The organism is Vulcanisaeta sp. JCM 16159, assembly GCF_001316265.1.
GTDB lineage: Archaea > Thermoproteota > Thermoprotei > Thermoproteales > Thermocladiaceae > Vulcanisaeta.
Genome location: NZ_BBDN01000003.1, coordinates 1 through 109745, shown reverse-complemented (window position 1 = coordinate 109745; position 109745 = coordinate 1). Strand labels below are relative to the sequence as shown.

Annotated in this window: 132 protein-coding genes, 1 tRNA gene and 26 pseudogenes; 91 read left to right on the top strand and 68 right to left on the bottom strand. The window is 46.6% G+C overall.

Annotation, left to right across the window (positions count from 1 at the left end; genetic code table 11):
* Positions 1-92: 92 nt before the first annotated feature.
* The 9 genes and pseudogenes from JCM16159_RS03450 to JCM16159_RS03415 all read right to left on the bottom strand — a co-directional run bounded on the left by JCM16159_RS03450 (position 93) and on the right by JCM16159_RS03415 (position 5963).
* Positions 93-524 carry a hypothetical protein gene (locus JCM16159_RS03450; protein WP_243665759.1) on the bottom strand — a complete coding sequence of 144 codons (432 nt, stop codon included), beginning with the start codon at positions 522-524 and terminating at the stop codon, positions 93-95.
* 164 nt (positions 525-688) lie between these two features.
* The gene (locus JCM16159_RS03445) at positions 689-2113 is read right to left on the bottom strand and encodes an SAM-dependent methyltransferase (RefSeq protein ID WP_054856958.1); all 1425 of its coding nucleotides are present in this window, start codon (positions 2111-2113) and stop codon (positions 689-691) included.
* Positions 2101-2553 carry a hypothetical protein gene (locus tag JCM16159_RS03440; RefSeq protein WP_054856957.1) on the bottom strand — a complete coding sequence of 151 codons (453 nt, stop codon included), beginning with the start codon at positions 2551-2553 and terminating at the stop codon, positions 2101-2103. The genes JCM16159_RS03445 and JCM16159_RS03440 overlap by 13 nt, the downstream gene beginning before the upstream one ends.
* 7 nt (positions 2554-2560) lie before the next feature.
* Positions 2561-3172: a hypothetical protein gene (locus JCM16159_RS03435; RefSeq protein ID WP_054856956.1), complete on the bottom strand. Its 612-nt coding sequence runs from the start codon at positions 3170-3172 to the stop codon at positions 2561-2563.
* A gap of 6 nt (positions 3173-3178) precedes the next feature.
* Positions 3179-3316, bottom strand: a complete 138-nt coding sequence (locus tag JCM16159_RS14165; protein ID WP_243665758.1) for a hypothetical protein — start codon at positions 3314-3316, stop codon at positions 3179-3181.
* Positions 3317-3533: 217 nt separating this feature from the next.
* The gene (gene thpR / locus JCM16159_RS03430) at positions 3534-4097 is read right to left on the bottom strand and encodes an RNA 2',3'-cyclic phosphodiesterase (protein WP_054856955.1); all 564 of its coding nucleotides are present in this window, start codon (positions 4095-4097) and stop codon (positions 3534-3536) included.
* Between the two features lie 109 nt (positions 4098-4206).
* Complete coding sequence (locus JCM16159_RS03425) at positions 4207-4569, bottom strand: MarR family transcriptional regulator (RefSeq protein WP_243665757.1); 363 nt, start codon at positions 4567-4569, stop codon at positions 4207-4209.
* A gap of 198 nt (positions 4570-4767) precedes the next feature.
* Positions 4768-5701 (bottom strand): annotated as a pseudogene (locus JCM16159_RS03420) (transcription initiation factor IIB family protein).
* Positions 5685-5963 (bottom strand): H/ACA ribonucleoprotein complex subunit GAR1, encoded by a 279-nt coding sequence (locus JCM16159_RS03415; protein WP_054856954.1) that lies wholly within the window; start codon positions 5961-5963, stop codon positions 5685-5687. The pseudogene JCM16159_RS03420 and the gene JCM16159_RS03415 overlap by 17 nt, the downstream one beginning before the upstream one ends.
* A 179-nt stretch (positions 5964-6142) precedes the next feature.
* On the opposite strand from JCM16159_RS03415, the pseudogene JCM16159_RS03410 reads away from it, so the two are divergent.
* Positions 6143-7067 (top strand): annotated as a pseudogene (locus tag JCM16159_RS03410) (carbamate kinase).
* Positions 7068-7100: 33 nt separating this feature from the next.
* Here JCM16159_RS03410 and JCM16159_RS03405 read toward each other — a convergent pair.
* Both JCM16159_RS03405 and JCM16159_RS18435 read right to left on the bottom strand, forming a co-directional pair.
* Complete coding sequence (locus JCM16159_RS03405; protein WP_367834255.1) at positions 7101-8273, bottom strand: cytosine permease; 1173 nt, start codon at positions 8271-8273, stop codon at positions 7101-7103.
* 11 nt (positions 8274-8284) lie between these two features.
* A complete protein-coding gene (locus tag JCM16159_RS18435) occupies positions 8285-8707 on the bottom strand; it encodes a cytosine permease (protein WP_367834254.1) in 423 nt (140 codons plus the stop codon).
* 207 nt (positions 8708-8914) lie between these two features.
* On the opposite strand from JCM16159_RS18435, the gene JCM16159_RS14155 reads away from it, so the two are divergent.
* The 5 genes from JCM16159_RS14155 to JCM16159_RS03390 are packed head-to-tail and all read left to right on the top strand — an operon-like array spanning position 8915 to position 10809.
* A complete protein-coding gene (locus JCM16159_RS14155; RefSeq protein WP_243665754.1) occupies positions 8915-9232 on the top strand; it encodes an enoyl-CoA hydratase/isomerase family protein in 318 nt (105 codons plus the stop codon).
* Positions 9229-9561: a hypothetical protein gene (locus JCM16159_RS14150; protein WP_243665753.1), complete on the top strand. Its 333-nt coding sequence runs from the start codon at positions 9229-9231 to the stop codon at positions 9559-9561. Before JCM16159_RS14155 ends, JCM16159_RS14150 begins: the two co-directional genes overlap by 4 nt.
* A gap of 34 nt (positions 9562-9595) precedes the next feature.
* A complete protein-coding gene (locus JCM16159_RS03395; protein WP_054856953.1) occupies positions 9596-10129 on the top strand; it encodes a hypothetical protein in 534 nt (177 codons plus the stop codon).
* 24 nt (positions 10130-10153) lie between these two features.
* Positions 10154-10297 (top strand): NAD(P)-dependent oxidoreductase, encoded by a 144-nt coding sequence (locus JCM16159_RS18430; protein WP_367834253.1) that lies wholly within the window; start codon positions 10154-10156, stop codon positions 10295-10297.
* A 23-nt stretch (positions 10298-10320) separates the two neighbouring features.
* Positions 10321-10809: a bifunctional precorrin-2 dehydrogenase/sirohydrochlorin ferrochelatase gene (locus tag JCM16159_RS03390; protein WP_367834252.1), complete on the top strand. Its 489-nt coding sequence runs from the start codon at positions 10321-10323 to the stop codon at positions 10807-10809.
* 11 nt (positions 10810-10820) lie between these two features.
* Here JCM16159_RS03390 and upp read toward each other — a convergent pair whose 3' ends face one another.
* From upp to JCM16159_RS03375, 4 genes are all read right to left on the bottom strand, one after another.
* Complete coding sequence (upp, locus tag JCM16159_RS03385; RefSeq protein ID WP_054856952.1) at positions 10821-11480, bottom strand: uracil phosphoribosyltransferase; 660 nt, start codon at positions 11478-11480, stop codon at positions 10821-10823.
* Positions 11481-11686: 206 nt separating this feature from the next.
* On the bottom strand, positions 11687-12334 hold the full coding sequence (locus JCM16159_RS03380; protein ID WP_243665752.1) for a hypothetical protein: 648 nt from the start codon (positions 12332-12334) through the stop codon (positions 11687-11689).
* On the bottom strand, positions 12313-12540 hold the full coding sequence (locus JCM16159_RS14145) for a hypothetical protein (RefSeq protein ID WP_243665751.1): 228 nt from the start codon (positions 12538-12540) through the stop codon (positions 12313-12315). The genes JCM16159_RS03380 and JCM16159_RS14145 overlap by 22 nt, the downstream gene beginning before the upstream one ends.
* Positions 12541-12571: 31 nt before the next feature.
* Positions 12572-13318 (bottom strand): HesA/MoeB/ThiF family protein, encoded by a 747-nt coding sequence (locus tag JCM16159_RS03375; protein WP_243665750.1) that lies wholly within the window; start codon positions 13316-13318, stop codon positions 12572-12574.
* 56 nt (positions 13319-13374) lie between these two features.
* On the opposite strand from JCM16159_RS03375, the gene JCM16159_RS03370 reads away from it, so the two are divergent.
* Positions 13375-14316, top strand: a complete 942-nt coding sequence (locus tag JCM16159_RS03370; protein WP_243665749.1) for an MFS transporter — start codon at positions 13375-13377, stop codon at positions 14314-14316.
* Entirely contained in the window at positions 14298-14531 is a 234-nt protein-coding gene (locus tag JCM16159_RS14140; RefSeq protein WP_243665748.1) for a hypothetical protein, read from the top strand. The genes JCM16159_RS03370 and JCM16159_RS14140 overlap by 19 nt, the downstream gene beginning before the upstream one ends.
* Here the strand turns inward: JCM16159_RS14140 and JCM16159_RS03365 are convergent.
* On the bottom strand, positions 14521-14865 hold the full coding sequence (locus JCM16159_RS03365; RefSeq protein WP_054856951.1) for a hypothetical protein: 345 nt from the start codon (positions 14863-14865) through the stop codon (positions 14521-14523). The two genes, JCM16159_RS14140 and JCM16159_RS03365, sit on opposite strands and share 11 nt — an antisense overlap.
* Positions 14866-14940: 75 nt before the next feature.
* On the opposite strand from JCM16159_RS03365, the gene JCM16159_RS03360 reads away from it, so the two are divergent.
* Positions 14941-15017: transfer RNA gene (locus JCM16159_RS03360), tRNA-Lys, on the top strand.
* A 7-nt stretch (positions 15018-15024) separates the two neighbouring features.
* Here the strand turns inward: JCM16159_RS03360 and JCM16159_RS14135 are convergent.
* Both JCM16159_RS14135 and JCM16159_RS14130 read right to left on the bottom strand, forming a co-directional pair.
* Positions 15025-15369 (bottom strand): annotated as a pseudogene (locus JCM16159_RS14135) (nucleotidyltransferase domain-containing protein).
* A 110-nt stretch (positions 15370-15479) separates the two neighbouring features.
* A complete protein-coding gene (locus JCM16159_RS14130) occupies positions 15480-15683 on the bottom strand; it encodes a HEPN domain-containing protein (protein ID WP_243665847.1) in 204 nt (67 codons plus the stop codon).
* Positions 15684-15878: 195 nt separating this feature from the next.
* On the opposite strand from JCM16159_RS14130, the gene JCM16159_RS03355 reads away from it, so the two are divergent.
* On the top strand, positions 15879-16979 hold the full coding sequence (locus JCM16159_RS03355; protein WP_054856950.1) for a DEAD/DEAH box helicase: 1101 nt from the start codon (positions 15879-15881) through the stop codon (positions 16977-16979).
* A 9-nt stretch (positions 16980-16988) separates the two neighbouring features.
* Here the strand turns inward: JCM16159_RS03355 and JCM16159_RS03350 are convergent, their stop codons facing one another.
* Both JCM16159_RS03350 and JCM16159_RS03345 read right to left on the bottom strand, forming a co-directional pair.
* Positions 16989-18869 carry a phosphoenolpyruvate carboxykinase (GTP) gene (locus JCM16159_RS03350; RefSeq protein ID WP_054856949.1) on the bottom strand — a complete coding sequence of 627 codons (1881 nt, stop codon included), beginning with the start codon at positions 18867-18869 and terminating at the stop codon, positions 16989-16991.
* A gap of 223 nt (positions 18870-19092) precedes the next feature.
* On the bottom strand, positions 19093-19866 hold the full coding sequence (locus JCM16159_RS03345) for a hypothetical protein (protein WP_054856948.1): 774 nt from the start codon (positions 19864-19866) through the stop codon (positions 19093-19095).
* A 167-nt stretch (positions 19867-20033) separates the two neighbouring features.
* On the opposite strand from JCM16159_RS03345, the gene JCM16159_RS03340 reads away from it, so the two are divergent.
* Entirely contained in the window at positions 20034-20324 is a 291-nt protein-coding gene (locus tag JCM16159_RS03340) for a hypothetical protein (protein ID WP_054856947.1), read from the top strand.
* A gap of 95 nt (positions 20325-20419) precedes the next feature.
* Here the strand turns inward: JCM16159_RS03340 and JCM16159_RS18425 are convergent, their stop codons facing one another.
* Positions 20420-20581, bottom strand: coding sequence for a hypothetical protein (locus JCM16159_RS18425; RefSeq protein ID WP_367834251.1), 162 nt, complete (start codon positions 20579-20581; stop codon positions 20420-20422).
* Complete coding sequence (locus tag JCM16159_RS03335) at positions 20578-22029, bottom strand: NAD(P)H-hydrate dehydratase (RefSeq protein ID WP_367834250.1); 1452 nt, start codon at positions 22027-22029, stop codon at positions 20578-20580. The genes JCM16159_RS18425 and JCM16159_RS03335 overlap by 4 nt, the downstream gene beginning before the upstream one ends.
* A gap of 50 nt (positions 22030-22079) precedes the next feature.
* On the opposite strand from JCM16159_RS03335, the gene JCM16159_RS03330 reads away from it, so the two are divergent.
* The 6 genes and pseudogenes from JCM16159_RS03330 (at position 22080) to JCM16159_RS03305 (ending at position 26766) form a co-directional block, all read left to right on the top strand.
* Complete coding sequence (locus JCM16159_RS03330; protein WP_243665747.1) at positions 22080-22421, top strand: hypothetical protein; 342 nt, start codon at positions 22080-22082, stop codon at positions 22419-22421.
* Complete coding sequence (locus JCM16159_RS03325; protein WP_243665746.1) at positions 22421-22933, top strand: HAD-IB family phosphatase; 513 nt, start codon at positions 22421-22423, stop codon at positions 22931-22933. The genes JCM16159_RS03330 and JCM16159_RS03325 overlap by 1 nt, the downstream gene beginning before the upstream one ends.
* Before the next feature lie 191 nt (positions 22934-23124).
* Positions 23125-24389: pseudogene (locus JCM16159_RS03320) on the top strand (phosphopyruvate hydratase).
* A gap of 63 nt (positions 24390-24452) precedes the next feature.
* Positions 24453-25130 carry a 30S ribosomal protein S2 gene (rpsB, locus tag JCM16159_RS03315; protein WP_054856946.1) on the top strand — a complete coding sequence of 226 codons (678 nt, stop codon included), beginning with the start codon at positions 24453-24455 and terminating at the stop codon, positions 25128-25130.
* Positions 25131-25198: 68 nt separating this feature from the next.
* A pseudogene (gene amrB / locus JCM16159_RS03310) lies at positions 25199-26054 on the top strand (AmmeMemoRadiSam system protein B).
* Positions 26055-26475: 421 nt separating this feature from the next.
* The gene (locus JCM16159_RS03305; RefSeq protein WP_243665745.1) at positions 26476-26766 is read left to right on the top strand and encodes a hypothetical protein; all 291 of its coding nucleotides are present in this window, start codon (positions 26476-26478) and stop codon (positions 26764-26766) included.
* Positions 26767-27149: 383 nt separating this feature from the next.
* Here the strand turns inward: JCM16159_RS03305 and cmk are convergent, their stop codons facing one another.
* Genes cmk through trm10 form a run of 3 tightly spaced genes read right to left on the bottom strand, consistent with a single transcriptional unit; the run spans position 27150 to position 28968 of the window.
* On the bottom strand, positions 27150-27599 hold the full coding sequence (gene cmk / locus JCM16159_RS03300; protein ID WP_243665744.1) for a (d)CMP kinase: 450 nt from the start codon (positions 27597-27599) through the stop codon (positions 27150-27152).
* Between the two features lie 6 nt (positions 27600-27605).
* Positions 27606-27872, bottom strand: a complete 267-nt coding sequence (locus JCM16159_RS03295; RefSeq protein WP_054856945.1) for a 50S ribosomal protein L34 — start codon at positions 27870-27872, stop codon at positions 27606-27608.
* A gap of 28 nt (positions 27873-27900) precedes the next feature.
* The gene (trm10, locus tag JCM16159_RS03290) at positions 27901-28968 is read right to left on the bottom strand and encodes a tRNA (adenine(9)-N1)-methyltransferase Trm10 (RefSeq protein ID WP_054856944.1); all 1068 of its coding nucleotides are present in this window, start codon (positions 28966-28968) and stop codon (positions 27901-27903) included.
* An 82-nt stretch (positions 28969-29050) separates the two neighbouring features.
* Here trm10 and JCM16159_RS18420 point away from each other — a divergent pair, with 82 nt between their 5' ends.
* Genes JCM16159_RS18420 through JCM16159_RS03280 form a run of 3 tightly spaced genes read left to right on the top strand, consistent with a single transcriptional unit; the run spans position 29051 to position 30362 of the window.
* Complete coding sequence (locus JCM16159_RS18420) at positions 29051-29611, top strand: TatD family hydrolase (protein WP_367834249.1); 561 nt, start codon at positions 29051-29053, stop codon at positions 29609-29611.
* Positions 29590-29883: a hypothetical protein gene (locus JCM16159_RS18415; RefSeq protein ID WP_367834248.1), complete on the top strand. Its 294-nt coding sequence runs from the start codon at positions 29590-29592 to the stop codon at positions 29881-29883. Before JCM16159_RS18420 ends, JCM16159_RS18415 begins: the two co-directional genes overlap by 22 nt.
* A 56-nt stretch (positions 29884-29939) precedes the next feature.
* A complete protein-coding gene (locus tag JCM16159_RS03280; protein ID WP_054856943.1) occupies positions 29940-30362 on the top strand; it encodes a co-chaperone YbbN in 423 nt (140 codons plus the stop codon).
* Here the strand turns inward: JCM16159_RS03280 and JCM16159_RS03275 are convergent.
* On the bottom strand, positions 30359-30877 hold the full coding sequence (locus JCM16159_RS03275) for a hypothetical protein (protein ID WP_054856942.1): 519 nt from the start codon (positions 30875-30877) through the stop codon (positions 30359-30361). The genes JCM16159_RS03280 and JCM16159_RS03275 overlap by 4 nt on opposite strands.
* Positions 30878-31090: 213 nt before the next feature.
* On the opposite strand from JCM16159_RS03275, the pseudogene JCM16159_RS03270 reads away from it, so the two are divergent.
* The 3 genes and pseudogenes from JCM16159_RS03270 (at position 31091) to JCM16159_RS14125 (ending at position 34090) form a co-directional block, all read left to right on the top strand.
* Positions 31091-32417: pseudogene (locus JCM16159_RS03270) on the top strand (glutamine synthetase family protein).
* Between the two features lie 188 nt (positions 32418-32605).
* Positions 32606-33808, top strand: a complete 1203-nt coding sequence (locus JCM16159_RS03265) for an ammonium transporter (RefSeq protein ID WP_243665743.1) — start codon at positions 32606-32608, stop codon at positions 33806-33808.
* 39 nt (positions 33809-33847) lie between these two features.
* The gene (locus JCM16159_RS14125; protein WP_243665742.1) at positions 33848-34090 is read left to right on the top strand and encodes a hypothetical protein; all 243 of its coding nucleotides are present in this window, start codon (positions 33848-33850) and stop codon (positions 34088-34090) included.
* Between the two features lie 71 nt (positions 34091-34161).
* Here JCM16159_RS14125 and JCM16159_RS03260 read toward each other — a convergent pair whose 3' ends face one another.
* Positions 34162-34515 carry a nucleotide-binding protein gene (locus JCM16159_RS03260; RefSeq protein WP_243665741.1) on the bottom strand — a complete coding sequence of 118 codons (354 nt, stop codon included), beginning with the start codon at positions 34513-34515 and terminating at the stop codon, positions 34162-34164.
* A gap of 10 nt (positions 34516-34525) precedes the next feature.
* Positions 34526-35769 (bottom strand): annotated as a pseudogene (locus tag JCM16159_RS03255) (translation initiation factor IF-2 subunit gamma).
* Between the two features lie 874 nt (positions 35770-36643).
* Between JCM16159_RS03255 and JCM16159_RS03250 the strand changes: the two are divergent.
* Together JCM16159_RS03250 and JCM16159_RS03245 are read left to right on the top strand one after the other, a co-directional pair.
* The gene (locus JCM16159_RS03250) at positions 36644-37015 is read left to right on the top strand and encodes a hypothetical protein (protein WP_054856941.1); all 372 of its coding nucleotides are present in this window, start codon (positions 36644-36646) and stop codon (positions 37013-37015) included.
* 98 nt (positions 37016-37113) lie between these two features.
* On the top strand, positions 37114-37476 hold the full coding sequence (locus JCM16159_RS03245) for a hypothetical protein (protein WP_243665740.1): 363 nt from the start codon (positions 37114-37116) through the stop codon (positions 37474-37476).
* Here the strand turns inward: JCM16159_RS03245 and JCM16159_RS14120 are convergent.
* Both JCM16159_RS14120 and pyk read right to left on the bottom strand, forming a co-directional pair.
* The gene (locus JCM16159_RS14120) at positions 37466-37684 is read right to left on the bottom strand and encodes a pyruvate kinase alpha/beta domain-containing protein (protein ID WP_243665739.1); all 219 of its coding nucleotides are present in this window, start codon (positions 37682-37684) and stop codon (positions 37466-37468) included. The genes JCM16159_RS03245 and JCM16159_RS14120 overlap by 11 nt on opposite strands.
* The gene (gene pyk / locus JCM16159_RS03240; RefSeq protein ID WP_243665738.1) at positions 37648-38826 is read right to left on the bottom strand and encodes a pyruvate kinase; all 1179 of its coding nucleotides are present in this window, start codon (positions 38824-38826) and stop codon (positions 37648-37650) included. The genes JCM16159_RS14120 and pyk overlap by 37 nt, the downstream gene beginning before the upstream one ends.
* A 208-nt stretch (positions 38827-39034) precedes the next feature.
* Between pyk and JCM16159_RS14115 the strand changes: the two genes are divergently transcribed.
* Together JCM16159_RS14115 and JCM16159_RS14110 are read left to right on the top strand one after the other, a co-directional pair.
* Positions 39035-39307 (top strand): hypothetical protein, encoded by a 273-nt coding sequence (locus JCM16159_RS14115; protein WP_243665737.1) that lies wholly within the window; start codon positions 39035-39037, stop codon positions 39305-39307.
* Positions 39308-39377: 70 nt separating this feature from the next.
* Positions 39378-39848 (top strand): hypothetical protein, encoded by a 471-nt coding sequence (locus JCM16159_RS14110; protein ID WP_243665736.1) that lies wholly within the window; start codon positions 39378-39380, stop codon positions 39846-39848.
* A 90-nt stretch (positions 39849-39938) separates the two neighbouring features.
* Here the strand turns inward: JCM16159_RS14110 and JCM16159_RS14105 are convergent, their stop codons facing one another.
* Together JCM16159_RS14105 and JCM16159_RS14100 are read right to left on the bottom strand one after the other, a co-directional pair.
* Positions 39939-40313 (bottom strand): hypothetical protein, encoded by a 375-nt coding sequence (locus tag JCM16159_RS14105; protein WP_243665735.1) that lies wholly within the window; start codon positions 40311-40313, stop codon positions 39939-39941.
* A 2-nt stretch (positions 40314-40315) separates the two neighbouring features.
* Positions 40316-40636, bottom strand: coding sequence for a hypothetical protein (locus JCM16159_RS14100; protein WP_243665734.1), 321 nt, complete (start codon positions 40634-40636; stop codon positions 40316-40318).
* A 212-nt stretch (positions 40637-40848) separates the two neighbouring features.
* On the opposite strand from JCM16159_RS14100, the gene JCM16159_RS03225 reads away from it, so the two are divergent.
* Genes JCM16159_RS03225 through leuS form a run of 3 tightly spaced genes read left to right on the top strand, consistent with a single transcriptional unit; the run spans position 40849 to position 44362 of the window.
* Positions 40849-41289 (top strand): CBS domain-containing protein, encoded by a 441-nt coding sequence (locus tag JCM16159_RS03225; RefSeq protein WP_054856940.1) that lies wholly within the window; start codon positions 40849-40851, stop codon positions 41287-41289.
* Between the two features lie 56 nt (positions 41290-41345).
* A complete protein-coding gene (locus JCM16159_RS18410) occupies positions 41346-42200 on the top strand; it encodes a class I tRNA ligase family protein (RefSeq protein ID WP_367834247.1) in 855 nt (284 codons plus the stop codon).
* Positions 42167-44362, top strand: coding sequence for a leucine--tRNA ligase (gene leuS, locus JCM16159_RS03220; protein ID WP_367834246.1), 2196 nt, complete (start codon positions 42167-42169; stop codon positions 44360-44362). Before JCM16159_RS18410 ends, leuS begins: the two co-directional genes overlap by 34 nt.
* Before the next feature lie 151 nt (positions 44363-44513).
* On the opposite strand, the pseudogene cutA reads toward leuS, so the two are convergent.
* Positions 44514-46705: pseudogene (gene cutA / locus JCM16159_RS03215) on the bottom strand (glyceraldehyde dehydrogenase subunit alpha).
* 104 nt (positions 46706-46809) lie between these two features.
* Here cutA and cutB point away from each other — a divergent pair.
* Together cutB and cutC are read left to right on the top strand one after the other, a co-directional pair.
* Positions 46810-47665, top strand: a pseudogene (cutB, locus tag JCM16159_RS03210) (glyceraldehyde dehydrogenase subunit beta).
* Positions 47665-48185 (top strand): annotated as a pseudogene (cutC, locus tag JCM16159_RS03205) (glyceraldehyde dehydrogenase subunit gamma). The pseudogenes cutB and cutC overlap by 1 nt, the downstream one beginning before the upstream one ends.
* 12 nt (positions 48186-48197) lie before the next feature.
* Here the strand turns inward: cutC and JCM16159_RS18405 are convergent.
* The 3 genes from JCM16159_RS18405 to JCM16159_RS14090 are packed head-to-tail and all read right to left on the bottom strand — an operon-like array spanning position 48198 to position 49002.
* A complete protein-coding gene (locus tag JCM16159_RS18405) occupies positions 48198-48332 on the bottom strand; it encodes a hypothetical protein (protein WP_367834245.1) in 135 nt (44 codons plus the stop codon).
* On the bottom strand, positions 48329-48682 hold the full coding sequence (locus JCM16159_RS14095) for an XdhC family protein (protein ID WP_243665732.1): 354 nt from the start codon (positions 48680-48682) through the stop codon (positions 48329-48331). Before JCM16159_RS14095 ends, JCM16159_RS18405 begins: the two co-directional genes overlap by 4 nt.
* A gap of 41 nt (positions 48683-48723) precedes the next feature.
* Positions 48724-49002: a hypothetical protein gene (locus JCM16159_RS14090; RefSeq protein ID WP_243665731.1), complete on the bottom strand. Its 279-nt coding sequence runs from the start codon at positions 49000-49002 to the stop codon at positions 48724-48726.
* A 107-nt stretch (positions 49003-49109) separates the two neighbouring features.
* Between JCM16159_RS14090 and JCM16159_RS03195 the strand changes: the two genes are divergently transcribed.
* The 23 genes and pseudogenes from JCM16159_RS03195 (at position 49110) to JCM16159_RS03090 (ending at position 62589) form a co-directional block, all read left to right on the top strand.
* Positions 49110-49637: a molybdenum cofactor biosynthesis protein B gene (locus tag JCM16159_RS03195; RefSeq protein WP_243665730.1), complete on the top strand. Its 528-nt coding sequence runs from the start codon at positions 49110-49112 to the stop codon at positions 49635-49637.
* Positions 49638-49721: 84 nt separating this feature from the next.
* Positions 49722-49916: a hypothetical protein gene (locus tag JCM16159_RS14085; protein WP_243665729.1), complete on the top strand. Its 195-nt coding sequence runs from the start codon at positions 49722-49724 to the stop codon at positions 49914-49916.
* Between the two features lie 17 nt (positions 49917-49933).
* The gene (locus JCM16159_RS14080; RefSeq protein WP_243665728.1) at positions 49934-50095 is read left to right on the top strand and encodes a hypothetical protein; all 162 of its coding nucleotides are present in this window, start codon (positions 49934-49936) and stop codon (positions 50093-50095) included.
* Between the two features lie 47 nt (positions 50096-50142).
* Complete coding sequence (locus JCM16159_RS03185; RefSeq protein WP_054856939.1) at positions 50143-50703, top strand: MFS transporter; 561 nt, start codon at positions 50143-50145, stop codon at positions 50701-50703.
* A complete protein-coding gene (locus JCM16159_RS03180; protein WP_054856938.1) occupies positions 50678-51184 on the top strand; it encodes a hypothetical protein in 507 nt (168 codons plus the stop codon). Before JCM16159_RS03185 ends, JCM16159_RS03180 begins: the two co-directional genes overlap by 26 nt.
* Positions 51185-51290: 106 nt before the next feature.
* Positions 51291-51647 carry a CoxG family protein gene (locus tag JCM16159_RS03175; RefSeq protein WP_243665727.1) on the top strand — a complete coding sequence of 119 codons (357 nt, stop codon included), beginning with the start codon at positions 51291-51293 and terminating at the stop codon, positions 51645-51647.
* A 499-nt stretch (positions 51648-52146) separates the two neighbouring features.
* A complete protein-coding gene (locus JCM16159_RS03170) occupies positions 52147-52830 on the top strand; it encodes a hypothetical protein (protein WP_243665726.1) in 684 nt (227 codons plus the stop codon).
* 162 nt (positions 52831-52992) lie between these two features.
* Positions 52993-53742, top strand: coding sequence for a hypothetical protein (locus JCM16159_RS03165; RefSeq protein WP_054856936.1), 750 nt, complete (start codon positions 52993-52995; stop codon positions 53740-53742).
* A 203-nt stretch (positions 53743-53945) separates the two neighbouring features.
* Positions 53946-55277, top strand: a pseudogene (gene tuf / locus JCM16159_RS03160) (translation elongation factor EF-1 subunit alpha).
* Between the two features lie 6 nt (positions 55278-55283).
* Positions 55284-55594: pseudogene (rpsJ, locus tag JCM16159_RS03155) on the top strand (30S ribosomal protein S10).
* A gap of 275 nt (positions 55595-55869) precedes the next feature.
* Entirely contained in the window at positions 55870-56124 is a 255-nt protein-coding gene (locus JCM16159_RS03150; protein WP_054856935.1) for an insulinase family protein, read from the top strand.
* Between the two features lie 2 nt (positions 56125-56126).
* The gene (locus JCM16159_RS03145) at positions 56127-56486 is read left to right on the top strand and encodes a pitrilysin family protein (protein ID WP_054856934.1); all 360 of its coding nucleotides are present in this window, start codon (positions 56127-56129) and stop codon (positions 56484-56486) included.
* Positions 56487-56528: 42 nt separating this feature from the next.
* Positions 56529-56882, top strand: coding sequence for a hypothetical protein (locus JCM16159_RS03140; protein ID WP_054856933.1), 354 nt, complete (start codon positions 56529-56531; stop codon positions 56880-56882).
* Positions 56869-57108, top strand: coding sequence for a hypothetical protein (locus tag JCM16159_RS03135; RefSeq protein WP_054856932.1), 240 nt, complete (start codon positions 56869-56871; stop codon positions 57106-57108). The genes JCM16159_RS03140 and JCM16159_RS03135 overlap by 14 nt, the downstream gene beginning before the upstream one ends.
* Entirely contained in the window at positions 57105-57317 is a 213-nt protein-coding gene (locus tag JCM16159_RS03130; protein ID WP_054853758.1) for a hypothetical protein, read from the top strand. Before JCM16159_RS03135 ends, JCM16159_RS03130 begins: the two co-directional genes overlap by 4 nt.
* Positions 57318-57352: 35 nt before the next feature.
* Entirely contained in the window at positions 57353-58009 is a 657-nt protein-coding gene (locus JCM16159_RS03125) for an insulinase family protein (protein WP_054856931.1), read from the top strand.
* On the top strand, positions 57976-58218 hold the full coding sequence (locus tag JCM16159_RS03120; RefSeq protein WP_054856930.1) for a hypothetical protein: 243 nt from the start codon (positions 57976-57978) through the stop codon (positions 58216-58218). Before JCM16159_RS03125 ends, JCM16159_RS03120 begins: the two co-directional genes overlap by 34 nt.
* Positions 58219-58310: 92 nt before the next feature.
* Positions 58311-59485 (top strand): annotated as a pseudogene (locus tag JCM16159_RS03115) (argininosuccinate synthase).
* Positions 59486-59527: 42 nt separating this feature from the next.
* Positions 59528-59932, top strand: a complete 405-nt coding sequence (locus tag JCM16159_RS03110) for a hypothetical protein (protein ID WP_054856928.1) — start codon at positions 59528-59530, stop codon at positions 59930-59932.
* Between the two features lie 4 nt (positions 59933-59936).
* Positions 59937-60338 (top strand): hypothetical protein, encoded by a 402-nt coding sequence (locus tag JCM16159_RS03105; RefSeq protein WP_054856927.1) that lies wholly within the window; start codon positions 59937-59939, stop codon positions 60336-60338.
* A 54-nt stretch (positions 60339-60392) separates the two neighbouring features.
* Positions 60393-60635 (top strand): hypothetical protein, encoded by a 243-nt coding sequence (locus JCM16159_RS03100; protein ID WP_054856926.1) that lies wholly within the window; start codon positions 60393-60395, stop codon positions 60633-60635.
* A gap of 90 nt (positions 60636-60725) precedes the next feature.
* Positions 60726-61163, top strand: a complete 438-nt coding sequence (locus JCM16159_RS03095; protein ID WP_367834244.1) for a PaREP1 family protein — start codon at positions 60726-60728, stop codon at positions 61161-61163.
* A 73-nt stretch (positions 61164-61236) separates the two neighbouring features.
* Positions 61237-62589: a lyase family protein gene (locus JCM16159_RS03090; RefSeq protein WP_054856925.1), complete on the top strand. Its 1353-nt coding sequence runs from the start codon at positions 61237-61239 to the stop codon at positions 62587-62589.
* Here JCM16159_RS03090 and carB read toward each other — a convergent pair.
* Positions 62586-65675, bottom strand: a pseudogene (gene carB / locus JCM16159_RS03085) (carbamoyl-phosphate synthase (glutamine-hydrolyzing) large subunit). The gene JCM16159_RS03090 and the pseudogene carB overlap by 4 nt on opposite strands.
* Positions 65665-66697, bottom strand: a pseudogene (carA, locus tag JCM16159_RS03080) (glutamine-hydrolyzing carbamoyl-phosphate synthase small subunit). Before carA ends, carB begins: the two co-directional pseudogenes overlap by 11 nt.
* A 147-nt stretch (positions 66698-66844) precedes the next feature.
* On the opposite strand from carA, the pseudogene JCM16159_RS03075 reads away from it, so the two are divergent.
* The 9 genes and pseudogenes from JCM16159_RS03075 to JCM16159_RS14075 all read left to right on the top strand — a co-directional run bounded on the left by JCM16159_RS03075 (position 66845) and on the right by JCM16159_RS14075 (position 72581).
* Positions 66845-68040: pseudogene (locus tag JCM16159_RS03075) on the top strand (pyridoxal phosphate-dependent aminotransferase).
* Positions 68041-68110: 70 nt separating this feature from the next.
* On the top strand, positions 68111-68932 hold the full coding sequence (locus JCM16159_RS03070; RefSeq protein ID WP_243665725.1) for a [LysW]-aminoadipate/[LysW]-glutamate kinase: 822 nt from the start codon (positions 68111-68113) through the stop codon (positions 68930-68932).
* Positions 68933-69016: 84 nt separating this feature from the next.
* Positions 69017-69193, top strand: a complete 177-nt coding sequence (gene lysW/argW / locus JCM16159_RS03065; protein ID WP_054856924.1) for an alpha-aminoadipate/glutamate carrier protein LysW — start codon at positions 69017-69019, stop codon at positions 69191-69193.
* 10 nt (positions 69194-69203) lie between these two features.
* Positions 69204-70060: pseudogene (gene lysX, locus JCM16159_RS03060) on the top strand (lysine biosynthesis protein LysX).
* A gap of 2 nt (positions 70061-70062) precedes the next feature.
* Complete coding sequence (locus JCM16159_RS18400; protein ID WP_367834243.1) at positions 70063-70563, top strand: M20/M25/M40 family metallo-hydrolase; 501 nt, start codon at positions 70063-70065, stop codon at positions 70561-70563.
* Positions 70518-71135, top strand: coding sequence for a M20/M25/M40 family metallo-hydrolase (locus JCM16159_RS03055; protein ID WP_367834242.1), 618 nt, complete (start codon positions 70518-70520; stop codon positions 71133-71135). Before JCM16159_RS18400 ends, JCM16159_RS03055 begins: the two co-directional genes overlap by 46 nt.
* A 68-nt stretch (positions 71136-71203) precedes the next feature.
* Positions 71204-71977, top strand: a complete 774-nt coding sequence (locus JCM16159_RS03050) for a hypothetical protein (protein ID WP_367834241.1) — start codon at positions 71204-71206, stop codon at positions 71975-71977.
* On the top strand, positions 71974-72138 hold the full coding sequence (locus tag JCM16159_RS18395) for a hypothetical protein (RefSeq protein ID WP_367834240.1): 165 nt from the start codon (positions 71974-71976) through the stop codon (positions 72136-72138). The genes JCM16159_RS03050 and JCM16159_RS18395 overlap by 4 nt, the downstream gene beginning before the upstream one ends.
* Positions 72139-72143: 5 nt before the next feature.
* Positions 72144-72581, top strand: a complete 438-nt coding sequence (locus JCM16159_RS14075) for a hypothetical protein (protein ID WP_243665724.1) — start codon at positions 72144-72146, stop codon at positions 72579-72581.
* On the opposite strand, the pseudogene JCM16159_RS03045 reads toward JCM16159_RS14075, so the two are convergent.
* A pseudogene (locus JCM16159_RS03045) lies at positions 72553-73645 on the bottom strand (aspartate aminotransferase family protein). The gene JCM16159_RS14075 and the pseudogene JCM16159_RS03045 overlap by 29 nt on opposite strands.
* Positions 73646-73736: 91 nt before the next feature.
* Complete coding sequence (locus tag JCM16159_RS03040; protein WP_054856923.1) at positions 73737-74480, bottom strand: RimK family alpha-L-glutamate ligase; 744 nt, start codon at positions 74478-74480, stop codon at positions 73737-73739.
* A 217-nt stretch (positions 74481-74697) separates the two neighbouring features.
* Between JCM16159_RS03040 and JCM16159_RS03035 the strand changes: the two genes are divergently transcribed.
* From JCM16159_RS03035 to argC, 3 genes and pseudogenes are all read left to right on the top strand, one after another.
* Positions 74698-75096: a hypothetical protein gene (locus tag JCM16159_RS03035; RefSeq protein ID WP_243665723.1), complete on the top strand. Its 399-nt coding sequence runs from the start codon at positions 74698-74700 to the stop codon at positions 75094-75096.
* Between the two features lie 41 nt (positions 75097-75137).
* Entirely contained in the window at positions 75138-75437 is a 300-nt protein-coding gene (locus tag JCM16159_RS03030) for a hypothetical protein (protein ID WP_054856921.1), read from the top strand.
* Positions 75424-76498 (top strand): annotated as a pseudogene (argC, locus tag JCM16159_RS03025) (N-acetyl-gamma-glutamyl-phosphate reductase). Before JCM16159_RS03030 ends, argC begins: the two are co-directional and overlap by 14 nt.
* Before the next feature lie 137 nt (positions 76499-76635).
* Here argC and JCM16159_RS18390 read toward each other — a convergent pair.
* A complete protein-coding gene (locus JCM16159_RS18390) occupies positions 76636-76857 on the bottom strand; it encodes a hypothetical protein (protein WP_367834239.1) in 222 nt (73 codons plus the stop codon).
* A gap of 33 nt (positions 76858-76890) precedes the next feature.
* Between JCM16159_RS18390 and JCM16159_RS18385 the strand changes: the two genes are divergently transcribed.
* On the top strand, positions 76891-77007 hold the full coding sequence (locus tag JCM16159_RS18385; RefSeq protein ID WP_367834238.1) for a hypothetical protein: 117 nt from the start codon (positions 76891-76893) through the stop codon (positions 77005-77007).
* A 5-nt stretch (positions 77008-77012) separates the two neighbouring features.
* Here JCM16159_RS18385 and JCM16159_RS03015 read toward each other — a convergent pair whose 3' ends face one another.
* Together JCM16159_RS03015 and thiC are read right to left on the bottom strand one after the other, a co-directional pair.
* Positions 77013-77519, bottom strand: coding sequence for a hypothetical protein (locus JCM16159_RS03015; RefSeq protein WP_054857060.1), 507 nt, complete (start codon positions 77517-77519; stop codon positions 77013-77015).
* A pseudogene (gene thiC, locus JCM16159_RS03010) lies at positions 77512-78814 on the bottom strand (phosphomethylpyrimidine synthase ThiC). Before thiC ends, JCM16159_RS03015 begins: the two are co-directional and overlap by 8 nt.
* 87 nt (positions 78815-78901) lie before the next feature.
* Between thiC and JCM16159_RS03005 the strand changes: the two are divergent.
* From JCM16159_RS03005 to purT, 9 genes and pseudogenes are all read left to right on the top strand, one after another.
* Positions 78902-79102: a hypothetical protein gene (locus JCM16159_RS03005; RefSeq protein WP_054856919.1), complete on the top strand. Its 201-nt coding sequence runs from the start codon at positions 78902-78904 to the stop codon at positions 79100-79102.
* Positions 79103-79435: 333 nt separating this feature from the next.
* On the top strand, positions 79436-79630 hold the full coding sequence (locus tag JCM16159_RS14065; RefSeq protein WP_243665722.1) for a hypothetical protein: 195 nt from the start codon (positions 79436-79438) through the stop codon (positions 79628-79630).
* A gap of 41 nt (positions 79631-79671) precedes the next feature.
* Positions 79672-80541: an ATP-binding protein gene (locus JCM16159_RS03000; RefSeq protein ID WP_243665721.1), complete on the top strand. Its 870-nt coding sequence runs from the start codon at positions 79672-79674 to the stop codon at positions 80539-80541.
* A gap of 418 nt (positions 80542-80959) precedes the next feature.
* Positions 80960-81370, top strand: coding sequence for a PaREP1 family protein (locus JCM16159_RS02995; RefSeq protein ID WP_054856918.1), 411 nt, complete (start codon positions 80960-80962; stop codon positions 81368-81370).
* 75 nt (positions 81371-81445) lie between these two features.
* Positions 81446-82469, top strand: a pseudogene (gene pdxS / locus JCM16159_RS02990) (pyridoxal 5'-phosphate synthase lyase subunit PdxS).
* 2 nt (positions 82470-82471) lie between these two features.
* Positions 82472-83084, top strand: a pseudogene (gene pdxT, locus JCM16159_RS02985) (pyridoxal 5'-phosphate synthase glutaminase subunit PdxT).
* A 174-nt stretch (positions 83085-83258) separates the two neighbouring features.
* Complete coding sequence (locus tag JCM16159_RS02980; RefSeq protein ID WP_054856917.1) at positions 83259-83531, top strand: phosphoribosylformylglycinamidine synthase subunit PurS; 273 nt, start codon at positions 83259-83261, stop codon at positions 83529-83531.
* Positions 83524-84194: pseudogene (gene purQ, locus JCM16159_RS02975) on the top strand (phosphoribosylformylglycinamidine synthase subunit PurQ). Before JCM16159_RS02980 ends, purQ begins: the two are co-directional and overlap by 8 nt.
* Positions 84194-85389 (top strand): annotated as a pseudogene (purT, locus tag JCM16159_RS02970) (formate-dependent phosphoribosylglycinamide formyltransferase). Before purQ ends, purT begins: the two co-directional pseudogenes overlap by 1 nt.
* A 520-nt stretch (positions 85390-85909) precedes the next feature.
* On the opposite strand, the gene JCM16159_RS02965 reads toward purT, so the two are convergent.
* Positions 85910-87016 carry a phosphoribosylamine--glycine ligase gene (locus JCM16159_RS02965; protein ID WP_243665719.1) on the bottom strand — a complete coding sequence of 369 codons (1107 nt, stop codon included), beginning with the start codon at positions 87014-87016 and terminating at the stop codon, positions 85910-85912.
* Positions 87013-87228: a hypothetical protein gene (locus tag JCM16159_RS14055; RefSeq protein WP_243665845.1), complete on the bottom strand. Its 216-nt coding sequence runs from the start codon at positions 87226-87228 to the stop codon at positions 87013-87015. The genes JCM16159_RS02965 and JCM16159_RS14055 overlap by 4 nt, the downstream gene beginning before the upstream one ends.
* 288 nt (positions 87229-87516) lie before the next feature.
* Here JCM16159_RS14055 and purC point away from each other — a divergent pair, with 288 nt between their 5' ends.
* Positions 87517-88185 carry a phosphoribosylaminoimidazolesuccinocarboxamide synthase gene (purC, locus tag JCM16159_RS02960; protein ID WP_243665718.1) on the top strand — a complete coding sequence of 223 codons (669 nt, stop codon included), beginning with the start codon at positions 87517-87519 and terminating at the stop codon, positions 88183-88185.
* Between the two features lie 46 nt (positions 88186-88231).
* On the opposite strand, the gene JCM16159_RS14050 is transcribed toward purC, so the two are convergent.
* The 11 genes from JCM16159_RS14050 to JCM16159_RS14005 are packed head-to-tail and all read right to left on the bottom strand — an operon-like array spanning position 88232 to position 93924.
* A complete protein-coding gene (locus JCM16159_RS14050) occupies positions 88232-88609 on the bottom strand; it encodes an AIR synthase-related protein (RefSeq protein WP_243665717.1) in 378 nt (125 codons plus the stop codon).
* A 38-nt stretch (positions 88610-88647) separates the two neighbouring features.
* A complete protein-coding gene (locus JCM16159_RS14045; protein ID WP_243665716.1) occupies positions 88648-89232 on the bottom strand; it encodes an AIR synthase related protein in 585 nt (194 codons plus the stop codon).
* Positions 89216-89452, bottom strand: a complete 237-nt coding sequence (locus JCM16159_RS14040) for a hypothetical protein (protein WP_243665715.1) — start codon at positions 89450-89452, stop codon at positions 89216-89218. The genes JCM16159_RS14045 and JCM16159_RS14040 overlap by 17 nt, the downstream gene beginning before the upstream one ends.
* Positions 89453-89462: 10 nt before the next feature.
* Positions 89463-89774, bottom strand: a complete 312-nt coding sequence (locus tag JCM16159_RS14035) for a phosphoribosyltransferase family protein (protein ID WP_243665714.1) — start codon at positions 89772-89774, stop codon at positions 89463-89465.
* Between the two features lie 8 nt (positions 89775-89782).
* Positions 89783-90439 carry a hypothetical protein gene (locus JCM16159_RS14030; RefSeq protein ID WP_243665713.1) on the bottom strand — a complete coding sequence of 219 codons (657 nt, stop codon included), beginning with the start codon at positions 90437-90439 and terminating at the stop codon, positions 89783-89785.
* A complete protein-coding gene (locus JCM16159_RS14025) occupies positions 90427-90828 on the bottom strand; it encodes a hypothetical protein (RefSeq protein WP_243665712.1) in 402 nt (133 codons plus the stop codon). Before JCM16159_RS14025 ends, JCM16159_RS14030 begins: the two co-directional genes overlap by 13 nt.
* Positions 90786-91736, bottom strand: coding sequence for a hypothetical protein (locus JCM16159_RS02945; RefSeq protein ID WP_243665711.1), 951 nt, complete (start codon positions 91734-91736; stop codon positions 90786-90788). Before JCM16159_RS02945 ends, JCM16159_RS14025 begins: the two co-directional genes overlap by 43 nt.
* Positions 91737-91746: 10 nt before the next feature.
* Positions 91747-91968 carry a hypothetical protein gene (locus JCM16159_RS14020; protein ID WP_243665855.1) on the bottom strand — a complete coding sequence of 74 codons (222 nt, stop codon included), beginning with the start codon at positions 91966-91968 and terminating at the stop codon, positions 91747-91749.
* Positions 91878-92126 (bottom strand): AIR synthase-related protein, encoded by a 249-nt coding sequence (locus JCM16159_RS14015; protein ID WP_367834271.1) that lies wholly within the window; start codon positions 92124-92126, stop codon positions 91878-91880. The genes JCM16159_RS14020 and JCM16159_RS14015 overlap by 91 nt, the downstream gene beginning before the upstream one ends.
* Entirely contained in the window at positions 92114-92812 is a 699-nt protein-coding gene (locus JCM16159_RS14010; protein ID WP_243665709.1) for an AIR synthase related protein, read from the bottom strand. Before JCM16159_RS14010 ends, JCM16159_RS14015 begins: the two co-directional genes overlap by 13 nt.
* 14 nt (positions 92813-92826) lie before the next feature.
* A complete protein-coding gene (locus JCM16159_RS14005; RefSeq protein WP_243665708.1) occupies positions 92827-93924 on the bottom strand; it encodes an AIR synthase-related protein in 1098 nt (365 codons plus the stop codon).
* Positions 93925-94027: 103 nt separating this feature from the next.
* On the opposite strand from JCM16159_RS14005, the gene purE reads away from it, so the two are divergent.
* The 3 genes from purE to JCM16159_RS02930 all read left to right on the top strand — a co-directional run bounded on the left by purE (position 94028) and on the right by JCM16159_RS02930 (position 95633).
* Positions 94028-94513 (top strand): 5-(carboxyamino)imidazole ribonucleotide mutase, encoded by a 486-nt coding sequence (gene purE, locus JCM16159_RS02935; protein ID WP_054856916.1) that lies wholly within the window; start codon positions 94028-94030, stop codon positions 94511-94513.
* On the top strand, positions 94510-94773 hold the full coding sequence (locus tag JCM16159_RS14000; protein WP_243665707.1) for a hypothetical protein: 264 nt from the start codon (positions 94510-94512) through the stop codon (positions 94771-94773). The genes purE and JCM16159_RS14000 overlap by 4 nt, the downstream gene beginning before the upstream one ends.
* 74 nt (positions 94774-94847) lie before the next feature.
* Positions 94848-95633: a 5-(carboxyamino)imidazole ribonucleotide synthase gene (locus JCM16159_RS02930; protein ID WP_243665706.1), complete on the top strand. Its 786-nt coding sequence runs from the start codon at positions 94848-94850 to the stop codon at positions 95631-95633.
* Between the two features lie 300 nt (positions 95634-95933).
* Here the strand turns inward: JCM16159_RS02930 and JCM16159_RS02925 are convergent, their stop codons facing one another.
* The 4 genes and pseudogenes from JCM16159_RS02925 to JCM16159_RS02915 all read right to left on the bottom strand — a co-directional run bounded on the left by JCM16159_RS02925 (position 95934) and on the right by JCM16159_RS02915 (position 98448).
* On the bottom strand, positions 95934-96215 hold the full coding sequence (locus JCM16159_RS02925; RefSeq protein WP_054856915.1) for a hypothetical protein: 282 nt from the start codon (positions 96213-96215) through the stop codon (positions 95934-95936).
* Positions 96190-96324, bottom strand: coding sequence for a hypothetical protein (locus JCM16159_RS18380; protein ID WP_367834237.1), 135 nt, complete (start codon positions 96322-96324; stop codon positions 96190-96192). Before JCM16159_RS18380 ends, JCM16159_RS02925 begins: the two co-directional genes overlap by 26 nt.
* Before the next feature lie 44 nt (positions 96325-96368).
* Positions 96369-97857 (bottom strand): annotated as a pseudogene (gene queC / locus JCM16159_RS18375) (7-cyano-7-deazaguanine synthase QueC).
* Positions 97858-97989: 132 nt separating this feature from the next.
* Entirely contained in the window at positions 97990-98448 is a 459-nt protein-coding gene (locus JCM16159_RS02915) for a hypothetical protein (protein ID WP_367834236.1), read from the bottom strand.
* Positions 98449-98639: 191 nt separating this feature from the next.
* Here JCM16159_RS02915 and JCM16159_RS18370 point away from each other — a divergent pair, with 191 nt between their 5' ends.
* The 3 genes and pseudogenes from JCM16159_RS18370 to cobT all read left to right on the top strand — a co-directional run bounded on the left by JCM16159_RS18370 (position 98640) and on the right by cobT (position 100581).
* Positions 98640-99053 carry a ketopantoate reductase family protein gene (locus tag JCM16159_RS18370; protein WP_367834235.1) on the top strand — a complete coding sequence of 138 codons (414 nt, stop codon included), beginning with the start codon at positions 98640-98642 and terminating at the stop codon, positions 99051-99053.
* A 58-nt stretch (positions 99054-99111) separates the two neighbouring features.
* Positions 99112-99552, top strand: coding sequence for a ketopantoate reductase family protein (locus JCM16159_RS18365; protein ID WP_367834234.1), 441 nt, complete (start codon positions 99112-99114; stop codon positions 99550-99552).
* Positions 99536-100581 (top strand): annotated as a pseudogene (gene cobT, locus JCM16159_RS02905) (nicotinate mononucleotide-dependent phosphoribosyltransferase CobT). The gene JCM16159_RS18365 and the pseudogene cobT overlap by 17 nt, the downstream one beginning before the upstream one ends.
* Positions 100582-100641: 60 nt before the next feature.
* Here the strand turns inward: cobT and panB are convergent.
* On the bottom strand, positions 100642-101445 hold the full coding sequence (panB, locus tag JCM16159_RS02900) for a 3-methyl-2-oxobutanoate hydroxymethyltransferase (RefSeq protein ID WP_054856914.1): 804 nt from the start codon (positions 101443-101445) through the stop codon (positions 100642-100644).
* A 62-nt stretch (positions 101446-101507) separates the two neighbouring features.
* On the opposite strand from panB, the gene JCM16159_RS02895 reads away from it, so the two are divergent.
* The 5 genes from JCM16159_RS02895 (at position 101508) to JCM16159_RS02875 (ending at position 105092) form a co-directional block, all read left to right on the top strand.
* Positions 101508-102314 (top strand): 4-phosphopantoate--beta-alanine ligase, encoded by an 807-nt coding sequence (locus JCM16159_RS02895; RefSeq protein WP_054856913.1) that lies wholly within the window; start codon positions 101508-101510, stop codon positions 102312-102314.
* A 114-nt stretch (positions 102315-102428) separates the two neighbouring features.
* Positions 102429-103103, top strand: a complete 675-nt coding sequence (locus JCM16159_RS02890) for an alanine--glyoxylate aminotransferase family protein (RefSeq protein ID WP_054856912.1) — start codon at positions 102429-102431, stop codon at positions 103101-103103.
* Positions 103070-103582, top strand: coding sequence for an alanine--glyoxylate aminotransferase family protein (locus JCM16159_RS02885; protein ID WP_054856911.1), 513 nt, complete (start codon positions 103070-103072; stop codon positions 103580-103582). Before JCM16159_RS02890 ends, JCM16159_RS02885 begins: the two co-directional genes overlap by 34 nt.
* The gene (locus JCM16159_RS02880) at positions 103579-103926 is read left to right on the top strand and encodes a hypothetical protein (RefSeq protein ID WP_054856910.1); all 348 of its coding nucleotides are present in this window, start codon (positions 103579-103581) and stop codon (positions 103924-103926) included. The genes JCM16159_RS02885 and JCM16159_RS02880 overlap by 4 nt, the downstream gene beginning before the upstream one ends.
* Positions 103927-103943: 17 nt before the next feature.
* Positions 103944-105092, top strand: a complete 1149-nt coding sequence (locus JCM16159_RS02875; RefSeq protein WP_243665702.1) for a hypothetical protein — start codon at positions 103944-103946, stop codon at positions 105090-105092.
* A gap of 91 nt (positions 105093-105183) precedes the next feature.
* Here JCM16159_RS02875 and JCM16159_RS02870 read toward each other — a convergent pair whose 3' ends face one another.
* From JCM16159_RS02870 to JCM16159_RS13975, 3 genes are all read right to left on the bottom strand, one after another.
* Positions 105184-105435: a hypothetical protein gene (locus tag JCM16159_RS02870; protein WP_243665701.1), complete on the bottom strand. Its 252-nt coding sequence runs from the start codon at positions 105433-105435 to the stop codon at positions 105184-105186.
* Between the two features lie 257 nt (positions 105436-105692).
* Positions 105693-106028, bottom strand: a complete 336-nt coding sequence (locus JCM16159_RS13980; RefSeq protein WP_243665700.1) for a hypothetical protein — start codon at positions 106026-106028, stop codon at positions 105693-105695.
* A 41-nt stretch (positions 106029-106069) separates the two neighbouring features.
* Positions 106070-106549: a hypothetical protein gene (locus JCM16159_RS13975; protein ID WP_243665699.1), complete on the bottom strand. Its 480-nt coding sequence runs from the start codon at positions 106547-106549 to the stop codon at positions 106070-106072.
* 32 nt (positions 106550-106581) lie between these two features.
* Here JCM16159_RS13975 and hisD point away from each other — a divergent pair, with 32 nt between their 5' ends.
* A complete protein-coding gene (hisD, locus tag JCM16159_RS02860; protein ID WP_054856908.1) occupies positions 106582-107796 on the top strand; it encodes a histidinol dehydrogenase in 1215 nt (404 codons plus the stop codon).
* Here the strand turns inward: hisD and JCM16159_RS18360 are convergent.
* From JCM16159_RS18360 to hisE, 3 genes are read right to left on the bottom strand one after another with little or no spacing between them, the layout of a single operon-like run.
* Entirely contained in the window at positions 107764-108090 is a 327-nt protein-coding gene (locus JCM16159_RS18360; protein ID WP_367834233.1) for a hypothetical protein, read from the bottom strand. The genes hisD and JCM16159_RS18360 overlap by 33 nt on opposite strands.
* Positions 108087-108365, bottom strand: coding sequence for a hypothetical protein (locus JCM16159_RS18355; RefSeq protein WP_367834232.1), 279 nt, complete (start codon positions 108363-108365; stop codon positions 108087-108089). Before JCM16159_RS18355 ends, JCM16159_RS18360 begins: the two co-directional genes overlap by 4 nt.
* The gene (hisE, locus tag JCM16159_RS02850) at positions 108358-108663 is read right to left on the bottom strand and encodes a phosphoribosyl-ATP diphosphatase (RefSeq protein ID WP_054857059.1); all 306 of its coding nucleotides are present in this window, start codon (positions 108661-108663) and stop codon (positions 108358-108360) included. Before hisE ends, JCM16159_RS18355 begins: the two co-directional genes overlap by 8 nt.
* A gap of 82 nt (positions 108664-108745) precedes the next feature.
* Here hisE and hisI point away from each other — a divergent pair, with 82 nt between their 5' ends.
* Complete coding sequence (hisI, locus tag JCM16159_RS02845; protein WP_054857058.1) at positions 108746-109183, top strand: phosphoribosyl-AMP cyclohydrolase; 438 nt, start codon at positions 108746-108748, stop codon at positions 109181-109183.
* Between the two features lie 7 nt (positions 109184-109190).
* Here the strand turns inward: hisI and JCM16159_RS02840 are convergent, their stop codons facing one another.
* Positions 109191-109523: a hypothetical protein gene (locus JCM16159_RS02840; protein ID WP_054856907.1), complete on the bottom strand. Its 333-nt coding sequence runs from the start codon at positions 109521-109523 to the stop codon at positions 109191-109193.
* Between the last annotated feature and the right edge of the window lie 222 nt (positions 109524-109745).

Below are 109745 nucleotides of genomic sequence, written 5' to 3'. Positions count from 1 at the left end.
TAAAATGGATCATCTTGATCCATTACCATAACCAGTTATTAATGATGAAGTACCCTGCCCATTAACTTATTTCGTAATTTATTCTCGATTACTTAAAAGAACATATCAAGTCTTGTCTGTTGTTTCCCACCTTCCTCCTCTTCCTCCTCAGTTCTCCTTCTTTTTGTGTCTCTATTACTCTCAAGTATTCTCTGCATGTACTCAAATTCCTCACCAATGGCCCTGTACAGGTCATTTAACCTTGACTTCCACCCATCACCAAGACCTAGCATATCTATGACTAACTCATCAATGGTTCTCTGCATAGAATCCCCACTCTTAATCCTATCATACAGTGGAGGGACGTCCATCCTACTTACCTTGTCATATATGGACAACGCCCTATTTACTAATTCATACTTTAAATCGTAAATACTTGGAACAATCACATTACTCCAAACCCTATCGGTGTCAAGGCGTATCCAAGCGCCCTCGGTCTCCACGTGGTATGCAAGTAATTGAATTAATGTAAATGCGCTATTCAAGTATAGGGTTAGTATTTTCTCGTATTTTAAAGCATCGTTAATGTCTTTAGCACCGTATTCCTTCAACCTTAAACCTAAGGTGGTGGCTGTGTAAATGATGGGATAATCGGCATGAAAGACGAGCCAATAAACGTTTGGTGACGTTATCCTGACCCTATACGTTATTAAAGTCCTGCTTGCCTTATCTCTGTAGCTTCACGAACATCATATATAGCACTACGCCTCCTTCTGCCATCATTAAGGCCCGCTGCCTTCCAATCATCATCTTCTAGTGCGTGCTCATCCACCAATGCAAATTCGCTTTCACCCGTGATATCGAAGTGCCTAACATTAGATGCAGTTCTCAGGCTTGGCACTAGGTATTTCTTATCAATGCTTCTTTTCACGTCTGTGTTACCCAACTTGATCACAACCCTATCCCTATCCTCATTAACAAGCCGGAAACTGATTTTACCTCTGGCGCCGTATCTTGCAATAAAAAGTCTCCTTGCGTAATCCTCAACACCCTCACCGTGCCCCCTATATTTCCCAGGCCAATAAGTGATTATCTCGGCCACGTCAGAAAGCTTGGGAAAGGACCCAATTGTATCAAGTAATTCCAGAAATAGTTTTTGGGCGTTTGGGCTATTAAATCCCACGATTGGTTTTAAATTATCCACAAACCTGGTTATGAGTCTCGAAACATCGTGAATAATAACCACGTCAAAGAAATCGCCGGAGATCGAGCGATGATGCCCACCCTGATCGAGCGTCCTTATATCATTCATAAGTCTCATAATGTCGCCATCCGTTAGCTCCTCAATTCGCCTTTTCAGGATTATGAAGACTAGGTAATCCCTGGCCGGGTCACCCCCCTTTTCCAGCACAACTAAGTAATCTCTATAGTGCGCACCCTCACTAAAGGCGGTCTCCACAGCACTCCTAACCACATACCTCAGTGCATACCCCCTCTTGCCAAGTAGGTATTCTCTAACACTTATTGCCGTACGGCCTGAGAAAAACTCCTCAGGAGTTACTGCGGCTATTTTTCCACCAGGTCTAATCACGTTGTCCGAGGCCACGAAAAAGAATGCCCAATAGCCTATCCTACCGCCTGAAATTATGTTACCAAGCATTCTCATTAATTTCCCCTTTTCCCTCTCAGGAATTCTTTCTTCCCACCTCGTGAATGGTGGATTCATTATAACAACGTCAAATCCCTCATGCAGTAGAGCCAGTTTCATATACTCCTCCTGGGATTCACGTAAGTATCTTTCGATGTTTTCCGATGATGGGTCATCGCCTATTACCTTTTCAGCATGTACCATCTTTTCAATACCATCACCAGCAAATACCCTTGGCTCAACCTTAATGAATGGATTCTGTAACGCCAGGTTTATTGTTGTTAGCTCCTTGGCGAACTGCATAACGTCAATACCAACAATATGCTCCCTAAGAAAGATCTCATGAAGCCTATCCTCAGGAATGTTAATACCCTGCTCTTTGGCTTTCCTAAGCTTGGCCTGGTATGCCTCAGCCAATAGTGTGCCTGATCCGCAGGCTGGATCGAGAACCTTGTCATCCCACTTATCAATGGCTAAACTAGCCAATACCTTAGCTGCCTGGGGCTTTGTGAAGAAGGCGCCCAGGTTTTTCCTAGTTTCTGGCGGTAGCCAAATTGATATATTCTGCCAAAGAGCTCCTCCTTAACGTGCTCAGGTCTTAATGGGTAGAAGGTATACACGTACTTAGCCAATACCTGGCTTATCCTTATGTAGGAATTGGGCTCTAGCGTCTTTAATGCCCTAAGGATCTCGAGCATGTGGAGTATTGACCCCAGTATCTTATGGTAATCGCTTAGTACATCCTTACCTGAAGTGATAATACTATTATAGAGCTTATCGATGAAATCACCATACTCATCCGGAGACAGTGGATTTTGCACCTCAGGCAATACTACCTTATTGTAAACCCTCCTGGATACAATATGTAGGAACAGTAATTGAAGGGCGAGTAGGTAAGCCATTATATCGGCGGTGTAAATCCTCATTTCCTCCTCATTTAAAAAAGTCCTCGAGCATGGCCCTGTAATAATCAAAGCTACCAATGATTGCTTGGGTTCCATCGAAGTACTGCTTAATGCCGGTTAATCCCCTCAGGGTTACCGCAAGTTCCTCAATAGTCTCCCTGGTAATCCTCGCAATCGTTAAATAATCAATTAATGGCACCTGCACACGCCTAAACTCAACTAGGCCCTTAACCACGGTTTCGATAAGCCCGTAGAGCATCACATCCTCTAAATCAATGCCCTGCCAAGCCGTTAGGACCAGGCCTCGGGAAACCCTCAGATTAGGGCCTACCTTCTCAAGTTCCTCAGGTCTTACCTGCCTAATATCCTTTGGAAACAGTATTCCAATTAGGTCAAAACCCAATTGCCTGGCTATTGGGTATGTCTTCGCAATATCATCGATTATCTTCTCCGTAGTATCTATCTTAACCTGAATAAGTACTTTGTAATTATCGATACGAAGCCAAATATCTGGAGAGGACCTATTGGGGAGGCTGATTTCCTGAACACCGGATATGCTGATACCATACTTCCCAGCAATATCCCTAAGAACATTAATAATAATTGGGTAGAGACTACGCTCAGTGATTCGAATACTCATGCACAATCACCCAACACCATTCCCACATCTTGCACTAACCGTCTTATGGAAAACCATAATTACGTTTATTAATACTATCTTTAACCCAATCAGTATTATATCAGTATCGCCATGCCTATACTTAAATGCAATTAATATGGGCATTTGCATTAGGTTATTACAAATCAAACTAAATAAGAACTGTAATTGGCGGTATACGTAGTTCGATATAGCACCAAATTAATCGCGCCATAACTAACCCGGAGGATTTTGGCCAGTATTGGCGCATTTATTGTATTGGTACTCTTTCCAGGGTATTACTATCATAAATTAAGGAATAAGCAGCAATAAGGTTAAGATACCTAGGAGCCCGGTATTTTAATCATGATAGTCTTATTGTCATTAAATCACTGTATATCGGCCCCTTTGGCGTCAACACACTCCTCTTCATCTTCACAGAATCCACCAACTGCGTTCCGAAGTCCATATTCTCATACTTCCTAACAACCTCCATGTACCTGTCCCTATTCCTAACGTACTTAACCCTGGCAATGGTTAGGTGCGGTACGAAGCTCCTCTCATCCCTCTCACCAATGTCTCCCGTGAGCTTCATTATTAATTCGTGCAGGTTCATCAAGTCCCTTGCGCCCTCCTCAATGCCGACCCAAATAACCCTTGGCCTCTCTATGTTTGGGAACGCCCCAATCCCCCTAATGTGCATTGTGAATTGATTATACCTAACATTGTTGAGTCTCTTCTTCAACTCCTCAACAAGCTCCCTACCTATCTCGCCAATGAACCTCAGGGTTATGTGTAGGTTCTCAGGCTCCACGGGCTTCATGTCGACTCCGGCACTCATGAACTCCCTCTGCATCTTAATTATTGGTTCCTTTAATTGGTCCGTTAGATCCACGGCAATGAATACCCTATATAACTCCCTGGACATTAACCTATTGTTAATACGGTGATTAATTTAATTTTAACTATTGGATACACCCCTCTTAACCATCTCATAAATCCACTTATTAAGATACTCGCATTTCTCAGGCGTTATTTCATCGGTTGTCCCGCAGATGTCTATATACGGACAGAAAAAAACAGGGTATTTTAGTCAGTAGGTCATACGTGAGGACCCTCATTAGGGAACCTGCCTCCGTTAACTCCCTGGCCACGGCCATGCCTAGTTCCGTCAACCTCACCCTATACATGACCCTCTTGCCACTACCAACATTCTCCTTAGCAAGTAAGCCCTTCTTCTCGAGCTTAGTTATGAATGGCATACCAGCCTTACTCTTGATGCCCATGACCCTCCAAATATCCCTGAGCATGATCTCGCCACCGGCCTTATAAATCTCCTCAAGGATTTTAGTTTCCTTATCACTCAATTCCCTAATTAATGATGATACGTCACTACTCACGAACAAAGGCAACAAAATCACCCTTTAAAAATTTCTAATCATTACTTCAGGTAATTACTTCCCTGGTTTAAAGTACCCCGTTATACGTACCAACCAAATAAGGCCCTTACCTTCAATACGATATGACCCCAGTAATATGAAGATAATCAAGGGATAGGGCTCAATGTTTAATTTTAATGAAATAACGTTGATTCATAATCAAACCTCAATAACAATATCTATCTTAGATATGACTTCCTTATAGCGGTTCCTAATGGTCACATCAGTGACGCCGGAGGCCTCAGCAACATCACGCTGCCTCTTCCTAACGCCCATTAGGGTTACGGCTATGTAAACCGCAGAAGCCACAAGCGCGTAGAACGTCCTGCCATTGGTTAGGCGTCTACGTTGCCCCTCGTTAATGATCTCCATAGCCAGCTTTGTCACGTGGTACCTAATGTCTTCATTCAGCTTAAGGGCATTGATAACCCTCTGGAGAAATCTACCCAGCTCCTCCTGACTCTTCACAACAACATCATTATTGCCAATTACCTGCCTAACAAGACCAAGGAGCCTGCTAATCCTCTTGCTTTTCTCGACATTTAGGGCGTTCCTTAAATCACGGAGTGTACAAACAACCTTAGATCTCTTGCAGGCCACGTAGAGTAGGACTAAGGCCAGGTCCTTAGTTCTGACGCCCCTGAGGTCATGCCTACTCGCCAATTGCCTAAATAGGACTAGGGCTTCCTCAATGACATTATCGGGCAGGTTTAGTTCATACTTAACGGGCTTAATCACATCAAGGAGCTCTGCAATTCTTCTCTCGGTATATTGATACTGATTATACCTATTGAGCCTAATTAACGCCCTTAGCTTGTTATGAAGCATTAAGTTATGCCTTACACTGATTATGGAATTGCCAAGTCCCTGACCGGGCAGTGCAGGCTTATTGGCTTAGCCCTCTCATGGGCTAGTGCCTCCTCGCCGCTGAATGCCTCCATTCGGGTCCTAAATCCATGACGTGCTCCTCAATCACTAAGCCACAATGTCTACAAACCAATTCGCCCCTTTCCGGGTCAAAGACTATGTCCGTAGATCCACAGTTAGGACACACGAGCTTCTCAGCTTTAATGAGATTATTTGCCGTGACCATGTCCACCACCCCTCCTTTTCCTCATATCTACATCTCTGACATAAGCGGACTTACCCACAAAGTCCTCAGGCCTCGATAGTTGAGGATCCGGCTTAACTAGACCGTAGGGCGAATTTACAGGACCAATAATGTCGTAGAGAGACCCCAGTCTCTTCATTGTATAGTCATAAACTGTAATACCGAGTGGGGGAGTTAACGATAACCTTATCACGAATCTCCCATCGTGGGATAAATGCATGATGTCACCTATCTTCTTGAGCATCTAACGTATACGTCGTATACAATATTTAAAAGTAATGCTTTTCATCATTGGAAATACCGTTGTATTACAACAATATCAGGTAAGGAATAATAAAACACGTATACACTTAAGTTTAGACACCATGTGTAGTATGTGCAATAGTGCATAATAAATATAAATACGTGTAACGGTAATACCGCGTGCTCGCTGTAATTGCACTGGGTGGGAACGCCTTCGCAAGGGAGAGCGGTAAGGTTGGTTCGCCTGAGGAACAGTGGGAACGGGTTAAGCTTGCGGCAGTCGATGTCGCCGACATGATCGAAGAGGGCTTTGACGTAGTCGTTACCCATGGTAATGGACCACAGGCAGGCCTGCTTGCCGAGAGGGTTAGTGATTACCTGAGCCTTGATATGATCGATGCAGCCACCGAGGGTTGGATGGGCTACTTAATAGCCAATGCCCTAACCAATGAGTTCCTGCGGCGGGGTATTCAGCGGAGCCCCGTCATTGTTATTTCACGGTCAATCGTTAATAAAAACGACACAGCCTTTCAAAACCCCACGAAATACATAGGCCCGATATATGATGAGGAAACCGCGGATAAATTATCGAAGGAGAGAGGTTGGGTCTTTAAGTGGGATATGCGTGGTGGGTTTAGGAGGGTTGTACCATCACCGGAGCCCGTGGGCACTATGGAGCTTGACTTAGTGAGACTATTATTAAGGGAGGGTTACGTGCCATAGCCGTGGGTGGCGGCGGAATACCGATCATCAGCAATGGTGAGGTTAGGGGTGTTGATGCGGTTATCGATAAGGACTTAGCGAGCCAAGTACTTGCCAATGCCATTAATGCTGATTACCTATTAATACTGACTGACGTGGATTACGTATACATCAATTATAAGAAGCCTAATCAGGCAAGGTTGACGGAGGTCACGGTCGGCGAACTCGAGAGGTACTATAATGAAGGTCAATTCCCGCCAGGTAGTATGGGACCGAAGGTTCTAGCGGTTATCAGGTTCATTAAGGGTGGTGGGAAGGCTGCGTACATAGGACCACTGGTAGGGCTAGAGACGTGATTAAGGGTTTAGTGGGGACAAGGATCGTGCCTAAGAAGGCCTTTTGACATTTAAAAATGGGTTTTATTTTGAGGGCCGTATCACATTTCTTTATTGTTAAATACTGTTAGCACCTCATTACTTGCATAACCTCTTTTAAATATCGAGCCCCTCAATTCAGGTTGGTATTTGGGTATGACCCACTGCGTCATTAGCGGCACGTATATTAATCCCGATAGTAGGAAGGATAGTAACCATGAGTTACTAAATACTATGTCGTGATACGGTATGAAGGGTGCATAGATTATGAACTCCACAATTATGAAGGTAATAAAAGCCGCCGGGTTGATACCTCTCCAGTACCTAAACCTACCCCTGCTCCAGAATACATCGGTTAACTCAAACCTGAAGCGCCTTATTAATGCGTAGTCAAATATTATGATACCCTCAACAGACCCCAGCAACCCACCATACGTCAGTAACCAATTATATAGGTAGCCGTATGCCGAGCCATAATACGTCCATGCACCAAGCGCTATTGAAACTGCGATCACGATCAACGCTCCCCTGAACCATGTTAGTTTCCTCGGGAATGTGTTCGCGAAGTCATACGCTGGTCCAACAGTATTTGCAAATACGTTCACGGAAAACGTGGCTAGTAAGAATAATGCGTTTAGTAGTATTGCGAGTGTTGGGCTTAGGTATAGTGTTGATGCTAGTATTGGGTCCCAAATAGCTACGTGGTACACCTGCTCTATGGCTCCCGTTGTCATGACCCCGAGCACTGCTATTACAAGCATCATGAACGGCATAGGCACCTGACCGATCGCCTGCGCGAATTGGCTCTTGGCGAACCTGGTGTAGTCTGGCATTGATAGTGCCATTGTGGCCCAGTAGGCAATGTTCGCATTTAGGAATGCGAACCACATGACCCAGTAATTAATTCCGGTCACCGTGGGCTTGATCGAGAATATCTGCCCAAAGTTCCAGTGGGACAGGCTCATGAAGTTGTACCACAGTATTACGAAGCCGAGAAGCACCAGCGGCGCCGCAAGCCTTGCGAACCACTTAAGGGCTGGCTGTGCCTCGGGCACTGGCGAGAAGTAGAGAAGTGCCACTTGCAGTAGTATTATTGCCGCGAAAGTTGTCCAGAAGACTTGCGGGAAGGCTAGGCTTAACGTATATGGACTTGCATTACCCTGGGCCACGTAGCTCTCTATCATACTTAATTTATGGGCCAATATTGCGTATATACCCACGGCTGCTTCAGTCATTATGTAGGTCTCTATTCCCCACCAACCGGCTCCAATGATTGCCTAATCCAGCTCGGGAATATTGCGCCGTAGACGCCCCACCTGGTCCTCGTTAAGACAGGCTCTGGTATGCCGTACCTCGCACCGCCATGGCTCTGTATTATCATTGGCACCAGCACTATGGCATTGCCCAGGAACACCAGGAGTATTGAGTCAAAGGTACCCAAGCCAAAGGACAGACCAACACTTGCCAGGGACCAACTGGGCACTATGAATGCCATGCCAAACCAAATAGCCGCGTAGGTATACCAGTCCCAATTCCTCTTCCTTATTGGCGTTGGGTGAAAGTCGACATTCCACAGAAACTTCTCCTCTGGATATCCTTTGGTTAACTCGACCTGGCCTCTTTTTGCGTCATATTTTACGGCCCCTACTCTGTCCGTTGGGTATACCAAGATGCCCTCACCACGTCTAATACTACCTTTATAAAAATTACTAATGAAATAGGGATGGTATAGATTAAATTATTACTTTTGAATTACCAATAATGAATGGATCTATGCCCATGAATGCCGTAATTACCAAGTTCGTGGAAGGATCATTAATTGTAAAACTAAATAGACCCGAAAAAAAGGAATGCCTTTAACCTCGAGTTGACCTTGATGACCCAGGATGCCGTGACCCTAGGCTGTAGAAATTATAAGGGTATCATAATAACTGGTGAAGGTAAGGTCTTCTCGGCAGGTCTTGACCTGGCCGAGATATACGGCTTTAAAAACATTGAGGAATCTAGGAGGTACTTCTCGGCAATTAAGGATTTAGCCGTTACTATTGCAAATTGTGAAAAACCGGTGATTGCCCTCGTTAATGGCTCAGCTACGGATTCGCAACGGAACTCCTATACTTCGTTGACCAAGTCGTTGCGGTTAGAGGCTCGGAGTTTTCCCTGCCCGGTATTAGGTATGGACTCGTACCCGTGACCCCAGCCTTCGCGCCATACCTCTTCGGCATGTTAAAGACCAGGTTCTTCCTGGATAGGGACTTTAAATTAAGCATTGATGATGCAGTTGATTGGGGGCTTGTCCATAGAGTCGTCAATAACGTTGACGAGGGATTAAGGGTATCTCTAGAACTCATTGATAAGGTAAGCGCGATACCGCATGATGCTTATAAGACGATTAAGAGAATAATGATATCCTCAATAATTAATGAGATTAATGATAGGTGGAATGAGTTGCTGAATATGTTGGCTGAGGAGTCACTAAAACCTGAGGTTAAGGCGAGACTCGAGGAGTTCCTCAAAAGGTAAATGCTATTAAGTAGGGTATTCATGCTCCCTTTTGATGATTGAAGTGTTCAGTAATGATGAATACCACGTATATATTGATAGCGATGCGTTGGTCTTCACGCCAATACGCATTAACGGTAGGGTACTACTACTGCCGCCACCAGGTGTTAAGCCCCAATTCTACTCAATACTGGCTGTATTGCTTGTGAGGTCAGGTATTGAGGTTATAATGCCGAGGCGTCATTTACCATGTAATAAATCAAGCCTTACGTGGACCATCAATAAACTCCTCAAGAGGTATAATTACGACATAATTATAATGCTTGGTTTTGACCTAGTCGCGACTAATTATCCCAAGTTAGTTATTGAATTTAGCGGTGATAGCATTATTAGGCAATTGGTTAGGTCTAACGTGCCTGGGTCAGTCCATGGCTTACCAATTAATGAGTGCACTTGGATCAAGGATAGTATTAAGAGGGCTGATTTGAGTATTGATGAGGAATTGCCTTCGCTCAATACCATTGTCAAGATCAGGGACTTAGTACTTAATAGAGACTTGCATTTAGTAGGTGTAAGTAAAAATAATTAATTGACCCTTTAGGAAATAGATATTGTGAGGGTACCACTGTTTATAGAGTTTAGTGGTAGGAACGTATTAATAATCGGAGGCGGCGGCGTTGGTACTAGGAGGGCTATCAAGTTCCTACTGGCGGGTGCCAATGTTAGGGTGCTAAGCTTGAATTTAGTAATGAACTAATGCGCTATGCTGAGCAGGGCAAAGTGGAGCTGGTTAGGGGTAATGCTCATGATGAGGAATTGCTCAGGAGAAACCTTGAGTGGGCTGACCTAGTAATTATTGCAACCAATGACCAGTCAATAAACGAGAAGGTTAGGAAGTTGGCTAAGGACATGAGGAAGTTCTTTAATGATGCCACAAATGCCGAAGAGACCGAGGTGGTGGTTCCCTTTGAGAGCGAGATTAATGGTATTAGGGTCGCTGTTACTACCGAGGGACTCAGCGGTATTGTGGCAAGAAGAACCCTTGAAAAGATAATGAACACGCTTAGGGAGGATGAGGAATTAATGAACATGGCCAGGGTTTGGTACGCAGTTAAGAGCAAGCTTAAGGAGGTCGTGAGTGACGTAAGGACTAGGTTGGATTTATACATGGAGCTTGATAATGATGAGAAATTCAATGAACTGGCTAAGAAGGGATTTATTGATGAGGCCCTAAAATATGTAATGAATAAGATATCATCTCATAATTAGGAGAATCGATTTTAAGGACCGCCAAAGGCTCTGTCCCCGGCATCACCAAGCCCAGGCACTATGTAGCCTCTCTCATTCATCTCAGGGTCTATGGCGACCGTATAAATCTCAGCAAATGGATACTCCTTGAGAACTCTCTCTATGCCGTACTTAGTGGCTATGACGCTGGCTATAATAGTCCTCTTGGGAACTCCATACTTAAGGACATGCTTTAATACTGAGGTTATCGTAGAGCCGGTCGCGAGCATTGGATCAGCGATTATGAGGATATCGTCCTTGAATATCCTGGGCACCTTAACATACGTAATTTCAATGTCGAAGTCCAGCGAGCCGGGCTTATGAGACTCCTCAACCCTCCTTGCACTGACAACACCCATCCTGGCATTCGCGAAAATCTTGACCAAACCCTCGACCAACGGCATGGCAGCCCTGAGAACCTGTATAATGACTACGTGATCGAGATCCCTAATCCTAACGCCCTTAGCCTTAACACCCAGTGGTGTTTCTACCTCCACAATCTCAATGTCCATGGATTTCACAATCTCGTAACCCATCAACCTACCAAGCCTAACAAGGCCCTTCCTAAACTCGATTTGCTTAGTATTTCTATCCCTTAGAGTCGTTAAGATGGCTTGCGCCAGTGGGTGATCAATAACGACAACCCTACCCAAGGAAACCCGCCATAACCGTGAAAGCGCATATTTAAAGAACTTTTGCTACTTAGTAATTAGGTACTACGGGGTGATGACGATGGTAGCCACCGATTAGTGACGATGGTCCAAAGCGCTGATCATTTAGTAAGTAACCGTCCTTATGGAATCCCTAGCTAACTCGAGGACCTCAAGCCTATCGACATTCAGGTAGGCCTTTAACGTATTTATGAAAGTCTCAACACCCTTACCTGGTTGAAGAACGGCGACTTATACTGAGCGCCTGAGGCGTATTTGTGACCACCACCACCGAGTTTCGTGGCCACCTGGGTGCAGTCATAGGGGCTATCCCTATCAGCCCCGCAGTAATACCTAAAGGTCCTCCTACTTAGCCTAAGTAATATGTTTACCATCTTGGCACCCCTATGCTGCAACTCAATTGTTAATTGCCTATAGGATATCCCCAGGTCAATGGAGCTATATATATTGACCACATCCTTAATTGGTATTTTATCGGCAATCTCAAGCATAAGTCTCTTAGCCCTGTAACCCCTCTCAATCAACCTACCAATCCTGGAATTATTCAATGACTGAAGACCGTTAATTGCGAGATTCTTAACAATAAAGATCTTCTCAGGGTATGACGCGAACCTAACGGCTAGGTCGAGTCTTTCAGCCTCCTCACTCGTTATGTTGGCGGTATCCGTCTCAATAGCCACCTTAACAAGGTTATTGGCTATTAAGTCATTCTCGAGATCTAGAGCCTTCATTGCCATGAGGGCCGAGCAGGGTGCCTCCGGGTCATAAAACTCAACCTTGGCGCAGGGCTTGTTGGTCCTGTGGTGGTCAGCCCTTATAAGGACCTTACCTGGCATGGTAGATCCGCCACGAAGGTCCAGAAGAAGCGCTTGATCCACCAGGACCTATTAACCTCGCTCGGCGCCGCAAGTACTACGACACCATTCGGGTACTTCCTTAGGAATAGGGCTGCGCTCGTTATACCATCAACATCGCCACTATCACAAAGTGCCAACGGCCTATTACTCAGTTTAGCCCATAATGCCGATAAAAACCTCCTCATGAGCGAGTAATCGCTAACTAATTCCTTAAAATTATTTTTCCTTAAGATATCTTGAGCAGACAGGGCAATTCTCAACCCTACTAAGCTTTATCTCGTCGATGACCCAATTCTTACCATCAATTATCAACAACTTATTAATGAGGGGCTCGCCAATGCCCGTTATTAGCTTAATTACCTCCGTAGCCTCTATCGACGCCACAACACCAACTACAGGACCAACGACTGGGCAATAACCAACGCACTGTGGCAATGATTTGGCCTGCACTAATTCATAAAGGCAGGGCGTCTTACCTGGTATTATCGTTGATACTTGGCCATACCAACCATTCACTGCGCCGTGGACCAGGGGCTTCCTCAACCTAACAATGGCCTCATTTAATACCTGCCTACCCAACCAATTATCGAGTGCATCAACCACGACATCAACGTCCTTAATGACCTCCTCAGCATTCTCACTGGTTAACGCCTCATTCACCGGCCTTACCCTAACCGCTGAATTAATATCACGAAGTCTCTTCACAGCAACTTCAACCTTTGGCTTGCCAATATCCTCTTCTCTATACAGTAATTGCCTATGAAGGTCTGTTATATTGATTGTATCATAATCGATTATAGTCAACTCACCAACACCGGCGCCAACTAGATACATAGATACTAAGGTTCCAAGGCCTCCTAAGCCCACAACCGCTACATGAGCTCTCGAAAGCCTTTCCTGACCCTCCCTACCAATGACTGCGACTTGCCTTGAATACCTATCAATTAGGTGTATGGTGCCCATACAGTAGTCATTACTCAAAAATAAATTAATAAGAATTAAGCATCACGTTAACACCAATGAGAAGTAGTAAGGCGCTGTTGCCGTACCTTCCAATACTGATGATTAGGATTGGGTCGGGAGCAAACACGTTCCTAATATCCTACCTATCACCAGGCAGTAACATAATGATCGGCCTAATACTCGCCTCATACCCATTCGTTGAGGCCCTAAGCTCCTTCGTGGCTGGTTACATGGCTGATAAAATTGGCAGGAAACTAACATTGATAATGGGTTATACTTGGATTTTGATATTCATGGCATTAATATACATAGCAATAGCCCTACTGAAGAACCCATTAGCCACTGCCGTATTTAACGGTGCAATGGGTTTTGGCGCGGCCTTGGTACTCGTATCCATGCTGGCGATGATAACGGACATAACAGAAAGAGGATACAGGGGATTGGGCATGGGGGTCTTCGACTTCATAAACATATTCGGTTATGCGCTTGGCTACATGATTGGCTCAATACTCTACCAAGTGGTGAAGGGATCCACGGCGTTCATAATGCTGTTAATACTATTGATAATACTTTACGCAGTTGTTCTTAGGTACATAGTCGAGACGAAACCAACCATCGGCACTGTATACCTAAACCCATTAAGGGGTGTCTCGAAGAGGGTGGTGCCGACATTACCCATCTGGTTCTCAATAACGACAATCCTTGGCGCCGCAATATACTCGGGCAGAGCAATAGGGAGCATTAAGGGTGTGATGCCGATACACGTTGGTGCCCTCTTCCTAGGCGCAACGTTAGTGGTCGGTCTAGGCTCTGTATTCTTTGGCTACATATCGGACAGGCTTGGCAGGTTAAGGACCATGAGTATTGGAGTTGCTGGCGTGAGTATTGGCCTCATAATACTAACTGTATTACTCCTATTGGGTGTTAACCCAATAATCGCCGTCGCCGCCTCGGCCCCCTTCATATTCATGCATCCGCCGTGGTACCGTCAATACTAGCATTGACGGGTGATGAGGCATTGATAAGTATGAGGGGCTCAGCAATGGGCCTATACAGCCTAGTGCTCGGGTTCGGCATGGGGTTAGGAAGCATCCTGGGCAGCTACTCATACGTGAAGCTGGGGCTCGGCGGAATAGCGCTATTGGCCCTTGTAATCTTCGTAATAGCATTCATATTATACGCAGTGCTCAGGGTAATCCTCCTCAGGAAATAAGTTGATAGCGAATAATCAATTGGGCATTGCCGTTCTTACCCCTGAACTCGACGATTGAGACATTAACCTCCTCACGCAGAATAATCACCAGTGGGAAACCAAGGACCTTAAGCCTAGCCCTCACCGAACCAAGAACAGACCTAGGGAGCTTAAGCTCATCACCAAGCCTTTTAACAACATCATCAATAACACAATCGGTGTAATCCTCACTACAGCCCTTAAGCTCGGCCTCAATAACATCACCGCCTATGTGCTCAACATACCTAACAACACCACTATCCAAAACCCACTCACCATGGTAATCACCAAGCCTAACATCAACAATCGAAGACACAGCATAATAAAAATACCGCAATTAAAAAGCTAAGGCAACATAAAACCTTAAAAGTACAAATAATTAATGAATACCGGGCCCGTAGCTCAGCCAGGTAGAGCGGTGGGCTTTTAACCCATAGGTCGTGGGTTCAAATCCCACCGGGCCCGCCAGTTTCTATTACCTTATTCCTATCCATCCGTCCTTCGTCTTTACGAAATCCCTGGTCACGTTAAGGACTTTATTCTTCAATTTATTGAACATCACCGCATAATAGCTTACCTTCATAGAATGCGTCGAGGAATATTGTGTTGAAGTTCTCAATTTCCCTTTCAGCCGCTAGAGCGTTGGCGTAATGTACCTGGGCTAGGTCATTTGGCGGCTCAGTGGGTGGTTCATTACCTATGATGAGCAGGTCCCAGTCACTGTCTATCCTAGCTCGCCACGGGCTCTCGAACCAAATAATATGACTGTGTAACCCTCACTACATAGCTCTCTTATCCACTCCTCAATTTCACGATGCATTCTTAGGAGGACTTCCCTAAACGTAGTTCATCACTATCTCCATGCACCTGAGGCAATCCTCAGCATCATCCTTATCATAATCAATCATACGGGCATCAGGTATCTAGACCCTATGTACTGCTCAGGAGGAGCTTAGCGCACTTAATGAGATCATTGTTAATGGGCTTATTAAGTATTGAGATCGCCTGGTTTAACAGCGTGACTATTGAATGCGTATATAATCTCGAGCCCGTTAATTCTATGAGCTTACCTTTAAGATAAAAATCAACAACCTGCTGCGCAAAAAAAGCATGCCTCTGGGTAGAACCCCCTATTAAGCATGTCCTTACTCAATGCCTTATATTGCTTAGCCCTTGCGTACCATCGTAACGCCATTTATGCCAATATTATTTCATTACCTAACCTACCTAATAATATTTACTGCACCAATTCATAGAGTCATCTCCAGCAATTAGGAGGGAATGCTTGCTTAGGCTCCGTTTTATTAATGCCCAGTTTATTGGTGCTGAATGAATGAGGTATTTGACGAACTAAGAGAGGAACTTAGGAAGGCCCTGGTTGATGTTGGATTTAAGAAACCCACAGAGATTCAGAGCTTAGTCATACCGAAAGCTTTGGAAAGCATTGACATCGCCATGCAGGCCCGAACGGGCAGTGGTAAGACTGCGGCCTATCTACTGCCTATAATGAACTCCATGGTTGGTAAGGTTACGGAATCCCTAATAATCGTGCCAACCCGTGAATTGGCACTTCAGGTTACTTCGCAATTTACCTACTTCAATAAGTACCTTGGGTTTAAGCACGCCGTTGTTTATGGCGGTGTGCCTTATGACGAACAAATAAGCTCTGTAAGGGACGCATCCCTTGTTGTGGCGACGCCTGGGCGATTACTGGATCTAGTGAGGAGGTCCTATATTGATTTGGGTCGTGTTGATTACTTCGTTATTGATGAGGTAGATAGGATGCTGGATATGGGTTTTATAGATGATGTCCGTGTGATATCGAGCCTGGCACGCAATAGGAGGCAGACCTATGCTGCCACGGCGACGTTGCCTAGGGACGTGTATGAATTATTACGTGGCATCATGAGGAATCCTATCTTTTTAAGGACTGGTAGTCACGAGTATGAGTTACCGCGTGTTGAACAAGTGGTATACCTGGTTAGTGGATTTTGGAGGGAGAAGTACGGTGTAATGACAAGGGAGCTGGCGGGTAAGTCCATAGTCTTTGTAAATACTAGGGAGAGGGCATATAGACTGTACAGGCAGTTGTCCCAGGATTACCATGCATTGTTGCTTCATGGTGGCATGAAGCAGTACATGAGGGAGAGAGTACTAAGGAGGTTTAGAGACGAGAATGGAGACGCAGTCCTAGTAGCTACCGACTTAGCCTCCAGAGGTTTAGACATAGTTGATGTGAGGTTAATAATTAATTTCGATGTACCAAGTAACCCGGAGACATATATTCATAGAATAGGCAGAACCGCAAGGTTTGATAGGAGCGGCCGCGCGGTGACGTTAGCCACAAAGAGCGAGTTACAGATAATAGATACTGCCATTAGACTCAGTGGTTCTCAATATAAATTAATGATTTTGAACAAGGAAGATTGATTGCCAAATTCACTCAAACTTCTGCGGTGGTATTACGTCGCCGTACTTACTCCTGGCATCCAGCAACCTCTGTCTCTGCTCCTCAAGTACCTCGAAGAACCTCCTCGGTGTCGTAGGTATTTCCGAATATATTTTCCAAATCCTGTCTATTTTCTCAAGTAACTTTGCAACCCTTATCGCAAACTGCTTCGTGTAGTCCTCAAGCCTATAATCCCTATTGAGCACCTCCTTAAACAAGACCTTCAGGTCTTCATACCTCGGTATATAGCCTATGGGTGTTGTTATGGCGTTAAGCTCGTTATGAACCCTCCTCTCCATCCACTGAAGCCAAACCCTCTTATCCTCCTTACTATTCAGGAACCTGCCCTGCTCATCCCTAAGGAAGTAATTAACACCGAATATCTTTGGAGGTCTCGTAAGGCCCTCGCCAAACTTCAGGTAATTCGTTATGTAAACGCCTAAGTCCACGGATAGGAAGTCTAGGTTGGCCATTGGGTTAAACTCCCTCTCGCCCAGCTTACCGATTACTGCCGCAGTCCTCTCCGACTCAAGGGATGCGGCTATCGTGACTACGCCGTGCTCCCAATCGAAGGACTCAAAGACGGGAACAAGCGTGTCAGGGTCTCTACCACCAAATATTATTCCACCAACAACAACACCGCTTGGATCGTCATAGGCAGGGTCCAGGTTCTTAAATGCCTTTAGTGATACCGTGAACCTGGCGTTGGGATGCGATGGTGGTATTGGGTTACCCTTATCATCGGTTTTTCCCCTCCACCACTTACCCGTGTAGTTAATGCCCTTCTCAGGCTCTGGCTTACCCATCCCATTCCAGTATATTTCACCATCCTCGGTAATTAACACGTTCGAGAATATTATCTCATTGGGCTTCATAAGCACCTCGTATATTAATGGATCATCGATTGGGTTTATACCCTCGATTATCCCGAAGACGCCTATTTCTGGATTAACCGCCCTAACCTCGCCATTGACATTCCTTAGAAATGCGAGGTCATCCCCGATTAACCTACCGAGCATTGCCGTTGACGTCTTGCCTGAATATGATGGAAATGCGCCGGTGAAATAAGTGACCCTGCCATTTGGCCCCTCAACGCCTATCAGGAACATGTGCTCGCTAAGCCATCCCTCCTCCATGGCCCTCTTAATCGTGAGCCTAAGGGCCAGTTTCTTGAGACCAATACTGTTACCACCATATTGCGTGTTTACTGAATACACAGTCTCGCCAGGAAGGTCTATGTAAATCCTCCTCTGCTTAATGTTCTTACTCTGCTTCATCTCGTTAAGTTCCCCCTGTGAATGAAGGAACTTGAGGAACCTAGCCCTCTCACCCTGCTTGACGAACTCGTCATAGGCAGCCCTATATAGTATGTTCTCATTATGCATTACGTAGTAGGAATCCGTTATTTGAACAGCCAATATACTAAAGGGCGAGCCCTTAGGCCCCAGTGAGTAGAAACCAATGAGCATTTCTCTACCCCTCATTATACCGTTAAGCAGTGAATACATTTCCTTCAATCCCTCATCACGGTCCTTGGTCCTTATGAAGGGAAGCTTCTGGCCACCAGGCAATAATATGGCTGTGTCCTCACGGGCCCTGGCCTGGTCGTAAGGACTATCAAAGTGAACGGTATGACCAGGGGTTTTCAACATTATCTCCTCACCAGTCTCTATTGCCTTTCTCCTAATGTAATCAAAATCTTCAGGGCTACCTGTGTTTATAAACACGGAATCAGGCTTGCATAGGTCTATGGCCCAGGCTATGAACTTGTGAAGCTCAGGGTTATTAATGTTCATTAGTTTTCGGTACATTTCATCACTCATCTTACTTCGGAAAAGCCGTTCAACCTCATCTGAAGTACTCGGTACCATTAGATCTATTACTACTTATGTCCTTATAACTATTTCTCTATAAGTCACAATACCATAACTACTGGGTAAACCCATTTAACTCTAGCACTAACATAAGGCTCAATCCCGTTTATGAAATGTATTCATGAAATACACCGCTTACACCCCATAGCAATTATTACATTCATCAAAATACCACATATAAGGTAGTTGAATTCATGAACACAATACTTCCCGTTAATGATCACGCCAATGCATAAATAAGAATCAAGACCAGGGTGGCCAGCACCAAAGACTCAATTAATAGGCCAATACCAATTTCCCTAATCCTACGTCTTAAATCACCCATGGATAACTTATCCTCTTTAATGGCAATTAACGCCCTAAGCGATGGCTCAATCAATACCACCAGAGACAGTGTACCACTAGTGATGTACAGCCCATAGGCTAGGGCAGGTAAGCTTATAAACCAAAGCATTGATGAGTGGTACGGCTTAATACCCCGCCTAAACGGCAACTTGCTCTCCACGTATAATGCTGAAAATGCATGGTAGGTAACCCATACTATCGACACAGCCACAAACAGATTAATCAAAATACCACCCATGAGAGTATACCATGCAAGATATGTTGATGCTATTAAGGCGGTCCCAGACACATTAGCCATTACCGACCTACCTCTCCCACGCATTACCTCTGCCATAAATAAAGCCAGGGGTATTAAGGGTATTACTACCCAAATACCTAGGTAAGGGATGAGAAGCAAATAGGGAGCCGTGTTTATTAGAAACAGTAAATAATCGCTTAAGCCCCTCCTGGATATCAGGCCTAGGTGGGCTCTTACAAGGCTTGCGATATTTAATATAACGAGACCCGTTGTCAATACTAATCTAATAATATTAACGTGGTATTTATTGATCAACAATAGGGTAATCAAGGAGAATGCATAATTAGTTATTAATAGTGATAATGCGCCAGTGTCCGTATGAATCCTCCCACTGACTAACTTGCTACTCATACATCTCGTTGCTTTTAGAAGTTAGGAATAAGCATTGCATTCGTTACAGGCTACGATGTATTTAACGCGGTTTGTATCGAGGAAATAAAAGTCAAGCCTCTATTCATGTTTTTTTGAATTACTGTGAGGAAACCTTTATTTATTTGGGGTTGAATTAGTTAAATAGAATGATTAGGGAAACAATAGTAATAAGTAAAACGTTATGGATGGCACTTAAGAAACAATTAATAGGCGATTATAACGGCAATGAGTATCATAGCTTGAACTATAATTGTGAGGTAATATTAATTAACAACCCTAAAATGCATATTGTTGCTTGTGCAAACGATGATGTTGTTAACGTAACAATCACCTATAATCCACTGGACGTAGCTTTAGACATTAGGAGGTCCCGCGAGAGAGGTAGGCATAGATATTCAACACGGAGTAGGAGGATAGTACACATGCCATTAGAATAAGCTTAATTAATTTATGGCTCCTCTGAATGTTAATGATGATTATGGTGGACCCTGAGCAGTAATTGATGATCTTCCAGGCTACTGATAATTAATGTCTAACCGATTAGCTTTAAGGCCTGTGGATGAATCGATGATCTAACAATATCATCAATGTTCATTAATCTCCTGAATACCTTAGGTATGTTATCTATAACGTCAGTTGGTAATATGTGATAGCCGAGATCTTTAACTGCTAAATCACCTGCAAGCCCTGTCACGAAGCACTAATTGCGGCTGCCTCAAGTGGGTCCTGGACCTTAACCATTAATGCCGAAACAACACCAGTCAACACATCCCCAGTGCCTCCAATAGTCATGCCTGGATTACCAGTGAAGTTGAGCTTATACCTTTGCCCATCGGTTATTATGTCAACATTACCCTTAAGCAACACAACACCGCCCCTCAGTAATGATTTAACCACGTCACGCACCATCAAAGCCCTCGACCAAGTGTTAACCTCCTTAGTAACATCGACACCCGTCAACCACTTAAATTCGCCGGCGTGCGGCGTTACAATTACATTCTTCGTTATTAAATCCTGCCTCTTCAACTCACCAATTGCCTTAATGGCGTCAGCATCAATGACCACCCTCTTACCAACATCAACAGCCCTGGAGACCAACTCAACAACTGCCCTCATAGTCTCCTCCCTAAGCCCAAGCCCAGGCCCAATAGCTATTACATGGGACTTACCAACTTGCTCCATTATTTGATCCACATGATTAAGCATTAGGTAGTCACCATCCAGGGGTATAACTATTATGCTTGGGTCATGAGCCCTTATGTCCCTGGCCACATCCCTAGGGGCCATAACCACTGATAGGTCGACCCCGGTCCTAAGTGCCGCCTTAGCCGCTAAGTAAATGGCGCCTGTGAACTCCCTGGAACCACCGATGAATAGTACACGCCCATTATCGCCCTTCTTAGAGTCGGGCCTTCTGGCATAGCTCATGTAATATAGGTCGCCGGGACCGACGATGTGCTCTACCTCCTCAGAAATCCCGATGTCCGCAACTACCAAATCACCAACATATTGGGAAACACCCTCCTTAACCAAGCCAACCTTAGGCCTGTGCATCGTTACGGTAACGTGGGCCTTAACGGCGATATCCCTAACCTCGCCGGTGTCGGGGTCTAACCCACTGGGTATGTCAACGGCTACCTTATACGCCGATGACTTATTGATCAACTCAATAGCCGTTGCCTGCGGCTCCCTAAGAACACCCCTAATCCCAGTTCCTATGATTGCGTCAATTATAACCTCAGCCCATGGGTGAAAGACCTCCTGATGAGCGAGTAAGTCGTAGGGTGTTGGAGCCTCTATTATCTCAACATTCAACCCCCTAAGAATGCCCAGGTTATCCACAACCAATTCCTCCTTGGCATCACTAATACGGCCCAGTAGAATAACCTTAACATCTCTACCCCATGAGTGTAGGTACCTAGCAGCCACAATACCATCACCACCATTATCACCAAGCCCAGCAACAACGAGTATCCTCCTGGCCTTTGGGTACCTCTCAATGACGGTTGTAGCCACAGACCTACCTGCGTTCTCCATGAGTATGTGCCTATCAATGCCCATGTAGGCGGCGTTCCTATCAATGACCCTCATCTCAAGCGTCGTTATAGCGCCTGAGGACCAATCCCTGAAGTCAATGGGCATACTCGGGAATGACGTATTATACCTTTAAAAACGCTTTTATGCAAGATTTAATGAACATTATGGATATAGTGATTAGGGATGACTTGGGTAATTGGGAGGTACCTAAGTACGAAGGGTATAGGGAGCTTAAGCACATAATTAGAGTTGAAGATGTTCATGTGATCACTAAGGTCGAAGTTCTAAGCATTAATAGGGAGGGTATAACCGTGAAGGCCCTTAACGATAATAAGCTCTTCATTAAAGCTAAGGACAATAATAGGAGACATCTACTCATTAAGGTCATTAAGGAATTATCTGCGCCAGTCACCGTAAAGAGCTCACATGCTAGGCACAGGAATGGACTATTAATGATTAGACTTCTAATCAAGGACGTGAGCATTGGTGATGAGTAATGATTAAGGCGGCAATTCTCGATGTTGATGGAGTCCTCACGTACTTCAGGTCAGCATGGCAGCACCTGCACAGGGTTCTTGGTACAGATGATTGGGCTTCGATAAATAGGGAGGCGTATAAGGCAGGACTCATTAATTATAGGGATTGGGCGCTCGTGGACGCCCTTCTCTGGATGGACGTGCCCAGGACCTGGATCGAGGTCTCCATAACCCTGAGGAAAGGCGCCCTAGAACTGCTGAAGTTCCTTAAGGATAATGGCGTGTTAGTGATTGCGGTTAGTGGTGGCCTGAACTACACAGGCATCCCCATTAGGGATTACGTGAATTATTTCGTGAGTAATGAATTAATATTCGATGAGGACGGCTCATTAATCTCGGTTAAGGTGAATGTCGAGAATAAGAATATTATTCACGAATTAATTAATGAATTGGGCCTTGATTGGGATTACGTCATGGCCGTTGGCGATAGTGACATGGACTTGCCGATGCTCAGGAGGCTAGGTACTCCATAGCCTATAACCCTGTTAGTGAGGAGGTAGCTAATGCCGCGAGAATCGTCGTTAATTCCAACACGTTATATCCAATAATTGATATTGCAAGGGCTATACTAACTGGGTAATGATGTGATACATATACGTAAAGTAAACGTATACTTACCGCTAATAACACATTAATACTGGAGCTCTTCACCTTACTAGGGTTTATGCCAGACACGACCATAGAGGATTTAGGTATCAGGAAAATCTTTAACTCAAGGGGTGAGGAGACCGTCGAGGTTGAGGTATACCTGACGGATGGTTATGGGAGGGCGGCAGCACCGGCCGGTGCATCAAGGGGCTCTCACGAGGTCGTTTACTTCCCCAATAACGACGTTGATCTGGCAATTAGTACCTTTGAGAAGAGCGTGGCACCCGACCTAATGGGTTTGGACGCGTCAATACAGGGCGAGGTTGATGCAAGGCTTGAGGAGATCGATGGTACAGAGAACTTCTCGAGGATAGGCGGTGCGGTTGCGATAGCTACGTCAATGGCAACCGCCAGGGCGGCGGCGAACGCCTGGAGATACCGCTTTATCAACACCTTGGTGGTGCTAATATCAGGGACTTGCCGTACCCACTCGGTAATGTAATTGGCGGTGGTAAGCATAGCCGCGGGCTTGGCCCTGATATTCAGGAATTCTTGGTGCTACCGTACGGCGCACAGGACATTTACTCCGCCATTAAAGCCAACATTGAGGTTCATAGGGCCGTCTTTAAGGAGTTGGTTAAGGCTGACCCAACGTTTACCGGTGGTCGTAATGATGAGGGTGCCTGGTCAGCCAAGGTATCCACTAACGCGGCATTGGATATACTGAGCAGAGCCGTTAAGGAGGTTAGTTCCAAGATGGGATTTGAAATAGGGATTGGCGTTGACATGGCCGCATCAACACTATGGAATGGCGAAAAGTACGTATACACCAATGAGGGGGTTTCAAGAACGCCCAAGGAACAGCTTGAGTTTGTTAGGGGGTTGATTGAGAAGTACGGGCTTGTCTATGTCGAGGACCCATTCCATGAGGAGGACTTCCAATCCTTCGCGGAGCTAACGGACTCTATAGGCGACAAGTGCCTAGTTGTTGGTGATGACCTATTCACGACGAATCCATCCAGGTTATCCAGGGGCATTAAGGAGGGTGCTGCAAACGCCATAATAATTAAACCCGACCAAATAGGCACCTTATCAAGGGCTTGGGAGGCCGTTAGGTTAGCCGTGTCCAACGGCTACACGCCGGTGGTGTCCCATAGATCTGGTGATACTGAGTATGAGACCTTGGCCCACATTGCCGTTGGCTTTGGGACACCGATAATAAAGAGCGGGGTCCTTAGTGGTGAGAGGATTGCCAAGCTTAATGAGTTGATTAGGATTCAGGACTACATGGGTAAGGCGGCCAGGATGAATCAATCATTAGTCCAAAGGCTTAGGCATTAACGTTCACTATTAAATTCTTCGTAGTGAAATGCTTATTAATTAGATTCTTCACCGTAGTTCTCAATGGGTGAGGAACGTAAGGAAACCCGTGAGGAAGGACTTGCGCCGGTTCCACCGCAGGAGGAGCTGCTAATTGCCATTGAGCGCTACCTAGCGGCTGGCGTTAGGCTTGGTACTAGGGTGTCCAACGCCTATCTGCAGAGGAGGGGCTTCGTGTTTTCCGTGAGACCTGATGGGCTTAGGATTCTCAACCTTAGGAAGATTGATGAGAGGATCAGGATTGCGGCCAAGATGATTACTATGTATGACCCTGAGAAGGTGGTAGCCTACTCAGCCAAGCCCTATGGCTTCAAGCCCGTGGAGATGTTCTGCAAATTCGTTAGGTGTAGGGCGATAACGGGTAGGTTCATACCAGGGACATTCACAAACCCGAACCTTAACCACTACATAGAGGCTGACCTACTAATATCCACTGACCCGAAGGCGGATGCGCAGGCAATTGAAGAGGCAGCCACGATGGGTATACCAGTCATCGCTCTCGTGGATACGGACACGCCGATATCCTACGTGGACTTGATAATACCATGCAACAATAAGGGTAGGAGGAGCTTGGCGCTGATATACTGGCTATTGGCTAGGCAAGTGCTCAGGGTTAGGGGTGAGTTGAAGGAGAATGAGGACCTACCCGTGCCACCTGAGGAATTCGAGGTCAAGATATCGATTGAGGGAGTTAGCCAATAAAACACTGATTAATTAACTAATCAATGCAAAGTAAAGCGTTTATTTTCCCGGCCTAGACTAATCACTGTATGGCCAAGGTACGCAAACCAGCGGTTGCGGGCGCATTCTATGAGGCTAATAGGGATAAATTAATCAAGCAGATTGAATGGTCAATAAGCCATCCACTAGGCCCCGGTCAATTAGTTAAGCAGCCCCGTGAGGGGTTTAAGGCCGTGCCCATAGTCATAGTCCCACATGCAGGCTATATATACTCGGGTCCCGTGGCCGCCATGTCCTTCGCCGAGATTTATAGGTTTCACAGCCCAAGGACATTCATCCTAGTTGGGCCTAATCACTATGCATTGGCGCACCCGTAGCCATATACCCGAAGGTGCCTGGGAAACTCCGCTTGGTACTCTTGAGGTTGATTCTGAGGTGGCCAAGGAACTGATGAGTAGGGTTAAGTATCTGGAACCTGACACCTATGCCTTTGTCCAGGAGCACTCACTTGAGGTTCAATTACCCTTTATACAGTACATGTTTGGCAATAACGTGAAGATCGTGCCAATAATAATTTGGAGACAGACAAAGGAGGTGGCTAAGGATCTTGCAATGCAATTGCCGAGGTAATATCAAGTCATGAGCCAAGTTCTATAGTCTATGTGGCTTCCAGTGATTGGAATCATTATGAGCCTCATGAAATAACCACTGAGAAGGACATGAGGCCATAGACCCAGTCCTTAGACTTGATGAGGATTCCTTCTTCGATGTTATTGAGCGTTATGATGTGTCAGCCTGTGGTTATGGTGCAATTGCGACGGCGATAATTGCAGCCAAGAGACTTGGCGTTAAGAACGTGGTACTACTGAGGCATGCCACGTCTGGCGACACCAGTGCTATACATTGGAGACCGTGGGTTACGCATCAATAGCCTTCTACCTATGAGGATATTCTCGTATTCGATTAAACGAAATATTTAATTAATTAATTCATCAAGTATAATTAAATATGAGTGCTGTTAGGGTGTTTTTCGAGGTACTACTAGTTATAGTGGCTCTGGCCTGATCTACTCAATAGTCGCTCCATTTAAGGCTGAGCTAAAGGCATACATATTTAGCATTGGAGATAAGCAAGTTAGTGATTTACTATATATAGGAGGATATATTATTTATAAACTGGGCTATTTATCATACACATTACTAAAAATTATAGCGGATTACACCTATCAAGCAATTCAGTATTTGTTAAGTAACTCAGGAGCTAAGGCAAGCCTAATTACTGGATAACCTAAGTATGGTGCAATCATTTTCTCTTTTGATTAAAAAGAGAAAGATTTAAATAGAAAGAGGGATAACTAGCTACTCTGATGAGTATTATACAGCCCAAGGAGGTGAGGACGTGGAAGGATGAATTAAGGGAAGTATTGGCAAGGCACGTGAGGGACCCGTTTAAGGATAAGATCGATGAGTACCTAAGCTTTCTCGACATATTCTATGATAAGTGGTGGAACGGTGATGTCAAGACCAGGGAGTATTACGCATACCACATGGCCCTCCTTATGGCGAAGTCCGACAAGCCTAACGTGATCAAGGCAAAGCTTAATAGCTATTACGCGTACCTCGTCTATAAGGCTACGTATCGGCCTACAGGCTCATGAAGGACAAGTACGTGGCTGGCGGTGAATCAATCTATACCTGGCTAAGGGCGTATCGAAAGATATTAGGCTAAGTAAATGTAATCACTAAGGATGTAGTATATTGGCTCAGCATAAAAATTAGCATTAATGAGTTTAATCAGCACCCTTATGACTTTAACCTTAAAGCTGTGCGTTCAATTACTTCCTGAATCCATTACCGAGTGGGTTCTGTGGGACGACTTGATTTAAGTTGCTAGTTGAGGATTAACGACGGTGGATTAATTAGCCGCGTGATTTGGGTATTAAGTTAAAACCTGCCCTTATTACGTAATACATTATACACATACTCATAGATAATATCGACGACCTTCTTAGCATCTATGTATGTTGTATCAATGACGAGGTCAAAAAAATGAGATATCGCTTATATCAACGCCATAGATGGCTAGGTACCTTCTCCTATTTGATTCTTCCCGGGCCTTAATCTCCCTCAACGCATCCTCAATTGACTTACCATCCCTAGTCGACAACCTCTGCGACCTAGCCTTAATATCGGCTTTCAGATAAATGCGTACATCAGCCACATCCCTGAGTATCCAAGCGGCTAAGTGGCCCTCAATAACTACATTACCCTTCCTAGCCTCCTTAATTGTCTCCTCATCAACGGCCTTATCAATGCTAAAGTCTGTCTCCGCAATCCTATGAAGCTCGAGTAACGATATGCCTCGTTGAATGGCTATTTTCCTAAATAACTCGCCAGCAGATACAAATCTGTAATTCAACCTATTTGCCAATTCTCTGGCCACTGTGGTCTTCCCACTGGCTGCTTGTCCACTAATGGCTACAATACCCATTTCTAATCACGTTGAGGACAATCGTACGGCCATCCTAAGGGCGAGGGCCAAGCATCTGTGACAAATATAGCCGCCGTATGGTCTCGATACCGTTAAACCAGAAACATGTCTGGTCTTAACCCTAGCCTCATCAATGCCCTGAAGTGGCTTTCCACAGATAGCGCATCTTGGTTTAGAGGCAAGCCTCTTTTCGTAATGAACTACGTGCTTGCCACCCGGCGTTCTAGTTTGCGTTCTCCTTAATCTCCTTGACCTTAATGCCGGCCTTGGCATAATTGCTCGCCAAATCACCTATGAGTTTTTATGCTTTACTTACGTATTTGCTCGTTAGGGGTCCGGGCCTAGCCATACCGAGTGATAGGTATTTGCTTAGTTCCTCGTCATTAATCACGTAAATGTGCGACTTCCTTAGTGCTAGATTCAATTCCTCCTCAGTTGCATTGACCCAATTTATCCTGCTTACCATGGATTTCGGAATCACAAGCACGGTGCTACCCTCCTTACGCAACCTATACGCAGCCCTTTGGATTTCATAAAACAGCCTATTCACCCTATCCCTCTTGGACATAGCCCTGATAATCGCAGCTTCGACATTACCGGTCTCAAATAGTGTCGTTAGTATTATTTCGATCACCTTATTTATCCTATCAGGAACGCCTATTATCGATCCCCTAAGCTCGATCCTGCACCTAGGTACACTAAGGCCAAGCAGCCTATACAGCCTAGCCGTCTCGCCCTTAATCCTCCTCTCCTTATCGACAATACCCCCAATAATGAATGTATGGACATTCCTTATCAACTCCTCATTAAGTACGCAATCACCCTCCGGATCAAGCATAACCTCATTGCCGCGTATGATAGATAGGTCTCGTCTAATAACTACGCCGTGCCTAAACCCCCTGGCGAATTTGTTAAATTTATCGAGGAACTCGTCATTCACACTTGTTAATTCCAGATTTGGGTCCCAAAGGTACCTCCTTACGGTATTTATCGACGCCAGTACCTGCTCTATGAGTTCGTTCTTCTCAGAATCTGTATGATCGCTCCAGAGGGATAGGTCAATTATGAAGTGCGGCTTCTCAGGGGCATTAATTGGGAAATCCAGTGACACCAAGCAATCCTCGGGCTTGGTTAGGTATACATCGCATGGCATTGTACCCGTTGAGGATGACGCAAGCACCTCAAGTTCGTTGATTTCCGTAATTACGCGGTAACCAAAACCGCCTAGGCACAGTACGTACTTACCCAGTAATAAATTCACGGCTATGCACTGTGGTAGGTAATAATTACACTTGAGCCTGTGGGGTATACATAACCTATGAATGCCGAGGCTCCTTAGGGTGCTCAGTAATTGATTGCCAAGTATCACCTGAAGGGTTATTAATTAAGTCCTAATAAAAACATGAACCGCATGGCAATGCAGGGCAGGGAATTACCACTCTGTGATAACCATGCGCATACAAACCTGTGATCGGCATGGGCCTAGGGAGTTGGCGAGGAGGTTTAGGAGGGAGGGTGGCAGGTTCATAGTGATAGTCGCCCTACTCACCTGGAGCCTAGGTTTAACGCCTGGAGATCTTGACAGTGTTAGGAGGATGTACGACATCACTGTGGAGTCCGCCAGGATTATTAATGAGGAGGGCGTTAAGTCCGTGGCTGTTGTTGGTTTACACCCAGCCGAGGGTTATGAATTAATCAGGAGGGGTTGGTCCAGGGAGGAGGTTCTTGACTTCATGAGAAGGGGGATTGACTTAGCTGCTGAGTATGTTAGGGAAGGCAAGGCTGTGGGTATTGGCGAGGTTGGTAGGCCTCATTGGGAGGTGCCTAATGACGTTACTAACCTCTTCAATGAATTGTTAGAGTACGCATTCAGCGTTGCCAAGGACGTCAATGCTATCGTGCACCTGCACCTGGAGAGGAATGGTATTGACACTGCATTATCAATAATAAATATGGTTAAAAGGGTGGGCAATAGGCCTATAGTGTTATTATGCATCATGCAGAACCCGTAACGATTGACATGGCTAGTAATGATGGTATAATGCCATCAATACCCATGGGGAGGAGGGGCGAGTTTGAGGAGGCCGTTAAGCATGGGCCGAGGTTCGTTGTTGAGAGTGACTTCATTGATGATCCTAAGAGACCCGGTGCTGTGATACCGCCGTGGACATTAATTAGGAAGTTAAGGAGTTACTTAATAAATGGTTTCATTAATGAGGAATTCCTACACACACTTTGTGTGGACAATATTAATAAGGTGTATGGTGTGTATGTACTGAGTTGATTTGCGAGTGAACAAGCGCTAACGGCTTTTAAAGGCTCAGTAATCTGTCCTTTAGGATGGATGAGGAGAGGGAGATAATTGAGAGGATATACAAGGAAATGATAATGGCGCGTGCCAGGGAAACACAAATTAATAGGCCTACGTGTCCTAATGGTATTACAGCGCTTAATAATACCAACTTCGTATCGTACATTAGGGAGTGTTCAGCTTCCGTGATTGATTTCTACGCTGACTGGTGCATACCCTGCAGGATAATGGAGCCAATACTCAATAAGTTGGCTCAGGTATTTGCGGGCAGTGTATTCTTTGGGCGTATCGACGTCGATGCATACCCAGAAGTTGCCGCTGAGTATGGTGTTATGTCGATACCAACCACGGTACTATTCAGGAATGGTGAGGAGGTCTACAGGGTGGTTGGCGCAGTTGATTATAACACAATGAGGAGGTATATCGAGATTTACCTAGGAGTTAAGCCCTAGGTATTTACCTCACTAATTATTAATCGCCTACCGTCCTGGGCAGGTAATATGAATGTCAACTTATAACTATCGCCAAAGAATATCACACTAACGTCATTACCAAGGTGAAACTCCCCGTCAATTCCAGCCAATACGCAGTTCTCACAGTTCTTTGCATCATCGATTATGTTCCTAAACACGTTTATTGCGTCCTTACCATTCGTCATTACTGAGGCGACCACGCCTGCGTGGTCTCCATGCACGTGGTGATCAATCTTTGCATTATACTTTGTCTTTAGCATGTCCATGAAATCATTCAATTCCTCGATGACCTCCTTCGGCAATTCTGTTATGTGATGGTGGTGATGCTCATGCTCCTCCTCAACCTCCTCTTCCTCCTCACCCTCATTACCCTCAATGCCTGTAAATCCAAACGTCATACTAATTATTAACTCAAGCTCATCACTCTGGGCAATCCTCTCAATCTCCTTACCCAACTTACGCCACTCCTCAAAACCAAGCTTGATCTGCATCATATCAACGCCACATAGGAGGGCCAATTAATAAAACCTTTTGTTCATGATAGGTAGTTACGGTATCAGGACTTACTCAATATACTTTAATACGTTATGACGTTAAATTAAATAAAATATTATGAATATATATGAATTATCTCATACTATATATTATTACGGAAAGACTAAGTATAATAAGAATAAAGCTTAAAAACCTCTTTATGCACATTATCCGTGCCCACAAAGAGCCTAGAAATCGAACCTGCAGACCTATGGAGAATCCTAAAGGCCTCAGGCATAAAGTATGTTAAGTTCATAATAGTTGACATGAATGGTGCACCAAGGTCTGAAATAGTACCAATAGACATGGCCAAGGACCTCTTCATTGATGGAATGCCCTTCGATGCATCATCAATACCATCATACTCAACAGTGAATAGGAGTGATTTCGTGGCGTATGTTGACCCAAGGGCTGTGTACATTGAGTATTGGCAAGATGGTAAGGTGGCTGACGTATTCACGATGGTGTCCGACATAGCAATAAACCATCACCGCTCGACCCAAGGAGAGTCCTTAACGATGTATTGGAAGAGGTCAGATCGAAGGGCTATGAGTTCCTAATGGGCGTTGAGGTTGAGTTCTTCGTGGTTAGGGAAGATGGTGGTAAGCCTGTATTTGCCGACCCAGGTATTTACTTTGATGGTTGGAACGTCACGGTACAGTCGCAGTTCATGAAGGAGTTAATAACGGCAATAGCCGATGCGGGCATTAATTATACGAAGACCCATCACGAGGTCGCACCAAGTCAATATGAGATAAACATAGGCGCCACGGACCCGCTTAGGCTTGCTGACCAGCTTGTGTACTTTAAGATAATGGCTAAGGACATCGCGAGGAAGTACGGCTTAGTGGCCACATTCATGCCAAAGCCCTTCTGGGGGGTCAACGGTAGTGGTGCGCATACTCACATCAGCGTCTGGAAGGACGGCAAGAACTTATTCCAGAGCAATACTGGAAAGATAACTGATGAGTGTGGTTACGCAATAAGTGCAATATTGAGCAATGCGAGGGCATTAAGTAGCTTCGTCGCGCCACTCGTCAATTCATACAAGAGGTTGGTACCTCACTACGAGGCCCCCACGAGGATTGTCTGGGGCTATGCAAATAGGAGCGCCATGATTAGGATACCACAGTATAAGATGAGGATTAACAGGATTGAGTATAGGCACCCGGACCCAAGCATGAACCCATACCTGGCCTTCGCGGCATGGTGAAGACCATAATAAAGGGTCTCGAGGATAGGAAGGAACCACCACCACCAACCGAGGAGGTGGCGTATGAGTTGACCAATGCCCAGGAAACACCGGCCACGCTTGAGGACACGTTAAAGGAATTATCAAAGAGCTTCCTAGCCACTGAATTACCAAGTGAGTTAGTAAATGCCTACGTTAAGATTAAGCAGAATGAGTGGGAGGACTACCTAACAAATGTTGGTCCCTGGGAGAAGACCTGGAATATAATAACCCAGTGGGAGTACAATAGGTACTTAGTCACGGCATAGGATTAGAGGTAATTTATATTTAAAATTAAATTAAAAATATATAGTAATTTATATTCATTTCATGGCACAATATTTTTACGGTGATAATATAAATAGCATAGGGAGAAAAGCTTAAAAACTACTTAGTTTACATAGTTTGTGCCCGGCGACCCATTAAAACGGTAAATAGGATAAATAAGTTGGTAATATTGAGTAGAATAACCCCAGCGCTCTTGGTCATGGCGCTGGCGACTGCGATTGTTGTTAAGGCTGACACGCCGCCAAACCTATCAGGGTATCCGCCCGCTTCCGTGCCTCCATGGCTAGACACCGGCAGTAATGCATGGATGCTCACCGCGGCAACGCTGGTTGGTCTTCAAAGTGTACCTGGCCTAATGCTCCTCTACAGTGGCATGACCAAGCGTAAGTACGCAATAAACACAATGATGATGGTGCTCTACGCCTTCACCATAGTACTGGTCGTTTGGGTACTGGCGGGCTATATGTTCGCATTTGGACCTACGTTAGTGAGAATAGGAGGCTTCAACATACTGGGCACGCCAATACCGGCATTAACAAGTAATATTATTGCGTCGCAGGCCAGCGTACCCGCCGCGCAGCAGTACCCTAACATAGCCATGTCGACGTTGATATTCTTTCAATTCGTTTTCGCCGCAATAACGCCGGCGCTGATGGTCGGCGCCTTGATAGAGAGGATGAACTTTAAGGCTTGGATGCTCTTCGTACCACTATGGTCCTTGCTTGTTTATAGTCCAGTGGCCTTTTGGCTTTGGGGTGGTGGTTGGCTCGAGCAACTTGGTGTTGCGGATTTCTCAGGTGGTTACGTAATACATGTTGATGCGGGTATAGCGGCCTTCATAGCGGCTGCGATGGTTGGTGAGAGGTTGGTTGAGGAGAGGAGGTTGCAACCACATAACCTAACTCAGGTCGCGGCAGGCCTCGGCCTCGTCTGGCTTGGTTGGAATGGCTTTAACGGCGGTGACCCATATGGATCAACAATAGATGCCGCAATAGCTGTAATAAACACTAACCTGGCTACGGCAGTCGCAGTTGTAGTATGGATGCTACTTGACATGGCCTATTTTGAGAGACCCACGCTCACGGGCACCGCATCCGGCGCGGTGGCAGGCCTAGTCAGCATCACGCCAGCCGCAGGTTACGTAAATGGCGTCGGTGCAATAATAATAGGTGCCACATCGAGTGCCGCCGCGTGGTATTCGCTTAATATGTTTCAGTTTAGGTCTAGGTTGACAAGGCACATAGATGACGCGTTGGGCGTGTTCTCGGACCACGCGGTTCCGGGTATAGTCGGTGGTATCCTTACGGGAGTATTCGCTGACCCGAATATAACGAAGTACGTCGACCCAGCCTTAGGGCGCGCTTTATGGTAATCCATTTCAGGTGGTTCTCCAATTACTAGGCGTTGCGTGGTGATAGCCTACGATGCCCTAATGACATACCTAATCCTAAAGCTGATAAGTAGGATAACGCCGTTAAAGGCGCCATTAGAGGCTCTGAGAATTGGTGATAGGGAAATGCACGGTGAGGTTGCGTATGACGAATTCGCCTTTGCAACGCAGGGCGATGCCGAGAGGATGGCCGCAGGCATTGTTGTCTCCGTAATTAATACAATAAATAAGAGCAATAAGGAAGATAGGGAAATGCAGACTTAAGCAATGAAGGAACTCTAATTGAAAATCAAATTAAAAATCAAAATCAGTCTCAAGTTTACCTGCACTGGCCCTTAGGTATATAGCCTTATACCCGCCTGCCTTAATCTCCTTAGTAATTTCATGTCACACGTTACGGCAACACAGCCGTACCTACTAGACACCTTAACCACCGAGTCATCTGGCGAGTCCGTGGCGTTAGCTATTGAGAAATTATTAATAACGTAATTAAGGGCGTTACTCGAAGCCCTAGCGACCCTAGGCCTACCTAACCTGCTTAACTTTATTAACTCATTAAGTATTGGGTATGGGATCATGGGTATTATTGGTGAATTAATAAGTTCAATTACCTGATCAATGACGCGTAGGCCCTCGGTGAACATTAGTAGTATTGCGCTTGTATCGAAGACCACGCACTCTACTTTCATACCAATTACTTCACTCTAGAACTGCATTACCGCCCTTTAGGATTCCATAACCAACGATCCTCCACCTATTATTCACCTGCTTTGTGATCACAGCCTTGGAACCCTCCTCTGCGGAGACGGCTTCCTAAGTATCACATCAAGCTTATCACTGTGAAATCCCTTTACGATTCCCATAACGGCTGCTGATCCAACATGGACCATGATCACGTCCTTAGGCTTAAACGTAACCTCCCTCAACGCTTGATCACTGGGTTTCTCTATCCTATGGAACTCAAGGGTTAATTCACTCCATACTGGTGGTAGTGTGCCGGGTTTACCAACAATACTGCCGACGAGGGAGTCAGCCTTCGTTAATGCTGGATCAAGCTCAGTGCCGATACCCACTAAACCACCTGGTCTGGCTTCCTCGATGTACTCATTACCGATGGCTATGCTGACTATCTTCGTGATTATTGGTTCATACTTATTACCCAATTTAAGCCCTGGTCTTATCTCAATCTCGTCATTAACCTTAGCCGAGCCTTTAATAACGGTACCACCAAGCACGCCACCAACCAATTTGTCTGGTGGGGTACCTGGCTTATTAACATTGAAGCTTCTTAATACGAGCATTCTAAAGTCGCCACCTGAGGTTTCCCTGGGTGGTACTAATCTGTCGATTAATGAGGATATGGCTTCGATATTGACCTTGTGTAGCGAGGACACGGGTATTATTGGTGAGTTCCTGGCCCAGGTATTGCCAAGGAACTGCTTAATCTGTCTGTAGTTCTCTAGGGCCTGTTCCTTATTTACCAAGTCAAGCTTATTCTGAACAACTATTAACTTATTGAGACCCATTATTGTTAATGCCGTGAAGTGTTCCTCAGTCTGTGGTTGGGGCACCGGCATTGAGGCGTCGATCACGAGTAAAGCGGCATCGATATAGGAAATTCCTGATATCATAGTACTTATTAACACTTCATGGCCCGGTACATCAAGTATTGACACCTTCCTCTTTAGTACCGGTTCATCGCCATTGGGGCACTTACCGTCTTTAAGCAATCCATCACTTATCATCCTAAACTCGCCATCTATTGACGAGCACTCGTAGAGGCCTATGGTTATGTAGCCGAGTTTAACAGTCATGGCCCTCTTAATCTCCTCACTGTACCTGGCGACCCAGACACCGCTGAGTGCATGCACCAGTGTCGTCTTGCCGTGATCCACGTGACCTGCAGTTGCAATAATGGCGTTCGGGTATATGTATTTACTCATTCAAATCGAACTGGCATTAAGGGTTTAATAAGATTTCAGCACGTGAGGAAGTATATCTAATGCACGGGATAAGCTTTATCAAGCCTTAGTATACTTAAGTAATTTGCGGCTGTGCGCCCAGCTACGGCAGGCAACCGGGCGAGCCCGGCAACGGCTCGCCTGAGGAAACTTCCCCACAGTGCCGTGGTCCCCGTGGGGCAACCCGCCGACCGAGAGGTCGCTGTGGGACAGCGGCCCAAATAGGGACCTGTGATCTCCACGGGTGAGGTCCGGGTAGGGCCTTAGACAAATGCTACAGAAGGGGAGTTATGCCGTGGCTGGGTGCACAGCCGGCCATTTTCCCCAGGTAATTCTTCATTATAGGTTTATTCATCATAGTATGTTTAAACAATAAAGAAAAAGAAAATATAAATTGTTTTAAGTAAATATCATTTACTCACCTAACATATTTATTATCACTTCTTCTTTTCCTTCTTCTCCTCCTTCTTTCCTTCCTCCTTCTTCTCCTTCTTGGACATACCGTTTCATTTATATTACGGGTTCTTATAAAGGTTGTAATTTAATTTGTAATGTGAAAGTTGGGTTGTGACAGGTGTTTAATCACGTTGGTTCATTATATACTTAATAAAGCATTTATCTTCATGCTTCATAAGGCCTTATGTTGATTTGTAGGAAATCAGCATCGTTAGTTCGTATTTAATGAAGCTTCTCTATTGATGGTTCTTTCTCTTTTTATCCAATTAATTAATTAGCTTCTACGATTATTATATTCTGAAGGCGATCATGTTTAGTGATTTTTTTAAGGAAAAATTGGTATTGGATTTTAGGTATTTTAGCATCTTTCTTTCTCTTTATAATAAGTCCCATATTATTCATGATTGTACTGGTTATTGCATTAGTAATTTACTTCCTTGTTGTAAGACGTAGGAAAAGTAAGGGTACCTCAGGGGGCTTAGTTACAACTAAAATTAGGCTATTAAGGAGTGTTTCCTCTCAGGGAATTAATGACTTAAAACTTAGCAGGCTTTGTCTCAGTATTGGTGTTGGTGATGGTGTGGTGCGTATTGGCGATAGGTGGGTTTCAGCATTACGAATTGATACTCTGGATTTCTCCTTGCTTCGTGATATAATGGGCCTTGGAGCCTTCATCAGTGATGGCGGTAGTAATTACTTAGTTATTTATGGTGAAAGCCTGATGAGGTATCTATTAGGCTTAACACGGCCGTTGAGTTACTTAGATCCGTAATGCCTTATTTAGGCAGTTATCTTCGTCTGAATTAATTAGTGAGGTGATACTGAGATGGATGAGTTGAGCGAGAGGGTAGAGAGTTACTCAGGAGAATTTTGAGTAGGGGTAGGATTGCCTATGACTCGTTGAGTGAAGATGAGAGGAAGGCCGTTGAGGAGTTGGTGAGGCTTGGTTACGTCAAGCTCTACATAGAACCAAATAGTAAAAAGCTTGGTGATGCGTTAAGGGTTATTAACTCGGTTAATGTCTCCCATGCCGCATTTAGCGCAAATTACATAAAATACCTATGCCTAGCGCTGGTTATATTAATGCCATTATTACCTCTATATCTATCAATAAGGTCGCTAATCATGGGCTACACGTCGGTGACCATCTTCTTCCTAATAATTACCCTAGTGCTTGCCTACGTGGCGTATATAATAATACGTAGAGGACGTTGCCGCCTAGTCAAACCCTGAGTATCCTTATGCTATAGTCATTATACGTATCTATAACCCCATGGGTCAACAAAACCAAGTCTCCCTTTGCAATTAAGCCATCCCTTATCAGTCGATTTAAGGTCTCCCTCTCACCCTCGTCATAGTCCTTAACGTCACCAATGAGTATCGGCTCAACGCCCCAATAAAGCCTTAATCTCCTGAGTATCCTCTCATCACTAACACCCACGTACGTGGCACCCTAGGCCTATACTTAGAAATTGCTTCAACAAACCTGCCACCCCTCGAATAAATCACAATCTTAGCACCAATGTCCTCGGCAAGTTGAACAATGCCCAGGGCGAGCCTATCTGTTAGGTTAGCCATCACATCCCTATCAATACGCACATCATCCTCATACTCCGTGGCAACCCTCCTCAACCATTGTACAGCATCCACTGGGTATTTACCAACCGCCGTCTCTCCAGTCAGTAATAATGAGTCAACGCCCTCCATGACGGCATTCGTTATGTCCACAACCTCAGCCCTAGTTGGCACTGGCTGTTCAATCATGGACTCAAGCAATTGCGTGGCAACCATGGTGGGTACACCGCATTTCTGTGCTTCCCGAATTATTGAGCTTTGTATCCTGGGTATCTCCTCAAGGTCAAAGTGCATGCCTAGGTCGCCCCTGGCAACCATCACATAGTCACTGGCGCAGATAACATCTCTCATGTTCCTCACGGCGTCGGGACCCTCAATCTTAGCCACGAGCTTAACCCAGTCGCCACCGAGCCTCCTTAACTCAGTCCGGACCTCGTCAATATCGTCCGAGCTCCTAACGTGGCTAATACCCACGTAATCCATCCCAACCTCCACAGCGAACTTAAGGGCCTCCCTATCATAATCATCAAGTATTGGTAATGGGTAATCCTTACCCTTAATAACCACGGCCTTTTCCTGGGAAATAGTCCCTGCGGTTAATGCCGTTAGTACGGCATTATTGGCCGAAACCTTATCAACACGTAGTCTTAACCTGCCATCATTCATCACAATGACATCGTCAATGGTTATGACTCTGAAGAATGATGGGCTGGGTATTGGTACGAATCCCCCATTTGACTTATCAGCGAGCCTAAACTCCACGGAATCGTCAACGTTAAGTGCTATGGGTTTCATACTACCCGTCCTAACCCCAGGGCCCCTCAAATCACCAAGTACTGCAATATCGCCTCTAAAGCCCTTGGCATTCGATATCCTGGATCTCCACTCCTCGGTATTGCCGTGGGAGAAGTTTATCCTTATGCCATCGACGTACTTAATTAATTCCCTCAATACCTCAGGCTTCTCTGAGGCAGGCCCTATAGTCGCTATGATCTTTACCTTACCCACAACAACGCCTTACCGCTGGGATTATAAACCTTAGGTGAATACGGGAATTAACTGGGTTTACCTATTATAAGGAGTTTATAAGGAGTAATTAACGGGATTGGTCCAGTAATGCTTATAGGTAATAAAGGTCAATTAATGGCATATCTTGGGTGACTTGCTTGCCTAGCTCGATATTGCGCCTCGCATGGAATTGCTTGGTGAATCCGCCGTGCTCTATTGGGGCAACGAGAGGATTATAATTCCTAGGCTTAAGCATGGTGTCCTCTTTTTAATGAGTGGATACGTTGGTTCGCAGGTTCATGGTTGCGAATATAGAATGCACCTGGACTACCTAAAGGGTAGGATTGTTAATAAGAACGTGATTAATGGGCTTCAAGAGCATTCAAGGCAACTCGGTGTGAATGAGGAGGGACTTGGGCTTGAGCCTGGTTGGAACCCAGTCATTGTAAATCGCGGCGAGGAGGGTATTTACTTTTTTTAATTCTAAGATGGAGCATTGGATTGGTCATGCGGATTTTAGCAAACCGTTTATTCAAGAGGCGTCACTTATCATGGTTAGGAGGAATGTGCCAATACTTGGCCTTCCTGACCTGATAATTAACCTTGATAATAGACCCGCGTATATAATTGAGTTAAAGACAATAGGTGGTCCAGCAGGATTAGGGAGTGTGAAGGGTAGAGATGTGTTGCAGGCAGAGTCGTACTTCCACATGATGAACTACCTAGGGCTTAACCCACGGGGTGTGGCTATTATAAAGGTTATACGTGGCTCGGACTTTCGAATAATCAATAACATAGACATAATAATTAAGCAGTTGGAGGGTGGTGAGGATTTTGTGAGGCTCTCTAAGTACGTTACTATTCATAGAATAAGTATTAGGGGATTTGATGAGTTTCTTAGGGATGTTGATTACGCTATTGATTATTGGCTCGGACTTAGGAATCCAAAGCCATCACCGAGTAGGGGGTTATGTTCGGGCTGTGAACACAGGAGGTATTGCCCATACAGTATTGTTAGATGATCCTCAGTAGCGAGAGCAGTAAAGTCAATACTATGTATATTATCGGGGCTATTATTAATGGTATAAGTAGGGAGGGTATGAGTACGTAGGTTAGGCTGAGGATTGCTCAATAATCGTAAACCAAGCCCATGTAGTCCTAAATGCCTTACATAGGCATTGCGCGTTACTAAAGAGGTATGGGCAATTAATGTTTTTCCTAAGGCTCGCATCAACGGAACCCTCAATAATCCTAACCTCATTATTGACCTGAACACCCACATGTGCCAATAACTTCAATAATGATGTTGAATACTCTGTGAGACTCACGCCATTGTAAAATGATAAGTCTAATCTAATCCTCTTTACAATCTCGGCAAGGCTCATTGATTGAGCAAGTCTCTCACCGAGCTCTGATGCCAAGGCCCTCCTAATGCTTAGGAAATTGATAATTCCAGTGGGTTCGCCGGTCTTTATATCAAATGGCATTATTAAGCCACCAGGTGATTCAAGGATGATGGATATGGTATTAATATATCAGTAACGACTATACCATCACCGCCAATGGCTAGGTTAAACAACCTAATGCTTGGTGATAAATCCATTACTCTCCAAGTATTGCTCAATGAAGGTACGTAACCCTTAAAGAATTGTATCATGGAACCATCATCCCTAACGAAGTACATAGTAATGTATGCATAGAGTCCCTCCAACGTAGTCCTTCGTCTTAACGGGTCTACTATGTCTAAGTCCATGGAGAGTATGCAAGTATCGCCAACGCGTGAGTGTCTTATCAGCTCGCGAATGATCACGGTCTTACCTCTAAACCCTATTATTGTTGTTATGATTAATATTATGAAGATTATGATCCAATTATGGATTGGGTCGTTAAATACGCCATTACTTAATAAAGATCGTATTCTCTTTTTAAATTATTTTATCATCTTTTTGGCGATTATTCATATTATTTTATCATTATAAATAACGCATAAAGTTTATAAATGATTATATGCGTTAATTGTCGATGAACATTACTGTTGATAAAATAATAAAGAGAGAACCCGTTGTAATAAACGATAAGGCCAGGGTTAAGGACGCTATTGATTTAATGAGTAAGGAAAACATCGGCCTACTGGTGATCGTTAATAGTTCAGGAAAACCCATTGGTGTTATTTCGGAGAGAGACATAATTAAGGCACTGGCTAATGGCGTTGACTTAAACGCTAGAGTTACGGATGTCGGTACTGTGGGTAACCTCGTTACTATAAGTCCCAAGGATAGTGTTTATAGAGCTGCCCTACTAATGAATGATTATAAAGTGAGGCATTTAATAGTCATGGATGGGGATAAATTACGTGGTGTTATCTCCATCAGAGACATAATTAGTGAGGAGAGGGTTATTTCTAGATTTGCTGAATTAGCGGAGACTAAGTTCCTTGATACCGAGGTTAGCGGTGCTGACTAAAGACTTAAAAATGAAATAGTAATTATTAAAAACGATGGTTTTTCTTAGGAAATGAAATGGAAGCGTTTAAGTCAAAGGTTGAAGAATTATACGGTGAATTTCTAAGGGAAATTAGGGAAATTGAGAGAAAGTGGCAAAGGGAATGGTACGAGAGAGACATTTTTGATGCCGAACCAAGGTCTAATAAACCCAAGTACTTTATCACGGTGCCTTACCCATACGTATCAGGTTCGCCGCACATAGGTCATGGTAGGACGTTCACGATAGGCGACATAATAGCTAGGTATAAGAGGGCTAGGGGGTTTAATGTTCTATTCCCAATCGCATGGCATATAACGGGGACTCCAATACAGTCGGTGGCTGACAGGATAATGAAGGGGGACCCGGAGGATATAAAGCTGTATTCCTGGTATGTGGGCCTATACGTAGACGACCCAAGCAAGATTAAGGAGGTACTAAGCACATTCACTAACCCCTGGAACATAGCTCAATTCTTCGCCTCGGTCTACACTAGGGACTTCATGTCCATGGGCTACTCAATGGACTTTAGGAGACAATTCACGACCGGAGACCCTGACTATAACGCATTCATTATCTGGCAGTACTACAGGTTAAGGGAAGCCGGTTACATAACGCAGGGCAGCCACGTAGTCCTATACTCACCGGATGAGAATCAGGCGGTGGGTGAGCATGACATTAAGGGTGGGGATGAAATAACAATAGACATACTCGAGTTTAACCTAGTGAAGTTTAAGCTGGAGAGTTCCAATGAGTACCTGGTCGCGGCTACATTAAGGCCTGAGACTATATATGGAATCACGAATGTGTGGGTTCACCCAAGTATTGAGTATGTCATTGCCGAGGTTAATGGCGAGAGATGGATAATATCGAAGCAGCCGCCTGGAAATTAAGTTATCAGGGCTATGACGTTAAGGTCGTTGGTTCAGTACGTGGTGAGGAATTGATAGGTAAGTACGTAATTACGCCACTAATTAATAGGAGAGTGCCGGTGCTACCCGCGGGCTTCGTCGATGAGAATACGGGCACGGGAATTGTCTATAGCGTACCTGCCCACGCACCCTACGATTACGTAGCCCTAATAGATCTTAAGAAGGATGAGGAGGCATTGAGTAGGTACGGGATTAAGGAGATTGTTGAATCGATAGAGCCTATAAGCATTATTAAGCTACCCAACTACGGTAGGTATCCGGCCAAGGACGTGGTCGAGAAACTCGGCGTTAAGGACCAAGGCGATAAGGAGAAGCTTGACGAGGCTACGAGGATCGTGTATAGGGAGGAGTTTTACAACGGTGTTATGAAGGAGAATACGTTATTCCCTGGATTAAGCGTCAATGAGGCTAGGGAGAGGACGATTAAGGCACTGAGTGAGCAGGGTGCGTGGGGTAGAATGTACGAGCTTGAACCCAGGAAGGTATATACAAGGAGCGGCAATCCCGTCATCGCGGCTGTGATTAAGGATCAGTGGTTCTTAAATTACGGAAATCCAGAGTGGAAGGCTAAAGCATTCAAGTGCCTTAATTCAATGAGGATAATACCCGAGAAGTACAGGAAGAACTTTGAGGACGTGTTTAATTGGTTATCCATGAGACCGTGCGCAAGGAAGAGGGGGTTAGGCACGAGACTGCCCTGGGATCCAGACTGGATAATCGAGTCCCTGAGTGACTCAACGATATACATGGCATATTACACAATCGCCCATAAAGTAAGGTCAAGCGGCCTTGATAAGAAACTAGGCGATTTCGCCAAGAGGGTCATAAATAGTAGGGGTAACGATAAGGACGCCCTCAATGCAATAATGGCATTCTTCAACTACGTGTTCTTAGGCGAGGGTGATCCAAGCCGTGTCGCTGAGGTATTTGGTGTCAGTAAGGAGCTTATTGAGGATTTAAGAAATGAGTTTGATTACTGGTACCCAGTGGATGAGAGACATAGCGGTCCTGATCTAATAAGTAGTCACCTGAGCTTCTTCGTGTTCCACCACGTCGCCATATTTCCAGAGAAGTATTGGCCGAGGTCGATAACGCTCAATGAGTACGTGATTAGGGAGGGCATGAAGATGAGTAGGTCGTTGGGTAACGTACTTCCACTACCCTACATTCCAAGGAAGTACAGCGCAGACCTTGCCAGGCTTTACCTGGCCTCAGCCACCGACCTGGACTCAACACTTGATTGGAGGGAGGATGACGTAGCCAGCGTCGCAGGTAGGTTAGTTAGGTTCTGGAACCTTGCAAATGAAATAATCAAGGAGGGCAAACCAACAGTTAATATTGATGTTAGGAGTTCATCATTAATTACGCAGTGGCTAGTTTCTAAGGTGAATAAGGCAATACGTGATTCAACGGTTGATATGGATAATGAGAACATTAGGGGGTACACACTTAAGACATTCTTCGACCTACTCTCATCGGTTGAGAAGTACTTAGAGATTACGGGTGTCATTAATGCGAGTAGGGATGAGGTTAGGTGGGCCCTGTGGTACGTACTGGAACGTTGGGTTAAGTTGTTACAGCCGGTCATGCCTCACATTGCTGAGGAGCTTTGGCATAGGATGGGTAATGAGACGTTCGTATCCCTGGAACCCTGGCCTGAGTATAGTGAGGAGTTAATAAATGATGAGTTGGACATTGCCCTAGACCTTATTGAGAGGGCTGTGGAGGACGTGCAGGAGATACTCAGGGTTACGAAGATAACACCTAAGTCGGTATATCTATACGTGGGTCCGCCAAATGAGTATTACCAAATCGTTAATGAGGCCACTAGACTTATCAATGAGGGAAAGACGATGGGTGAGGCAATAAGGGCAATAGTGGGTAAGCCGGAGTATAGGCGCATGGCTGATAGGGTGGCTAACTTGGTGTCTAAGGTCGTTGATGGTACAATACCGAGGAAAATAGTTAGTAGGGAGATGGAAATAAGGGTATTCAAGGAATTAAGCAGTTACATCAGATCGAGAATAGGCACTGAGGTTTTTATCCAGGACGCGACTAACCCGGCGTACGACCCCAGCAATAGGCTAGGAATTCACTGCCCGGAAGACCCGCAATATACGTAGAAGCCATGAAGGAAAGTCGGTGAATTTTTACTTTTAAAATAATAAATAGTAAGGGGGTGTCAGGCGAGTAGCCGCCTAGGTGGCTCGCCATCATCCGCCCCCTGTACTAAGGATTAAATCACCCTAAATAAAAAGTAGAGCCCGTAACACACTATCTAACCAATAATGATGGGTCTATGGGTATCTTCGTGATTCTTCTACCAACGGCATTCTCCACAGCCTCGTTAATGCCGGTAATACACCAATCAGAGGTCCCTCGGCAATGCCTTAGTTGGCAGTGGCGCATTGGATTTGCCCTCTTCAAGGTAATACCACTTAACGTTAAAGGACTCCATTATCGTTGGTATCCAGTACTCACTGAAGGTTTGTGTAAGTGGATTGCCGTCATTATCATACCTAACCTCCTCTAGGACGACCTCACCAAAGCCCTGGATGACTCCACCAATTACCTGACCCTCAGCGAGCATTGGGTTGACCACCATGCCAATATCGTCGATAGCCACGTAATCGAGGACCTTAACCAACCCCTCCTCGGTAACCTCAACTAAGGCTACATGAGAGCCATACGGATATGTATAGCCACTTAAGCCAAAATAGGCCGTCTCCTCAAGCGATGGCTCGATTGGGTATGTCCATGTACCACCAACACTTGTGGTTAATGTGTTCGCCACATCCTCAATGCTTAATGACTTACCGCTTTTAGTGTCCCTAACAACACCATTTTCATAAACCACATCCTCGTAATTAACACCCATCAACGCGGCGCCAACCCTCCTAAGCCTATCCTTAAGCTTCCTCGCAGCAAGCAATGCGGCGTTACCGGCCAGTGTCAGTGTCCTACTGCCAAACGTGCCAAAGCCCTCACCAATAAGTTCGGTATCGCCCCATGAAACCTCCACCTGGCCTATGTCGATACCGAGTTCATCAGCCACTATCTGCGCTATGGCAGTTGCATCACCCTGCCATGGGGTGCCGCGCCGATTATCACGAGGACCTTACCATCAGACTTAACCCTAACTGATGCGGATTCCCACGGGCCAAAGTTATTCTGCTCTATGTAAAATGACAGGCCAACACCAGCCCTTCTGCCCTGTTTTCTTAATTCCTCGGCCTTCTTCTCAAAATCCCTGTAATAACCCTCAGCAATACTGAGTAGGTGTAGGTAGTTACCGCTATCATACTTATGATTAAATGGGTTTGTGTAGGGTAGCTCCGTCACTAGGTTCCTCCTCCTTATCTCTATGGGTCCATTCCTAACTCATCAGCAGCAATGTCCATTATCCTCTCATAAACAAAGGCAGCCTCAGGCCTACCAGCCCCCCTATACTGGTCAAGCGGTGTTTTGTTTGTTTTGACGCCGTACACCTCCACAAGCACGTTCCTGAGTTTATAGGGGCCTGTTATCAACGTGGACGTTATGTCGGCCAGATAATAGCCATGGGTTGCCACACCCAAGTCTATTATCAATTCATCAATCAGTGCCCTCCATTCACCATTCCTCGTAAACCCAGCCTTAACCCTATGTATCTGAGCCCTGCTATGGTATGTACTCAATAAATCCTCGCGTCTAGTGGCTACCCACTTAACGGGCCTTCTGTAGATAATGCTTGCGTAAGTGACTATGTAATCCTCGGGGTATGGGAACATCTTCGAGCCAAAGGCACCACCGGTGTCGGCCTGAACAACCCTTATATCACTGACATAACTCTTGAATGCATCAAGGAGGAACTTACGCATATAATGCGGCGCCTGCGTCGAGGCGTAGACCGTCAACCTTCCCTCCTGGTACACCGATAGCAATCCCCTGGGCTCCATCGCGGCTGGGTAAACTCTACCGATTTCGAGTTTTGCCTCAATAACGACATCGCTCTTTCCCAATTCCTCCTCCGGGTTTCCAGCCCTATATGTCCATCTATAGCCGATATTACTTATGCCCTCCACAGCCTTTACATCATCCTTAACGGCCTCCTCTGGGTTAACCACAGCAGGTAATGGTTCATAATCAACCTGTATATAATCGAGGGCATCATAGGCCTTATACCTATCCTCCGCAACCACGGCAGCTATTGGTTGACCCACGTATAGAATCTCATCCTTAGCCATGGGAAAATTCCTAGGCCTATTCTCAACATTAATGTTTAATCCCGTTATGACGCCAATAACCCCTGGAATTTTTAACGCATCTTCGTAATCAACCCTAAGAAGCCTCGCATGGGGGACTGCACTTCTTAGTATCGCCATGTAAAGCGTACCTGGATACGCTATGTCATCGACATACCTGGCACTGCCGGTGATGAATTTAGGATCTTCGATCCTCTTAATACGAGCACCTATGTAAGGCATTAATTAACGTGTAAGTAAATAATATTTTATAAGTAATTATGCCTTAAGTACTTTAACTGAATATTGAAGTAATGCTTAATTAGTATGATCGTAACCGCACTAACGTGTATCCTCCGAAATTTGGTTACATAAGGGTTAACTCATTGGAGGAGGCTGTGAAGGTCCTTGAGCTGATGAGAACGCCAAAATACTTGCAGGAGGGCAGAGCCTAATGCCCATGCTAAAGCTTAGGTTAATTAGGCCCTCCTACTTGGTTGACATCAACAGAGTACCTAACTTATCGTATATAAGCATTGAGAATGATAAGATACGCATCGGCGCATTGGTTAGGCACCACCAGGTGGAGGTTAATCGTGACCTCTGGAAAATATACCCAGCACTTCCTGAGACTGCGGTACAGATTGGTGATCCTCAAATCAGGAACCTAGGCACAATAGCGGGTTCCCTGGCCCATGCAGACCCAGCGGCTGACTGGCCCGCAACTTTAATAGCGCTTAGGTCCTCTGTAAAGGTGCTTGGTCCCTCAGGAACTAGGGAGGTGCCTGTTGAGGACTTCATAACCGGTCCATTCACTACGGTGTTAGGTAGGGGCGAGGTCCTTGGCGAGATCGTGATACCTAGGTTAAGCGGTACCGTTAAGTCCTCATATGTTAAGCTTGAGCGTAAGGCCGGTGACTTCGCGATTGTCGGTGTCGCAGTAATGCTTAAGCTTAGCCCTGATGGTTCAGTGGAGGACGCAGGTATTGGAATCACGGCCGCGGGGCCCAGGCCTTTTAGAGCCCGTGAGGCCGAGAAGGTCTTGATTGGGCGTAAATTAACGGATGACATTATTGAGGACGCGGCTGAAAGGGCGATGAGGGAATCAAGCCCGATAAGCGACATTAGGGCTCAGCCGAGTATAAGAGGGCTATGGTTAAGGTAATGACTAGGAGGGCTATTAAGAATGCGTTGTCGAGGTGATGGGCATGGCGGCAACACTCAAGGTTGGGCCTGAGGAGAGGGTTAGGATTAGGGTTAAGGTCAACGGTGTCTGGTACGAAAGGGAGGTGGAGCCAAGGAAACTACTCGTTCACTTCCTAAGGGAGGATCTTGGGCTCACTAGTGTGCATGTTGGCTGTGATACTGGGCATTGTGGTGCGTGCACGATCCTAATGAATGGAGTTAGTGTCAAGTCCTGCCAAGTACTTGCGGTTCAGGCGGATGGCGCTGAGATACTTACGCTCGAGGGCTTGGCCAAGATGGTAAGCTACACCCAATACAGGAGGCCTTTTGGGAGAAGCACGCCCTTCAATGTGGTTACTGCACACCTGGTTTCATAATGGAGACCTACTGGCTATTGAGTGAGAACCCCAACCCAACCGAGGAGGAGATTAGGAGGGGTTTGTCGGGAAACCTATGCAGGTGTACTGGCTACCAGAACATTATCGAGGCCGTTAAATTGGCTGTCCAGAGGTTGAGGGAGTTGAAAACGATGCAGTAAGTCGAAGTAAATTCACAACTTAAATTCAGTGGGTCTCCAGGAACATGATTGCTCCTGTATCCTACCCTCAAGGGCATCCTTTATGAACTTCCTCGGATCCTTAATATCACGCATTGGTTTACCACTTGCGTTTCTCATGAACATCATAACCTCGGCGAGTATGCTAAGGCTATTTCGCCTGCGGTCTTAGCTCCAATGTCAAGCCCAACGGGTGAGTGTAGCTTACTTAATACGTAGTCAAGGCTTAATCCTCTCCTAACCATATCCGCAATCATCACGGCAGCCCTCCTCTGGCTGGCGAGTAGGCCTATGAACTTTGCATTGTGTTTAAGGGCTATGTAGAGGGCCTCGGTATCATACGGCTTGCCACCCTCATTTGCTATTATTATGATGGAATTCTCATCAACGAGCCTCTTGAGGTCCCTGAGGTCATTACTTATGAAGTGCGCATTGCTAAAGCGGTCCTTATCTACGTCACCGTTCCCTACAACGGCCACGTAATAACCAATGACATTACCAACATCAACAAGGGCCTTGGCTATAAGCCTGAGCCAACAACGATGACCGTAGGCCTTGGTTCCACCGGTTCTAAAATCACCTTAACGTCGTTTACCACGGTCTCAACAGTCCTCTCCTCAGTCAATGCCTTGCCGGCCAGTTCCAGTACCTCCTTATTGGTCGTAATGCCGAGTAATGACTTTCCATTAACTATTATGTCAGATAGTGCATTATCGCCAACAAACATTTTAACAATAACCATCCTATCACTCTCTGAACCAGCCTTAGTTAAGGCCTTGAAGAATTCGCAGGAAGACATCGACTTGTTGATTAGCTGGACTAAATAAGTGTTTTACGCGGTTAATGAATAATTATGCGTAAGCCAGATGAAGTCCTTAAATACTAAATCATGATATGCTTTCTTCAATGAGCATGCCGAGAACAATGCATAGGGAGGCTGGTCCTAAGACTGCTAATTTCTTCGTGATAACGGTGTCCACATCACGCTATAACGCAAAGGTGAGTGGTCAGCCATACACCGATGAATCAGGGGATTTGGCTGAGTCAATGCTTAGGCAGGCTGGGCATAGGGTTGTTGGTAGGGAGTTGATTAAGGATGACCTGGTCATGATACGCTCGCTCGTCGACTCATTGCTTCTTCGTGATGACGTGGACGTGATAGTGCTCACAGGTGGTACAGGTCTTGCCAGGAGTGACGTGACGATAGAGGCCCTTAGGCCACTCTTTGAGAAGGAGCTTGAGGGCTTTGGCGAGTTGTTTAGGCATGTTAGTTACCAGAAGATTGGTACTGGCGTGATAATGACGAGGGCCACAGCCGGTGTCGCCAGGGGTAAGTTAATAGTGGCCCTACCCGGCTCGCCGGATGGTGTTAAGACAGGACTTGAAATAATACTACAGGAATTACCTCACATACTTTATATAATTAGGTCCTAGTGGGCATTCACTAGTTTAAAATGATTAATGCATATTTTGCACAAATCAATCCTAATTTTAATACGTGTTTCTTTAGGCGTTTCAATGACACTACTACTCGTCGTAATACCACTGGTTGGTTCAGGATTAATGACCTACTATGCATATGAAAATATCAGGTACGTGAATGTATGCCTACCCGGCATTTTTCATTGTGATAGGTTTAACTTCATAGTGCCAAGGAGGATTAGGTTATTACTAGCCGTTGGGGCTGCCATTGTTCTATTCTTAAATTCTTAATAGGTCTCCTAATAATAATGAACATACTAATGATTGCATTGCTCCTATCAATGATTGGCTTACTAATTGGTGTTTACGGAATATACCTACAGGTGAACTACAGGGCTTATTGTATGTATTGCTTAACCACGGACATAATCCTACTACTAACCACGCTATTGATAATAATTAATCCGTAGGTGGGTTAATCCGTAATATTCAAGAACCCAGATTTAGGATTAGACGCATGAGGAATTTGGTAGTGGCATTATTCAGTGTGGTGAGCACGGTATCTATATGGTATAACTTCCTAGCCTACAATGTCATTGCATCAATAATACTAACGAAGTCAGCACTACATTTAGGCATATTACTATCCTTCATGACAATATTTGTAGCATTCATTGCGAGACCCATAGGTGCGTACGTATTCGGCATAATCGGTGATAAATTCTCAAGCAAGACATCACCGGTGCTGACCCTCATTGTCATGGGCGTCTCGACATTATTAATCTCTATCATTGAAAGAACATGGTACACTGCGTATGAATTAATGGTCCTAAGGATCGCCCAGGGACTCTCCATAGGCGGTGAGTGGGCCTCGGCCTCGATACTGACCTACGAATCCGTGAGAGGTAGTGTTGGCAGGTTCCTAACGAGTTTAATACAGCTCGGCGTGCCATTGGGTATGCTATTGGCTGCCCTCGCCATTATTCAATGGCGTTTGGCATTGTTGATGGGGTCACTACTAAGCCTTTCATCAGCCATAATAATCCTGGCACTTGCCAAGGGCGCCAAAACCCATTAATTGGAGGCCCACCTTCCGTATTGAGGATGCCTGGAAGATCATAAGGGCGATTGGCGTTAAGTTCGGTGAAAGCTCCAGCTTCTACGTATACACCTCCGTACTCCTAATATATTTTAATGAGTATGGGATTTCAAACCTAGTAATCGCAGCCACAATCTCTCTATTAATATTCACGTTAATAACGTCGGCCGTAATGACTCGGGCAGGGCCTGTTAAGGTGTTGGTGCTTGGGTACGTAATTTTCGCATTAATAAATGCGTTAATGTTTAGGGTGCAGCCATTATTACTATTTATCTTATTTGGTATAGCCGATGCATTAGCCTATACGCCCCAATCACTATATCTGGTATCACTATTTAGGAGCGATATTAGGCATGTTAGTTCAGGCGTGTCATACCACATAGCTAGTTCATTAGGTGGCCTAATTAACTACTTAATGTCAATATTAATATCGGTGTACGGCCTCAACGCTGGTTCATAACCATACCCGCATCACTAATCACGTCCTGCGTGATCTCGATAATCATCCTATTGATTTAAGTACCGTGTAGAATTACTTAAAAATGAGTTCAGCATTGACCTGCTGTATGGCGAGGGTTCACTATGATGGTTCCTTTGAGGTTAATAAGCCTAGGGATGTGGTTTATAACTTCCTCGTTGACCCGAGGAACATAGCCTCTATAATACCAGGCGTTGAGTCTGTTGACGTGGTTGACCCCGACAACTTCAGGGTTAAGGCTAGCATGGGTGTTGGGGCTATTAAGGGTACGATAAACATAACCGCCAAATTCACCGAGAAAAAGCCGCCAGAGAGCGCCAGGGTTATTGGTAGGGGCACAGGCATGCAGAGCACCATGGACTTCGAGATTGGCTTCAAACTTGAAGAACCGAGCCAGGTAGGACTAGGGTTAATTGGTACTTCGATGGAAACGTGGGCGGCTTAATAGGTTCTATGGGCGCAGGGTGCTGGACCCGGTGGCTCAGAAAATAGTCCAGGACAGCGTGGAGAAGTTAAGGCAGAGACTCTCGTGATGACTTATATGGTTAACTAAAACTCTCTCAATGAGTTGGGCATTGACTTATTTCTCGTTACACTCACCTAAGTAATGCTAAGGTACAGATTCCCTTAAATTCGATTTTAATATTAATTCGAGATTGCCGTGATTCGTTATATGACCTCGTGAATGGTATTTTACGTTTACTTACTGATTGACCCAGCGTTAAGGATCCTAGGTCTTCCTGGTTAATGTTAGGTTCGTAATTGATTACGGTTACCTGAAGCTGAGTGTTATCTTCATCATTGACCGTTCAAAACCGGGCATAAAGCTACTTCCGAGTCTAGTGTCAAATGGCTTGGGGAATTTAACCTGGACTACATGCTTGTGGTGTGTGGCTTAATGCCTGTAGTGCCTTATTAATTGTTTTATGAATTTCATTAATAATATGTCTAGCGCTCTAGGTCAATCTACGGTATTTAACACGGAATTATTAAGGAAGAACCACTTCTGCATGGGTAAGAGAAGGAGCAAGAGGTACGTGTGTAGCAGTGAGGTTGATGAACCTAACATTATTAATAATGTCGTTGAATTGATTATCGAGGCTATTAGACGTATATGGCATTGGCGTGTTTGGGACTTGTGGTGGGTTGAGGAGTGGATGGATAAATTGTTGATAATATATAACAATGTAGAAGTATGGTTGAGAGGTAAGTATGGTGAGGAAGTTATCAACAATATACTGAGGTTAGTTGACGAATTCATAAGCTATAATGAGAGGTTATGGAAATACTGGCATGATGTTAGCAATGAGGTCAAGAGGCTAATCGAAGATTTAGTGAGTGGAAGGGCTGAGGTTATAATCAGAGGCAATGATATATCGGGAATTAGCGTACATGGAAAATACATAACACTTAGCGTAGATAAGGCAAGTAATGACAGCATAATGGTTCAGTTGAAACTTAAGGGGTTTGAGAGCGTAATCATTGAAGTGCTTGATGTGTTCATGAAGACGATGAGTAGGGAGGAGTATGCTAAGTTCGTTAATGGGGTACTCAGGGCGTTGAGGGGCGGATTTGATGAGACCGATGGTTTTAATGAGAGGGGTAAGGCTACCATGGGGACGACGTAGGTTTGGCAAGCAATTGTTTGGACGCTGCTTTATCCAGCAAGGTTCACATGCGTATAAATGCCGTTAATATTAATGAGGGTGACGTAGCGATCGAGTGGCGATTAAGGTCTAGTCATGAGCCACTTAAAAGGCTAATTTCTCAGCAATGCCAATAAGCTCAGCATGGAGGAGTTACTAGCGTTTATGTTCACCACCGTATTGGGCGACAGAAGTGCGGATATTCAAAGGATCATTGTTAATGGTCATACTTATGACGAAGCAATGATCATAATAACCATGTCTAGTGATAAGTTCAGCAATTGGAAGCCAATACTCGATAGGCTGTGGGACATGGGATTCAAATGGCATAGATATCCTAATGTAAATATTATTCATGTAATGTTCTTAAGTGGTTATGTCATTGACTTGGCCAGGGCTATGATCAGCGTCTTATCTCTCATATTACACGACATTCTCGACGCATTAAACTTTGAAAAATGGAACGAAATAACGAGAATCGCTAAGATAGAGATGAATTGGCGAGGAGGTGGATCCCAAGTTATCGTGGCTAGTTATAAGTTCACGGTAAATATTCTTAAAGGTACATTTGAATTAGTTCGTCCGGTGAAGGATAAAGCTGAAGCTGATAAAGTTATTAATACGTTAAAGAAGTATGGCTATGAGTTACACGCCCGCATAAACAAGCATGGTAAGTACCTGGCCGTCAAAATATCGGCGAGGTTCATCGAGAGATACAGCGATATTAAAGCTCAGGTCATTGAGGTGCTATGCAGAAAACTTGAGAAAACGAAGAGTGAGAGGAAAAGGATGGAAATAATTAAAGCCATAATAAGACTCGCATCCACAGAGGAATGGCCGCATACTTGCCCAAGTTACCTCCGTAACTCCTCATTAACAATCTCCATACAATGAGACGTCGAAACAATCCAATAAACAGCACTTAAATCTCCACCAAGAGGATCCACTAATTTGATCACAACCATTATTCCTCTCCAGGAGAAGTTAAAATCACTATAGGCGATACTTACTTAAGGGCGTTGTTCAACCTTGTTCATGTCGATAACCGAAACCCAAAAACTTATTAATTTTATTTTCACAACTCCGTCTTGATAGGTATGAGCCTAATACTGAAGCCTAAGGAGTCGGCTTTACAAAAGCCACACCTTAACCTAGCTGTTATAGGGCATGTGGACCACGGCAAATCAACATTGGTAGGTCATCTACTGGTGGTCACTGGCTACGTCGATGAGAAGGGCTTCAAGGAGCTTGAGGAACAAGCCAAGAAGATGGGTAAGGAAGACTTCGTCTATGCCTGGGTAACGGACAGGCTGAAGGAGGAGAGGGAGAGGGGTGTCACGATTGAGGCAATGCACGTAGGCTTCGAGACTCCCAAGTACTTCATAACAATCATAGACCTGCCAGGCCACAGGGACTTCATAAAGAACATGATAGTCGGTGCAAGCCAGGCGGATGCTGCCATGCTCGTTGTATCTGCAAGGCCTGGTGAGTTCGAGACGGGCATTGGCCCACAGGGGCAGACCAGGGAGCACCTATTCCTAGCCGCTACGTTGGGTATTAGGCAGATAATAGTGGTTGTTAATAAGATGGACGTTGTTAATTATGACCAGAAGAGGTATGAGCAAATCAAGGCCGAGGTTAGCAAGTTCATGAAGCTTCTCGGCTATGACCCATCGAAGGTGCCCTTCATACCCGTCAGCGCCTGAAGGGCGATAATATCAAGGAGAAGAGCCAGAACATGCCATGGTACAACGGACCAACCTAATAGAGGCCCTGGACGCAATACAGCCGCCACCGAGACCCGTTGACAAGCCATTCAGGTTACCAATACAGGACGTTTACACAATAACTGGAGCTGGTACGGTGGTTGTCGGCAGAATCGAAACCGGCGTGTTGAAGGTTGGTGATAGGGTTGTCGTTATGCCACCCGCAAAGGTCGGCGATGTCAGGAGCATTGAGACCCACCACATGAAGCTAGAGCAAGCACAACCAGGAGACAACGTTGGTATTAACGTTAGGGGTATTGAGAAGGAGGACGTAAAGAGGGGTGACGTGATGGGTCATCTAGCCAACCCACCGACGGTTGCTGAGGAAATTGTGGCGAGACTGGCAGTGCTATGGCATCCAACGGCAATAGGCCCTGGATACACACCAGTGCTACATGTGCACACAGCAACCGTGCCGGCACAGATAATCGAGATAATCGCTAGGCTGGACCCAAGGACCGGACAGACCGTGGAGCAGAAGCCTCAGTTCATTAAGCAGGGTGATGTGGCCGTTGTTAGGCTTAAGCCGCTTAAGGATGTGGTTGTTGAGAAGTACAGTGACTTCCCAGGCTTGGTAGGTTCGCCCTAAGGGACATGGGTAGGACAATAGCCGCAGGCCAGATAATCGAGATCAAGCCGAAGAAGGTTGAAATTAAGGCGTGATGATTAATGCCGAGAAAGGCGCGAATACGCATTTGGGGAACAGATAGTAAGCAGGTTGATAACCTAGCCAGTGAAATAGTGGGCATAGCAAGAAACTCGGCGTTAAGGTTTCAGGGCCAATACCATTACCCAGGAAGAGGTTGCTGGTCACGGTTAGGAGGGCACCGAGTGGGCAGGGATACCACACGTATGACCATTGGGAAATGAGGATCTATAAGCGATTAATAGACATGGACGCTGATGAGAGGGCCATTAGGCAGTTAATGAGGATGAGGGTGCCTGAGAACATAAAAATCGAGATAGAACTTGTGGACTAGTTTCTCTTCTTATCCATTTCACTTTTTCTAAAATTTCATTAAATTATTATTTCTCAATAAATTATTAATCAGCACTCAGCCACTCATCACCCTTTACAGGCATTAATCAGTGGGCTCTAAACTCGTCACTTAAATTAACCATGAATTAAAGGTAAAAAGCCTTATCCCTGTCTTAATTAAGAGGAATTATTGCTTCGGTATAGAACTGGTTATTCATCATTTCGCGACTCATCATTCGCAATCCTTTTATGGCCACCGCCTTATTACCCTTTTGTATGGTGCATATCTCCAGGTTGGGTAATGGACTAACAGTAATTACTCACTACATGCCCATTGATGTTATTGCAATTTACATGTTTTACAACGTGGGCGCCAAGAATGAGTACCCAGGTATATTCGGGGGCTCGCACTTAGTCGAGCACATGCTCTTCAGGAGGATTGAGGGAATAAAGGGTAGCGTGGACGAACTCATTGAGGGGGTTGGTGGTTATTTTAATGGCTTTACGAACTACGACTACACAGCTACGTAGAGGTGCTGCCCACGGAATACGCCGAGTTGGGTTTTGAAATTGAGAGTAAGAGAATGGTAAATGCGGCTTTTGACCCAAGCGAATTCGAACTGGAGAGGAAGATTGTGCTTAGTGAATTTGATATGAATGAGAACGACCCAGACTTCAGACTCATGTACAGGGCCTCGATGATTGCCTGGGACACACACCCGTATAGGTACTCAGTCATTGGCTTGAGGGATGACCTAAATAGGGTGTCCAGGGATGAGTTGTTTAGGTATTATAGGCGTTATTACAACCCCGATAATGCCGTATTGGTCGTGGTCGGTGGGTTAAGTGAGGATAAAGCCACGGAACTAGCCAATAGCACTTCGGCAATATAGGGTCTAGTGGTGAATCAGGGCCGTTAAGCCTGGGATGATGGATTGCAGGGTAAGGTCAGGGTTGAGTTAAAGGCATCAAGTGGTGAAATACCCAGGTTACTAATAACCTTCAAGGTTCCTGGGACGCATGACATTGATGGCTTGAGAAGGCTTATCCTCATGGATTTCGTAGTTTCGGGCGATAGGGCCTTTGCATATGGCCTAACGAGTAGGGAGCCCATGGCTGTTCCAAGGTCATCAAGGCTCTATAGGCTTGTTGAGGAGGGCCTTGGAGACGCTGTTTATAGTTATTATGAGGTGACGTACATGAATAACCTATACTCAATAATTATTTATAATGTTAAGGACCGACAGGGTAATCGCAAGGATTGGGGAATTAATTATGGAGAGACCTAGTGAGGATGAGCTAAGCTTCGCTAGGGAGAGGATAAGGGCCAGGTTGGCCTTCTCCATGGACTCACCGAGTAAGTTAGGTCAGATTTATGGTTTGTCGCAGCTACTTATGAATGACCCAGGTAGGTTAATTTCGATAATTGAGGACGCCACGAAAGTGGGCACCACCGAGTACGTGGATTTCGTGGATAAATTATTAGATAGGTCAATATCAATAATTTATAGGTGATGGGTACGGCGAATAAACTATTCATTAGGTCTCCCGTTAAGGACGTGGCTGTACTCGACATTAAATTAAACCTAGGCTCGCTGCAGGAATCTCGCCCTGGGATTGCGAATGTGTTGATACCACTGTGGAGAATGAGCAGTTACGCTAAGGAACTTGAGAGGATTGGAGTATCATTCTCCTTTGAGAAAGGGTTTGACGCACTAACCTAAGGGTTAAGGCTAGATACCCTATTGTTGATAAAGCTGTGAAGCTCATTGAGGATATGCTACTGAGCCCAGTCATTGATAGGATTGATGATGCCATTAGACAGGCGAGAACGAGCATAAGCATTAACAGAGAGGATACGGCCGTTAGGTCTGTGGCGGAGGCATTGAAGGTATTATTTAATGATCACCCATACTCAAGGCACCCAATTGCTTATGATTATAAATTTATTGATATGACTAAGGGCCACATTAAAGATGCCATTGATGCATTGAGGGTATTATCATTAACTGTCGTGGCTCCAGAGGATTATTTAGAGATTAACCTGCCATTTACAAACTACGTTAAGGTACCCATTGACAGATTTGGGAGCGGTGATGTCGATATTAGGCTTGAGGGTAAGGTGCAGACCACGGTGGCCATTGCATACCCAAGTTATGACATTATGGACCTTGAGGGCTCCTTCAGGGTTACGGTGATGAATACGATACTCGGAGGCATGGGCTTAGTATCGAGGCTCTACAGGGAGGTTAGGGTAAAGAGGGGATTGGCCTACTATGCCTACTCCATGTACTGGCCGTTGGGTAGCTCAGGAGTCCTTATTGTAATGGCTGGTGTGCGTAGGGAAGCCTTAAGGATGCCCTTAACGTCATGCTCAGCACTATGGGCGACTCCGTCGTTTCAGAGGAGGAGCTAAGGATGGCTATTAGGAATAGGGTTGGTAGGCTTAAGGTTACTGGCGAATCGCCGGAGGGCATGGCGATGCTCCATTCAGTGATACCAACCTACGGCTTGCCAACTGATTATTACGAGAGGTTCATTAATTATATAAGTAGGTTGAGTCCTGTGGATATTTCAAGGGAATTAAGGAGTCTTTCGAAACCTGTCATTGCGGTGGTTGGTTAAAGTTATATAGGTTATTGGGATAAGGCTTATTAATACATAGGGTTTAGGAAGGGCGTGAATTCCCTAAACCGGCGACCAGGAAACCCAGTAAAATCGCACTTGCCTACTCGGGGGGTCTCGATACCACAGTAGCCATTCATTGGCTTAGGGAGAGGTTTAATGCGGAGGTTATAACGGTCACAGTTGATGTTGGGCAAGACGATGATTTCAGGGACATTGAGGAAAGGGCGTATAGGCTGGCGCCACTAAGCATTACACGATAGATGCCAAGAGGGATTTTGCCGAGGGCCCCGTTGCAATGGCAATAATGGCCAACGCACTCTATGAGGACAGGTACCCATTGGGTACGGCATTGGCCAGGCCCTTAATTGCCGAGAAGGTTGTTGAGGTAGCTAAGAAGGAGGGCTGTGACGCGGTTGCCCATGGATCAACCTCCAAGGGTAATGACCAAGTCAGGTTTAACGAGGCATTGATGGCCCTGGCACCCGATCTCATGATAATCGAGCCAGCGAAGATTTGGGGCATGAATAGGGCTGAGGAGGTTGAGTACGCGAGGAAGTATGGCATACCAATACCTAACATACACGGTAGGTTTAGTATTGATGATAATCTATGGTCGAGGAGTATAGAGGGCCGTGAGACTGACGACCCTGGTGTCGAGGTTCCTGAGGATGCCTTTAAGTGGACGGTACCGCCTGAGAAGGTCAGCGAGCCGCTGATCCTTGAGGTTGAGTTCAGGGAGGGCCTACCCGTGGCGGTTAACGGTGAGAGGATGGGCATGGTTGGCATAATATCATTGCTTAATAAGGTTGTTGGTGCCCATGGCTTCGGTAGGGTTGATCATATCGAGAATAGGGTTATTGGATTTAAATCAAGGGAGGTCTATGAGGCCCCAGCTGCATTAACCCTAATCGAGGTCCATAGGGACCTGGAGAAGCTTGTCTATACACCGCTTGAGTACAGGTTTAAGAAGATTGTTGACCAGGCCTGGACGGACCTGGTCTATGGTGGTCTATGGCATGAGCCACTGCGTGAGGAGCTTGAAGGCCTCATTAAAGCCATGAATAAGTGGGTTAGCGGTGTTGTTAAGGTTAAGGTCTTCGGTGGATTAACAATACTTGGTAGGGAGAGTCCATACGCAAGCTATAGTAAGGACCTCGTAGATTACGTGAGTGGTTGGTACCCAAGTGAGGAGGAGGCGAGGGGCTTCATAAAGATGCACGTGCTGCATTCATTAACGGCCTATAGAGTTAGGCATAGAGCGTAAAGAGACTATTGTTAAAAATACCTCCTTAAGTTAAATCAATATATGGATTTGGAAAAGGTTAGGACAACCCACGTGGGTAGTTTGCCAAGACCACCTAACCTATCTCTTCAAAACCTGGATAAGGCCATTGAGGATGTGGTTAGGATGCAGGTCGAGATTGGGCTTGACGAAATCAATGATGGGGAGTACAGGCGTCAATCATTCATTAGCGACTTAACTGAATTACCTGGATTTGAGGTCACGGAATTATACTGGGAAAACTCAGCAGGTGATAGGAGGTTCATACCGGTCATATTGAGAAGCATAGCGTATGACCCAAGTAAGCCAATACTAGCTAGGGAGGTCGAGGGCATTAAGAGGGCCTTGGATAAATTGGGAGTTAGGAGGAGGATTAAGGTGACGATACTTGCACCAAGCTTCATGGCCAGGGTCTACCCAGACCCCTGACTGGATGCCTGCAAGGCCTAAGGAGTTAATTAATAAGTATCGCCAGCAGGTTAGGCAGTACTATTCATCAATTGATGAGTATCTTGATGATGTCAAGAAAATAATAATTAACGAGGTTAGGGCAGCACTTAATGCTGGTGCTGATGTTGTCCAATTCGATGCGCCAGACATACTCCAGTTCGACGTGTATGGCGAGTATAACCCCGATAAGAGTAAGGCTAAGGAGCGTGTTAGGAGGGCTGTGGAATTGAATAACGAGGTCCTCTCTAAATTACCTGCTGAGCATCTCGAGGTCCACTCCTGCTGGGGAAATTTTAATAACTCCCAGTTCAATACACTTGGTCATTATGATGATGCGTTGCCCGAGCTCTACGATCTAAAGGTGGGTGTTCTCGGACCCTTCTAGGTATTTGATGGTATTAGGGATTTCGAGGAACTAAAGTACTTCAAACAGTATGCGGTGCCAAGGGATAAGGAGTTGGCGTTGGAAATCGTCAGTGTTAAGTCAAGGAATGCGGAGCCAGTGGAGGTCATTAGGAGGAGGTACGAAGCAGCGTTGGACGTCGTCAGTGGTGACCCGGGTAAGTTAATCGTAGCTCCAGGATGTGGTTTTGCCTCAAGTGCAACAAACCCCGTACAAACCCTTGAATCCGCAAGGCGAAAGTTGAGGAACACGGTGCTCGCGGTAAAGGGTTCCCAATGACTTAATATACTCAGGATAAACTTACTATATTCCCGTTTAAGATAAATTAAATACCTGCCTAGATTTCCACTACCTAGGAGGGAATTTCATATGCAATTAGCGAAGCCGTGGTACGACCTTAAGGAGTACAAAAGGATTAGGATTGATGAGGCCAAGATTGAGTTAGAACTTGCTAAGAGATTCCTTAGCGAGGGATTGATCAGAAACGCTGCTGGCAAGGCGTTTCAGGCGTGGAAGGCCCTAGTGGCCGCATTGGCTGTTGACAGGAGGGATGAGTTGAGCAAGGTCTTTAGTGGTAAGGTTAGGTTGAGGGGTAGGAGAGAGCGTGTTGATAGGGTTGATTGGGTAATAGCGGTTATGACGACGAGTTACCTGAAGGATGTGGCAATGATCATCGGCGGTAAGATTGATCTACTCACGGATAAGGCCTTATGGATCTATCAGTACCAGTATAATGGGCCTGACCCTGAAAGGGTCCTTAGCCTTACGGAGATGATGATTCTGCTAGGAGAGATATTGAGACATTAATTAGGGAGATGGAGGACATTCTACGTAGCATTGGTCAATGAAATACTTAAAACGTGATTTCTAACTTAACCCTGTGTATCGCAGGGAGTTACTTGGAGCTGGAAGTATTGATAAGATTAGTTATACGTCATCGATCATTGATGATTCTGAGATTTTTAAGTACGTGATAATTACTCTCATTGTGCATGTTAACGAGCTTGAGAGGGTTGGCGTTATTAATAATGATGTGGCTGAGAGGATTAGGGATGCCCTCAGGGATATTTGGCGTAGTGGTTATGAACCAGGTAGGCTTGTTGGTTATGAGGATGTGCATGAGTACATCGAGGCAGAATTAATCAGGAGATTGGGCAGCATAGGTGGTTGGGTCGGCATTGGTAGGTCTAGGAATGACCACGTGGCAACTGCAATTAGGCTTAGGCTTAGGAGGGCTTTACTCGACTTAATACTCACCACGCTTAAGCTCAGGGAGGTCGTCCTGAGTAAGGCCGTTGAGGAGTATGATAAGGTGATAATAGGCTCAACCCATAGGCAGCCAGCCCAGGTAACGACGCTTGGTCACTACATGCTTTACCTAGACGACCTATCCAGGGACTTCCTCAGCGAGTTAATGCACGTCTACGAATTAATCAATAGGTCGCCACTGGGCTCTGGTCCGCTTGCCGGTACCATGGTTAGTATTGATAGGTTTAGGGAGGCCGCTGAGTTGGGCTTTGACGGTGTTGTTGATAACACAATATATGCGACGGGCTCCAGGTACTTCGTAATATCCGCGGCCTCGGTGGTAGTTAATTACCTGGTGGAGGTTGGCAGGTTCATTAATAACCTTGAGATGTGGTTGATGCCCCAGCTAAGTTATTTGAGCGCAGATCCGAGTCACCTTGCCACGAGTAGTATCATGCCGCATAAGAGGAACCCAGCCACCCTGGAGGTTTTTAGGGCTAGGATTGGGGAAGCTGTGGGGCATTTGATGGCCATGTACTCGATACTTAGGCCCGTAGAATCTGGCTATCAGCTTGACCTGCAGGAATTGACTAGGCACCTATGGCTTATTATTAAAATAGCCCTTGAGGGCCTCTCGATATTCATGGATTTTATCAATAGCATTAAGGTTAATGAGGAGGGTGTTAAGGAGTCGCTGGGTAAGTACGTGGTTACGGCTGCTGAGTATGCAGAGACCGTGTCGATGAGGGAGGGTAGGCCGTTTAGGGACGTGTATAGTGAGGTCGCTAGGGAGTTGAGGAGCGGCATTAAGGTTGGCCTTGATGTTATTGAGTCACTAATGAAGCCTGTACATGGTTCATCAAATCCACGTTCGGTTATTGAGAATACTAAGGCCAGGCTTGGTGAGGTCAGGGAGTTAATGGCTAGGGTTAATTCAATAATGGGTAGGCTTAATGAAATTGAGAATAAACTACTTGGTCACTAGCTAATTTCGGTCTCAAGCAATTCCTCGATCACGTATTTACCACCACCTCTCAACCACTCAAAGGCTCTCGTTAGCTCAAGCCCGAGGCTTGGGTGTAGTATTATTGGTGTTGCAGTATCCGCAGCCAGTCTACGTGTGGCATAGTCCTTGTTCATAGTATCGCCCCCAGTCATGAGTATATCCACGGAGCCTTGTTTAAGCATGGCCCTAACCTCCCCAGTATCATCTAAAACCGTGAGCCATCTGCTCAGGCGTTTTCTTATTTCGTCGATTGCCTTAACGTATTGCTCATCATATGTGTAAACCAGGGCGTTTTTTCCTTGGGATCCTCGATGGCGTGGTTGATAACCAGGCCTTAAGTAATGCCTCCTCAAAGGCCTTACCGCTCGATGCCACCTCACCCGTACTATACATCACAGGGCCAAGCCTTGGGTATGAACCCCTAACCCTACTCCAGGCGAATTGACTTGCCTTAACCCACCAGCGCCTTGGCCTAAGCACCATGAATTCCCTATCCATGCCCAGGCCACTTAATGCAGCCTTTACGGACAAATTCATTAGGTTAACACCAGTGGCCTTGCTGGTGAAGGGCATTGACCTACTGGCCCTCACGTTAGCCTCAATCACGTATAGCTTATCCCTGGCAATGAACTGTATGTTAAACGGTCCAACAATGTTTAGTGCCTCGGCTATCCTTAATGAGGCCTCGGCCATTCTAATTCTCCAATTGTCATCTAACCTATAATCAATACCCCTCGGTGGTATTACCATGGTACTATCGCCGGAGTGAACGCCAGGTGGTTCTATGTGTTCCACGGGCACCACGATCACGGAATTACCATCACTAACACCATCAACCTCAGTCTCAATACCATCACCGATGAATTTGGACACAACCACGGGGTGCTCAGGCTTATCCTAGCTGCCTTGTTAACGTAATTGAGTAGTTCCTGCCTATTCCTGGCTATGCCCATGTACGTACCACCAAGCACATAACTGGGCCTAACAATTACTGGGTAATCAAGCCACCTCTCCACAAGCCTATCAACTCCTCAATAGTTGATGCGTAGGCCCAGGGTGGTTGGTCAAGGCCCAATTCATCGAGTAGTTTCGAGAACTTAGACCTATCCTCTGCCAGGTCCACGGACTCCGGTCTCGTGCCCAGTATCCTGACATTCTCAATTAGCCAGGACCTAGCCTTACCATAAAGCCTCTGCCCAATCTGGCCCCCAGCCATAAAACCACTAACTTGAGTCTCTCCTTAATTAGTATGTTCCTTAGGGTTTCTGGGGTTAATTGGTCGAAGAAGAGTTTATCCGCGAAGTCCCAGTCCGTGGATACGGTCTCTGGGTTGTAATTCAACACCCCAACCCTGTAGCCAAGTCTCTTAAGCATGAGTACTGTATTAACCACGGACCAATCAAACTCAACACTAACGCCAATCCTAAAGACACCGGCGCCCGCGACCACGACATCAACGCCAGGCCCTGTATCATCATCAACCTCACCACCATGCGTTAAGTATAGGTAGTTCGTGGCCGCAGGCCACTCCCCGGCTAAGGTATCGATTTGTTTAATCACGGGTAATTTTTTTTCTCCGGTTCATCGCCAAGAGCATTCCTTAGCTGTTCCTCGCTAAAACCGAGTATGTAGGCTTCCTCAAGCGGTAATGGCTCGCCCCTCCTTAACCCCTCGTAGAAATCCACAACCCTCTTAATCGCGTAAAGGAAGAACTTATCAACTCCGGTCCACTCATTAATATCATCAACGGAGAAACCCTCTCTAAGAAGCACAGCCGCGTACAGGAACCAGTAGGGCTTCCTCTCCTTAACCATTTTCACAGCCTCTTCAATGCTTGCCTCATGGTATATCCTACCACCCACGAGGCCTGGCTCACCAATGTCAAGCATTCTCACCGCCTTCTGCCAAGCCTCCTCAAGCGTCCTCCCTATGCCCATGACCTCGCCAATACTCATCATTTCGGGGCCCAGGGACTCATCAATGCCAAACCTATCGCTCTCCCACCTCGGTATCTTAACTACTATGTAGTCAAGACTTGGTTCAAAGGCGGCCACGGTCTTGCCGGTCACCTTATTAATCAACTCACTTAGCCTATAACCAAGCGTCAGCTTAGCCGCTATGTACGCCAGTGGGTACCCCGAGGCCTTGCTAGCCAGGGCGCTTGATCTACTCATTCTTGGGTTTGTCTCTATGACGTACATCTCGGGCCCTGGGATTAATCGCAACCTGCACGTTGCACTCACCGACTAGGTTTATCGCGTTTGCGACGCCTATGGATATTAACCTGGCCCTTTGGTATTCGTCATTTGTTAATGTTAGGCAGGGCGCGACAACCACCGAGTCACCCGTGTGCACGCCCATGGGGTCTATGTTCTCCATACAAACCACGGCCACCGACTCCCCATATTGATCCCTCATGACCTCGAACTCGATCTCCTTCCAACCACCTATGTACTTCTCAACGAGAACCTCCTTAATCTCGCTCATGGCCAATGCCTTATGATACTTATTAACTAACTCATCATCACCATGTGCAACGAAGGCACCAGCACCACCTAGGTTAAAGGATACCCTGGCAAGAACTGGGTAGCCCAACCCCCTGGCCGCTGATAGGGCCTCCTCGAGTGAGTACGTCGTCTTTGATGGTAGTACCGGTATCCCATACTTACTCATTAGGTCTTTAAACAATTGCCTACTCAGGCTGACCTAACGCCATCTATTGGCGTTCCCAGAACCTTAATGCCGTACTTCCTAAGAATTCCCAAATCGTTGAGACTTATGCACGCCGACAACGCTGTTTGGCCACCGAAGCCGCAGGCAATTGCATCAGGTCTTTCCTTCTCAATAACCATTTCCAGGAACTCAGGCTTTATGGGCACCAGGTAAACCCTATCTGCAAATACACGCGTTGTTTGTACTGTGGCAACATTCGGATTAACGAGGACCGTAGTTAAGCCCTCCTCCTTATACGCCTTAAGCGCCTGTATCCCCGAGTAATCGAATTCCGCAGCCTCCGCAATCTTAATGGGGCCGCTACCAATCACTAGGACCTTCCTAACGTCCATGGTTGATCACCATCCTCGCGAACTCGTCAAAGACCCAATTAGCATCTAAGGGGCCGGGCTTGGACTCGGGGTGGAACTGCGTTGTTAGTATTGGCAATCTATCATGAATCAGTCCCTCCACCGTATTATCATCAGGCTGTATAGCCCATACCCTGAACCCTGTGCCCTTTATGCTCTGTGGGTCAATGGCATATCCATGGTTGTGGGTCGTTATGTAGACCCTATTCCTAATTAGGTCCAGTACTGGTTTATTGATTGCCCTATGTCCATACCTCATCTTGTAGATCCTAGCCCCAATGCCTAGGGCAATTACCTGGTGTCCTAGGCATATCCCTAGGGTTGGTTTTCTATCCCTAATCACGTCGGTAACAACATCGCTTAAATAAGTCAGTAGGTTTGGGTTGCCAGGGCCATTACTAAGGAGGATTCCATCACAGTCACTTAAGGCGTTCTTCCACATGTGGCATGGGTACCTAACGACCCTAAAGCCTCTGTTCAGCAGGTTCCTCACAATGCTCATCTTAACGCCGCAATCAATAATCCCAATACAGCTTATCATCATCGCCATACTTAATCGGCGTACTTGGCGAGACTAATCTCGTGAAATCAACATCATCATACCTAGGCGCATCCCTAAGAAGCTTTACGGCCTTATTTACATCATCGGCTATTGCACCCATCATTACGCCAACCTCCCTTAGCTTAACCGTTAACGCCCTGGTATCAATCCTATAAATGCCTGGTATACCCTCCTTCCTAAACCACTCATTAAGGCTCATGATCGACGTGTAGTGACTGGGCATTGTTAAGTCAAAAATAACAGCGCCGCTCACCTGAATTGAGTCGCTCTCCCACTGGTCTGGCGATGTGCCGTAATTACCTATTAATGGGCTTGTGAACACGAGTATTTGCCCTCTATATGATGGGTCCGTTAGAGACTCGGGATAACCAACATTAGCTGTTGTAAACACTACCTCGCCAACAGCATCGTTATTAGCGCCAAAGGCATAGCCACGGTACACGCTCCCATCCTGAAGTACGAGGTACCTCCTCAAACCGAATCATTCACACGAGTTTGTTATAAATATTTTATAAGCTTTGCCCTTAAGACATTTACAGCACCGTATTGGATACATAATGTATATATACTTGCTCAAAACAAGACTTCAATGCGCGGTTTTTCCCAATCAATAACCTTCCTAAGGGAGAGCCCCACGAGGAGAATCGACGCTATCAGGGAGAGACTAAAGCGAGAGAGAAGGGATATCATAAACCTATCCGCCGGTCAACCGGGTCTACCGCCACCAATTGAGATAAGGTCCTTACTGGCTAAGCAACTGGTTGAGGATAACAGCATGGAACTTTACGGATACACACCGAGCCAGGGTATTATTGAGTTAAGGGAAGCCGTTTCTGAGGATTTAAGAAGACTTGGTAGCATTGATGTGAGTCCAGATAATGTAGTGATCATAGCGGGTGGTCAGGAGGGCATGTTTGCAACGTTCATGATGATCCTAAATCCAGGTGATGAAGTTGTTCTCCTGGACCCACGTACTTCGGTTACAAACCAATTATTGAGTACTTCGGTGGTAGGGTAAAAAGGATTGGTTTGAGTATAGATGACGAATTTAAGATTGATATTGAGAAACTTAAGGAGTTAGTAACCAATAAGACGAAGGCTTTGGTAATAGTGTCTCCAGACAATCCAACGGGTAATATTATCGATAAAAACACCGCCAAGGCCATAGCCGATCTAGCCATGGATAGGGACTTCTGGATAGTGTCCGATGAGGCATATAGGACGTTAATTTACGAAGGTGAACACGTATACATGTATAAATATGCGCCTGACCACGTAATCTCAATAAATACATTCTCGAAGGATCCAGGAATACCAGGTTGGAGGTTGGGTTTCATCTATGGACCAAGCGATGCAATACCCAAGTTGAAGCTAGCCGCTGAGGAGATGACGTACTGCCCACCCGTTATTGCCCAGAAGTTCGTGGCCGCGTACCTCAGGTCCGAGGCCAGGATGAAGCACCTTAAGTACATAATCGAGGAGTATAGGTCAAGGAGGGACGCCGCAGTTGGGGCTTTGAGGGAGTACTTGCCCGAGTCCAGGTTTATTGTTCCAAAGGGCTCCATGTTCATCTTCGTTGATTTATCGAGGTATATCAGGGATTCCGAGAAATTTGCCGAGTTGCTTCTTGAGAAGTATGGTGTAACCGTGATACCAGGCACGTACTTCAGTGACATTTATAGATCAGCGATTAGGATATCCTTCGTGGTAGAGAGCATTGAGAGAATACGCATGGGCATTGAGAGGATTAGTAAGGCCGCTAATGAATTGAGAGGCTTGTTGTAGCTTCGCTTCTAAATATTAAACCGATGTCTTCATTATGGCAATATTTATAATATTGATAACCAGCCACTTAATGATGCTAATAATAGTGAAGGTGGGCGGATCTGTAATAAGGAAGGGGGTTGATAACCTCGTTAAAGAAGTACCTGGTTTAATCAATAATGGCCATAGGGTGATTCTAATTCATGGTGGTGGTTACTTTATAAATGAGTTAATGGAGAGAATGGGGCTTAAGCCCAAGTTCGTAACAAGCCCCAGCGGGGTTACGAGCAGGTACACAGATCAAGAGACTTTGCGTGCCTACGTCATGGGTATGATGTACCTAAATAAGGACTTGGTGAGTAGGTTACAGGGTGTTGGGGTTAATGCCATCGGGCTTTCTGGAGTTGACGGTGGCCTACTGAGGGCTAGGAGGAGGGAGTCCATGGTCATAATTGATGAGAGGGGTAGGGAGAGGGTTGTTGATGGTGGTTACACAGGTAAGATAGAAAGTGCGAATAAGGACTTCATAATGAAACTACTCAATGATGGTTTCACGCCGGTGATAGCGCCAATAGCCATGGATAATAAGACTGGTGGTCCATTAAATGTTGATGGAGACCAAGCACTCGAGATACTCTCACTCTTCTTAATGCCTAAATACGCGGTAATTCTTACGGATGTTGATGGTGTTCTCATAAATGGAAAGGTCATTAACAGGGTAAGCGCTGCTGAGGCGCAGGAGTTGTTTAAGAACCCGGAGGTTAGGGGTGGTATGAAGAGGAAGGTCTACACGGCGGCTCAATTGGCCAGTAAGGGCGTATACGCGATAATCTCCAATGGTGTGATCGATAAGCCAATTATGTCTGCTATTAATGGTGTTGGTACTCACGTGATCCCAACAGGTAATTCCTGAGAATATATATCCTGTCCATTGACTTATAAAACCTCCTGCTATTAGCCGCAATGCTTAAATAGGCTATATTCACGTAGTATCTCAATGCCAACAAAGGTTTCCTGCCAGGTCTGTGGGGCGGACATAGAAATACCAGATGATGTACTTGATGGTGAGTTGGTCAGTTGTCCAAGTTGTGGTCAGAAGTACCAGGTGGTTATTCAGAATGGCTTAATACAGCTGAAGCTGATTAAGGTTGAGGAGGAGGATTGGGGCGAATAATTGCTGAGGGGTGGTTCTGATTGAAGTCGTACACTTCCTCTACGATGCCATAAGGCTTGACGAGAAGCTGCTCATTAGGGAGTTCGATAATTTAGGCATTAATTACAGGCTTGTGAGTGCTGAGGACTTAACCTTTGAGTTTCCTGGAGCTAATGAGGTTGCCACAGCATTTATAAGGACTGTCAGTCAGCACAGGACTCAATTATTATCGCAATTGTATGAAGTCATTGGTGGTAGGTCAATAAATCCCTACATATCAATAATGATCGGCAATAACAAGGCGGTCACGCTGGCTATACTCAATCGATTTGGTGTTCCAATACCAAACACTATAGTGGCCTTATCCAGTGAGTCCGCGATGAAGGCCCTAGGCGTTGTTGGGTCCCCGGCCATTGTTAAGCCTGTCCACGGTTCCTGGGGAAGACTCGTAAGCCTAGTGGGTAGTACGGAGGATCTAATGCTCCTTGCAAGGCATAGAAGTTCCATGGAGAATCCCCAATATGAGACATATCTAGTTCAGGAGTTCATTAGGAAGCCCGGTAGGGACATTAGGGTGACTGTGGTTGGTGACGAGGCGGTGGCAGCGATTTATAGGTATGCGGTTAATGATGATTGGAGGACGAACACTGCGAGGGTGGTAAGGCGGAGGCCGTGAGGATTGACCCAGAGCTTGAGGACATAAGCGTCAAGGCTACTAGGGCCGTTGGTGCTTATTACGCGGGTGTTGATGTTGTTGAGTCTGACGGAGGTTATAAGGTCCTGGAGGTTAACACAGTGCCTGAGTTCAAGAATGTGCAGAGGGTGACGGGTGTTAATGTGGCTAGGCGAATAGCTGAGTTGGTAATGGGCGTTGTTAAGAGGGGTTGACAATGTTCAGTGACGAGGCCAAGTTAAAATTACTCATGGAGGCATTGAGTATTTACTCACCCACAGGTGACGAGCATGAGTTGGCGGAATTTCTTACGGAATTACTAATTATGAATGGTTTTGAGGCTAGAATTGACGAAGTTGGTAATGTAATCGCCATTAAGGGTGATGGAGAGCCCGTCCTATGGCTTCATGCTCACATGGATACGGTGCCTGGCTTCATAGAGGTTAGGCGTGAGGGTAATAAAATCATTGGTAGGGGGGCCAGCGATGATAAGGGCCCGTTAATGGCCATGTTACTGGCATTCATGGAGAGTGAATCGAGTAGAGGAACTCTCGTATTTACGGCCGTCGTACACGAGGAGGGTGATAGCCTAGGCACTAGGTATTTGATAAGTGGTAATCACGTGCGAGGCCCACGGGTATTATTGTTGGTGAGCCTACGGGGATTGATAAGGTGGTTGTCAAGTACAGGGGCGGTACTAGGCTTGAGGTTAATGTGAGGACTAGGGGCGGCCACGCGTCAAATCCAGACCTGGGCTCTAACTCCATACTCATTGCAATGAATGTGTACAGGGATTTGTGGAATACGTTAATGGCTGGTACATCCTACGAGAACTTTCTCGTGACGCCAACAATAATGAACTGTGGCGAGGCCGAGAACGTGATACCAAGTAACTGCAGGCTGATACTCGACGTTAGAATACCACCTGGGAAATCATGTAAGGATGTTGAGGCGGCAATTAATGAGTTACGGGGTAAGTATGGAGGATTAATCACCATAAGCATGAGGTGGTGCACCGAACCCGTCGAGGTTTCAATCAATAATACAAGCGCTAGGGCGGTGTCCAGGGCAATAATTAAGGTATTAGGTAAGGGACCCATCCCGGCCAGGAAATGGGGTACAAGTGATATGAATGACCTGGCATTACTGACAAAGAACATGGTTGCGTATGGGCCTGGCGATGGAGCGTACTCACACTCGTTTGAGGAATACATATTTGTTGATGATTACCTTAGGGCCATAGATATATATAAGCAGGCGATAGTTGAATTTATGAATATTTATAAATAGTATTATTTTTAAGCCATATTTATTATTGGGGGTAAAATTTATAAATTATTTATTTTACGAAAAACTGGGTGGTTCTAATTGAAGCGCTTAATAACCAGGGTTCACTAGCCCGGGAAAATAATGAGTTGTTAATACGACTATTGAAGCACGAGGGTATTGAGTACAAGGAGTTGGAGTATGTTGATCTTGATCAATGGCCCCTACCGCCTAGGTTAATAACTGATGGGATTAATATCGATCCAGAACCACCTGAGCGCTTGTTCATAACCGACACAACGTTTAGGGATGGGCAACAAGCCTTCTACGTTTATTACTCAATAAATGATGCTGTTAGATTGTTTAGGTTATTGGCTGATTTAGATAATGGAAGCGGCAAAATAACTAGGAGTGAGTTCTTCCTGTACACTGGTAGGGATAGGGAGCTTGTTAAGGCGGTTAGGGACTTAGGCCTTGAGTGGCCTAGGGTGATTGGTTGGGGCAGGGCTAGGGTTGAGGATGTGAGGCTCGTTAAGGAGGCAGGCCTTGACGAAATGGTCATGCTTATGTCGATATCTGACATACACATTAGGTATAAGTTCAATTCCACGAGGGATAGAGTCGTGGCTAAGTACCTAGAGGTTGCGGAGTATGCTTTGAAGGAGGGTATTAGGCTTAGGTGTTCCCTTGAGGACGTGACCAGGTCTGACGTGGTCGGCTTTGTAATACCCTTTGTGGAGAAGCTACTTAAGCTTGGGGAGAGATATGGTGTTGAGACCACGATAAAGCTTCCAGACACGACGGGCGTTGGCGTACCCTACCCATTCGCGCCACTGCCTATAGCATACCAAAGCTCGTGTGGGTGATTAGGAAGGTGTTGGGAATACCCAGCGAGTCCCTGGAGTTTCATGGCCACGGTGATTATTACATGGCAGTATCCAACGCAGTCGCTGCTTGGCTTTACGGTGCGTCCATAAACAATGGAACGCTATTGGGCATCGGAGAAAGGGCTGGTAATGTGCCATAGAGGCCTTGGTAATTTGGTATGCCAGGCTTAGGGGTTCCTTCGATGGAATGAATCCCAGGGTGATTAGTAAGATAGCCGAGGAATTCCGAAGTCTCAATTACCCAGTGCCGAGGTATCAACCATTGGTTGGCGAGAATGCCTTTACAACAGCAGCGGGTATACACGTCGATGCTCAATTGAAGAATCCAATGACGTATCTATCAATGGATCCCACCGTAATTGGTCGCGAGGCGAATATATTGGTTGGGCCGTACTCAGGCAGGTCATCGATAGAGTACTGGCTAAAGAAGCGTGGTATAGAACCAACACCGCAACTCATCGATGCAGTCTATAAGAGGATCATGCATCTTTACGATAATGGCTTAAGGAGGGAGCCGTTAGGTGATGAGGAATTGAATAACATACTTAATGACATCATGATGAGTCTGACAGGACAGACCTAAGAGCCCTAACTGCTGTCTCTAAATCCTCATCAGTTATGCAGTAAGGTGGTAGTAACCTCACGGTAGTCCCACCAGCAACACTTGCCAGTAGTCCAGCATTCATTAATTTATCAATGTATGGGTCAGCCCTCTTCTTAAGTTCAATACCCATCATAAGTCCCATGCCCTTAATTCTCAAGACTGTTTTCAAGCCATTAAGTTCATCCTCAAGTATCCTCATTAACTTATCACCAATAGCCCTCGCCCTATCAGGCACACCCTCATTAACCAGGACCTCAACCCCTGCCCTAGCCGCAGCCATAACAAGTGGATTACCTGCGAAGGTACTACCGTGCTCCCCAGGTTCGAAGACGTCACCGAACTCTCTCCTAACAACTGCCACCCCAATTGGTAAACCACCAGCTATTGACTTACCCGCCGTGAATATGTCAGGCTCTATGCCGTAGTTCTCAAAGGCCCAAGCACGCCCAGTCCTGCCAAACCCGGTCTGGACCTCATCAAATATAAGCAATACATTCCTCTCCCTCGTCACTTGCCTAAGGCCCTTAGGAACTCAGGCTTCGCTGGGTTAACACCGCCCTCGCCCTGTATTGGCTCAGCAATCACAGCTGCTAAGTCCTCAGTCACTAGCTTATCCACTTGGTCAACCGCGTTGAATGGCGCGAACCTGACCTTATATGGCATTGGTTCGAAGGCCTTCCTATACTTCTCATTACCGGTTACCGAGAGGGAACCATAGTCCTGCCGTGGAATGAATTCAGGAATGCCAAGAACTCAGCCTTTTTAGTAATTTTTCTCGCTATCTTAAGGGCGACCTCCACGGCCTCAGTACCGCTATTCTGTAGGAATACCTTGCCGAAACTACTCGGTACGACCCTCATGAACTCCCTAATGAACTCGGCCCTCGTCTCGTTATAGAAGGTCAGTGATACTGTGATTATTTTATCAAGTTGGTCCTTGATGGCGTTTATGATCCTTGGATTCCTATGACCGAGGAATGCAACGCCAAAGCCTGTGTGCATGTCCAGGTACTTATTATTGTTTGAGTCCCAAACATACTGCATGTAGCCCTTGACAATGTTTATGGGCTTCTTGCTGTAGTACCTAGCCAAGTACTCATCCTCAAACCTAAGTAGGTCATTGCTCATTGAGTGATCACCTCCTGGCAGTATTTATCACATACTCAGCTATTTTACGCGCAATATTAATGCCCGAGACACTCATGAGACCCTTAAACTCGGGTATTGCGTTGACCTCATTAACCATGTAACCAGTCTCATTGCTGTATAGTAGGTCGACGCCTGCGTAATCAAGGTCAAGGGCCTTCACGGCCTTAATGGCAATTTCGTAAGCGTCTGCACTAAGCTTGAGTGCGTGAGCAACCCCACCCCTGGCAACGTTGCTTCTCCAATCACCTGGGCTTGGTTTCCTAACCATCGACGCAACCACCTCATCACCAATTATAAAGACTCTGTAGTCAGTACCATCGCCAATGAATGGCTGAATCATGGCAATCTTTGAGTAGGCATCACCCACGGCCTTATGCTTAAGCAACAGTACTAACTCATCGTGATTGCCCACTAGGCTTACGAGTCTTCCCCAGGAACCGTGGACAGGCTTAACAATGGCCGGATAATTAACACCATCGCACTGCGTACCCACCGATAGTAAGAGCCTTGTTGGGACGGTGGGTATACCTGCCTTAGCCAGTGTTGAGATGGCAATGGCCTTATTCCATGAATTCTCTATGGCCAGTCCCTTATTAATAGTCTTAACACCTTGGATGTTTAGAATACGGGCAATTAAACCTGCCTTTGTATGGCTCATGGACCTCACGAGGACTGTGCCGAGGTCACCACCCCCATCATTAAGGTTAAGAGATATGTTATCAATATTCACTAAAGCAACGTTGGTGCCAAGTCCCTAAGCTCCTTAAGTATTAGCCTTTCCTCAATTCTCATTGTGTCATAAAGTATGGAAACCGTTCCATCACTCCCACAGGTTACCCACTAAATACACTATATAAACATTTCCTTTACTAACAATAACACGTTTATAACCCCTGAAATAGTAAAGAAAATATTTAAAAGCCTCATTGCTACGGTAAGCACGGGTGGTGGTCATTGAAGCAGGAACCACGGTCAACCAAGACGTCACGCTTGTACTCAGTAAGTACGGTCCAGTAGAGCAGAAAATACACAATGATCTAGTAAATAGGGGCTTCAGGGTTACCATAATAAATACTAGAGATGATGAAGTGAGGTGTAGGAATAGCAAGGCCGTGCTGCTCCTCGATGATACCTTTGAGGCCCTCGTAATATCCAGTTTGTTTGAGGATACGTTAAATCCACGTGGCGCCTACGTATTAGCTATTGACAGAGCCGCACTGTTTAGGGAACTCTCCAGGCTGGGTTACCCAACACCCGAGTTAAGTGTTGCGTTAAATCCCAACGTGGTTGGTAAGGTAATTAGGGGCTTGGCAGGGCTTATCTGGCTACGCCATCACCGGCGTTAAATCTCGATGGTTTAGTAACCACGTGGGAAGGTGGTAAATCAGTGGCTGAGCATAGGATGTACATGGCTAATCCACTGGCCAGAATTAACATGGTTATTAAGGCGCCAGACAAAATCATCGACGTTCAAGTCATCGGTGATGAGTGTATTGGTTGTGGCGACCTAAAGCCCTGGGTTTTGAAGCTTTCAAGGGACATCGGGTGCATTATGTGTACGTACACAATAGGCGCCTACGGTAATGAGCACCTAATCCTTGGTGTAGAACCCAGGATTGAATTAACAATGGGCGTCGTGAATAACGTGGTGAACACAATAGTGAGGTGGTTCAATGGTGAGTGGTAAGTACAAGGCATGCGTCGTAGGGGCCAGCGGGGTCACCGGCGGTGAGTTACTTAGGTTATTGCTTAACCACCCGGGTATTGAACTTGCCTGCGCAACCTCGAGGGAGTTTAAGGGCGAGTACATATTTAGGGTTCACCCAAACCTTAGGGGCAGGACAAACCTAACTTTCAGCGACTCCGCGATTGATGTTGTGTTCAAAAAGGAGGCTGACGTGGTATTCCTGGCGCTGCCGCATGGCAGAGTGTTGAGTGGGTTCCAAAGCTCTATGAGGTTGGACTAACCGTAATTGACCTATCCGCGGACTACAGACTTAAGGACCCAAACGCCTACGTTGAGTGGTACGGGTGGGAGAAGCCACACCCATACCCAGACCTGCTTAAGAAGGCCGTTTATGGGCTTCCCGAGTTACATAGGGAGGAGTTGAGAAACGCCAAGTTAATAGCCGTGCCTGGATGCATGGCAACCGCAGCCATAATATCCCTAGCACCTATGGTGAAGGCAAGCCTCGTGGATACAGAGAGGATTGTGGTTGACGCGAAGATATCGAGCTCAGGCGCCGGCGCGCACGCGCCTAGGCTCGACCTACACCCCTTCAGGACATACGTGATTAGGCCCTACGAGGTTGTTCACCACAGGCACACGGCAGAGATAGAGCAGGAACTGAGCCTACTAATTAATAAGCAGGTACGCGTGGCATTCACCCCACACGCCGTAGACCTAGTCAGGGGGATACTAACCACGGCACACACGTGGTTAATAAAGCCCGTGCAGGAACCCGACGTGTGGAAGGTCATTAGGACCATGTACAGTAATGAACCATTCATCAGGATTGTTAAGGATAGAGCAGGCTTTCAGAGGTATCCAGACGTTAAGTACGTGATAGGGTCGAACCTAGTTGACATAGGTTTCGAAATAGACAATAGGCTAAACAGGCTTGTGATCCTAGCCGCAATAGACAACCTAATGAAGGGCGCGTCGGGACAAGCAGTGCAGGCAATGAACGTGGCCCTAGCTTCCCCGAAACAACCGCACTAGAGCATGTTCCACTCTATCCCGTTTAGCACTAATTAAAGCACAAACCACTTTTTAAGTTAAGGCTTTATACTGAGTGTAGAGTGATTTCGACAACGTCAATACCTAAGAGCTTAATTAATGAGACCATGAAGAGGGGTATTGACATAATTGAATTGACATAATATCATAAGGTATTAAACCTAGAAGTGAGCGATCTAAGGTTCACCTTGAACTTGCCGAGAGGTTCCTGAGGTAGGGCGTTGAATTGGTCAGTAGGGACCCCGTGCAGATCGGTGGGAAGCTCTACAAGGCCGCTGAGGAGGCCATTAAGCAATGGCCATAGCCTAGGCCCAGGGAGGTAAACAACAACGTTGCTATTCGACGCCGTGAGCTCAATAAGTAGCAAGCCCAATAGGGGGTTAGGCTTTGGTGGAGTAGGGTGTGGTTTCTGCATATAGAGGGATTCCATGAGGCAAGGTTGAAGCCGAGGCAGATTAGGGAGGATGTAGGATACGTGGAGGACTTAGTAAAACTTGCAAGAAGTATTGTGAAATAGCACCACTAGGTCCTTGGTGCATCGCCTTTACCAGCCCTGGCGAGGCTACTCCTATATTCAAGGCTATGTTTTGCCAACTCCTCGAGTGCCTCGGGGTTTTTCCTGACCAACTCCTCAACGATCGATAAGTATCTAGCGACTCTCACGGCATTCGGCGATATTTCCCTAAGTTCTTCGCCGTCAAGTACCACGTAGTGCCTTCTGGGTATGTCCTCATTAAGTATGTACTCAGCCTCGTTGACCGATGCATGAAGCAGTGCGCAGTGTGGGCTTCCATCTATTGAGACCACAGTTATTAACCTTGGCCTTGATGACCGAATCATGCTCGCCATCTTGCCATAGAGCGCTGGGTGCTCACGCTCAGGGCAGGCGAGCAGCACCACCTTATCCCTCGAAATCTCTTGATAGAGTTTCGGGTTTACGAAGGGTAGGCAAGCGGCGATTATGGCAACATCAGCGTCTCTTAACCTGCTTGCCTTAACCCACGTGCTCCATAACCAAGCCTCACTCATCAACTTCACCTCTGATCTTCTTCACCTGCTGCATCACCATGAGCATTGGGCAGTAACCACCACACATCGTGCAACCCTTAACCCTGGGCTCTCCGTACTGCGTATACACGGCCCAGGCCCTATCCGGATCTATTAATTTGGATATCATTTCCCTCCACATAAGCTTACCTCTGAACCTACTGACCTCATCATCCCAGGCCCTGGCCCTCCTGCCAAGCTTTATTGTGTCCGCCACGTGGGCCGCCACCTTAAAGGCTATCGCACCATCCTCAACCTGCCTTGGCGTTGGTAAGCCCAGGTGCTCAGCAGGCGTTAGGTAGCATAGTAAGTCCGCGCCAGCCGCCCCGCAATTGCTGCGCCAATAGCGCCAGCGATGTGGTCATAGGGAGCAGCCACATCGGTAGGTAATGGACCTAAGACGTAATATGGCGCACCATCGGTGAGCCTTTTCATTAACTTAACATCCCATACGATCTCGTTTAATGGCACGTGCCAGGGCCTTCAACCATTACCTGAACCCCCGCCTTTCTAGCCCTTTTCACGAGTCTCGAGGCCTCGATTAGTTCCGCTACGTGAAATTCGTCGTGGCTATCCGCCGTGGCGCCCGGGCGTAGGGCATCACCTATTGAGATGGCCGCATCGTACTCCCTGAAGAGCTCAAGAACGTAGTCCCACCTGGTGTAAAATGGGTTCTCGGCATTGTTGTGGAGCATCCACCCAATCAGCATATCGCCACCTCTGGAGATGATGGGTATGACCCTATCGCCTTTAAGGGCCTTAATTGCCAATTCTCTAGTAACGGCTGCATGTATCGTCATGAAGGCAACCCCATCCCTTAAATGTCTCTCAACCATATCAAAGAGCTCATCCTCCGTAAAGTAGGCCCCACCGCCCTTCTTCTTGAATGAGTCTATGAATGCTTGGTAAGTTGGCACGGTACCAACCGGTAGCTTTGACTCCCTAATGATTGCCCTGCGTATCTCGTCTAAATCCCCACCCGTTGATAGGTCCATTAATGTGTCACCCCACTTATTGGCAATCCTAACCTTCTCAAGCTCGGCCTCAAGACTCACGACCTCGCTTGACGTGCCTATATTAACATTAACCTTAGTCGTTAACCCAAGACCAACCGCACTAACTTTATCGGGTAACTTAACGTTCCTAATAAGTATTGCCCTACCGCTCGCTATCCTCCTAGCCAGCTTGCCCTCATCAACACCCTCACGCCTAGCCACATCCTTGACCTCATCGGAGACCCTACCCTCCCTAACCTCCTCGATTACCGTCTTAGCCATTAATAACATACTTATTATCCTATTATTAAGCTTTTATTGAACATACCCTACAAACCCTTTTAAGGCAATTACGCAATAATTAGCTACGTGGAGGAACCGCCTAAGTTAATCAATGAGGAGATAGAAAGAGAGGCGGCCCAGAGGCTTGATCCTAGGGATAGGGTTGACGTATACCTGAAGATTCATGAGGAATTACTTAGTCATAGTGGTGATGAGTATACCAAGGGCGACTTAGTTCAGGCAGGCGGAAAATATTGGAGCCACGACAACGTTACTCAATGCAATTAGTGAATTAAGGGGTTGGGGGTGCCGCAGCAGGGACTACGACATAATCGTAGAGAACCTGTATAAAGAATTTCCATGCAAACTTATACTACAATTTCATGGGTAAAATATACCTTTGACCTACATAGGAGGGCTGCATTAAGGTTAAGGGAAGTTGAAAGATTTAATAACGAAGTCTTAATTTTTAATACCTACAACCGTCTCATTAAGCATTTAGGGAGCAAGCTTCATAACCCTATTCAGTAACTGAATACCCTCACGTACATTAATCGTTGATGTTTAATGCATTTATGCGCAATTAATTTATAATAGGGTATTCAGTTACTGAATAGGGTTATGTTATTTGAGTTATATCCTAAGGAGTCGAGGAGGGAGTTATTCAGTAGGGATGATGTTATTGATTATATTAAGAGACAGATCCATGCAGGTAATTGGGTAGTTATCACGGGGCAGAGGATGATTGGCAAGACCAGCGTTGTTAAGGTTGTGTTAAATGAGTTAGCCTCAGAGGGTTCAGGACCATGTACATAAATCTCCAGGGTGTTAATTCCCTTAAAACATTGCTTAAAATCATGGTTAATGAGGCTAATAGAAGCTCATTATTCAGGGATATCGACGCCTCGGTAAACCTGAACATAGGGCCCCTTGGCATAACTGTAAGGAAGGGGGCGAGGCCCATGCCGACACTGCTTGAATTCCTATTATCAATGAGGAAGGATACCGTCATAGCGCTGGATGAGGTTCAGGACCTGGCGTCCGCATCACCGCAATTACTTAAAATACTGGGTAACGCCCATTCATCAAACCCTAGAATCCGCTTCATATTAACGGGATCCTACGTAGGCTTAGTAAGGGCGCTACTGGAGCCTTCGCCAACATCACCCCTATACGGCAGGCTCCCTGTGGAGGTTAGGTTAAGGCCATTCACCCACGATCAATCCAAGGCATTCCTAATGAGGGGGTTTAGTGAACTAGGGATGAGCTTCAACGAATACGATAAGGTAGTCAACCTACTCGACGGCATAGTGGGCTGGTTAACACTATTCGGCAACCTACACGGCATAAGAGGGCTATCCCTAGATGACGCATTAAGTAAAGTGATTGAGGAGGGTTCCAAAATAATGCTTAACGAACTCGACAACTTCCTGAAAGGCAGGGCGAACAAGAGGCTATACCTAGCCATCCTAGAGGCCCTTAAACACGTCAATAGGTGGCGCGATATAAAGGCATACGCATCCTTCCTAATCGGGCATGAAATCGACGACAGAACCCTAGATAATGCATTAACAGCATTAATCAGATTCAACCTAGTTGAAAAGCATAGCGAAGGCATATATAGGATAATAGACCCCATCCTAGAACATGAACTTCATGAACCTAACCAAATAGATAATGGTGAAAACCAAGATAACCACCAGATATTATATAGTATCAGGCATTAAAAATGAATAAACCCCATAACCATATAGATACTGCTGTAACGCAGTTAAGTATATACGATAACCACCATATGTATACAATTCCACAAATATAATATATCAATATGTTGAATCATCCCTTACACACTATAGTTTATACCACCTTAGCGGGGTATCTAGTCCTTGCGACAGGACGCCCCCACCAAACAAGTAACCAAACATCATGTTTACTGGAATGGACTTAGGGACCTTTGATAGACGTAGCTAATCACTAAGTTTGTAAAGTCGGTAGGAATAATCGGCGACCGCGACCTAATGGCCAGGTTAAATATGAAGATTGAAGACACGGGTTAAGTTGATTTAAGGGGGTTTAAAACAGTACTCACATTAATAATCAATATAGTGCATTTAGGTTTTTAAACCAGGTACAGACACTTGGTAAGTGTCATTAACACTCCCACCCACTATAATGGAGCTACTTAGGGAGTTGGCTAACGGCAGGGATGTTGAGGAGTTTATAGCCGATTTAGTGGCCGAGAGGCTTGATACTCAACGTAGGGTTGAGTTGTACCTGAGGCTTCACGAAGATTACCTCAGGGCTGCTGAGGAATTGTATAATAAGGGCGACCTTGCCCAGGCCGGCGAGAAGTACTGGGGCGCGGTTACGGCACTGCTCAACGCCATAGACGAGTCAAGGGGCTGGGAACACTACAGCCACAGGGACTACGACGTAATAATCAATAGATTATTTAGGGAGACTAATGATGGGGAATTACTACTTTACTTCGGAGCCGCCGAGCGTTTGCACGTAAACTTCTACCATAACTTCATGACGAAGGATTTGTTAAAATAACGTTGACGATGCATTGCCTACCGCATTATTAAACGTTTAATAATCTATAAATAACCCCGAACAAGCCCAGTTTTGATGTCGGTATCACCCTCCTTCGAGTACCTCGAGAAGCTCAGAGACTTCTTCTACGGTATGTTGGAATTGAGGGATAGGCTCAGGGAGAGGGGCTTTAACTGGCCTAGGCCTTATGAGATGGATGGCATCGTTACCGGCACGGTGAAGGTCAAGGTAGGCTTCCCATCAATGCTCAGGAATGGCGTCATAATGGACGTAACCAATGTAGAGCAGGCTCAGATTGCCGAGGAGGCGGGCGCCGTCGGCGTGATGGTTCTCGATAAACTGCCTTACGATGTTCGTAGGGCGGGTGGTGTGGCTAGGATGGCTGATGTTAAGGTTATTGAGGACGTAATGAGGCATATAACGATCCCGGTATCTGCGAAGGTGAGGATTGGTCATTACTACGAGGCCTTCATACTTGAACAAATAGGCGTTGACTTAATAGATGAGTCCGAGGTATTAACACCAGTCGACGAACAACACCACATCAATAAGTGGTTGTTCGCGGTACCCTTCGTCAACGGATGCCGCGAGTTATGCGAGGCACTTAGAAGGATTAGCGAGGGTGCGTCAATGATTAGGTCCAAGGGCGAGGCGGGCACGGGAAACGTCAGTGAGGCTGTTAAGCACTTCAAGGTTCTCTACAAGGCAATTAATGAGTTATACGCAGCCTATAGGGATGGTGATGAGGAGAAGTTGAGGACTTCGCCAGGCAGTGCCAGGTATCCATTGAGTTGGTGACCTTAACGGCTAGGATGGGTAGGTTACCGGTGATAACGTTCGCCGCGGGCGGTATAGCCACGTCGGCCGATGCGGCATTAATGATGTGGCTTGGCGCCGACGGCGTCTTCGTAGGCTCGGGCATCTTCAAGAGCCAGGACCCAAGGGAGAGGCTGAGGCCATTGTGTTAGCCACCGCACATTGGGACGATCCCGAAACGGTGATTGATGCCCAGAGGATGGTTAGTGAGAAGGCATCAATGATGGGCATAGACGTTAAGTCCCTGAAGCCCGAGGAATTACTTCAGGTAAGGGGTGTTTAGGCGTGAAGGTCGGCGTACTCGCATTGCAGGGTGATGTTGAGGAGCACGAGTATGCCATTAGGAGGGCGGCTGATGAGTTAAAGATCAACGTTGATGTCGTTAGGGTTAAGAAGGCCGAGCACCTAAACGGCCTAAACGCCCTAGTGATACCAGGCGGTGAGTCAACCACAATAGGCTCATTGGCCAGGCGCAACGGCCTTCTTGATAGGCTTAGGGGCTTAACAATCAATGGACTACCGATGCTGGGCACGTGCGCCGGCGCATATTCATGGCCAGGGAGGTCAGGGACTCCGTGGTTGGTGAGACTGGTCAGCCAATACTCGGTGTCATGGATATAGCCGTGGTTAGGAACGCCTTCGGTAGGCAGGGGGACTCCTTTGAGACGGACGTAACTATTGAAGGTGTTGGCACGGTAAGGGCAGTCTTCATTAGGCGCCAGCCATAGTGAGGGTTTGGGGCAATGCAAGGGCGTTGGCTAGCGTTAGGCACCCAAGGCTGGGTAGCGTCATTGCTGCGGCCCAGGAAGACCACATGCTGGCGACAGCCTTCCACCCAGAACTAACGACAACGGCGGTACATAAGTACTTACTCGAATTGGCGTTGGGTAAGCATTGAGTCAGTGTAATAAATTAAAGCGCCATCGTCTAAATTTTCAATTTCATTAATAATGATGTTTTTAACAAATTTAATGGTGCATCGGCTCTCAATTATTGTTTAAATAATTAATTAAACAATAACCGGTATTCTTCAAGGGAAATCTTTAAATATTTTTAATCATTTAATTAATCAATGAGTAACGTATCGAATAAGTACTTGGTTCATACGGCTATTGTACTTAAGGGCGTTCGAGACCCTGAGGGCGAGACCATACTTAAGGACCTTGTTTCAATCAGTGGTTTTAGTAATGTTAATAAGGTCATCAGCGGTAAGTACCTTGGCTTCATTGTTGATGCGAAGGATGGTGCGGAGGCCGTAGACTACGTTAGGGAAGTTTGTGAGAAGGCTAGGATATTTAACCCAACGGTCCATAGATTGCTAATACTGGGTGTTGAGAATGCCTAGGGCGGCTGTTATTAAGTTTCCAGGTACTAATGGTGACCTAGACGTAATTCACATTCTTAAGAACGTGGTTCACATCAACGCCGAGCTGGTTTGGCATGAAGATTTTAGACACGGCATATATGATGCCGTTATAATACCTGGAGGCTTTAGCTATGGGGATTGGCTAAGGGCTGGCGCAATCGCTGCCAGGTCAAGGGCGATGAAGGAAATAATCATGGATGCGGAGGATGGTGTACCCGTACTTGGCATATGTAATGGCTTTCAAACACTCGTCGAGGCCGGATTACTACCTGGGGCATTACTACCCAACGATCCGCCCAGGTTCATAGCCAAGTGGGTTTGGGTCAAGGTCAACGACATTAAGACACCCTTTACTAAGTTATACTCACTTGATGAGGTGGTTTCAATGCCCATAGCCCACGGCGAAGGTAGATATTTCATAGATAGCGTCGACGAGGTCAGGGTGGCTTTCACGTACTACGGCGAGAATCCAAACGGCTCAGTGGCCTCGATAGCCGGTGTGGTTAATTACGAGGCAACGTCCTCGGTCTCATGCCGCACCCAGAGAGGTCGGCGGAAGCCGTACTAACCCCAAGGGGCTTCGTGCCTGGTGGGTTAAAGCTTTGGCTTAGTCTTAAGGATAGTCTCGTGGGTGGTTGGTGATGGAGATTGGTCCACCACTACTTATGGGTTCCAAGAAGATAATGCTGTTGGGTAGTGGTGAGTTGGGTAAGGAGATGGCTATTGAGGCACAGCGAATGGGTGCCGAGGTTATCGTTATCGATAGATATGACATGGCCCCGGCAATGCACGTTGCTCATAGGAAGTACGTGATTAATATGCTCGATAAAAACGCCATTAAGGCGTTGGTGCATAGGGAGGGCCCCGATGCGATTATTGCCGAGATAGAGGCAGTAAACACCGACGCTATCGTGGAACTGGAGGAGGAGGGCTTTAGAGTTGTGCCCAACGCCAGGGCCGTTAAGATCTGCATGGATAGGATTGAGTTGAGGAGACTGGCTGCGGAGAAGCTTCAATTACCAACCACTAGGTATTTCTTTGCGGAGAGTGTTGAGGATGTGAAGAGGGCGTGCAAGGACTTGGGCTTCCCATGCCTACTAAAGCCGGAAATGAGTTCCAGCGGGCATGGGCACGTGCTCATCAATAAGTATGATGATGTCGAGCGAGGCTTCAAGGAGGCCCTTGCCCATGCGAGGGGTAGTGGTAGTAAGGTTGTGGTTGAGGAGTACGTGAAGATTGATAGAGAGTTAACAGTACTAACCTATAGGTACCTGCTGGGCAATAATGTGGTGACTAACACGGTATTACCTATAGAGCATCAGAGGCCTGAGGGTGTTTATTACTACGTTGAGTCCTGGCACCCAACCACGGTGAGTGAGGAAATAATGAGGAGGCTAGGGATTACGCCATTAGGCTCGTCAATGAGTTGGGAGGGCTTGGGATATACGGTGTGGAAATACTCATAACTAGGGATGGCAGGGTACTATTCAGCGAGGCGGCGCCGAGGCCCCACGACACTGGCCTCGTCACGTTAGTCAGCACGGATATAAACGAGTTTCAGATACACGTGAGAAGCGCCCTTGGGCTACCAACGCCTGAGGTTAAGTTAGTAACGCCGGCTGCGGCCCACGTAGTGCTCGCGAATACCGAGACCTGGGCGCCTAGGGTCGTAGGGCTTGAGGAGGCGCTGAGGATACCCGGGGTCCAGGTTAGGTTATTCGGGAAGCCCTTCACATATAGGCATAGGAGGATGGGTATCGTGCTAGCCACGGGAAGTACAGTACAAGAGGCCAGGGAGAAGGCTAGATTAGCGGCGTCACTAATTAAGGTTAGGTAAAGGATAAATCAGGTTCGAATATTTTGAAGAATAAAACTAATATTCATTATTTTAAGAGATCCCCTGAGAGCTTTGACGATATACCTTTGTTTCTCTCCCAACAAAAATTAGAGGTATTGGGCCTGTAATCAATGTAATTGGTGGTAGGACCGGCGTCCTAGTAACGACTTTTATATTCCCAACGTTCTTCGTTATCGGTTCATACACGGTCTACCTATTCCTTGGTATGGCTTCGGTAATAGGCGCCGTGCTGACCTTGGCCTTGATGTTCGAAACGAGGGGCTAGGGCCTGAGGATAAATTATTGTGGGTAAAAACAGTTGTGCAGAATTATGTGAATAAGTATTTATGATGGTTTGTTGCCAGTCAAGTACGGGGCTTGGCACCTACTTGTTGTTCAGCGATGGTTTGCCTATTACACCTCCGCATGGTGCTTAACGTACTGCGGCATGTCTCTATTCAATGGCGCGCTTATGCATAGTCGTATATGGTGATTTCACCGCCAGGTACCCAATCAATCCTCACCCTGCCAACCCACGTTCTCTTCTCCATCTATAGACCGCCCTGACGCGCTCGGCATCCCTGATCCTCTTCTCAATTAATTCCCTACCCCCTATATCCCGCCTATGTATTAATTGCCAATCAGGTGACTTGATACTGTCTACGCAATTCTCGATTCTTTCATAGGCCTCCTCATACGTTCTGCCCACGACGAGTACCTCGACGGCTCTAGAACCCAGGGTTTTGTAAAGCCCACCCTCCTCAACTACTGAGCCAAAGTAAACCTCACAACCCAACTTCCTTATTTTATCCATGTCCATGGTTATTGTTCTTCCACGTGCCAATTCCCTACTGTGCGGGTAGCCCAGGGGCACCACGGCCTTCGAGATCGCGACAACGCCCTCCCTAAATGAGTACTTGACGCTTGATAACCTACCATTCACCGCAGCCTCGATGATTTCAAGTAAGTCACCGTTAAGCATTGCCAATGCATTGAGGACCTCTGGGTCACCAAACCTACTGTAGTACTCGATGAGTGTTGGCCCGTACGTCGTGAGCATGAATTGGCCACTCAATACACCAGTGTACCTAAGGCCAATCTCACGTTGTAACGCGTCCAAAGTTCTCCTCATTATTTCTATGCTCTCCCCATACTCTTCCTGAGTTAAAAATGGCAGTGTGGGTCCTGGACCGACTATGGTCCCCATCCCACCACACTCGGGGCCTATGTCATGGTCAAACACATGTGGGTGGTCTTGGATTGGTGGTAGGGCTATGATGGATTTACCGTCGGTGATCACTTGAATCGTGTACTCAACTCCACTCACTGCCTCTTCGATGACTATTAAATCATCGATATCGCCGTATGCCTTAACATCGCTTGACGCTGCAATTACCTGGGTAGCCTTAGCCTTATTGAGGCTGTCCCTAAGGTAGGCCTGCCTATCCCAGAATACCCTAACGCCCTTACCACCGCTTTGTCTGGCCGGCTTTATCGCGACGGAACCTGCACTGGATACGTATTGCAATGCCTCGTTAATGTCCCTAAACGCCCTAAAGGCTATCCTACCCGGTATCCTATACTTCCACATTAGATTCCTCGCAAAGGCCTTGCTCTGTTCTATCATGCTAGCAACTTAGGAACCCCGAAGGTGGGTATGCCAAGCTCGATAGCCTTATCGGCAACGCCGGCGAACTGTGGTTCCTCGGGCCCTATAACCACGATGTCGGGATTAACCCTATTAACGGTATCGATCAAGCCACTTGGATCTAGCCTAGACTTAATTAACTCACCGCCCGTTTTCTCCGCGATCCTTTTGATTCCAGGATTTTCATGCATTACCAACGCGCTTATCCTAGCTCGTGAACGCTCGAACTAAGCCTTGCGGCCAGGGCATGTTCCCTCGCGCCATCACCCACGATTAGGACCTTGCTCCTTATCATAATTAATTAAATTAATTGCGTACCCCTTAATAATTGTTATTCTTAAATTGTTTAATCAAATAATTAAACATATTGTTAAAATAATTAGTTAAACAATAAAGGTGGTTAATCACGGTATTAGCCTAGGTATTTATTTAATCAATTAAGTAAACCTTAAATAACCGGTGCCAGATTTAGATTATGTATGGCTAGTAATTGGGTTGGGGAGTTGATATATGAGGGTAAGGCCAAGAGGGTTTACAGGGTTAATGATGAGCTTCTCATCATGGAATTTAAGGATGAAGTCACGGCATTCGACGGCGCCAGGAAGGAGCGAGCGCCTGGTAAGGGTAGGTTAGCCGCGGCCCAGACAGTATTCCTCATGAGATTACTGAGTAAATACGGTATTAGAAATCACTTGGTTGATTGGGATGGCGATAGGAAAATATTGGTGAGGGGCCTTAGGATGATACCAATAGAGGTTATTGTAAGGAATTATGCATACGGTTCATTCCTAAAGAGAATGCCTCTAGTAAAGCCAATGACGAGGTTCAGCAAGCCCCTCGTTGAGTTTCACCTGAAGAGTGACGAGCTTCACGACCCATTAATAACCACTGACGATATAATAGAGGCTGGCCTAACGAGGCAGGAGCAGTTGAATGAGATAATGGGCATTGCGTTAAGGATTAATGAGATTTTGAGCAACTACATGGTGAGTAGGGGATTAACACTCGTAGATTTTAAACTGGAGTTTGGCTTTGATAAATCAGGTAACTTGGTTCTCGCTGATGAGATGAGCGGTGATACCATGAGGATACTAATCAACGGCAGGCACTTGGATAAGGAATTATTTAGGAGGGGCGCCTCAGCCTAGACGTGGTCAGAGCCTATGAAGAGATGAATAGGCTACTCGGCATATCCTAAAGCCTCACCCTAGGGCCGCCTGGTATTAAAATATCAATACCACCACCATTAATGACCCTACCAAGGACCCAATGGTTAAGGCCCAGCGTCTCAATCACCCTGACAACTTCCTTCGCGTATTCCTCACTCGTCAAAACCACGAGTCCAACGCCCATGTTAAATACTCTATACATTTCACTCCACTCAATATTGCCTGAGTCCTTAATTACTTTAAAGATGCATGGCGGTTCAGGGACCTCGAGCTCAACGCCTAAATCACCAATAACGCGCCTCAACTTAGTAAATCCCCCACCTGTCACGTGGACTGCAGCCTTGATTAACCCACGGCTATAAAGCTCAATCAACAAGTCCCCGTAGTAGGCCGTTGGTTTCAATAACCAATTGGCTAATTCATCGCCACAGACCTCAGCATTTAAGTCGTACCTACTAACAGGGCTTTACGGGCTAGGGTGTAACCATTCATGTGAAGGCCGCTGGACTCAATGCCTATGGCCACATCACCAACCTCGGCCTTACCCACTGCCCTGACTTTTCTAATCCCAAGTACGGTACAGGAGACGTCGACACCATTGACCAGGTCAGGCATTATAGCTGTCTCACCACCTAGCAACACTGCGCCAGCCCTGGCGGCCGCGTCCTTAATGCCCTTAAGGACCTTACCCACGGCATCGGCATCATTATTGGATATGGCTATGTAGTCCGTGGCTGCAATCGGTACGAAGCCATCGCATGCCATGTCGTTAACGTTACCGACGACGCAGTCCCAGCCAATCACCTCGAGCCCGCCTGTGGACCAAGCAATCATTGACTTGGTACCAACACCATCTGTGTGCAGTGTTATTTCGTAATTGCCCAGGTTTATAGACCTCGTAAAGCCACCCTCCATCAACCTGACGCCAAGTTCATCGGCAAGTTCATGAATTACTTCACGGGCTACCGAGTGCATCTCCCAATGCCTGGCTAAGCTTACCCCAGCCTTTTCATAGGTCCAGCCCACGCTCACCACCCATGCAGTATGTGCATATGCCATCCCTGCCGATACCCACCTCGTCAGCTGCCTCGTATAGGTCCTCGAGACTTAACCACGTTAATGAATCGACCTCAAGCACCCTCTGGGCATCCTCATCATTGAAAGTATTGGTGAGTAATTGATTATTAGGCGGCATGTCGACGCCGTAGGGGCATGACCTAACTATCCTTGGGCTAGCTATGGCCACGTGACCTCACTCACGCCCGCCCTATGCCTAAGGACTTGGGATGCTCCTTAATGGATAGTCCAGTAAGTAGCGAATCATCGATTAAAAGGACTCTCCTACCCCTAACCGCACTGGTGACTGGGCTGAGCTTTAGATGAATGGAAGATAACTTATCAATAAGGTCCTTTCTCAAGGCTGACCTGCGCCTCTCGATGTTCATGAGGGCGTACTCAAAGGGCTTTCTTAACGCCTCGGCAACCTTAAGGCCGTAGATCACGCCCGTCTCCGGCATGCCAATAACAACATCGAAATTGTTCATTCCATCCATTAGTCTCCTAGCCAACTTACTCGCTAATACCCTCCTGAATTCATAGACGGAGTAACCATCGACCTCCGAATCAGGCCTTGATAGTATATGAACTCCACGGCACATAGCTTACTCCTGGAATTATTGAGGTTCTCTATTATCGAGAGACTCAACCTATCGACTCTAATGATTGATCCAGGCCTTATGAACGCCCTCACATCACCGCCTAGTGCACCTATGGCTGAGCTCTCGTTGGTTATCATGGCCAGGTCGAAGCCGTACGCGCCGAGAACCAAGTTCCTTAACCCAGTGATGGGTCTGTACGCAATCAATTCGCCGTTACTCGTTAAGGCAATCAATGACGTGTAAGGGAGGGCCTTGATCTCGCCACCAATCAGCTTACACACGTCCCCAGGCCTTATTACGAGGCCTTCGAGACAATACCCAACATCTGCATCACCACACCTTACCACACCTCTGGAATTACTGTTTGTGCTAAGGCACAATAGGCCGGCCTCGCCACTTAAGGCGTTGTCTCCCTCCTTAACCTGAAACGTGGTTAGTCCACTACCTTTACTGAATATTGCGGCCCAGCCATCATTACCCCTATGTCTAAGCACCGGTACTGCGTATTTCAGTAATTCACTCACATCCCAACCATCGTGGAAGGACATCACGCCAACCATCCCTACGGCTCCCATAACCTATCACTTGCGAATGCTATCTCGGTCTCGTCAATATTTATCGTGAATGGATAATTACCCGTGAAGCAGGCAGTACATAGCTCAGTGGTTCCAATGGCATTCGTGAGCTCGTCAACCGTTAGGTAAATTAGGGAGTCTGCACCGAGGTACTTCCTAACCTCGTCTATTGACCTACCGTGAGCCACCAACTCACGCCTGGTTGGGAAGTCCATGCCCATGAAGCATGGGTACCTAATTGGCGGTGAGGAGACCCTAACGTGGATAGCCCTCGCACCTGAAGCCCTGAGCTTGGGCAGGACCTTCCTAAGGGTATCGCCCCTTATGATCGAGTCGTCAACCAAGGCTATAGATGCACCCCTGGCCGCATCCTTAACCACGCTATACATGTCCGCAGACCTTTCCCTAGCGGCTTAATGAAGCCACGCCCAACGTACCTATTCTTAATTACGACATCATGAATCGGCTTACCAATACCACTTGCGTAGGCCTCCGCCGCAACTCTAGCGGTCTCGGGTATTGGTGATACAAAGTCGACGTCGTGAGTGGTCTCCTTACAGGCTAGCGCCATGCCGAGTCTACGCCTGGTCTCATAGACGTTAATACCGTTGAAGTAGGAGTCGGGCCTTAGGAAGTAAATATACTCAAGCGCGCAATGGGCTCTCCTAACCCTAGGACCCTCGATCCAGTACTCCCTACCAGACCCACGTAGCACAAGGGCCTTCCCAGGCTCCACCTCACGCCAGCTCATACCCAACGCCTCGAGCGCCGCCGTCTCCGACGCTATGGCTATGCCATTGCCATCACTACCAATAGCAAGAGGCCTAATGCCCCAGGGATCCCTAACCACTATTAGGGAATCCTTCCAAATAGTTATTATGGAGTAGCCACCACGTAATGTGTGGAAAAGCTCATTAACACCGCCATCAATACCCCGCCTAGTAAGTAATTCCCTCATGTAATGGGCCAAAACCAAGGCATCATAATTCGTCCTAACATCGACACCGAGATCCCTCAGTCTCTTGACTAATTCGATGTAGTTACTTATTGTGCCATTAAATACCAGGGCAAAGTCATTACCAAGCACGATAGGCTGAAGCTCAACACCATAGGGACCGCTCGTACTATACCTGGCATGTCCAAGGCATAGTGTTGAATCTGTTGTTAAGGGATTACTTAGCTTAATAAGCGATCCATTTATACGGCATACGAATGACACTCCCTCCTGACCCCTATGAATTAGCCATGGCGACACCTTAACCACGTAACTACCCGCATTAGGCCTAGGAATGCCCATATGCCGCACATCATGACGCACCCCATAATGAGTTGTACGCGGCCTTCAAGTCATCTAATTTTAGGGTCATTAATTTATGGTCGCCCCAGCGGACTATTACGTAGTCACCACCTGAACTGCCTATTACTGAAAATAGCACGCCTAGGTTGGTGAGAATGCTCGTTGCCTTATCAATATCCTCATTTCTAACCTCAACAATATACCTCGCGTTGGTCTCGGAGAACGCCAGCACCGTTGGGTCAATACCGCATTCATCGGTTGGTACCCTGGATAGTCGATGTTGAAGCCAACCCCGTTAATTAGGGCCATCTTACTTAATGTGGTTAATAATCCACCAACGCCAACATCCATCGAGGCGTTCACCAAGCCTTCTTGGACTAGTTTAAGGATCGTCCTCGAGTTTTTAACTTCATCTCTCGGCCTTGGCTTGGTGGTATGCCCCTGACTATGCCGTGAACTGCATATAGGTACTCAGACCCACCCATTTCAGCCGATGTATTACCTATGATTATTATTGACCCACCACCGATGAGCCCGCCATCGACAACCTTATCAACATCATTCACCTGGCCCAACACGGCAACGGCTACCACGGGCTTGATCACGTTTCCATTAACGTCCTCGTTATAGAAGCTGACCTTACCACCAACTATTGGCACGCCTAGCTCCCGCGCCATCCAGGAAAGCCCCAGTACTGAGTTCACGAAGTACCAGTACCTATCAGGTTTCTCGGGATTGCCTACGTTTATCGAATCGACAGCAGCCAGGGGCTCCGCACTGACGGCTACCACGTTCCTATAGGCCTTGGCCAAGGAATTGGCGGCCCCAATGAACGGGTCAAGGAGTGAATGCCTTGGGTTAGCGTCGGCCTTCACCGCAATCCCCAACTTACCATCACCCCCATTAATATCAAGGAACCTAAGCACCGCCGCGCCGGCCCTGCCTGGCTTAATCACGGTCCTAACGCCGACCTCGTAATCGTAAAGGCTGAATATGGGCTCCTTAGACGCAATGTTTGGGCTACTTAGTATCTTAGTTAATGCCTTATCAAGTGGCGTCTCGGGTAACTCTGGCATTATCCTTAATTTGCTTAGGTACTGTGGCTCCTTTGCGTCATAATTAGTCTCTGGTGCATGGGTGATGAACTTGATGGGTAAGTCGATGATTTTGTCATTACCGTAATAGCCGTAAACCCGTCATTGTCCGTCAACGTACCTACTATGTCATAACCGACACCGTACCTCCTCAATACATCTTCGACTTCATTAAGGGCGTCTCTACTTACCACGATCACCAACCTCTCCTGGGACTCTGAGACCAGGATCTCCTCGGGTGTCATGGCCTCCCTAGTCCTAATTCTATCCAGGTGAATCTCAATACCAAGTCCGAATTGATCAGCTAGCTCACTGAGTGCTGTGGCTAATCCTCCACCGCCCACGTCCTTTATCGCCTTAATTAACCTACGGCTTCTTAACTCGATCACAACATCGATCAGCAGCTTCTCAAGCAATGGGTTACCGACCTGCACAGCGCCTATTTCATCTCTATCCCTGTCCAGGACCTTAGATGCAAAAGAGCTGCCAAGCATCCCATCCCTACCCACGTCATTGCCTATGACCAGGACTAAGTCGCCAGGGCTTGCCTCACCGAGTATTGCGTCCTCCAGTCTGCCTACGCCAACACACGTTACTAGGACTATCGGGTTCGTGGTGAACGACTCATCAAACCACGCCTCACCGGCGACCACGGGTACCCCAATCCTATTCCCATAATCTGAGATGCCCCTAACAACATTCCTCATTAACCACTGGGAGTGAGGATTATTAAATAGGCCGAAGTGTAGGTTGTCCATTAATACTATAGGCCTTAAGCCCGTGGTTAGTATATCTCTCACAATGCCGCCAACGCCCGTTGCAGCGCCGTTGTAAGGGTCCACGGCGGATGGGTGGTTATGGCTCTCTATCTTGAAACTAACCACTAGGTTTCCCACGCGAATTAGCGGCGCATCAAGCCCAGGCCCCCTAATCACATGCGGTGCCTTACTGGGCAGTAACTTGAGGAACCTCCTACTGCTTTTGTATGAGCAATGCTCGCTCCACTCAGCCTCAAACACAAGCCACTCAGCCTGAGTTGGCTCTCTCCCTAGGAACCTCCTAATTATTGACTTCTCATTATCGTTAAGGGGCATGGTGTCGGTCACCATTTAATTTTTTTATTTAAACAATACACGGACATACTAGGTTAATAATGAAAAAAAGACTTTTAAAATTTTCTTTAAACAATTAATCATAATGAACACAAAACCGCTGGTTGGGGTGATAATGGGCAGTAAAAATGACTGGGACGTGATGAGGGAGGCCGTGGAATTGCTCGATCAATTAGGCATACCCAACGAGGCCAGGGTGGTCTCGGCCCATAGAACGCCGGAACTCATGTTCGAATACGCAAAGACGGCACCCGACAGAGGCTTAGAGGTAATAATAGCCGGCGCCGGCGGCGCAGCTCACCTACCGGGTATGACTGCATCACTGACGCCCTTGCCAGTAATTGGCGTACCAATACCAAGCAAGCACTTGAATGGGCTTGACTCATTACTATCAATAGTACAGATGCCCTTTGGCACTCCAGTGGCTACCGTTGCCATAGGTAGTGCCAAGAACGCCGCATTGCTGGCCGCGAGGATACTTGGTATTAAATACCCAAGCGTCAGGGCCAGGGTGATTGAATTAATGGAATCCATGAAGAATGATGTGCTGAACACGGTGCTTAACCTATGAGTAGGGTATTAGGTATCCTAGGTGGTGGACAACTGGGCTTGATGATGATTTTAGAGAGTAAGAAACTAGGCATTAAATTCCTCGTACATGACGAAAACCCGGATGCACCTGCACTAGGCGTGGCTGATGGTAAGTACTTCAGTGGTTCATGGAAGGAGCTAGTGGATAAATCCGACGTAGTCACTTTCGAATTCGAGCACGTGAACCCTCTCGCGGTAAGTACTGCCGAATCACTCGGCAAGTTAAGCCTAATTCGCTAACGATATGGCTAAAGCAGGACAAGATTCGCGAGAAGACATTCCTTAGGGATCACGGATTCCCAGTGCCTCATTTCATGATAATTAATAGCCCTGAGGACGTGGATAGGGCCTTTGAGCAGTTTGGGAGGGTAGTTTTCAAGGAACCCCAGGGTGCCTATGATGGAAAGGGCCAGTACTACGTGATGGGTAGGGATAACTTAAGTAAAGTGCCCAGGAAGTTCCCATTATTGGCCGAGGAGTTTGTGAATATTCATAAAGAGGTTTCGATAGTGCTTGTTAGATCTAGCGGCGGTGAGGTCCTCACATACCCCGTAACCGAGAATTACCACTACAATGGAATCCTCCTATATAGCATAGCCCCTGCGGAGATAAATGAGGAGGTTGCAAGTAAGATTAGGGAAATAGCCATAAAGCTCGCCGAAGCCTTAAATCACGTTGGGGCTCTCACGGTTGAGTTCTTCATAACGAGGAGTGGGGAGGTGTTGATTAACGAATTTGCACCCCGTGTCCATAACTCAGGGCATTGGACATTAATGGGCGCGGCGGTGAGTCAATTCGAGAATCACGTGAGGGCGGTCCTGGACATGCCGCTGGGGCCCACTACGCTGCTAAAGCCATCAGGCATAGTAAACATGCTAGGCGTACCTTATAGTGAGGAGATTATCAAAAGGGTACTGGCGGTACCCGGAACCAGCGTCTGGTGGTATGGTAAAGCCGGAGTTAGGCCAAGGCGTAAGATGGGCCACGCAAACATAGTGGCCGACAACACCAGCGAGTTGAGGAAAAGGGTCAATGAGGTGCTGGGTATTGTGTATGGTAATGAAGTAGATAAATACGTCCCACCGTGGGACTCCGCGTAAAATGTAATAGAATCGTTATTAATACAATATAATAATATAACGATAAAATACTGCATCAATTCACCAACGTAACTGCGACTAGGAATATGGAGCTTGCCGCCACGCCGTACCTGGTTAATTTCCATATTTATGGGCAAGGATGATGAGCCGGGTAATCAATGATATGGTTAGCCACGGCCATGGCTATGAAAAGGCGCTGGTGAAATTACCGCCTTATTTCCGAGAACCTTAACTTACCCGATGGATCGCTTCTGACCCTACAATCCTCTACCGAAGGATTCAACGACCATCTCTAACTCATCAGCAAGTAAGTCGTTCATTTAATGGCTCATCAGCTAATGACGAAACTAAGGCGTCGACGACTAATACCTCCCTAGACTCAGCGTCGCCTGCAATAACCTTAACGGTTGCTATTCTCGGGTAAAACCACGCGTTTAATGGCCCGCCAGCCGTGTCAACCCTAACCTCCCTGGCATCCTCAGTGGGTGGCCAGAGACCAAGGGTCTTCGCAGTACTTATTGGTATTAGTAATTGTGGCGTGGGCGCCTTAAAAACACTATTGAGTAGCGCCACCTCCTCCATCGCCTTGTTCCCCACCCTTATCCTCAACCTCACGGCCACCCAACCTCACCCCTATCCTACCAACATAGGCGAAACTCCCATACTTAATTCTACCAACCTTAACACTCATTAACTTAATTTTCCAGCACTAGGTTTAAAACCAGACACAACGCACTAATCACTTGGCCTTTTAGGGATTTCATACGGCTTCGTACCCCTCCAAAACTCCTCCTCAACCTCGCTCGGTAAGTCGTACTCCACGGGGTCTTTAATGCCATTTATCCTGAACGCCCACCTCCTCATGTAACACGGCCCACACCTGCCGCAGTGCCTTTCCCCATTGTCATAGCAACTCCAGGTCAGATGAAGCGGCGCGCCGATCTCGAGGCCTAGCTTAACGATTTCATGCTTAACTAAGTGCCCCACGGGCATTAATAACTCCACGTGCTTATTGGGGCCAACGGCATAGGGCATCACCTTATTGAGAAGCCTTATGAATTCCATCTCATTGTCAGGATAGCGCCGGCCTCCTCTAGGTTAATGCCCGTGGCTATGTAGTCGTAGCCGTAGGCCTCCGCTATGGCCGTGGCTAGGGCAATGAATACGAAGTTCCTGGCGGGAACCCACTCATGCGCGAATTCCGCGCCCTCCCTGCCCTCATCAACCCTATTAATCTCTCCATCACCAAGGAGTGGCGAGTGCCTAACCACCTTGAAGAAGTCCATGTTCACCTCGAGCAATGGAACGCCAAGGAACTCCGCAATCCTCTTAATGGCTTTGTCCTCCTGGGTCTCAGCCCTATGCCCATAGTTAAAGTGCAGTAATGCAACATCGTAGCCCTGCTTAAGCAAGTGCGTCGCCGCTGTGGTTGAGTCAAGGCCTCCACTAGCTATCACAAGAACCCTCCTTCTTCTACCTGCTCCTCCCTCCTCAGCGAAACCGTGGACCAAGTACCGTCAACCCCAATCTCCATAGCCGTATAAGGCTCGACACGCTTTATGACCGGCATGTCCCAAATGGGCCTATTTTGGCTATCAATTAAGTAATCATCTAGGCTCGCGAAGAATAGAGCCTTCAAGTCGCTGTACCAGGCCATGTAAAGCGGCTTGAAGTTTGTGGCGAGCCAAACCTTGCTGGGCCTACGGGTATCCATTATCGCCAGTGCGTAACTGCCAATGACGTAGTTAATCAACACATCCCTAAGCCCATTCAGTGACCCATCCCAAAACCTCTCAAGTAATGGCGGTAGTATTGCCGTATCGATCCTAGACCTACGGGTCAGGTTGAACCTAGTCTCCAGGTCCTTGTCGTTGGCTATCGTACCGTTATGCGCCACTACCACGTGCTCACCAATCATTGGCTGTATGTCATCCTCTATCTTGGCCTTTACATACTCCGTCGTTGGCTCGGCCCTGCTGTTGAATATTGCGGCCACGGTATTCTCATTGATAATTCTGGGCATTTTATTCACGGCAATGCTCGGTCTATCCCTGCTCTTGAACACACTTAATTCGCCGTTTTTATCCAAGGCAACAATACCGAAGCTATCACGACCTCTCTCCTCGCCCTTAACAATGATCATCCTCAAAACCTCCTCAATCCTACTAGCCCTATCCCTATCTAACTCATCGCCAAAGATTAGCACCCCACCGATGGTGCACATCCTGACCTGGGCTCTGCATGTATATTTAAGCCTTAGTTGCTTTTGTCAGTTTTTGATTACATTTATGTATCAGAACCCTTCACCTAAACCCCGCTAAAATGTGGAGTCTCGGTGTGTAATTAACGCCGAGCTTTATGGCCATGGGCTTGGTAATACCTCATCCTTGGCAATGCACTCCTCACGGGTCGTACACTGACTCATTAAGTAGACCTTATCACGTGGTATATCGAATTTATTAATAAACCAAAGGACCTCATTAATATCCCCGGACTTATCAACAACGAACTTAAAGACAGCCTTGCCGCTGGTCACGAAATCCCTAATGGCCAACTCATTAATCCTAAGCCTTACTGAAACGCCTGAGTTAGATAGCTTAGGTGACACGTTAAACTCATCGACGTATTTAACGAGCTCACTAGGCCTAAGCGTGCCATTCGTCTCAACCTCCACAAAGAAGTCTCGGGCCTTAACAAGGCTCAACAGTGGAAGTAATTCTCGACGCCATAAAAGCGGTTCACCACCGGTCACCACCAAGTGCCTTACATCACCGGCGGTCTTCATCAGGGCATCATATACGTCGTGAATACTCATTTCGGTTCCACCAAGCCACGAATATTTAGTGTCACACCACGAACACCTTAGGTTGCAAAAGGCCAGTCTTAGGAAGACGGCTCCTTACCCGCATTGGGGCCCTCGCCCTGCCAGGACCTAAATATCTCGATAACCCTCACGAACTATCGCGTGTATAACGTTTATTTTTAAGGGTTAACCGCGAATTAGTGATGTTTGGAATAATTGGACTTGGCGGTGTGGGGATGCTCCTCGCCCACTTCCTCAACAATGCTGGTTACGTGCCGTATGTCGTGACGAGGACCCGCTATAGTCGTTACCTTATTAAATTCGGTGGAGAGCATGAGATCAGGGTGAGGCTTGTCGATAAATTACCCAGTGATGTTAAGTATACCCTAATTGCCGTTAAGGCTTACGATACGGAGTCCATAATCGATAAGGTGGTTAATACCCCCGTGGTATTTCAAAACGGAATTGGTGGCGTTGAATTAATCAGGGAGAGGCTTGGCGTTGGTTATGGTGCAGTTATCACGTATGGTGTTACGAGGAGTGAAGGGACGGTTGAGGTCAGGGGCGTTGGTGAGGTAATACTGCCGAGTTCCGTGAGTGAGGTTGCCGACGCCTAAAGGCCGGGGGCGCTAATGTCAGGGTGGTTAATGATGTTGAGCCTACAGGTGGTTGAAGGTGCTTGTTAACGCAGCCATTAACCCAGTAACGGCCATTCTGAGGGCTAGAAATGGCGTAATTCTCGAGGATTCCAATGCGAGGGCGCTGGCGGAGGCCGTGGTTAGGGAGGGCGTTGAAGTCGTTAATAGGCTGGACATTAGGCTGCCCAGTGATCCATTGGTCGAGACCTTAAGGGTTGCTGAGACCACTAGGGATAATAAATCATCCATGTTGCAGGATGTGCTGAATCGCCGGAGGACTGAGGTTGATTACATAAACGGAGCCATAGTGATTAAGGTAGGGAGGTTGGTGTTAATACTCCTGTTAATTACGTGCTTTGGTTGTTGGTCAAGGCATTGGAGGTTAGTTCTTATAAGTAGGATTCTTATCCTAACTCGTTATGGACCCTGTGATAGTTCATCTAGGCGATATTTCACAGCACATGCAGCAGTTAAGTAAGGGCTTCCTCTTCACCCTAGTCATAGGTACCACAGACACGAGCCTAATACCGGGAATAACCATCGCCGGGGCCAAACCCGAGCTAACCCACTACACGCCGGCGGCCGATGCCGAATACCTATTGCTTGGTAGGTGCCGTGTAATACCCATAGTACCCATGACCCCCGATGGCAAGCCAACACCGGCATTGATCACCAGGGCCGCAATCAAACTAACGGGCGCGGGCGTTCTTGTCGTCAATGCTGGGGCTAGGGTTAGGCCGAACATACCCATTATTGACCTGCAGGGCGAGCCTGGTAGGGACATTAGGACTGGGCTAGCCATTAATCGCAGTGTTGTTGATAGGGTCTTCGAAAATGGCGCAATCCTAGGCGAGAACTTGGCCAGGATAAGCAAGGCAATTATTATTGGCGAGTCAATACCCGCGGGGACTACCACGGCAATGGCGTTCCTAGTGGCCATGGGATACGACGCGTGGAATAGGATGTCCAGCGCATCGCCTATTAACCCGAGGGACTTGAAGATAACCGTTGTTAGGGAAGCTTTGAAGAACGCAGGCATTAATAGGCCGTTAGAGGACCCGTTGGAGGCCGTGTCTAGGATTGGCGACCCAGTGATTTTGGCTATTGGTGCGATAACTATTGGCGCTACAAAGCAAGGCGCCAAGGTTCTCCTGGCAGGTGGTACCCAAATGGCTGCTGTCCTCGCGTTCATAAAGCACATGTATAAGGATGTGCTCAGCAATGTGGCCATTGGGACAACCAAGTGGTTAGTTAATGATAGGACTGCGGACCTAATAGGCCTTGTTAGGGAGATTGCGCATGTGCCGTGGCCTCCGTAAACCTGGACTTCGGTAACATGCCCTATGAGGGCTTAAAGGCTTATGAGGGTGGCTTTGTGAAGGAGGGGGTTGGCGCCGGTGGTGTGTCCATTGCGGCAATCTCCAGGGGTTACTCAATCAGTCAGTTGCAGGGGGTTATACTTAGTGATTATGAGGAATTGCTAAGGAGTATGGGTAATACTACGTGAGTGGTCATGGCATGATTAGCTAATTTTAAATGTTGAAGACATTGATGAGTACGCACAGCTTCAGGACTTGATATCTTTATAGTACTCGGTGCTCGGGAATTCACCACCCCTAACCTCACTCACGTACTTAGTCACCGCATCCCTTATGATGGAGGCTAGGTCCACGTACTTCTTGGCAAAGCTTGGTGGCCTCTCCGTGAGACCTAGGATATCGTGAATAACGAGTATTTGCCCATCACAGTGAGGACCAGCGCCAATGCATATTGTCGGTATCTTAACGCTCTCCGTCACCGCCTTGGCCACGCTAGCTGGGACCATCTCTATGACTATCGCGAAGGCCCCAGCCTCCTGAAGTGCCTTTGCATCCTCAATCAATTTCTTTGCCTGCTCCTCAGTCTTTCCAATCATTCTAAACCCACCGAGCGAGAGGACCCTCTGTGGGTTGAGCCCAATGTGCCCCATCACGGGTATCCCGAACTTGACCAAGTTATTCACGACATCAAATATTTCCTGGCCACCCTCGGGCTTTACAGCTCGGCGCCCGCCTGATGAGCTCGAGGCATTCCTCAGAGCATCCCTGACGCCGGTTTCATACGTCATGAAGGGCATGTCAGCTATTAGCAGGGCCTTGGGCTTTGCCCTGGCCACGGCGGCCACGTGTATGAGCATGTCCCTGAGGGTTACCTTTAGAGTATTTTCAAAACCCAGTACGGCCATTCCCATGGAATCTCCGACTAATATACCGTCAATGCCTGCCTGATCCACGAGCCTCGCCATCGGGTAGTCATAGGCCGTTATCATGGCGATTCTCTGCTTACCCTTCATGCCCATTATTGTTTGTACCGTGACCTTTCTCCTTTCCATATTAATAGGCCTTGTTTATTCTTGAATTAAAGTTTTAAGAGTGTGCATGATATTGGGCGATAATGGTTAGGGATTCCCACACATCCTGGATACCGCCTAACCACCCGAGGAAGGAGTCATTACTAATTAGGGAGAGACTAGTTGATGGATTTGAGGAGGGCTACGTGGCGGCCCAGGGTTTGATCGCGCATGGCCGTGGTGAGTGCTTTGATTACCTAATTGGCGAATCGTCAATATCCTCAGCACTTACTGCGGAGAGGGTCGCGGTGGCCGCGTTATTAACGGCTAAGCACCCGGTTATTTCGGTTAATGGGAATACGGCAGCTCTCGTGCCGAAGCAAATCGTTGAGCTGGCTAGGCTTGTTAATGCCAAGCTCGAGGTCAACCTGTTCTATAGGACTAGGGAGAGGGAGGAGTTGATAGTTAGGGTGCTCAAGGAGAGCGGCGCTGAGGAGGTTCTCGGTGTTGGTGACGATGCGTCCTGCGTAATACCTGAGCTATTCAGTGAGAGGCGTAGGGTTTCCTGCAGAGGCATATACACTGCGGATGTGGTCCTGGTGCCGCTTGAGGATGGTGATAGGACGGAGGCCCTCAGGAGGATGGGGAAGACGGTAATAGCCATTGACTTGAACCCACTCTCGAGGACCTCCAGGGCTGCGAGTATAACAATCGTTGACAACGTTGTTAGGGCAATACCAAACATGGTCAGATTCGCTGATGAAATGAGGACTATGTCTAGGGATGAGTTAATCAGCATTGTTAAGGGCTTCAATAACGAGGAAAACCTAAGGGCGGCGTTAATGTTCATTAGGGATAGGCTCACGGAATTGATCAATAAGGGTATCACGCTCGAGTTCCATAAGGTCTAGGAAACACCTAGTTAGTGAATATGCAAGGGGCTTCCTCCTTTCCTAATCTCTCCGAACCAATTAACTATTAAACGTTTAACTAAGTATATAATCTGCTCTGAACAAGGCTAGATAATGCTCGCAACGGACACATTAATAGTGACGCCAGGACCTACGGAGATACCTCACCGAATACTACTCGCCATGGCTAGGCGAACCACGAACCCCGACCTAGACCCAGAATTCTTTAGACGTTATGACGAGGCTAGGTCAATGCTTGCGGAAATGCTTGGCACTAAAAGGAACAATATTATTATTTGGGTTGGCGAGGCGATGAGTGGTCTCGAGGCAGCCATAGCAAACCTAGTGAGAAGTGGTGATAAGGTCGCCGTACTGAGTAACGGCATATTCGGCGACGCCTTTGCGGATTTAGTCACGGCATATGGTGGGGTCCCCATCATCCATAGGGTTGAGTATACAAAGGTACTTGATCCAGATAAGGTCATATCATTCCTCAGGGGTGAGGCCAGGGATGCGAGGGTTGTCACGATGGTTCACTGCGAGACACCGAGTGGAACATTGAACGGCCTTAAGGAGTTGGCGAGGGCCGTTAAGTCCGAGGGTAAGCTCCTAATCGTTGATGCGGTTTCATCAATTGGCGGTATGGAGATTGATGTTAAATGGGGTGTGGATATACTCATTGGCGGTAGTCAGAAGGTGCTTAACCTGCCGTCCGGCCTAACAATACTTGCCGTTAGTGATGAGCTTGGGAAGCCATGGAGAGGGTCAATTACAGGGGGTTCTACTTAAACATTAGATTGTGGAGGAATGTGGTGGAGAAGATGGAGTTTCCATACACCCACAGTGAGCCGTTGATCAATGGCTTGCTTGAGTCACTTAAGATGATTCATGAGGAGGGCTTGAACAACGTCTATATGAGGCATAGGGCCGTGGCTCAAGGCGTGGTTAGGGCTGTCGAGGCCATGAACCTAAGGTTGGTCCCTGAGTCGGAGGTTTTCTCGAGTCCAACCGTCACGGCATTCTACGTACCTAACGGCTTAAGTGACATTAAGGTTATAGAAACGGCGAGGAAGTACGGAGTCTTCATAGCCGGCTCATGGGGGCCACTGAAGGGTAAGGTGCTTAGGATTGGGCACATGGGGTACACGGCATCCTTAAACATAATGGCGAATGCCATCATAGCACTGGCCAAGGCCTTAAACGAGCTTGGCCACAGGGTTAGGATGGGTGATGCAGTGGAGGCATTCCTAAGTGGTGCTAAGCCATGAGTGTCTTCGTTAGGGAGAGCACAGGCCTTGTCAGGGAAGTTGGGTCATTTAGGCTGTTGTTAATGAGTATAGGTTATAATGGCTTTCTCACTATACCGTTCATCTACCTTGCTGGGCTTTACCTATACGGTGCAGGAGCCATAGCTTACATAGCCTTGGTGGTTTCATGGCTAATGTTCATACCTGGGGCATTGATATGGTACTACATAACCAGGCAGTACCCAAGGACTGCGGGTGACTACGTGTACTTCTCAAGGCTAAACCCACCCATTGGCTTTGCGGCTTGGTTCAACTTCACCGTGGGTGAAATGCTCTATGACGCAGTCTCGTATACTTCGCCATAGTTCAGTTGGGCACTGTAATGCAGGCGTTGAATAACCCATTGGCGAGTGTGGTGCTTAATCCGAGGAATGAGTTCATACTGGCCGTAATTCTAATCATTGTATTAATTATGGTTAATGTAGTTTCAGCTAGGGCTGGGTTAACAATGTTCGCGGTCATGTCCCTGGCTGCCCTGGCAACATTCGTAGCATCTGCGGTCTATGTATTATTACTACCGCGGGGCATAATCGAGAGTTCACTTGGTATTGAATATCTAAAGGCCTTGAATGAGGCTAATAAGGCGTCAGTAACTGGTGGACTATACGGTTTGTTCGGTATGGCCGCCTTCACCACGGCCGTCTGGGCCTACGTGAATTACCCGGTGACCATAGGTGGCGAGATTAAGAGAGATAGGTTAACAGCACTTCTTGGTGTTATTGGCATGTTCGCGCTCGGTGGTTCATTCTTCGCGTTATTTATTACGGCATTTCTCAAGGGCTTTGGCTTGAGGTTCTTCATTGGTGCGAGCTACATGAGTGCCTACGGGGTGGATAACGGTTACGTACTTGTTAACCCCGGCGCTGACCTAGCCCTGATACACACGCCAATAGCCATTGTATTGGCGTACTCATCAGTCCTTTGGTATATAGCGCCTGTGACCGGTGTCATTATTCAAATATCGAGGTACCTACTTGCCTTCTCCATGGATAGGGTTCTCCCAAGGGTGTTCTCCTACGTGAGCCTGAGGACGCACTCGCCAGTCGTGGCTCACCTAGTCGACTTGGTAATTACCGTGACCCTAATGTACATACTCATCCTAACGCCGTTAAGCACGGCGTTACTATACGCAATAAACCTAGATGCGCTGGTGTTGTTGGTGTTCACCTTCATGGCATCAATGCTACTGGCATTGGTAATGCATGCCAGGGGTGTCACGAAATTGAACGTGAATAGAAGAGCCTTAGTTACTCTAGACGTTATATACCTAGCTGTCCTATCAATATTCGCCTACTACTGGCTAACGCAATCACAGTACTACCTATTAATCACTGGTAACCCACTTCAGTTGCTTGCCGAGTCATCGGCAATATTCGTAATAGGCCTAACGATATTCACGGTAGTCTCATACATTAGGAGGAGGGAGGGGGTACCACTAACCCTAACGTATATGGAAATACCACCTGAGTAATTAAGGATTTTAGCGCTGCCTCATCATCCACCCCTCTTCACATATAGTTTAAATGCCCTCAACGTCCATGTGTAGAGAAACATCTTATAGGCTACCTCCGAGCTGTCCTCCCACCACCAATGCTTAGCAATCTCCGCAACTTCTTAAGTTCCTCAACGCCTATCTTATCAGTATCACCCTTAGAGAAAACAGACCTTATGTACTCAAGCTCCTCCTTAATGACCAGGTTAAGCCTCATTGACTGGAATAACCCAGCAACCTCGTTCATTAGAAATGACACCTCACCAGGGCTTATCAATCCCTTAACGCCTAGGAACTCAATGACCACGGAGTTCATGACCACGGTGGCCGACTTAACGGAGTCAGCAAAGTTTGCAATTCTCCTCTCAATTTCCCCAAACCTCCTATCGACCTCCTCAAACTTCTATCAATTTACTGAAACCTCATGTCAATGTCCCTGAACTTACCACCAAGCCAATACAACGCAGCACCTAACATACCTATTATAGTAATTATTAATCCAAGCATCGAAACCAACAGCTCATTAATCATTACAGGTCAATAACGGTATACCTTTTCACCGCACTACTTAATATATCTTTATGGCATATTACCCTCATCGATTACCACCCTAATGCCCTCATTCGATGGCTCAAAAATCCTCGGCTCATAACCAACGGTCCTTAAGCAATTAATTAAGGTCTCAGTCTCGTCCCTACGCGTTAGGAATACCAAAACCCTCTTCTTAACATAGTAAGCATCGGCGTAGCGCATACACGGCTTCACCTTATCCTCAAGGCCCCTAGTTAGGAAGCCGACCTCCTTGGAGAATGCCGTGCTTAATTCCATGAACTTTTCATAAGTCGGCTCGTTAATTAATTCACTCATGTATTTATCACCCAGTATTGCCAATCTATCCCTCAATTCACGAAGCATTTCACTCGTTGAGTATTTACCCAGGTCAGTGGTGACGATAGTTAAATCCCGTGGGTATGGGATCTTATCGACGACTCCAATACCAGGGGCGCCAGCCTTAGCCTAAGCTCAATGCCTCCTCCGTAGTACTCAGTGATTACGTCGCCAAGCCCAGTACCAAGTTTCACCTCAATTACATGAGCAACCTGGGCTGCCTTTATTAACGGCTTGCGTGCAACTACGGCAGCGCCCAGGGCTGTACCTAGTGCAAGTGCAGCGCTCATTCCATAACCAACGCCCAGCTGTACGGGTGATGAATAATTAATCTCCGCATTAACGCCTAACTCCCTAAGCGCTAAATCCACGTGGTCAATGCCGTACTTAATAGGGCTGGCCGCTGGCTTAACTGTAAGTCTCACCCCAGGTCTTATGACAACGCCGCAGCCCAGCGAGCCCGTACTCATTGGGTCATTCCCGTACATTGGCAACCAAATACTCGTAATGTGAAGTGGTACGTCAATGATTATCATGGCCACTGACATGCTTAAAAGCATGTATTTAAGTGATTATGGGGGTGTCTTCCCTGAGGTTAAGTAGGGAGTTGCTCCTCAGTGAGTTTAGGAAGATGAGAACCTTGGATAGGTACATAAATGCCGTTAAGGCATTGTGGAGGACGTTAAGGCAGGGTGATGAGGCCGTGATTGCGTATACTGAGAGGTTCGATGGCGTTATGCTTGCGGGCATCGAGGTCGACGTAAATGAATTAAGGGGGTTTGCGTTAGGGGTTGATAAGGATATTGCGAAGGCCATAGATGCGGCTTACAGGTCGGTGGAGGACTTTAACCGTAGGTTAATGCCAAGTGATTTCGAGGAGAAGTGCTGCGGATTAATTAGGGGGGTTAAGTGGGTGCCGATTAGGAGGGTTGGGATTTACGTGCCTAGGGGTTACTTCTCGACGCTCATAATGACGGGTGTCATAGCCAGGGTGGCGGGTGTGGAGGAGCTGGTAGTAACAACACCGCCAAATAAGGACGGTAGTGTAAGCCCGGAGATAGCCTACGTGGCGCTTAAGCTAAATGCCAGGGTGTTCAGGGTAGGTGGTCCGCAGGCCATTGCTGCCATGGCCTTTGGGACGAGGTCAATACCAAAGGTCGACAAGATTGTTGGCCCTGGCAATGCTTATGTGCAGGCAGCTAAATACCTGGTCTCACAGTACGTGGGTATCGACGGTATTGAGGGCCCGACCGAGCTTGTGGTCTGTGCAGAACCATCGATTGACCCAGACATCATCGCCCTGGATGTCATGGCCCAGCTTGAGCATGGCTCGGCGATTGCCGTGATAATCACTTGGGATGAGAAGTACCTAGATGCCATTGAGTCAAGGCTCAGCGGTCTGAATTACCTATCAACACTTGTTGATGGGCCTAGAGATTGCGTGGACTTAATCAATGAGTTGGCGCCTGAGCATGTGACACTGTGGGGTTTGGAGAACCTAGTTAATGGCATTAGGAATGCGGGTGCTGTATCGATTTCGACACCCTCCGCAATGATTGATTACATTGCCGGCCCAAGCCATGTATTGCCCACGGAATCCTCTGCCAGGTGGAGGGGCACCCTCTCGGTTTATGATTTCCTGAAGCCCGTGGTCTACGTTAAAGCCATCAATAGGGACTTGGTAAGCGACTTGGCTAGGCATGGCGCCTCGTTGGCGGTACGAGAGGGCTTTAATAATCATGCTAGGTCGATAACGGAGTGGCTACTTACGGGTGAGCTCGATAAATCGTCGTAATACCCCCAGACCATTCCTGGAACTCTTTTCTGGGTGGAATTGAACACCAAACGTCAAGGCCCCCTCATCGCACAGCACGCTGAGTATGTTATCGCCTCCGTAATGCGTGATTCCTGAGTACGGTACTTCATTGCCTGGGTTAATTACGGCGTAACTATGCATGAAGTAGAAGTACCCATCATCGTTAAGTAATTCGCAGGGTTTCACTGCTTTCACAAGGTCCCAACCAATGTGCGGTACCCTAGGGCCCCTAAGTCTACTGACCCGTCCTGGATACCATGATAAGCCGCTCAATGAGCCTCGTCACTGCCCTCAAACATTACCTGAAGCCCAAGGCAAATACCAAGTATTGGAGTTGAACCCCTAACCCCCGTCAGCGCATCCTTAAATTTATCAAGCCTAGACATGGCAGCATCAAAGGAACCAACGCCCGGGAGCACTATAGCGTTCACGTTCATAATCTCGCCAGGTTCATTAACAATTACAGGCTCAGAACCAACTCTCCTAAACGCATTGATTAGGCTGCCCAGGTTACTTACGCCGTAGTTTATAATGCCGACCCTAACCATTGGAACCAACCCTCGCCATGTGCCTATTGGTTAACTCCTCGCACACATCATCGAATTTAATACCCATGAACCTGAGAAGGACGAGCAAGTGATACATTAGGTCCGCCGTTTCCCTAACCACCCAGTCCCTATCGCCCCTCATGGCGGCCACCACGACCTCCACAGCCTCCTCACCAACCTTCTTACTGATCAAATCCACACCACCACTGGCCAGCCTACGGGTGTAGCTACTGGAGTCCCCATGCTTAATCCTATCATCAATTATACTCTGCAGCTCATCTAGGAATTGGCAAACCATCATTGCTTAAGTCTATATATGTTTTATATTAATTATGCCCCATACAGAAAAACTAAATAGTCAGGGTGCCTCGGTAAGAGTGATGATTAATCCGCCAGGTAACATTAAAGTGCTTAGGCTCAGTGAAGAGGAGGCCAGGAGAATTGCTGATTCCCTGTGGTATAGGCACGCTGACAATACCGTGATAGCCGTGACCCAGGACTACGAGACAAAGGACGTATTAATGGTCGCGAGTATGAATAGGGAGGCGGTCATAAAAACACTGACCACAGGCATGGTTCACTACTGGTCATTGAGCAGGAAAAAGCTTTGGCTTAAGGGTGAGACCAGCGGCCATTACCAATATTTGGTGAGCTTCAGGGTTGACTGCGATGGAGATGCCGTACTCCTACTTGTTTATCAGGTTGGCAATGCATGCCACTTGGGTACCCGTTCATGCTTCGACCTAGGCGACATAACAAGCCTACGCCTGCGTCGTAATGAGGTTGAGGATGCCTCAACCGAATTCCGCAATATTTAATCCAACCTTAGCCCTCATGTTTATATCCCGACTTTAATTCCTCTTTTACTTGTTTTGGTATGATGGTTAATATTTCAATGGAATCCAGGGGTTTTATTCCATACTTTATTCTAATATCCCTAGGTATGGTAAATTGTCTTGATGCCGTGTTTTTGGCCCTTAATAATCTAACGTTCCTTAGTTCAATTACCCCTTTTTCATCGTATCTCATTATTATATCTACGTACTTAGCCTGTTCAAGGCCTAAGGCTTTAACGAGTTTAGCTGGTATTAGGACTTGGTTATTTATGTAGACCTTAATCTTGTAGGGTAGTTCATCAATGGGTTTTGGAGTGGGCATTTTATTATTTCTCATTCAGTTTTAAATAAAAATTAATCCATTGAGTTAACAAAGAAGGATTGATTATTATTGATAAAATAAAAATTAAAACCTGCAAAATAAACGATAAAGTACTGAACATTACATTCAAAGAATAGGCTAGGCTTATACTATGGTATTGCTTGATCATAGGGCCTTGCAATGCTTATGTACGCGTTATCCACCTTGTTTATTCTGACCGTG

What these genes read in the sequence shown, in the direction of transcription:
- JCM16159_RS03440 (WP_054856957.1), bottom strand. Translation starts at nt 2,553, where the DNA reads ATGAGGATTTACACCGCCGATATAATGGCTTACCTACTCGCCCTTCAA.
- JCM16159_RS03435 (WP_054856956.1), bottom strand. Translation starts at nt 3,172, where the DNA reads ATGAGTATTCGAATCACTGAGCGTAGTCTCTACCCAATTATTATTAAT.
- JCM16159_RS14165 (WP_243665758.1), bottom strand. Translation starts at nt 3,316, where the DNA reads ATGCCCATATTAATTGCATTTAAGTATAGGCATGGCGATACTGATATA.
- thpR (WP_054856955.1), bottom strand. Translation starts at nt 4,097, where the DNA reads ATGTCCAGGGAGTTATATAGGGTATTCATTGCCGTGGATCTAACGGAC.
- JCM16159_RS03415 (WP_054856954.1), bottom strand. Translation starts at nt 5,963, where the DNA reads ATGCTCAAGAAGATAGGTGACATCATGCATTTATCCCACGATGGGAGA.
- JCM16159_RS03405 (WP_367834255.1), bottom strand. Translation starts at nt 8,273, where the DNA reads ATGACTGAAGCAGCCGTGGGTATATACGCAATATTGGCCCATAAATTA.
- JCM16159_RS14155 (WP_243665754.1), top strand. Translation starts at nt 8,915, where the DNA reads ATGACCCAGGATGCCGTGACCCTAGGCTGTAGAAATTATAAGGGTATC.
- JCM16159_RS03395 (WP_054856953.1), top strand. Translation starts at nt 9,596, where the DNA reads ATGATTGAAGTGTTCAGTAATGATGAATACCACGTATATATTGATAGC.
- JCM16159_RS03380 (WP_243665752.1), bottom strand. Translation starts at nt 12,334, where the DNA reads ATGCCAGGTAAGGTCCTTATAAGGGCTGACCACCACAGGACCAACAAG.
- JCM16159_RS14145 (WP_243665751.1), bottom strand. Translation starts at nt 12,540, where the DNA reads ATGAGGAGGTTTTTATCGGCATTATGGGCTAAACTGAGTAATAGGCCG.
- JCM16159_RS03375 (WP_243665750.1), bottom strand. Translation starts at nt 13,318, where the DNA reads ATGGGCACCATACACCTAATTGATAGGTATTCAAGGCAAGTCGCAGTC.
- JCM16159_RS03370 (WP_243665749.1), top strand. Translation starts at nt 13,375, where the DNA reads ATGAGAAGTAGTAAGGCGCTGTTGCCGTACCTTCCAATACTGATGATT.
- JCM16159_RS03355 (WP_054856950.1), top strand. Translation starts at nt 15,879, where the DNA reads ATGAATGAGGTATTTGACGAACTAAGAGAGGAACTTAGGAAGGCCCTG.
- JCM16159_RS03350 (WP_054856949.1), bottom strand. Translation starts at nt 18,869, where the DNA reads ATGGTACCGAGTACTTCAGATGAGGTTGAACGGCTTTTCCGAAGTAAG.
- JCM16159_RS03345 (WP_054856948.1), bottom strand. Translation starts at nt 19,866, where the DNA reads ATGAGTAGCAAGTTAGTCAGTGGGAGGATTCATACGGACACTGGCGCA.
- JCM16159_RS03340 (WP_054856947.1), top strand. Translation starts at nt 20,034, where the DNA reads ATGATTAGGGAAACAATAGTAATAAGTAAAACGTTATGGATGGCACTT.
- JCM16159_RS03335 (WP_367834250.1), bottom strand. Translation starts at nt 22,029, where the DNA reads ATGCCCATTGACTTCAGGGATTGGTCCTCAGGCGCTATAACGACGCTT.
- JCM16159_RS03330 (WP_243665747.1), top strand. Translation starts at nt 22,080, where the DNA reads ATGAACATTATGGATATAGTGATTAGGGATGACTTGGGTAATTGGGAG.
- JCM16159_RS03325 (WP_243665746.1), top strand. Translation starts at nt 22,421, where the DNA reads ATGATTAAGGCGGCAATTCTCGATGTTGATGGAGTCCTCACGTACTTC.
- rpsB (WP_054856946.1), top strand. Translation starts at nt 24,453, where the DNA reads ATGGGTGAGGAACGTAAGGAAACCCGTGAGGAAGGACTTGCGCCGGTT.
- JCM16159_RS03305 (WP_243665745.1), top strand. Translation starts at nt 26,476, where the DNA reads ATGAGTATTATACAGCCCAAGGAGGTGAGGACGTGGAAGGATGAATTA.
- cmk (WP_243665744.1), bottom strand. Translation starts at nt 27,599, where the DNA reads ATGGGTATTGTAGCCATTAGTGGACAAGCAGCCAGTGGGAAGACCACA.
- JCM16159_RS03295 (WP_054856945.1), bottom strand. Translation starts at nt 27,872, where the DNA reads ATGCCAAGGCCGGCATTAAGGTCAAGGAGATTAAGGAGAACGCAAACT.
- JCM16159_RS18420 (WP_367834249.1), top strand. Translation starts at nt 29,051, where the DNA reads ATGCGCATACAAACCTGTGATCGGCATGGGCCTAGGGAGTTGGCGAGG.
- JCM16159_RS18415 (WP_367834248.1), top strand. Translation starts at nt 29,590, where the DNA reads ATGCATCATGCAGAACCCGTAACGATTGACATGGCTAGTAATGATGGT.
- JCM16159_RS03280 (WP_054856943.1), top strand. Translation starts at nt 29,940, where the DNA reads ATGGATGAGGAGAGGGAGATAATTGAGAGGATATACAAGGAAATGATA.
- JCM16159_RS03275 (WP_054856942.1), bottom strand. Translation starts at nt 30,877, where the DNA reads ATGATGCAGATCAAGCTTGGTTTTGAGGAGTGGCGTAAGTTGGGTAAG.
- JCM16159_RS03260 (WP_243665741.1), bottom strand. Translation starts at nt 34,515, where the DNA reads ATGAAAGTAGAGTGCGTGGTCTTCGATACAAGCGCAATACTACTAATG.
- JCM16159_RS03250 (WP_054856941.1), top strand. Translation starts at nt 36,644, where the DNA reads ATGATTGTACTGGTTATTGCATTAGTAATTTACTTCCTTGTTGTAAGA.
- JCM16159_RS14110 (WP_243665736.1), top strand. Translation starts at nt 39,378, where the DNA reads ATGGTTAGGAGGAATGTGCCAATACTTGGCCTTCCTGACCTGATAATT.
- JCM16159_RS14105 (WP_243665735.1), bottom strand. Translation starts at nt 40,313, where the DNA reads ATGCCATTTGATATAAAGACCGGCGAACCCACTGGAATTATCAATTTC.
- JCM16159_RS03225 (WP_054856940.1), top strand. Translation starts at nt 40,849, where the DNA reads ATGAACATTACTGTTGATAAAATAATAAAGAGAGAACCCGTTGTAATA.
- JCM16159_RS18410 (WP_367834247.1), top strand. Translation starts at nt 41,346, where the DNA reads ATGGAAGCGTTTAAGTCAAAGGTTGAAGAATTATACGGTGAATTTCTA.
- leuS (WP_367834246.1), top strand. Translation starts at nt 42,167, where the DNA reads ATGGATAATATCGAAGCAGCCGCCTGGAAATTAAGTTATCAGGGCTAT.
- JCM16159_RS18405 (WP_367834245.1), bottom strand. Translation starts at nt 48,332, where the DNA reads ATGATGTTCATGAGAAACGCAAGTGGTAAACCAATGCGTGATATTAAG.
- JCM16159_RS14090 (WP_243665731.1), bottom strand. Translation starts at nt 49,002, where the DNA reads ATGTCTTCCTGCGAATTCTTCAAGGCCTTAACTAAGGCTGGTTCAGAG.
- JCM16159_RS03195 (WP_243665730.1), top strand. Translation starts at nt 49,110, where the DNA reads ATGAGCATGCCGAGAACAATGCATAGGGAGGCTGGTCCTAAGACTGCT.
- JCM16159_RS14085 (WP_243665729.1), top strand. Translation starts at nt 49,722, where the DNA reads ATGACACTACTACTCGTCGTAATACCACTGGTTGGTTCAGGATTAATG.
- JCM16159_RS14080 (WP_243665728.1), top strand. Translation starts at nt 49,934, where the DNA reads ATGAACATACTAATGATTGCATTGCTCCTATCAATGATTGGCTTACTA.
- JCM16159_RS03185 (WP_054856939.1), top strand. Translation starts at nt 50,143, where the DNA reads ATGAGGAATTTGGTAGTGGCATTATTCAGTGTGGTGAGCACGGTATCT.
- JCM16159_RS03175 (WP_243665727.1), top strand. Translation starts at nt 51,291, where the DNA reads ATGGCGAGGGTTCACTATGATGGTTCCTTTGAGGTTAATAAGCCTAGG.
- JCM16159_RS03170 (WP_243665726.1), top strand. Translation starts at nt 52,147, where the DNA reads ATGTCTAGCGCTCTAGGTCAATCTACGGTATTTAACACGGAATTATTA.
- JCM16159_RS03165 (WP_054856936.1), top strand. Translation starts at nt 52,993, where the DNA reads ATGGAGGAGTTACTAGCGTTTATGTTCACCACCGTATTGGGCGACAGA.
- JCM16159_RS03150 (WP_054856935.1), top strand. Translation starts at nt 55,870, where the DNA reads ATGGTGCATATCTCCAGGTTGGGTAATGGACTAACAGTAATTACTCAC.
- JCM16159_RS03135 (WP_054856932.1), top strand. Translation starts at nt 56,869, where the DNA reads ATGGAGAGACCTAGTGAGGATGAGCTAAGCTTCGCTAGGGAGAGGATA.
- JCM16159_RS03120 (WP_054856930.1), top strand. Translation starts at nt 57,976, where the DNA reads ATGGGCGACTCCGTCGTTTCAGAGGAGGAGCTAAGGATGGCTATTAGG.
- JCM16159_RS03110 (WP_054856928.1), top strand. Translation starts at nt 59,528, where the DNA reads ATGGATTTGGAAAAGGTTAGGACAACCCACGTGGGTAGTTTGCCAAGA.
- JCM16159_RS03105 (WP_054856927.1), top strand. Translation starts at nt 59,937, where the DNA reads ATGCCTGCAAGGCCTAAGGAGTTAATTAATAAGTATCGCCAGCAGGTT.
- JCM16159_RS03095 (WP_367834244.1), top strand. Translation starts at nt 60,726, where the DNA reads ATGCAATTAGCGAAGCCGTGGTACGACCTTAAGGAGTACAAAAGGATT.
- JCM16159_RS03070 (WP_243665725.1), top strand. Translation starts at nt 68,111, where the DNA reads ATGATGCTAATAATAGTGAAGGTGGGCGGATCTGTAATAAGGAAGGGG.
- lysW/argW (WP_054856924.1), top strand. Translation starts at nt 69,017, where the DNA reads ATGCCAACAAAGGTTTCCTGCCAGGTCTGTGGGGCGGACATAGAAATA.
- JCM16159_RS18400 (WP_367834243.1), top strand. Translation starts at nt 70,063, where the DNA reads ATGTTCAGTGACGAGGCCAAGTTAAAATTACTCATGGAGGCATTGAGT.
- JCM16159_RS03015 (WP_054857060.1), bottom strand. Translation starts at nt 77,519, where the DNA reads ATGAGTGAGGCTTGGTTATGGAGCACGTGGGTTAAGGCAAGCAGGTTA.
- JCM16159_RS14065 (WP_243665722.1), top strand. Translation starts at nt 79,436, where the DNA reads ATGTTATTTGAGTTATATCCTAAGGAGTCGAGGAGGGAGTTATTCAGT.
- JCM16159_RS03000 (WP_243665721.1), top strand. Translation starts at nt 79,672, where the DNA reads ATGGTTAATGAGGCTAATAGAAGCTCATTATTCAGGGATATCGACGCC.
- JCM16159_RS02980 (WP_054856917.1), top strand. Translation starts at nt 83,259, where the DNA reads ATGAGTAACGTATCGAATAAGTACTTGGTTCATACGGCTATTGTACTT.
- JCM16159_RS02965 (WP_243665719.1), bottom strand. Translation starts at nt 87,016, where the DNA reads ATGATAGAACAGAGCAAGGCCTTTGCGAGGAATCTAATGTGGAAGTAT.
- JCM16159_RS14055 (WP_243665845.1), bottom strand. Translation starts at nt 87,228, where the DNA reads ATGCATGAAAATCCTGGAATCAAAAGGATCGCGGAGAAAACGGGCGGT.
- purC (WP_243665718.1), top strand. Translation starts at nt 87,517, where the DNA reads ATGGCTAGTAATTGGGTTGGGGAGTTGATATATGAGGGTAAGGCCAAG.
- JCM16159_RS14030 (WP_243665713.1), bottom strand. Translation starts at nt 90,439, where the DNA reads ATGGGAGCCGTAGGGATGGTTGGCGTGATGTCCTTCCACGATGGTTGG.
- JCM16159_RS14025 (WP_243665712.1), bottom strand. Translation starts at nt 90,828, where the DNA reads ATGTATAGCGTGGTTAAGGATGCGGCCAGGGGTGCATCTATAGCCTTG.
- JCM16159_RS02945 (WP_243665711.1), bottom strand. Translation starts at nt 91,736, where the DNA reads ATGGGCATTCCTAGGCCTAATGCGGGTAGTTACGTGGTTAAGGTGTCG.
- JCM16159_RS14010 (WP_243665709.1), bottom strand. Translation starts at nt 92,812, where the DNA reads ATGCCAGAGTTACCCGAGACGCCACTTGATAAGGCATTAACTAAGATA.
- JCM16159_RS14005 (WP_243665708.1), bottom strand. Translation starts at nt 93,924, where the DNA reads ATGCCCCTTAACGATAATGAGAAGTCAATAATTAGGAGGTTCCTAGGG.
- purE (WP_054856916.1), top strand. Translation starts at nt 94,028, where the DNA reads ATGAACACAAAACCGCTGGTTGGGGTGATAATGGGCAGTAAAAATGAC.
- JCM16159_RS14000 (WP_243665707.1), top strand. Translation starts at nt 94,510, where the DNA reads ATGAGTAGGGTATTAGGTATCCTAGGTGGTGGACAACTGGGCTTGATG.
- JCM16159_RS02930 (WP_243665706.1), top strand. Translation starts at nt 94,848, where the DNA reads ATGATAATTAATAGCCCTGAGGACGTGGATAGGGCCTTTGAGCAGTTT.
- JCM16159_RS02925 (WP_054856915.1), bottom strand. Translation starts at nt 96,215, where the DNA reads ATGGAGGAGGTGGCGCTACTCAATAGTGTTTTTAAGGCGCCCACGCCA.
- JCM16159_RS18380 (WP_367834237.1), bottom strand. Translation starts at nt 96,324, where the DNA reads ATGAGTGTTAAGGTTGGTAGAATTAAGTATGGGAGTTTCGCCTATGTT.
- JCM16159_RS02915 (WP_367834236.1), bottom strand. Translation starts at nt 98,448, where the DNA reads ATGAGTATTCACGACGTATATGATGCCCTGATGAAGACCGCCGGTGAT.
- JCM16159_RS18370 (WP_367834235.1), top strand. Translation starts at nt 98,640, where the DNA reads ATGTTTGGAATAATTGGACTTGGCGGTGTGGGGATGCTCCTCGCCCAC.
- panB (WP_054856914.1), bottom strand. Translation starts at nt 101,445, where the DNA reads ATGGAAAGGAGAAAGGTCACGGTACAAACAATAATGGGCATGAAGGGT.
- JCM16159_RS02895 (WP_054856913.1), top strand. Translation starts at nt 101,508, where the DNA reads ATGGTTAGGGATTCCCACACATCCTGGATACCGCCTAACCACCCGAGG.
- JCM16159_RS02890 (WP_054856912.1), top strand. Translation starts at nt 102,429, where the DNA reads ATGCTCGCAACGGACACATTAATAGTGACGCCAGGACCTACGGAGATA.
- JCM16159_RS02885 (WP_054856911.1), top strand. Translation starts at nt 103,070, where the DNA reads ATGGAGAGGGTCAATTACAGGGGGTTCTACTTAAACATTAGATTGTGG.
- JCM16159_RS02880 (WP_054856910.1), top strand. Translation starts at nt 103,579, where the DNA reads ATGAGTGTCTTCGTTAGGGAGAGCACAGGCCTTGTCAGGGAAGTTGGG.
- JCM16159_RS02875 (WP_243665702.1), top strand. Translation starts at nt 103,944, where the DNA reads ATGCAGGCGTTGAATAACCCATTGGCGAGTGTGGTGCTTAATCCGAGG.
- JCM16159_RS13980 (WP_243665700.1), bottom strand. Translation starts at nt 106,028, where the DNA reads ATGCTTCGTGAATTGAGGGATAGATTGGCAATACTGGGTGATAAATAC.
- JCM16159_RS13975 (WP_243665699.1), bottom strand. Translation starts at nt 106,549, where the DNA reads ATGTCAGTGGCCATGATAATCATTGACGTACCACTTCACATTACGAGT.
- JCM16159_RS18355 (WP_367834232.1), bottom strand. Translation starts at nt 108,365, where the DNA reads ATGGTTAGGGTCGGCATTATAAACTACGGCGTAAGTAACCTGGGCAGC.
- hisE (WP_054857059.1), bottom strand. Translation starts at nt 108,663, where the DNA reads ATGGTTTGCCAATTCCTAGATGAGCTGCAGAGTATAATTGATGATAGG.
- hisI (WP_054857058.1), top strand. Translation starts at nt 108,746, where the DNA reads ATGATTAATCCGCCAGGTAACATTAAAGTGCTTAGGCTCAGTGAAGAG.
- JCM16159_RS02840 (WP_054856907.1), bottom strand. Translation starts at nt 109,523, where the DNA reads ATGCCCACTCCAAAACCCATTGATGAACTACCCTACAAGATTAAGGTC.